At 63.3% G+C, this 109,263-nt stretch carries 125 protein-coding genes, 1 tRNA gene and 1 riboswitch (2 of these 127 running past the window's edge); of the genes, 63 read left to right on the top strand and 63 right to left on the bottom strand.

The window, feature by feature from the left end; genetic code table 11:
• The 4 genes in view from K3136_RS10705 to K3136_RS10690 are tightly spaced (at most 10 nt apart) and all read left to right on the top strand, a layout consistent with a single transcriptional unit that may run on beyond the window.
• Positions 1-231 carry the final stretch of a cystathionine gamma-synthase family protein gene (locus tag K3136_RS10705; protein WP_221430304.1) on the top strand. 1,083 nt of this gene lie to the left of the window's left edge, so only the last 231 of its 1,314 coding nucleotides appear in the window; the start codon falls outside the window, past its left edge; its stop codon occupies positions 229-231.
• A 2-nt stretch (positions 232-233) separates the two neighbouring features.
• Positions 234-812 (top strand): hypothetical protein, encoded by a 579-nt coding sequence (locus tag K3136_RS10700; protein ID WP_221430303.1) that lies wholly within the window; start codon positions 234-236, stop codon positions 810-812.
• On the top strand, positions 782-1,693 hold the full coding sequence (locus tag K3136_RS10695) for an ATP-grasp domain-containing protein (RefSeq protein WP_247711333.1): 912 nt from the start codon (positions 782-784) through the stop codon (positions 1,691-1,693). The genes K3136_RS10700 and K3136_RS10695 overlap by 31 nt, the downstream gene beginning before the upstream one ends.
• A 10-nt stretch (positions 1,694-1,703) precedes the next feature.
• Positions 1,704-2,486 carry an SDR family NAD(P)-dependent oxidoreductase gene (locus K3136_RS10690; RefSeq protein WP_221430302.1) on the top strand — a complete coding sequence of 261 codons (783 nt, stop codon included), beginning with the start codon at positions 1,704-1,706 and terminating at the stop codon, positions 2,484-2,486.
• A gap of 3 nt (positions 2,487-2,489) precedes the next feature.
• On the opposite strand, the gene K3136_RS10685 is transcribed toward K3136_RS10690, so the two are convergent.
• Together K3136_RS10685 and K3136_RS10680 are read right to left on the bottom strand one after the other, a co-directional pair.
• Positions 2,490-2,768 (bottom strand): PilZ domain-containing protein, encoded by a 279-nt coding sequence (locus K3136_RS10685; protein ID WP_221430301.1) that lies wholly within the window; start codon positions 2,766-2,768, stop codon positions 2,490-2,492.
• A gap of 99 nt (positions 2,769-2,867) precedes the next feature.
• On the bottom strand, positions 2,868-3,401 hold the full coding sequence (locus K3136_RS10680) for a J domain-containing protein (protein ID WP_221430300.1): 534 nt from the start codon (positions 3,399-3,401) through the stop codon (positions 2,868-2,870).
• A 137-nt stretch (positions 3,402-3,538) separates the two neighbouring features.
• On the opposite strand from K3136_RS10680, the gene K3136_RS10675 reads away from it, so the two are divergent.
• Complete coding sequence (locus K3136_RS10675; RefSeq protein WP_221430299.1) at positions 3,539-3,688, top strand: hypothetical protein; 150 nt, start codon at positions 3,539-3,541, stop codon at positions 3,686-3,688.
• Between the two features lie 47 nt (positions 3,689-3,735).
• Here K3136_RS10675 and pal read toward each other — a convergent pair whose 3' ends face one another.
• From pal to hisB, 13 genes are all read right to left on the bottom strand, one after another.
• Positions 3,736-4,248 carry a peptidoglycan-associated lipoprotein Pal gene (gene pal, locus K3136_RS10670; RefSeq protein ID WP_221430298.1) on the bottom strand — a complete coding sequence of 171 codons (513 nt, stop codon included), beginning with the start codon at positions 4,246-4,248 and terminating at the stop codon, positions 3,736-3,738.
• Positions 4,249-4,363: 115 nt separating this feature from the next.
• Complete coding sequence (gene tolB / locus K3136_RS10665; protein ID WP_221430297.1) at positions 4,364-5,770, bottom strand: Tol-Pal system beta propeller repeat protein TolB; 1,407 nt, start codon at positions 5,768-5,770, stop codon at positions 4,364-4,366.
• Positions 5,771-5,773: 3 nt separating this feature from the next.
• Positions 5,774-6,532: an energy transducer TonB gene (locus tag K3136_RS10660; protein WP_221430296.1), complete on the bottom strand. Its 759-nt coding sequence runs from the start codon at positions 6,530-6,532 to the stop codon at positions 5,774-5,776.
• A 9-nt stretch (positions 6,533-6,541) separates the two neighbouring features.
• Complete coding sequence (locus tag K3136_RS10655; protein WP_221430295.1) at positions 6,542-7,021, bottom strand: ExbD/TolR family protein; 480 nt, start codon at positions 7,019-7,021, stop codon at positions 6,542-6,544.
• 1 nt (position 7,022) lies between these two features.
• A complete protein-coding gene (tolQ, locus tag K3136_RS10650; protein WP_221430294.1) occupies positions 7,023-7,721 on the bottom strand; it encodes a protein TolQ in 699 nt (232 codons plus the stop codon).
• Positions 7,718-8,173, bottom strand: a complete 456-nt coding sequence (locus tag K3136_RS10645) for a YbgC/FadM family acyl-CoA thioesterase (RefSeq protein WP_221430293.1) — start codon at positions 8,171-8,173, stop codon at positions 7,718-7,720. The genes tolQ and K3136_RS10645 overlap by 4 nt, the downstream gene beginning before the upstream one ends.
• A gap of 97 nt (positions 8,174-8,270) precedes the next feature.
• A complete protein-coding gene (locus K3136_RS10640; RefSeq protein ID WP_221430292.1) occupies positions 8,271-8,648 on the bottom strand; it encodes a histidine triad nucleotide-binding protein in 378 nt (125 codons plus the stop codon).
• Between the two features lie 2 nt (positions 8,649-8,650).
• Entirely contained in the window at positions 8,651-8,965 is a 315-nt protein-coding gene (locus K3136_RS10635) for a phosphoribosyl-ATP diphosphatase (protein ID WP_221430291.1), read from the bottom strand.
• Positions 8,966-8,984: 19 nt separating this feature from the next.
• Entirely contained in the window at positions 8,985-9,758 is a 774-nt protein-coding gene (gene hisF / locus K3136_RS10630; RefSeq protein WP_221430290.1) for an imidazole glycerol phosphate synthase subunit HisF, read from the bottom strand.
• The gene (locus K3136_RS10625) at positions 9,755-9,985 is read right to left on the bottom strand and encodes a hypothetical protein (RefSeq protein ID WP_221430289.1); all 231 of its coding nucleotides are present in this window, start codon (positions 9,983-9,985) and stop codon (positions 9,755-9,757) included. The genes hisF and K3136_RS10625 overlap by 4 nt, the downstream gene beginning before the upstream one ends.
• Entirely contained in the window at positions 9,982-10,710 is a 729-nt protein-coding gene (gene hisA / locus K3136_RS10620) for a 1-(5-phosphoribosyl)-5-[(5-phosphoribosylamino)methylideneamino]imidazole-4-carboxamide isomerase (RefSeq protein ID WP_221430288.1), read from the bottom strand. The genes K3136_RS10625 and hisA overlap by 4 nt, the downstream gene beginning before the upstream one ends.
• A complete protein-coding gene (gene hisH / locus K3136_RS10615) occupies positions 10,707-11,333 on the bottom strand; it encodes an imidazole glycerol phosphate synthase subunit HisH (RefSeq protein ID WP_221430287.1) in 627 nt (208 codons plus the stop codon). The genes hisA and hisH overlap by 4 nt, the downstream gene beginning before the upstream one ends.
• Positions 11,326-11,919 carry an imidazoleglycerol-phosphate dehydratase HisB gene (gene hisB / locus K3136_RS10610; protein WP_221430286.1) on the bottom strand — a complete coding sequence of 198 codons (594 nt, stop codon included), beginning with the start codon at positions 11,917-11,919 and terminating at the stop codon, positions 11,326-11,328. The genes hisH and hisB overlap by 8 nt, the downstream gene beginning before the upstream one ends.
• Before the next feature lie 114 nt (positions 11,920-12,033).
• Between hisB and K3136_RS10605 the strand changes: the two genes are divergently transcribed.
• From K3136_RS10605 to K3136_RS10570, 8 genes are all read left to right on the top strand, one after another.
• Positions 12,034-12,534 carry an SspB family protein gene (locus tag K3136_RS10605; RefSeq protein ID WP_221430285.1) on the top strand — a complete coding sequence of 167 codons (501 nt, stop codon included), beginning with the start codon at positions 12,034-12,036 and terminating at the stop codon, positions 12,532-12,534.
• Between the two features lie 38 nt (positions 12,535-12,572).
• Positions 12,573-13,028 carry a hypothetical protein gene (locus K3136_RS10600; protein ID WP_221430284.1) on the top strand — a complete coding sequence of 152 codons (456 nt, stop codon included), beginning with the start codon at positions 12,573-12,575 and terminating at the stop codon, positions 13,026-13,028.
• A 53-nt stretch (positions 13,029-13,081) separates the two neighbouring features.
• Positions 13,082-13,729 (top strand): guanylate kinase, encoded by a 648-nt coding sequence (gene gmk / locus K3136_RS10595; protein ID WP_221430283.1) that lies wholly within the window; start codon positions 13,082-13,084, stop codon positions 13,727-13,729.
• A 99-nt stretch (positions 13,730-13,828) separates the two neighbouring features.
• Positions 13,829-14,335 (top strand): helix-turn-helix domain-containing protein, encoded by a 507-nt coding sequence (locus K3136_RS10590; RefSeq protein ID WP_247711332.1) that lies wholly within the window; start codon positions 13,829-13,831, stop codon positions 14,333-14,335.
• Positions 14,336-14,421: 86 nt separating this feature from the next.
• Complete coding sequence (locus K3136_RS10585; protein WP_221430281.1) at positions 14,422-14,706, top strand: hypothetical protein; 285 nt, start codon at positions 14,422-14,424, stop codon at positions 14,704-14,706.
• Between the two features lie 35 nt (positions 14,707-14,741).
• On the top strand, positions 14,742-15,173 hold the full coding sequence (locus K3136_RS10580) for a hypothetical protein (protein WP_221430280.1): 432 nt from the start codon (positions 14,742-14,744) through the stop codon (positions 15,171-15,173).
• Between the two features lie 167 nt (positions 15,174-15,340).
• A complete protein-coding gene (locus K3136_RS10575; RefSeq protein WP_221430279.1) occupies positions 15,341-15,769 on the top strand; it encodes a JAB domain-containing protein in 429 nt (142 codons plus the stop codon).
• Between the two features lie 33 nt (positions 15,770-15,802).
• Positions 15,803-16,018 (top strand): hypothetical protein, encoded by a 216-nt coding sequence (locus K3136_RS10570; RefSeq protein WP_221430278.1) that lies wholly within the window; start codon positions 15,803-15,805, stop codon positions 16,016-16,018.
• 17 nt (positions 16,019-16,035) lie between these two features.
• Here K3136_RS10570 and K3136_RS10565 read toward each other — a convergent pair whose 3' ends face one another.
• The 3 genes from K3136_RS10565 to K3136_RS10555 are packed head-to-tail and all read right to left on the bottom strand — an operon-like array spanning position 16,036 to position 19,181.
• Positions 16,036-16,842 (bottom strand): SDR family oxidoreductase, encoded by an 807-nt coding sequence (locus K3136_RS10565; RefSeq protein WP_221430277.1) that lies wholly within the window; start codon positions 16,840-16,842, stop codon positions 16,036-16,038.
• 14 nt (positions 16,843-16,856) lie between these two features.
• Positions 16,857-17,996: an acyl-CoA dehydrogenase family protein gene (locus K3136_RS10560; protein WP_221430276.1), complete on the bottom strand. Its 1,140-nt coding sequence runs from the start codon at positions 17,994-17,996 to the stop codon at positions 16,857-16,859.
• 3 nt (positions 17,997-17,999) lie between these two features.
• Positions 18,000-19,181, bottom strand: coding sequence for an acyl-CoA dehydrogenase family protein (locus tag K3136_RS10555; RefSeq protein ID WP_221430275.1), 1,182 nt, complete (start codon positions 19,179-19,181; stop codon positions 18,000-18,002).
• 169 nt (positions 19,182-19,350) lie between these two features.
• Here K3136_RS10555 and K3136_RS10550 point away from each other — a divergent pair, with 169 nt between their 5' ends.
• The 9 genes from K3136_RS10550 to K3136_RS10510 all read left to right on the top strand — a co-directional run bounded on the left by K3136_RS10550 (position 19,351) and on the right by K3136_RS10510 (position 27,357).
• Complete coding sequence (locus K3136_RS10550) at positions 19,351-20,202, top strand: SDR family NAD(P)-dependent oxidoreductase (RefSeq protein ID WP_221430274.1); 852 nt, start codon at positions 19,351-19,353, stop codon at positions 20,200-20,202.
• Positions 20,202-21,692: an MFS transporter gene (locus K3136_RS10545; RefSeq protein WP_221430273.1), complete on the top strand. Its 1,491-nt coding sequence runs from the start codon at positions 20,202-20,204 to the stop codon at positions 21,690-21,692. The genes K3136_RS10550 and K3136_RS10545 overlap by 1 nt, the downstream gene beginning before the upstream one ends.
• An 85-nt stretch (positions 21,693-21,777) precedes the next feature.
• A complete protein-coding gene (locus K3136_RS10540; protein WP_221430272.1) occupies positions 21,778-23,112 on the top strand; it encodes an acyl-CoA dehydrogenase family protein in 1,335 nt (444 codons plus the stop codon).
• Positions 23,112-24,197 (top strand): Zn-dependent alcohol dehydrogenase, encoded by a 1,086-nt coding sequence (locus tag K3136_RS10535; RefSeq protein ID WP_221430271.1) that lies wholly within the window; start codon positions 23,112-23,114, stop codon positions 24,195-24,197. The genes K3136_RS10540 and K3136_RS10535 overlap by 1 nt, the downstream gene beginning before the upstream one ends.
• Complete coding sequence (locus K3136_RS10530; RefSeq protein WP_247711331.1) at positions 24,197-25,282, top strand: phosphotransferase family protein; 1,086 nt, start codon at positions 24,197-24,199, stop codon at positions 25,280-25,282. The genes K3136_RS10535 and K3136_RS10530 overlap by 1 nt, the downstream gene beginning before the upstream one ends.
• 321 nt (positions 25,283-25,603) lie before the next feature.
• Positions 25,604-26,428, top strand: a complete 825-nt coding sequence (dapD, locus tag K3136_RS10525; protein ID WP_221430270.1) for a 2,3,4,5-tetrahydropyridine-2,6-dicarboxylate N-succinyltransferase — start codon at positions 25,604-25,606, stop codon at positions 26,426-26,428.
• 88 nt (positions 26,429-26,516) lie between these two features.
• Entirely contained in the window at positions 26,517-26,837 is a 321-nt protein-coding gene (locus K3136_RS10520; RefSeq protein ID WP_221430269.1) for a hypothetical protein, read from the top strand.
• A gap of 96 nt (positions 26,838-26,933) precedes the next feature.
• Positions 26,934-27,161: a hypervirulence associated TUDOR domain-containing protein gene (locus K3136_RS10515; RefSeq protein WP_221430268.1), complete on the top strand. Its 228-nt coding sequence runs from the start codon at positions 26,934-26,936 to the stop codon at positions 27,159-27,161.
• A gap of 4 nt (positions 27,162-27,165) precedes the next feature.
• On the top strand, positions 27,166-27,357 hold the full coding sequence (locus K3136_RS10510; RefSeq protein WP_221430267.1) for a DUF3008 family protein: 192 nt from the start codon (positions 27,166-27,168) through the stop codon (positions 27,355-27,357).
• 19 nt (positions 27,358-27,376) lie between these two features.
• Here the strand turns inward: K3136_RS10510 and K3136_RS10505 are convergent, their stop codons facing one another.
• Positions 27,377-28,654, bottom strand: coding sequence for a dipeptidase (locus K3136_RS10505; RefSeq protein ID WP_425594354.1), 1,278 nt, complete (start codon positions 28,652-28,654; stop codon positions 27,377-27,379).
• Positions 28,655-28,735: 81 nt separating this feature from the next.
• Here K3136_RS10505 and K3136_RS10500 point away from each other — a divergent pair, with 81 nt between their 5' ends.
• Positions 28,736-29,026, top strand: a complete 291-nt coding sequence (locus K3136_RS10500; RefSeq protein ID WP_221430266.1) for a DUF427 domain-containing protein — start codon at positions 28,736-28,738, stop codon at positions 29,024-29,026.
• Positions 29,023-29,427 carry a DoxX family protein gene (locus K3136_RS10495; protein WP_221430265.1) on the top strand — a complete coding sequence of 135 codons (405 nt, stop codon included), beginning with the start codon at positions 29,023-29,025 and terminating at the stop codon, positions 29,425-29,427. Before K3136_RS10500 ends, K3136_RS10495 begins: the two co-directional genes overlap by 4 nt.
• Here K3136_RS10495 and K3136_RS10490 read toward each other — a convergent pair whose 3' ends face one another.
• Both K3136_RS10490 and K3136_RS10485 read right to left on the bottom strand, forming a co-directional pair.
• Positions 29,428-29,679, bottom strand: a complete 252-nt coding sequence (locus K3136_RS10490; protein ID WP_221430264.1) for an SWIB/MDM2 domain-containing protein — start codon at positions 29,677-29,679, stop codon at positions 29,428-29,430.
• A gap of 32 nt (positions 29,680-29,711) precedes the next feature.
• A complete protein-coding gene (locus K3136_RS10485) occupies positions 29,712-30,293 on the bottom strand; it encodes a YbhB/YbcL family Raf kinase inhibitor-like protein (RefSeq protein WP_247711330.1) in 582 nt (193 codons plus the stop codon).
• A 248-nt stretch (positions 30,294-30,541) separates the two neighbouring features.
• On the opposite strand from K3136_RS10485, the gene K3136_RS10480 reads away from it, so the two are divergent.
• Together K3136_RS10480 and K3136_RS10475 are read left to right on the top strand one after the other, a co-directional pair.
• A complete protein-coding gene (locus tag K3136_RS10480; protein WP_221430262.1) occupies positions 30,542-31,966 on the top strand; it encodes a S41 family peptidase in 1,425 nt (474 codons plus the stop codon).
• 17 nt (positions 31,967-31,983) lie between these two features.
• Positions 31,984-32,313, top strand: a complete 330-nt coding sequence (locus K3136_RS10475; RefSeq protein ID WP_221430261.1) for an Mpo1-like protein — start codon at positions 31,984-31,986, stop codon at positions 32,311-32,313.
• Here the strand turns inward: K3136_RS10475 and K3136_RS10470 are convergent.
• From K3136_RS10470 to K3136_RS10445, 6 genes are all read right to left on the bottom strand, one after another.
• Positions 32,310-32,762 carry a DUF3429 domain-containing protein gene (locus tag K3136_RS10470; RefSeq protein ID WP_221430260.1) on the bottom strand — a complete coding sequence of 151 codons (453 nt, stop codon included), beginning with the start codon at positions 32,760-32,762 and terminating at the stop codon, positions 32,310-32,312. The genes K3136_RS10475 and K3136_RS10470 overlap by 4 nt on opposite strands.
• The gene (locus K3136_RS10465; protein ID WP_221430259.1) at positions 32,755-33,114 is read right to left on the bottom strand and encodes a hypothetical protein; all 360 of its coding nucleotides are present in this window, start codon (positions 33,112-33,114) and stop codon (positions 32,755-32,757) included. The genes K3136_RS10470 and K3136_RS10465 overlap by 8 nt, the downstream gene beginning before the upstream one ends.
• A complete protein-coding gene (locus K3136_RS10460) occupies positions 33,111-33,542 on the bottom strand; it encodes a COG3650 family protein (RefSeq protein ID WP_221430258.1) in 432 nt (143 codons plus the stop codon). Before K3136_RS10460 ends, K3136_RS10465 begins: the two co-directional genes overlap by 4 nt.
• Positions 33,539-34,489, bottom strand: coding sequence for an alpha/beta hydrolase fold domain-containing protein (locus tag K3136_RS10455; RefSeq protein ID WP_247711329.1), 951 nt, complete (start codon positions 34,487-34,489; stop codon positions 33,539-33,541). The genes K3136_RS10460 and K3136_RS10455 overlap by 4 nt, the downstream gene beginning before the upstream one ends.
• Before the next feature lie 37 nt (positions 34,490-34,526).
• The gene (locus K3136_RS10450; RefSeq protein WP_221430257.1) at positions 34,527-36,290 is read right to left on the bottom strand and encodes a tetratricopeptide repeat-containing sulfotransferase family protein; all 1,764 of its coding nucleotides are present in this window, start codon (positions 36,288-36,290) and stop codon (positions 34,527-34,529) included.
• 66 nt (positions 36,291-36,356) lie between these two features.
• Positions 36,357-37,262 carry a hypothetical protein gene (locus K3136_RS10445; protein ID WP_221430256.1) on the bottom strand — a complete coding sequence of 302 codons (906 nt, stop codon included), beginning with the start codon at positions 37,260-37,262 and terminating at the stop codon, positions 36,357-36,359.
• Positions 37,263-37,475: 213 nt separating this feature from the next.
• Between K3136_RS10445 and K3136_RS10440 the strand changes: the two genes are divergently transcribed.
• Positions 37,476-38,072 (top strand): hypothetical protein, encoded by a 597-nt coding sequence (locus K3136_RS10440; protein WP_221430255.1) that lies wholly within the window; start codon positions 37,476-37,478, stop codon positions 38,070-38,072.
• A gap of 81 nt (positions 38,073-38,153) precedes the next feature.
• On the opposite strand, the gene K3136_RS10435 is transcribed toward K3136_RS10440, so the two are convergent.
• Positions 38,154-38,723, bottom strand: a complete 570-nt coding sequence (locus K3136_RS10435; protein WP_221430254.1) for a fasciclin domain-containing protein — start codon at positions 38,721-38,723, stop codon at positions 38,154-38,156.
• Positions 38,724-38,915: 192 nt separating this feature from the next.
• Here K3136_RS10435 and K3136_RS10430 point away from each other — a divergent pair, with 192 nt between their 5' ends.
• The gene (locus tag K3136_RS10430) at positions 38,916-39,485 is read left to right on the top strand and encodes a lipocalin family protein (RefSeq protein ID WP_221430253.1); all 570 of its coding nucleotides are present in this window, start codon (positions 38,916-38,918) and stop codon (positions 39,483-39,485) included.
• Between the two features lie 31 nt (positions 39,486-39,516).
• Here K3136_RS10430 and K3136_RS10425 read toward each other — a convergent pair whose 3' ends face one another.
• Entirely contained in the window at positions 39,517-39,732 is a 216-nt protein-coding gene (locus K3136_RS10425; protein WP_221430252.1) for a hypothetical protein, read from the bottom strand.
• 87 nt (positions 39,733-39,819) lie between these two features.
• On the bottom strand, positions 39,820-40,032 hold the full coding sequence (locus K3136_RS10420; protein ID WP_221430251.1) for a cold-shock protein: 213 nt from the start codon (positions 40,030-40,032) through the stop codon (positions 39,820-39,822).
• 224 nt (positions 40,033-40,256) lie between these two features.
• Between K3136_RS10420 and K3136_RS10415 the strand changes: the two genes are divergently transcribed.
• Together K3136_RS10415 and K3136_RS10410 are read left to right on the top strand one after the other, a co-directional pair.
• Positions 40,257-40,721: a YaiI/YqxD family protein gene (locus tag K3136_RS10415; protein WP_221430250.1), complete on the top strand. Its 465-nt coding sequence runs from the start codon at positions 40,257-40,259 to the stop codon at positions 40,719-40,721.
• Positions 40,722-40,752: 31 nt separating this feature from the next.
• Entirely contained in the window at positions 40,753-41,199 is a 447-nt protein-coding gene (locus K3136_RS10410; protein WP_221430249.1) for a hypothetical protein, read from the top strand.
• A 45-nt stretch (positions 41,200-41,244) separates the two neighbouring features.
• On the opposite strand, the gene K3136_RS10405 is transcribed toward K3136_RS10410, so the two are convergent.
• From K3136_RS10405 to K3136_RS10390, 4 genes are all read right to left on the bottom strand, one after another.
• A complete protein-coding gene (locus K3136_RS10405) occupies positions 41,245-41,589 on the bottom strand; it encodes an HPF/RaiA family ribosome-associated protein (protein WP_221430248.1) in 345 nt (114 codons plus the stop codon).
• Positions 41,590-41,670: 81 nt separating this feature from the next.
• Positions 41,671-42,234: a hypothetical protein gene (locus tag K3136_RS10400; protein ID WP_221430247.1), complete on the bottom strand. Its 564-nt coding sequence runs from the start codon at positions 42,232-42,234 to the stop codon at positions 41,671-41,673.
• A 162-nt stretch (positions 42,235-42,396) separates the two neighbouring features.
• Positions 42,397-42,966, bottom strand: a complete 570-nt coding sequence (locus K3136_RS10395) for a hypothetical protein (RefSeq protein WP_221430246.1) — start codon at positions 42,964-42,966, stop codon at positions 42,397-42,399.
• A 57-nt stretch (positions 42,967-43,023) separates the two neighbouring features.
• Entirely contained in the window at positions 43,024-43,881 is an 858-nt protein-coding gene (locus K3136_RS10390) for a hypothetical protein (protein WP_221430245.1), read from the bottom strand.
• A gap of 100 nt (positions 43,882-43,981) precedes the next feature.
• Between K3136_RS10390 and K3136_RS10385 the strand changes: the two genes are divergently transcribed.
• Positions 43,982-44,170, top strand: coding sequence for a hypothetical protein (locus K3136_RS10385; protein WP_221432347.1), 189 nt, complete (start codon positions 43,982-43,984; stop codon positions 44,168-44,170).
• A 125-nt stretch (positions 44,171-44,295) separates the two neighbouring features.
• Here the strand turns inward: K3136_RS10385 and K3136_RS10380 are convergent, their stop codons facing one another.
• Positions 44,296-44,967: a hypothetical protein gene (locus K3136_RS10380; RefSeq protein ID WP_221430244.1), complete on the bottom strand. Its 672-nt coding sequence runs from the start codon at positions 44,965-44,967 to the stop codon at positions 44,296-44,298.
• Between the two features lie 490 nt (positions 44,968-45,457).
• On the bottom strand, positions 45,458-47,359 hold the full coding sequence (gene thiC, locus K3136_RS10375) for a phosphomethylpyrimidine synthase ThiC (RefSeq protein ID WP_221430243.1): 1,902 nt from the start codon (positions 47,357-47,359) through the stop codon (positions 45,458-45,460).
• Positions 47,360-47,393: 34 nt separating this feature from the next.
• Positions 47,394-47,502, bottom strand: a riboswitch (TPP riboswitch).
• Positions 47,503-47,587: 85 nt separating this feature from the next.
• Between thiC and K3136_RS10370 the strand changes: the two genes are divergently transcribed.
• Positions 47,588-48,274 carry a DUF6445 family protein gene (locus K3136_RS10370; protein WP_221430242.1) on the top strand — a complete coding sequence of 229 codons (687 nt, stop codon included), beginning with the start codon at positions 47,588-47,590 and terminating at the stop codon, positions 48,272-48,274.
• A 13-nt stretch (positions 48,275-48,287) separates the two neighbouring features.
• Here K3136_RS10370 and K3136_RS10365 read toward each other — a convergent pair whose 3' ends face one another.
• From K3136_RS10365 to K3136_RS10340, 6 genes are all read right to left on the bottom strand, one after another.
• Positions 48,288-49,913 (bottom strand): calcium-binding protein, encoded by a 1,626-nt coding sequence (locus tag K3136_RS10365; RefSeq protein ID WP_221430241.1) that lies wholly within the window; start codon positions 49,911-49,913, stop codon positions 48,288-48,290.
• 120 nt (positions 49,914-50,033) lie between these two features.
• On the bottom strand, positions 50,034-52,880 hold the full coding sequence (locus K3136_RS10360; RefSeq protein ID WP_221430240.1) for a M10 family metallopeptidase C-terminal domain-containing protein: 2,847 nt from the start codon (positions 52,878-52,880) through the stop codon (positions 50,034-50,036).
• 340 nt (positions 52,881-53,220) lie between these two features.
• Positions 53,221-54,591, bottom strand: a complete 1,371-nt coding sequence (locus tag K3136_RS10355; protein ID WP_221430239.1) for an efflux transporter outer membrane subunit — start codon at positions 54,589-54,591, stop codon at positions 53,221-53,223.
• 2 nt (positions 54,592-54,593) lie between these two features.
• A complete protein-coding gene (locus K3136_RS10350) occupies positions 54,594-55,703 on the bottom strand; it encodes an HlyD family secretion protein (RefSeq protein ID WP_221430238.1) in 1,110 nt (369 codons plus the stop codon).
• Positions 55,700-57,385 (bottom strand): MFS transporter, encoded by a 1,686-nt coding sequence (locus tag K3136_RS10345; RefSeq protein WP_221430237.1) that lies wholly within the window; start codon positions 57,383-57,385, stop codon positions 55,700-55,702. The genes K3136_RS10350 and K3136_RS10345 overlap by 4 nt, the downstream gene beginning before the upstream one ends.
• Positions 57,382-58,011, bottom strand: coding sequence for a TetR family transcriptional regulator (locus tag K3136_RS10340; protein WP_221430236.1), 630 nt, complete (start codon positions 58,009-58,011; stop codon positions 57,382-57,384). Before K3136_RS10340 ends, K3136_RS10345 begins: the two co-directional genes overlap by 4 nt.
• 250 nt (positions 58,012-58,261) lie before the next feature.
• On the opposite strand from K3136_RS10340, the gene K3136_RS10335 reads away from it, so the two are divergent.
• Entirely contained in the window at positions 58,262-58,948 is a 687-nt protein-coding gene (locus K3136_RS10335; RefSeq protein ID WP_221430235.1) for a type 1 glutamine amidotransferase domain-containing protein, read from the top strand.
• Between the two features lie 117 nt (positions 58,949-59,065).
• Here K3136_RS10335 and K3136_RS10330 read toward each other — a convergent pair whose 3' ends face one another.
• From K3136_RS10330 to K3136_RS10305, 6 genes are all read right to left on the bottom strand, one after another.
• On the bottom strand, positions 59,066-59,632 hold the full coding sequence (locus tag K3136_RS10330; protein ID WP_221430234.1) for a nucleotidyltransferase family protein: 567 nt from the start codon (positions 59,630-59,632) through the stop codon (positions 59,066-59,068).
• On the bottom strand, positions 59,619-60,470 hold the full coding sequence (locus tag K3136_RS10325; RefSeq protein ID WP_221430233.1) for an XdhC family protein: 852 nt from the start codon (positions 60,468-60,470) through the stop codon (positions 59,619-59,621). Before K3136_RS10325 ends, K3136_RS10330 begins: the two co-directional genes overlap by 14 nt.
• The gene (locus tag K3136_RS10320; protein ID WP_221430232.1) at positions 60,470-62,659 is read right to left on the bottom strand and encodes a xanthine dehydrogenase family protein molybdopterin-binding subunit; all 2,190 of its coding nucleotides are present in this window, start codon (positions 62,657-62,659) and stop codon (positions 60,470-60,472) included. Before K3136_RS10320 ends, K3136_RS10325 begins: the two co-directional genes overlap by 1 nt.
• A complete protein-coding gene (locus K3136_RS10315; protein ID WP_221430231.1) occupies positions 62,656-63,639 on the bottom strand; it encodes an FAD binding domain-containing protein in 984 nt (327 codons plus the stop codon). Before K3136_RS10315 ends, K3136_RS10320 begins: the two co-directional genes overlap by 4 nt.
• On the bottom strand, positions 63,636-64,145 hold the full coding sequence (locus tag K3136_RS10310) for a 2Fe-2S iron-sulfur cluster-binding protein (protein WP_221430230.1): 510 nt from the start codon (positions 64,143-64,145) through the stop codon (positions 63,636-63,638). The genes K3136_RS10315 and K3136_RS10310 overlap by 4 nt, the downstream gene beginning before the upstream one ends.
• 174 nt (positions 64,146-64,319) lie before the next feature.
• Positions 64,320-64,393 (bottom strand) — tRNA-Gln (locus K3136_RS10305).
• Between the two features lie 176 nt (positions 64,394-64,569).
• Between K3136_RS10305 and K3136_RS10300 the strand changes: the two genes are divergently transcribed.
• Together K3136_RS10300 and K3136_RS10295 are read left to right on the top strand one after the other, a co-directional pair.
• A complete protein-coding gene (locus K3136_RS10300) occupies positions 64,570-65,781 on the top strand; it encodes a Ppx/GppA phosphatase family protein (protein WP_221430229.1) in 1,212 nt (403 codons plus the stop codon).
• Entirely contained in the window at positions 65,774-66,433 is a 660-nt protein-coding gene (locus tag K3136_RS10295) for an RlmE family RNA methyltransferase (RefSeq protein WP_221430228.1), read from the top strand. The genes K3136_RS10300 and K3136_RS10295 overlap by 8 nt, the downstream gene beginning before the upstream one ends.
• Positions 66,434-66,494: 61 nt before the next feature.
• Here K3136_RS10295 and K3136_RS10290 read toward each other — a convergent pair whose 3' ends face one another.
• Positions 66,495-67,181 carry a c-type cytochrome gene (locus K3136_RS10290; RefSeq protein ID WP_221430227.1) on the bottom strand — a complete coding sequence of 229 codons (687 nt, stop codon included), beginning with the start codon at positions 67,179-67,181 and terminating at the stop codon, positions 66,495-66,497.
• Between the two features lie 133 nt (positions 67,182-67,314).
• On the opposite strand from K3136_RS10290, the gene K3136_RS10285 reads away from it, so the two are divergent.
• Both K3136_RS10285 and bla read left to right on the top strand, forming a co-directional pair.
• Positions 67,315-68,208, top strand: a complete 894-nt coding sequence (locus K3136_RS10285) for a prephenate dehydratase (RefSeq protein WP_221430226.1) — start codon at positions 67,315-67,317, stop codon at positions 68,206-68,208.
• Positions 68,205-69,137 (top strand): class A beta-lactamase, encoded by a 933-nt coding sequence (gene bla / locus K3136_RS10280; protein ID WP_221430225.1) that lies wholly within the window; start codon positions 68,205-68,207, stop codon positions 69,135-69,137. Before K3136_RS10285 ends, bla begins: the two co-directional genes overlap by 4 nt.
• A gap of 9 nt (positions 69,138-69,146) precedes the next feature.
• Here the strand turns inward: bla and K3136_RS10275 are convergent, their stop codons facing one another.
• Positions 69,147-70,247, bottom strand: coding sequence for an isoaspartyl peptidase/L-asparaginase family protein (locus tag K3136_RS10275; RefSeq protein WP_221430224.1), 1,101 nt, complete (start codon positions 70,245-70,247; stop codon positions 69,147-69,149).
• A 110-nt stretch (positions 70,248-70,357) separates the two neighbouring features.
• Between K3136_RS10275 and K3136_RS10270 the strand changes: the two genes are divergently transcribed.
• From K3136_RS10270 to K3136_RS10260, 3 genes are all read left to right on the top strand, one after another.
• A complete protein-coding gene (locus K3136_RS10270; RefSeq protein ID WP_221430223.1) occupies positions 70,358-71,605 on the top strand; it encodes a mechanosensitive ion channel in 1,248 nt (415 codons plus the stop codon).
• Positions 71,606-71,712: 107 nt separating this feature from the next.
• Complete coding sequence (locus tag K3136_RS10265; RefSeq protein WP_221430222.1) at positions 71,713-73,785, top strand: S9 family peptidase; 2,073 nt, start codon at positions 71,713-71,715, stop codon at positions 73,783-73,785.
• Positions 73,782-74,744 (top strand): SDR family NAD(P)-dependent oxidoreductase, encoded by a 963-nt coding sequence (locus K3136_RS10260; RefSeq protein WP_221430221.1) that lies wholly within the window; start codon positions 73,782-73,784, stop codon positions 74,742-74,744. Before K3136_RS10265 ends, K3136_RS10260 begins: the two co-directional genes overlap by 4 nt.
• Here K3136_RS10260 and K3136_RS10255 read toward each other — a convergent pair.
• The 3 genes from K3136_RS10255 to bufA2 form a co-directional block, all read right to left on the bottom strand.
• Positions 74,741-75,508, bottom strand: coding sequence for an HvfC/BufC N-terminal domain-containing protein (locus K3136_RS10255; protein WP_221430220.1), 768 nt, complete (start codon positions 75,506-75,508; stop codon positions 74,741-74,743). The genes K3136_RS10260 and K3136_RS10255 overlap by 4 nt on opposite strands.
• The gene (gene bufB, locus K3136_RS10250) at positions 75,505-76,350 is read right to left on the bottom strand and encodes an MNIO family bufferin maturase (RefSeq protein ID WP_221430219.1); all 846 of its coding nucleotides are present in this window, start codon (positions 76,348-76,350) and stop codon (positions 75,505-75,507) included. Before bufB ends, K3136_RS10255 begins: the two co-directional genes overlap by 4 nt.
• 94 nt (positions 76,351-76,444) lie before the next feature.
• Positions 76,445-76,735 carry a BufA2 family periplasmic bufferin-type metallophore gene (gene bufA2 / locus K3136_RS10245; protein WP_221430218.1) on the bottom strand — a complete coding sequence of 97 codons (291 nt, stop codon included), beginning with the start codon at positions 76,733-76,735 and terminating at the stop codon, positions 76,445-76,447.
• Positions 76,736-76,945: 210 nt separating this feature from the next.
• Between bufA2 and K3136_RS10240 the strand changes: the two genes are divergently transcribed.
• From K3136_RS10240 to K3136_RS10220, 5 genes are all read left to right on the top strand, one after another.
• Positions 76,946-77,233 (top strand): BufA1 family periplasmic bufferin-type metallophore, encoded by a 288-nt coding sequence (locus K3136_RS10240; protein WP_221430217.1) that lies wholly within the window; start codon positions 76,946-76,948, stop codon positions 77,231-77,233.
• Between the two features lie 40 nt (positions 77,234-77,273).
• Positions 77,274-77,732, top strand: a complete 459-nt coding sequence (locus K3136_RS10235) for a DoxX family protein (protein WP_221430216.1) — start codon at positions 77,274-77,276, stop codon at positions 77,730-77,732.
• Positions 77,733-77,760: 28 nt separating this feature from the next.
• A complete protein-coding gene (locus K3136_RS10230) occupies positions 77,761-78,291 on the top strand; it encodes a sigma-70 family RNA polymerase sigma factor (protein ID WP_221430215.1) in 531 nt (176 codons plus the stop codon).
• A 2-nt stretch (positions 78,292-78,293) separates the two neighbouring features.
• Positions 78,294-78,935 (top strand): DUF1109 domain-containing protein, encoded by a 642-nt coding sequence (locus tag K3136_RS10225; protein WP_221430214.1) that lies wholly within the window; start codon positions 78,294-78,296, stop codon positions 78,933-78,935.
• Positions 78,936-79,013: 78 nt separating this feature from the next.
• Complete coding sequence (locus K3136_RS10220; RefSeq protein WP_221430213.1) at positions 79,014-80,792, top strand: DUF885 domain-containing protein; 1,779 nt, start codon at positions 79,014-79,016, stop codon at positions 80,790-80,792.
• Positions 80,793-80,795: 3 nt separating this feature from the next.
• On the opposite strand, the gene K3136_RS10215 is transcribed toward K3136_RS10220, so the two are convergent.
• Positions 80,796-81,797 (bottom strand): zinc transporter ZntB, encoded by a 1,002-nt coding sequence (locus K3136_RS10215; RefSeq protein WP_221430212.1) that lies wholly within the window; start codon positions 81,795-81,797, stop codon positions 80,796-80,798.
• A 71-nt stretch (positions 81,798-81,868) separates the two neighbouring features.
• On the opposite strand from K3136_RS10215, the gene ispG reads away from it, so the two are divergent.
• The 6 genes from ispG to K3136_RS10185 are packed head-to-tail and all read left to right on the top strand — an operon-like array spanning position 81,869 to position 87,316.
• Positions 81,869-83,008 (top strand): flavodoxin-dependent (E)-4-hydroxy-3-methylbut-2-enyl-diphosphate synthase, encoded by a 1,140-nt coding sequence (gene ispG / locus K3136_RS10210; protein ID WP_221430211.1) that lies wholly within the window; start codon positions 81,869-81,871, stop codon positions 83,006-83,008.
• Positions 83,005-83,745, top strand: coding sequence for a hypothetical protein (locus K3136_RS10205; RefSeq protein ID WP_221430210.1), 741 nt, complete (start codon positions 83,005-83,007; stop codon positions 83,743-83,745). The genes ispG and K3136_RS10205 overlap by 4 nt, the downstream gene beginning before the upstream one ends.
• Positions 83,742-84,230: a thioredoxin family protein gene (locus K3136_RS10200; RefSeq protein WP_221430209.1), complete on the top strand. Its 489-nt coding sequence runs from the start codon at positions 83,742-83,744 to the stop codon at positions 84,228-84,230. The genes K3136_RS10205 and K3136_RS10200 overlap by 4 nt, the downstream gene beginning before the upstream one ends.
• Positions 84,231-84,248: 18 nt before the next feature.
• The gene (locus K3136_RS10195) at positions 84,249-85,667 is read left to right on the top strand and encodes an NAD(P)/FAD-dependent oxidoreductase (protein ID WP_221430208.1); all 1,419 of its coding nucleotides are present in this window, start codon (positions 84,249-84,251) and stop codon (positions 85,665-85,667) included.
• A gap of 34 nt (positions 85,668-85,701) precedes the next feature.
• Positions 85,702-86,604 carry a histone deacetylase family protein gene (locus K3136_RS10190; RefSeq protein ID WP_221430207.1) on the top strand — a complete coding sequence of 301 codons (903 nt, stop codon included), beginning with the start codon at positions 85,702-85,704 and terminating at the stop codon, positions 86,602-86,604.
• 4 nt (positions 86,605-86,608) lie between these two features.
• Complete coding sequence (locus K3136_RS10185) at positions 86,609-87,316, top strand: murein L,D-transpeptidase catalytic domain-containing protein (protein ID WP_221430206.1); 708 nt, start codon at positions 86,609-86,611, stop codon at positions 87,314-87,316.
• Between the two features lie 18 nt (positions 87,317-87,334).
• On the opposite strand, the gene K3136_RS10180 is transcribed toward K3136_RS10185, so the two are convergent.
• The gene (locus K3136_RS10180; RefSeq protein ID WP_221430205.1) at positions 87,335-88,744 is read right to left on the bottom strand and encodes a L,D-transpeptidase family protein; all 1,410 of its coding nucleotides are present in this window, start codon (positions 88,742-88,744) and stop codon (positions 87,335-87,337) included.
• Positions 88,745-88,891: 147 nt separating this feature from the next.
• On the opposite strand from K3136_RS10180, the gene K3136_RS10175 reads away from it, so the two are divergent.
• A complete protein-coding gene (locus tag K3136_RS10175) occupies positions 88,892-89,776 on the top strand; it encodes a DMT family transporter (protein WP_221430204.1) in 885 nt (294 codons plus the stop codon).
• Here K3136_RS10175 and K3136_RS10170 read toward each other — a convergent pair.
• Complete coding sequence (locus K3136_RS10170; RefSeq protein WP_221430203.1) at positions 89,773-89,940, bottom strand: hypothetical protein; 168 nt, start codon at positions 89,938-89,940, stop codon at positions 89,773-89,775. The genes K3136_RS10175 and K3136_RS10170 overlap by 4 nt on opposite strands.
• Before the next feature lie 229 nt (positions 89,941-90,169).
• Between K3136_RS10170 and acnA the strand changes: the two genes are divergently transcribed.
• Complete coding sequence (acnA, locus tag K3136_RS10165; protein ID WP_221430202.1) at positions 90,170-92,845, top strand: aconitate hydratase AcnA; 2,676 nt, start codon at positions 90,170-90,172, stop codon at positions 92,843-92,845.
• The gene (locus K3136_RS10160) at positions 92,842-93,279 is read left to right on the top strand and encodes a rhodanese-like domain-containing protein (protein WP_221430201.1); all 438 of its coding nucleotides are present in this window, start codon (positions 92,842-92,844) and stop codon (positions 93,277-93,279) included. Before acnA ends, K3136_RS10160 begins: the two co-directional genes overlap by 4 nt.
• 4 nt (positions 93,280-93,283) lie before the next feature.
• Here K3136_RS10160 and ruvB read toward each other — a convergent pair whose 3' ends face one another.
• The 3 genes from ruvB to ruvA all read right to left on the bottom strand — a co-directional run bounded on the left by ruvB (position 93,284) and on the right by ruvA (position 95,680).
• On the bottom strand, positions 93,284-94,309 hold the full coding sequence (gene ruvB / locus K3136_RS10155) for a Holliday junction branch migration DNA helicase RuvB (protein ID WP_221430200.1): 1,026 nt from the start codon (positions 94,307-94,309) through the stop codon (positions 93,284-93,286).
• Between the two features lie 211 nt (positions 94,310-94,520).
• Positions 94,521-95,078 (bottom strand): DsrE family protein, encoded by a 558-nt coding sequence (locus K3136_RS10150; RefSeq protein WP_221430199.1) that lies wholly within the window; start codon positions 95,076-95,078, stop codon positions 94,521-94,523.
• A complete protein-coding gene (ruvA, locus tag K3136_RS10145) occupies positions 95,075-95,680 on the bottom strand; it encodes a Holliday junction branch migration protein RuvA (RefSeq protein WP_221430198.1) in 606 nt (201 codons plus the stop codon). Before ruvA ends, K3136_RS10150 begins: the two co-directional genes overlap by 4 nt.
• A gap of 78 nt (positions 95,681-95,758) precedes the next feature.
• Between ruvA and aroC the strand changes: the two genes are divergently transcribed.
• A complete protein-coding gene (gene aroC, locus K3136_RS10140) occupies positions 95,759-96,826 on the top strand; it encodes a chorismate synthase (protein ID WP_221430197.1) in 1,068 nt (355 codons plus the stop codon).
• A 28-nt stretch (positions 96,827-96,854) separates the two neighbouring features.
• Positions 96,855-97,439 (top strand): ferric reductase-like transmembrane domain-containing protein, encoded by a 585-nt coding sequence (locus K3136_RS10135; protein ID WP_247711328.1) that lies wholly within the window; start codon positions 96,855-96,857, stop codon positions 97,437-97,439.
• Here K3136_RS10135 and K3136_RS10130 read toward each other — a convergent pair.
• Entirely contained in the window at positions 97,424-97,927 is a 504-nt protein-coding gene (locus tag K3136_RS10130) for a ComEA family DNA-binding protein (RefSeq protein ID WP_221430196.1), read from the bottom strand. The genes K3136_RS10135 and K3136_RS10130 overlap by 16 nt on opposite strands.
• 208 nt (positions 97,928-98,135) lie before the next feature.
• Here K3136_RS10130 and K3136_RS10125 point away from each other — a divergent pair, with 208 nt between their 5' ends.
• From K3136_RS10125 to K3136_RS10100, 6 genes are all read left to right on the top strand, one after another.
• Positions 98,136-98,963: an alpha/beta fold hydrolase gene (locus K3136_RS10125; protein WP_221430195.1), complete on the top strand. Its 828-nt coding sequence runs from the start codon at positions 98,136-98,138 to the stop codon at positions 98,961-98,963.
• Positions 98,964-99,179: 216 nt separating this feature from the next.
• On the top strand, positions 99,180-99,746 hold the full coding sequence (gene ahpC, locus K3136_RS10120; RefSeq protein ID WP_221430194.1) for an alkyl hydroperoxide reductase subunit C: 567 nt from the start codon (positions 99,180-99,182) through the stop codon (positions 99,744-99,746).
• Between the two features lie 168 nt (positions 99,747-99,914).
• Positions 99,915-101,504: an alkyl hydroperoxide reductase subunit F gene (ahpF, locus tag K3136_RS10115; protein ID WP_221430193.1), complete on the top strand. Its 1,590-nt coding sequence runs from the start codon at positions 99,915-99,917 to the stop codon at positions 101,502-101,504.
• 207 nt (positions 101,505-101,711) lie between these two features.
• Positions 101,712-103,928 (top strand): catalase/peroxidase HPI, encoded by a 2,217-nt coding sequence (gene katG / locus K3136_RS10110; RefSeq protein WP_221430192.1) that lies wholly within the window; start codon positions 101,712-101,714, stop codon positions 103,926-103,928.
• A 174-nt stretch (positions 103,929-104,102) separates the two neighbouring features.
• Entirely contained in the window at positions 104,103-105,683 is a 1,581-nt protein-coding gene (locus K3136_RS10105) for a catalase (protein ID WP_221430191.1), read from the top strand.
• Between the two features lie 49 nt (positions 105,684-105,732).
• The gene (locus tag K3136_RS10100) at positions 105,733-106,347 is read left to right on the top strand and encodes a Pr6Pr family membrane protein (RefSeq protein WP_221430190.1); all 615 of its coding nucleotides are present in this window, start codon (positions 105,733-105,735) and stop codon (positions 106,345-106,347) included.
• Here the strand turns inward: K3136_RS10100 and K3136_RS10095 are convergent.
• The 3 genes from K3136_RS10095 to K3136_RS10085 are packed head-to-tail and all read right to left on the bottom strand — an operon-like array spanning position 106,328 to position 108,745.
• Positions 106,328-106,879 carry a Smr/MutS family protein gene (locus tag K3136_RS10095; protein WP_221430189.1) on the bottom strand — a complete coding sequence of 184 codons (552 nt, stop codon included), beginning with the start codon at positions 106,877-106,879 and terminating at the stop codon, positions 106,328-106,330. The two genes, K3136_RS10100 and K3136_RS10095, sit on opposite strands and share 20 nt — an antisense overlap.
• Positions 106,876-108,060 (bottom strand): murein transglycosylase A, encoded by a 1,185-nt coding sequence (gene mltA / locus K3136_RS10090; protein WP_221430188.1) that lies wholly within the window; start codon positions 108,058-108,060, stop codon positions 106,876-106,878. Before mltA ends, K3136_RS10095 begins: the two co-directional genes overlap by 4 nt.
• Positions 108,061-108,085: 25 nt before the next feature.
• Positions 108,086-108,745, bottom strand: a complete 660-nt coding sequence (locus tag K3136_RS10085) for a Tim44/TimA family putative adaptor protein (protein ID WP_221430187.1) — start codon at positions 108,743-108,745, stop codon at positions 108,086-108,088.
• Between the two features lie 259 nt (positions 108,746-109,004).
• Between K3136_RS10085 and secB the strand changes: the two genes are divergently transcribed.
• Positions 109,005-109,263, top strand: the beginning of a protein-coding gene (secB, locus tag K3136_RS10080) for a protein-export chaperone SecB (RefSeq protein WP_221430186.1). 275 nt of this gene lie beyond the right edge of the window; only the first 259 of its 534 coding nucleotides appear in the window; it begins with the start codon at positions 109,005-109,007; the stop codon falls past the right edge of the window.

The raw sequence follows: 109,263 nt of genomic DNA, 5'->3' as shown, positions 1-109,263 counted from the left end.
GAGGCTGAGTGCTTCCGCTTCCTCGACGCACTCAAGATCGCCAAGCTCGCAGTCAGCCTCGGCGGCACCGAAACGCTGGCGAGCCACCCAGCCTCGATGACCCACCTCTCGGTCGCCGAGGGGCGGCGCGCAGAGCTTGGCATCAGCGACAACCTTGTGCGCATCAGCATCGGCATCGAGGACCCCGACGACCTCATCGCCGACTTCGAACAGGCGCTGGAGCAGGTCTGAGCATGTACGACCGCGCTGCCGCGTTCGAAGCGTTCTTCAAGCGGGTCGAGGGTGGCTACATCTTCTACCGGCACCGCTTCGCGCGCGGCATTAGCGTGACCGAGGCCGAGCACGACCGGATGGTCGAGGCCTATGAGGACCTCTGCGATCGCAAGGCACTGTTTGCTCTGGTCCTCATCGTGGTCGCATGTTTCTTCGTGGTAATGGCTGTAGTTGATGCATTCATACCTGACGATAGCGAGTACCTCAGCTTCGTCGTAACTTCTGCAATTGCAGCTTTGTTACTCGGCCTGTTGCATATTCGGGGTCGCTCGGTGCGCGAGCCAATCCAGGGACGGAAAGCTGACCAACCGCGCCGCGATAGCTTTGAATTTGATGTCGCAATCGGGCGATCCAAAGCAGGAATGAAGAGGTTCTACTTGCTGATGTTTGGCCTCCTGACCGTATTCAACATGGCGCGAGCGCTCATGGAAGGATCGATCATGTTTGGCGCCGCTGCGATATTTTTCGCTGCGGATTTTCTGTTCGTCCTGCGTGTGAGTTATCGCACATGGCAAGCGGACAAGGTGAAACAGCTCTGACCCGCATCGGTTTCCTTGCCAGCGCAGATACCCTACCGGGGGATGGCCCGCGACGGGGCGATGCGTTCGAGCATGATATCGAGGTCGGCGCTCTGCGGCCTGCGTTCGAGGAGGCCGGTCTCGAACTGGTGGAGATCGACTGGCGCGCGCCGATCGACGATTTCGAGGGGCTGTCGCTGGTGCTGCTCGGCACGGCTTGGGACTACCAGGACCACCCGCGCGAATTCGTGAGCAAGCTCGAAGAGCTGGAGGCGCGCGGTATCCTTGTCTGCAATCCGCCGACCGTCGTGCGGTGGAATGCGGAGAAGCGATACCTGCGCGAACTGGAGCGGCGTGGTGCGGCCATCGTACCGACGCTCTGGCTCGACGATGCCGGGCATGACGACGTGGCGGCGGCGATGGACCGGTTCGGCTCCGACAGGGTGGTGGTGAAACGCCAGGTCGGTGCAGGCGGCCTCGGCCAGCACAGCTTCTCACGTGACGATATGCCTGCGCAGGACTGGCGCATGGGCAGGCCCTGCATGGTGCAGCCTTTCCTTCCCAGCGTGGTCGAAGAGGGGGAATACACCTTCCTCTTCATCGACGGGGAGTTCAGCCACGGCGTCCTGAAGCGCGCTGCCGAAGGCGAATACCGGATCCAGTCGCTCTACGGCGGATACGAGACCGATTTCACCCCCTCGCAAGCCGATCTTGCAGGCGCGGAGGCAATCGTGGCTGCCCTGCCCTTCGACGATCTGCTCTACTGCCGCATCGACATGGCGCGGCTGCCAACCGGCGAACTCGCCGTCATGGAAGCAGAGGCGATCGAGCCCTATCTCTATCCGGAGCAGGGCCCGGGTCTGGGTGCGCGACTGGCAAAGGCTATCCGCGCCCGACTGTGAGGAGACGGAGATGGCGGACAAGGTATTCCTGGTGATCGGCGCAGGCGCAGGGATCGGCGGCCATGCCGCAGCCCGCTTTGCACAAGGTGGCTATCACGCAGTCCTCGCAAGGCGTTCGGACGAAGAGGGGTTGGCGAAGCTGGTCGCGCAGATCGAGGATGCCGGTGGCAAGGCTTCGGGAACGCTGCTCGATGCCTCGGCGGATGGTACTATCGAGGAACTGGTCGAGCGGACAGAAAGCGACATCGGGCCGATCGAGGCTGTGCTTTACAATCTGGGAGCGCAGATCGGGAACCGCGACCTCGCCAACACACCGCATCGCACCTTCGAACTCGGCTGGAGGCTCGGATGCTATGGCCTGTTCCGCCTCGCCCATGCCCTCACCCCTCGCATGGTGGAGCGCGGGAGCGGGACGATCCTCGTCACTTCGGCGACTGCGGCGGTCAGGGGCAATGCAGGCCAGCACAGCCATGCGGCCGCCATGGGCGGGCGGCGGATGCTATGCCAGACGCTCAAAGCCGAATTCGGGCCGCAGGGCGTCCATGTCGCGCATGTCGTGGTCGACGGGTCTGTCGATGCGCCCGATACGCTGGGAAAGCTGCTCGGAGACAGGTTCGAGGAATACAAGGCATCCAAGGGCGAGGACGGCGTGATCGACCCTGCCGCGCTGGCTGAGACCTACTGGCACCTCGCGCACCAGCCGAAGAATTGCTGGACGCATGAGATCGACGTGCGCCCGTTCAGCGATGTCGCGTGGTGGAACGACAATCCCGATCCGAAAATCAGGACCTGAGCATCAGTCCAGTTCGAGGACCTGCATTGCCGCCGGGCTGAGACGGTGCATGAAGCGCACGCCCGCCTCATTGCCGCGAACCCAGACGATCTGGCCGGCAAACTCGTTCTTCTCGTCGATTTCGAAGAAGACGGTCGAACCCTTGTTGACGTGGGAATCGAACAATTCGATCCGGCAGCCCGTCAGCGAGATATCGCACAGCAGGGCCTGCGCGCGCTGCACCGGCACACGGCAATTGAGGACGATGTTTGTCCCCTGTCGGTTGGTCGTACGTGTCTGCATGAAAACTCCAGGTCGCCGGGGAGCATTAGCGAAGAAATCCGCAAAAATTGGTTAATGTCGCGTTGTCGCTTTCATACAAGCGGCGCTAGTCCGGTTCCCTCAGCCCTTCCATTCGCGGCGCTCTTCCGCGGCCTTGAGAACTTCGTAGGCGAGCTGGTATTTCTGGAAGGCGTCGGCCGCTTCCTTGTCGCCCGGCTTAACATCGGGATGGACCGCCTTGGCCTTCACCCGCCACGCCTTCTTGATTGCGGCAAAATCGGCATCCGCTTCGAGCTCGAGAACCTCGAGCGCGCGCATTTCGTCGGCGCTGCGCGACCCGTCGCCCGAACCGCTCCAGCCATAGTGCTGCGCCTCGGCATAGCCGGCGTTCTCCGCCCTTTCGGACTTGGCCCGCGCCTCTTTCTCCGCCTTGTCGAGACCTTCGAAATAGTCCCAGCCCCGATTGTATTCAGCCGCATGCTTCTGGCAGAAGTACCAGCGATCCGGGCTGTTGGGCGCCTTGGGAGCGGGGCAATCGCCCTTTTCCTCGCAGCCGTGGCGGTCGCACAGGCGCACGGTCGCCGCCTCGCGGCTTTCGTCATAGCCACGCCAGCGGGGAAAGCCCCAGTCGTTGGACCGGCGGGCCTTAGGCATAACAAGTTGTTGGTCGAGCTGGCATGGCGGTCAATCTAGGGACGCTGGCGGTTTGCGCAAGGATGATGGAACCAGTTTCAATTCGAAATGTTGCATTGCAAACATTGTTTAACGAATTTTGATCTACAGGCCCCGACATGAGCAAGCAGCTTACCCTTTCCGCCACCGTCGCCGTGCTGAGCATGGCCGCTTTCGCGCTTTCGACCAGCATCGGTGGCAATGAAAAGGCCGAGCACGGCGTGCACGCCGCCTCGGCCCCTCAGGTCGTAGAAAACGCCGCCGGCTAAGCGGCGCTCAGGGCAGGCACGCCAGAGCGCCCCTGCCCTCTCGACAATCAGTTGATCGTGACCGTCGCTGCGCGGCGGTTCTGTGCCCATGCGGCCTCGTTTGAGCCGAGTGCCACGGGGCGTTCCTTGCCATAGCTGACAGTGCGGATCCGGCTCGCCGGGATGCCGAGCGAGACGAGGTAGTTCTTCGCCGCATTCGCACGACGCTCGCCCAGGGCGAGGTTGTATTCACGCGTGCCGCGTTCGTCGGTGTGGCCTTCGATGGTGAAGGTGATGCTAGGGTATTGGCTGAAGTACTGCGCCTGCGTCTGCAGCTTGGCGCTGTCTTCGGCATCGATGTTGTAGCGATCGGTGTCAAAGTAGACGACCGTGTTTGCGCGGCCGACGGCTTCGATGAAATGCTCCATGCTACCGACGGCGGGGCCGGTAGGCGTGGGCGTAGGCGCCGGAGCCGCAGTGGCTTCGGGCGCGGGCGGAAGTTCCTCGGGAGCCTTCTTCTGGCATGCTGCCAGTGCGAGGGCCGAGGTGAGCATTACAGCAGTTGCAATACGGGTATTCATTTTGCTGTCCCCTTTTAAACAGCGGTGAAAATCGGTTTGCCCCCGATTTCTGGGGCCACTCTCATCCGGTGTGAGAGTGACGCCAAACTTCGTCCCCACGAATTCTTCAATGATCTTAAGGCAGGATCGGTCCCCAGGCCGGGTCCGAGGCGTCGACCGGCGTAGGCAGTCGGCGCTCGTTCTCACCGGTCAAGTCGACCTGCCACAGCGAGGTCGCACCGGTGTTGCGCGCCGTGCGGAAGAACTGGATGATCCGGCCGTTGGGCGCCCAGGTGGGGGCCTCGTCCTGCCAGCCATTCGTCAGCTTGCGAAATCCACGACCGTTCGGGTTCATGACGGCGATATTGAAGTCGCCGGCAATGTGCGTGAAGGCGATCTGGTCGCCGCGCGGGCTCCACTCGGGCGTTGCCGACCGGCCGCCGAAGAAGGTCAGGCGGCGCTGGTTCGAACCGTCGGCGTCCATGATGTAGATCTGCTGGCTGCCCGAGCGGTCGCTCTCGAAGACGATCCGGCTGCCGTCGGGCGAATAGGAACCGCCGATATCGATGCCCGGCGTGTCGGTAAGCCGCTCGCTGCGGCCACCCTGCGCCGAAACGCGATAAATGTCGGTGTTGCCGCCCACTGCCATCGAATAGAGGATCCAGCGGCCATCCGGGCTCCAGCGCGGCGCGAAGGTCGGATTTTCGCTCTGCGTCACCAGCGTCTGCTTGCCGGTGCCGATGTCGTAGACATAGATGCGCGGATTGCCGTCGACATAGCTCAGGTAGACGAGCTGCTTGTAGTCGGGCGAATAGCGCGGCGTCAGCGCGGTCGAGCGTCCGTTGGTGATGAAGCGGTGGTTGGCCCCGTCGCTATCCATGATCGCGAGGCGCTTGGTGCGGTTATCCTTGGGGCCCGTTTCGGCGATGTAGGCGATGCGGCTGTCGAAGAACGGGCTTTCACCGGTCAGGCGGGCATAGATGAGGTCCGAGCATTTGTGCGCCGCGCGGCGCCAGTCGGCGGGCGAGACCACCCAGCCCTCTGCCACGAGCCGCTGCTGGAGCGCCATGTCGTAAAGATAGCAGCCGACGGTCAGGCGATCGTCGCTGCGCGCACGGACGTAGCCATGCACCAGCATTTCCGCGCCGCGCACGCCCCAAGTCGACCATACAGGCGAGGTGATGTTGGCGAATTCGGGCTTGGGCAGCGAATCCGGACCGGTCGGCTTGAACAGGCCGTTGTTGCGCAGGTTCGCGGTGATGACGCGGGCAAGCTCCTCACCCAGCGCAGCAGTGCCGTTCGCATTGGCGGGCGTGCTCACATTACGGTCGGTCGCGAAGGCGGGGATCGCGATGCCGAGATCGTCGAGCGAACTGTCATCCGAAACCGTGCCGCGCAGCGGACCGTCGCCGTCATCGCCCTCGACAGCGACCGCCTCGACTTCCTGGCCTTCGCCCATCGGTTCGCCGAGATCCTGGTTCTGGGCGGCCACCGGCGCAGCGACGAGCGCGATCAACGGGGTCAGGGCTATAAGAAATTTCATCGTTCAGAGCCTTCTGTCGAATTGCCATTCGAGTTCGTCCCACTGATCGTAGAACCTCTCGTCAAGCTTGAAAGGTTGGGCGAGCTGGATCGCCCGGATTGCGCGTTCGGCGTGTAGAGCAGCCTGCGCACGGTTGGAATCATTGATGCCGCTCTGGCTGACCAGTCGCGGTCGACCATTCAGCGTCCCGTCGGGATTGAGGCGCCATGCGACAACGCTCACCAGCAGTTCGCTATCGACGCCGGAAGGCACGCTCCAGTGCGGGCGCAGCGCGCGGGTGATCGCCGAGGACAGGGCTGCCCGTTCCGAACGGCCGAATGTAGCAGCTGGAGCGCGGGTCTCGTTGGTATTGGCGCTCGAACCACGTCCCTCAAGGAAATTGTCACCGATACGCGAACCGCCCGCCTTCTCGGTCGGGCGCGGCTGCGGTCGCTGGCGCGGTTGTTCGGGTCGCGGGCGCGGCGTGTTGTCTCGCACCGCGGCGCGGTTTTCTATCGGTTGCGGCGGCGCTTCGGCGACCGGCGGGGTCGGCGTATCGGTGAGCTCCGGAGCGATCGCGGCGCGGCTTTCGGGCACCGGATCGGGCGCGGTGGCCTCGAGGCCGATTTCATCGACGAGGCTGACCGTCATCCGCTCGGTCCGGTCGATCTGCGGGGCAGGGAAGAAGCCCTGGACGACCATTGCGGCGAGCAGCAACAGGTGAAGGGTCACCGCGACGATAAGTCCGGTGCGCTCCTCTGTCCTGATGCCTGTCCTCTCCATGACCCCTGGCTATTCCCCGGAAGGTGAACCCGCGTTGACCGGCGGGCTTGCCTGCCCGCCGTTGGTGACGAGCGAAATCCGGTTGAGACCGGCACGGTTCAATTCGCCCATGACCGCCATCACGCGCCCGTAATCGAGCGCACGGTCGGCGCGCAGCGTCACATCGGGACCTTCGCCTGCGCGAGGGATCGCCTCGAGCGCTTGCGGCAGGCCGCCGACGGGCACCTGCGCATCGTCGATATAGACGTAGCCTTCGCTATCGATGCTGATCGAAACCTGCTGCGCATCCTGCGGCAGCGCATTGGCGCGGCTGTCGGGCAGCTGGATCGGCACGCCGGCGGTCAGCAGCGGCGCGGTGACCATGAAGATGATCAGCAGCACCAGCATGACATCGACGAAGGGCGTGACGTTGATTTCGGACATGGGGCGCCGGCCACCGCGACCGCGGCGCCTGCGTGTCCCTTTGCCGGATCCCAGCGCCATCGCCATCTCAGCGCTGCTCCAGCTGGCGGCTGAAGCTGGCGTTCAGCTTGTCGGAGAAGCGGTGCAGGCGGCTCTCGAAACGTTCGACCGAATGGCTGAAACGGTTATAGGCGATGACCGCCGGGATAGCCGCAAACAGGCCGATGGCAGTCGCGAACAGCGCCTCGGAAATGCCCGGCGCAACGACCGCGAGCGAAGAGCTTTCCTGCGCGCCGATCTGGAAGAAGCTGTTCATGATACCCCAGACCGTGCCGAACAGGCCGACGAAAGGTGCGACCGCGCCCACGGTCGCAAGGAAGTTCAAGCGCACCGCAATGTCGTCAGCTTCCTGCGCGACCTGGCTTTCCATCGCAGTCGTGATCCGGCCTCTCAGCGCCTCGCGGTCCCGGATTTCGCCCTTGGCCGAGCGGCGCCACTCGGTCACGCCTGCCTGCGCCACGCGGGCAGAAGGAATGTCGCGATTGCCACGCTCGGACATGAAGCGGTCGAAGCTTTCCGCCTGCCAGAATTCGCTTTCGTAATCGCGCGTGGACCCGTTGAGCTTGTGCATACGCAGGCTGAAGGAAACGATGATCGTCCAGACCCAGATGCTGGCGAGGATCAGGCCGAACATGACGGCCTGCACCACGATATCTGCATCGAGGAACAACTGGATCGGATCGAGCCGCGTGGGCGCGCCGATGGAAAGCAGGGGGAGGTTGGTCATTGATCTCCGCTCGAATTGACGAAGCGCGCGAAAGCCTCGCGCCATTCTTCGGGCTGGCGAATGGGCCTGCCGCTTGGTGAAACGAAACCGACGCGCAAGTGTGCCTCGGCAAGCAATTCTTCTCCGCGCATGGCGCGCTGGTGCATCCGGCACGAGGCGGCCTTCAGCTCGGTGCAGCGCGTCTCGATCAGGACATCGTCGTCGAGCTTCGCCGGGCGGAGGTATTTGAGGTTGATTTCGGAAACGGCATAGGCGCCCTCGCCCGCCTCGATCGCGGCGCGCTGGTCGATTTCGAGGCGGCGCAAGAGGTCAGACCGGGCCCGCTCGAACCAGCGCAGGTAGTTCGCATGGTAGGTGATGCCCGAAAGGTCGGTGTCCTCGTAATAGACGCGCACGGCATACAGGTGCCGGTCGCCTTGGATGATACCGTCGGGGGAATTGGGCAGTGACATTCGGCTTGGCGCTCTAGCGCAGCGGATATTCACTGCAAAGCCGCCATTCGGCTTCGCGACATGAACGGCGGTGAAACGAGTCCTGCGTGCGGCGAAATTATCGTGCGATCATCGGACCGAGGAACTGCCCGCCGAAAATATGGACATGGAGGTGCGGCACTTCCTGCCCGCCATGCGCGCCGATATTGGCCATCATGCGATAACCCGGTTCGACCAGCCCCTTGTCCCGCGCGACCTTACCGACGGCGCGGATAAAACCGGCAATTTCCTCGGCACCGGCCTTTTCGCTGAAGTCGTCCCAGCTGACATAGCGGCCCTTGGGGATCACCAGCGTGTGCACTTCGGCCTGCGGATTGATGTCCTCGAACGCAAATGCCCACTCGTCCTCGTAGACCTTGGTCGAGGGGATCTCGCCGCGCAGGATTTTCGCGAAGATATTATTGTCGTCGTACGGCTGCGTCGGATCGATCGGCATGACTATTCGCTCCTGCTCGCTTTTTCCTCGAGACCCGAGACGCCTTCGCGCCTGTCGAGTTCGGCCATGACATCGGCCAGCGGCACATCCTTGACCTGCAGCAGGACCAGAAGGTGCATCAGCAGGTCGGCGCTTTCAGAAACCAGTTCCTCGCGCGAGCCGGACATTGCGGCGATAACCGTTTCGACCGCTTCCTCGCCGACCTTCTGCGCCATCTTGCCGAGCCCCTTCGCCTTCAGCGCGGCGACGTAGCTTTCGTCCGGAGAGGCGAACAGGCGCTGGGCGATGGTGGCCTCGAGGCGGGTCAACGTATCCATGTGGGCGGTCCTAAGGCGATCAGCCGCGCGCAGGCAAGCCCGCGGCTCGCAATGCGCGGTGCGCTTCGCCGATCGAATGCTGGCCGAAGTGGAAGATCGATGCGGCCAGCACGGCGCTTGCATGGCCCTGCGTGACACCCTCGACGAGGTGGTCGAGCGTTCCGACGCCGCCGCTTGCGATCACCGGAACAGAGACCGTGTCGGCAATCGCTCGCGTGAGTTCTAGGTCGTAGCCCTGCTTGGTCCCGTCGCCATCCATCGAGGTCACGAGCAGTTCGCCCGCACCGAGTTCGGCAAGCTTCTGCGCATGTTCGATGGCGTCGATGCCGGTCGGCTTGCGCCCACCGTGCGTGTAGATTTCCCAGCCGCGAAAGCCCTCGCCCTCGGTTTTGGCGCGGGCATCGACGCTGGCGACGACGCACTGGCTGCCGAACTTGTCGGCGATCTCGCGCACCAGTTCGGGGCGGGCCACCGCTGCGCTATTCACTGCGACCTTGTCTGCCCCTGCAAGCAGGAGCGCGCGCGCATCCTCGACGCTGCGGACACCCCCGCCAACTGTCAGCGGCATAAAGCAGACAGCCGCAGTACGCTGGACGATGTCGAGCAGCGTCCCTCGCCCTTCGTGGCTGGCAGAGATATCGAGGAAGCACAGCTCGTCGGCGCCTGCGCGGTCATAGGCCTGCGCCTGCTCGACCGGATCACCTGCGTCCTTCAGATCGACGAAATTGACGCCCTTCACCACGCGCCCATCGGCGACGTCGAGGCAGGGAATGACACGGATACGGACGGTCAACGGAGAACTCCGAAGAGAAGACCAAGCAGATAGACTGCGCACATGAACAATCCGACCGTCTCAAGCAGGAGGACTATCCAAAAAAGCTCGGGATTGCGATCTTTCGAGTAGGTGAAACGGCCGGCTCCAGCCACCCGGCTCTTGACGGCATTCCTCACGATCCGAAATTGTCCGAGCACGAGCGCGCCGAGGATCAAAACGAACGGGATGGCAATGACGTACTTCATGCCCGCGCCGCCATCGCCAAAGCCGCCGCGAGGTCGAGGCGACCGTCATAGAGCGCACGGCCGGTTATCACACCCTCGATGCCGTCCTTGGCGTGAAGCGAGAGCACGTGGATATCGTCGATCCCCTTTACGCCGCCGCTCGCAATCACGGGAATGTCCACTTGCCGGGCGAGTTCAACCGTGGCGTCGAGGTTCACGCCCTTGAGCAGGCCGTCGCGGCCGATGTCGGTGAAGAGCAGGCTGGCAACCCCCGCATCCTCGAACCGGCGGGCAAGATCGATTACGGGCACGTCGGACACGTCGGCCCAGCCCTCGGTCGCGACCATGCCGTCCTTGGCGTCGACGGCCACGACAACCCCGCCTTCGAAAGCGCGCGCCATGTCCTTGACGAATTCCGGGTCCTTCAAGGCCGCCGAGCCCATCACCACGCGCGATACGCCCGCATCGAACCAGCCTTCGACATCTTCACGTTTGCGGATGCCACCGCCCAGCTGGACGTGACCGGGAAACGCCTCGACGATCTGCTCGACCGCCTCGCGGTTCTGCGCCGAACCGGCGAAGGACCCATCGAGATCGACCACATGCAGATGCCCCGCGCCAGCCTCGGCAAACAGCTTGGCCTGCGCGGCAGGGTTGTCGCCGTAGACGGTGGCGCGGTCCATATCGCCCTCGGCGAGGCGAACCACTTGTCCGGCCTTGAGGTCGATTGCGGGGAAGACGATCACGGTTTCCACTCCAGGAAGCGGGAAAGAAGATTGAGCCCGTAGCTCTGGCTCTTTTCGGGGTGGAACTGCGCCCCGAGAATGTTGCCACGACCGACCGCAGCCACAAGCCCGCCACCATGGTCGGTCATGGCCAGCACGTCCTGCCCGCTGCTGGCGTGGAAGTGATAGGAATGGAGGAAATAGGCCTCGCCTTCCTCGATCACCTCATGATTCTTGGCATGCGGGGTAGAGGCGACATCGTTCCAGCCCATGTGCGGCACTTTTACGCTCGTGTCGGTCGGTGTGATCAGCCGCACTTCGCCCTCGATCCAGTCGAGCCCCGGCGTCTCGCCATGTTCCAGCCCGCGTGTTGCGAGCAGTTGCATGCCGACGCAGATGCCGAGAAACGGCGCACCGCCCACGAACACCCGCTCGCGCATGGCCTCGATCACGCCTTTCTCGGCGCGCAAGCCAGCAGCGCAGGCATTGAAGCTTCCCACGCCGGGCAAAACGATGCGGTCCGCCGCACGCAACACGTCGGGATCGGCGGTAACCTTCACTTTGGCCCCGACCCGCTTCAAAGCGTTCTCGACCGAATGCAGATTGCCCGCGCCATAGTCGACAAGGGCGATAACCTCAGCCACCCAGCTGCCCCTTGGTGCTCGGGATTGCGCCACCCTTGCGCGGATCGATCTCGACCGCGGCACGCATGGCGCGCGCAAAGCCCTTGTAGATGGCTTCGCAGATGTGATGGTTGTTGGTGCCGTAAAGCAGCTCGATATGCAGCGTGAGGCCGCAGGTCTGCGCGACCGAATGGAACCAGTGCTCGATCAGCTCGGTGTCCCACTCGCCCAGCTTTTCCTGGCTGAACCCGGCCTTCCACACGAGATAGGGGCGGCCCGAGATATCGAGTGCCACGCGCGCCAGCGTTTCGTCCATCGGCGAGAAGGCGCTGCCGTAACGCGCGATACCACCCTTGTCGCCGAGCGCGGCGGCAAGCGCCTGCCCCAGAGCCAAAGCGCTGTCTTCGGTGGTGTGATGCTGGTCGACATGGAGGTCGCCATCGACCTTCATCGTCACGTCGATCAGCGAATGCTTGGAAAACTGTTCGACCATGTGATCGAGGAAACCGATGCCGGTGGAGACATCATAGCTTCCGTTCCCGTCGAGGTTCACCTCGACAAGGATCTTGGTTTCTTCGGTGTTTCTTTCGATACGGCCTGTACGCATGGGTCGGAGCCTATAGGCGGCTGACGCGCACGCGCAAGAAATTGCCGCTTCTTGCAGGGTAAAGACTGGCTTAAAGCGCTTGACCGCAGGCCCCGGCAGTTCCACTTATATTGCATGAGCGAAGATACGCCCGATAGCCTGATCCCATACGACACCATCGTGCAGGAGGCCCTGCGCGCAGTGGTCGGCCGGGTGCTCGGCGAAATCGAGCAGGGCGGCAGCGAGCTGCCCGGCGCGCATCACTTCTATATCACCTTCAAGACCCACGCTCCCGGTGTGTCGATCCCGGCCAGCCTGCGTGAGCGGTTCCCCGACGAGATGACCATCGTGCTCCAGAACAAGTTCTGGGACCTCAACGTGCGCGAAGATGGATTTTCGGTCGGCCTGTCGTTCAACCAGATCCCGGCAGAGCTCGACATTCCCTATGCCGCGATCACGCAGTTCGTCGATCCGGCGGTCGATTTCGGGCTGCAGTTCCAGGCCACCGTCGCCGATATGGCCCCTGCCCCGACCGACGAAGCGGGCAATGACGAGGAACAGGGTGATGGCCTGCCCGTTGAAGGTTCGGAAGACGGCTCCAACGTCGTCACGGTCGATTTCGGCCGCAAGAACTAACCCGCGGGGCAATGCCTCGCTGACAAGCAGGGGCAGGCATGGGAATTTCGAAGAAAGTAGGGCTCTCCGACGCGGAAGCGCCCAATCATCTCACCGATGTGGTGAGCGACAAGATTGCGGGCGCAAAGAAAGATGCGCGCGGCGATAAGGTCATTCCCGGACCCAGCACGAACCCTTCCACCAACATCATCATCAATGATATCCTTCTTCGTAGCGCCGGCCGATTGACGCGCCAGACGCTCGAAAAGGCACTGCTTGGCCGCCAGTACGGCAGCAAGTTCGCCAAGGATGTCGTCGAGAACCGTTCGCTCGTCCAGACCCTCGCCGCCTATGGCGTGACCAAGGTGGCGACCAAGTCGGTGCCGGGCGCTGTGCTCGTTGGCGTGGGGCTCCTTGCCAAGACCATTTTCGACCGCAGCCAATCGCGCCGCAGCGCGCGCCGGAGCGGGGAAAAAGCGCTGCGCAAGCAGTCCAGGGGCGAGACGGCGGTCTGAAACTCCGGTGGACGGGGGTTGATTCCGCCCTTCCGGATGCGCCACTAGCGCGCATGGCCGATTCCGCACCCGACAACGACAAACTCGCCCGCCGCGGGCTGATGTTCATCCTTTCCTCGCCCAGCGGCGCAGGCAAGACGACGATCAGCCGCATGCTGCTTGGCGCCGATGACGAAATCAAGCTCTCGGTCAGCGTCACCACCCGCCCGCCGCGCCCCGGCGAGGTGGACGGCGTGCACTATTATTTCGTCGACGATGCGGAATTCGATCGCATGGTCGAGGAAGACGATTTCTACGAATGGGCACATGTGTTCGGACATCGCTACGGCACGCCGAAGGGCCGCATTCGCAACGCGCTGAAGGAAGGTCAGGACTTCCTCTTCGATATCGACTGGCAGGGCACGCAGCAGCTGTTCCAGAAGGACCAGCAGGACGTCGTCCGCGTATTCATCCTGCCCCCCAGCATCTCCGAACTCGAACGGCGCCTGCGCAGCCGCGGCACCGATGCCGAAGACGTGATCGAAGCGCGGATGGAACGCGCCCGTAGCGAGATCAGCCACTGGGACGCTTACGATTACGTGGTCATCAACGAAGACGCGGACGCCTGTTTCTCGAAGGTGCGCGAAATCCTCGATGCCGAACGGATGAAGCGCCAGCGCCAGACCGGCCTCATCCCCTTCGTGCGCGAGCTGATGAGCTGAAAACTTTACCCGCTGCGCTCCCGAGTCTTTGCCACGAGGACAAGCAAAAGCGCCCTACGAGTTTGCGAAACGCCTTCGGGCAAGATATCAATGCGGCGCATGGGTCAAAAGGCAAACAGCGCCGTATTCGATATGCTGACCGAGAAGCAGCGCGAAGCGCTTTTTCTCGCCGCGAGCGGCCTGACTTCTAAAGAGATTGCCCGAGATCTGGGAATCTCTCCGCACTCCGTAGACAAACGCATCGACATGGTGAGGGCGCAGCTTGGCTCGATCCCAAGACATCAGCTCGTGCGCGAGTTTCGACACTGGCATGCGAGGTGTGAATCGACCACCGGTGAGCCGTCCCCTCTCGATGCCGAGATTGTATTCGATCCAAAGATGGCCTCGCAGCCAGCGGGCGATATGCTTCTATTTGAAGATGCTCTGACCTTCGGGGAGCAGAAGGGTTGGGAGAGGCACGCCAGCTGGTTGCACCCGGGGATCAGACCCTCTGATCTGAGTGTGGGCTGGCGTCTCATGCTAGTCTTGGCCGCTTCGTTTCTGGCCGCAGCAGCCTTTGTTCTAGTGGCCGCGGCAGGAAACGTCTTGGTCGACCTACTCAGATAGCGCGGCCTCAATCCCCGGTGTCCGACACCACTTGGGAGATGACCGTGCTTGATCGAAACACTGCTACTGTTCGCCTATCTCGTCAGATGAAATCCACCGAAAGCGCTGTTTCCAACGCGCTGATCGAGACGCTCGCTCTCATGCATTCAGCTGCCATCGCGCAGCGTGATGTCGCGCCCGGTTCGCAAAAAGGCCAAACCGCACTGCTGCGGCTAAGCAAGCTCGTCGACGGCCTTGTCTCCGCCCAGTCTGATACGATGCGTGCCCACGGGCAACTTGCTGAAATTTCGCGTGAAGTGAATGGCCCCGAAGAACCCACCTGTCCCGATCAGGAATTCTTCACAACGGGACGCGCCGCCAACGCTGACTGATTGCTTTTCGCGGAGAGTTACTTCAGCGCAAGGCGATGGTCAGGTTTTCGATCCAGGTCGCCTTGCTGCTGTGGGTAGCCCTCTACGCATGGAAAAAAGGGGGGAGACCTGAACGACATGTCGCACTCGTCTTACTGGGCATGCTGCTCGCAAATGTCATTTACGCAGGGATCGTCGGCAACTGGACCGACTACCGCGTCATGCCGTGGTTCCGTGTCGTTCTCGATATCGTCGGCTTCGCCTTCATTCTCGGGATTGCCCTCAGAGCCGATCGCTGGTGGCCGCTATGCGTAAGTGGGGTTCAACTACAAGCCATTCTGGCTCACGTGCTGCGCGCCATCGACGCCTCCCTGCCTCCACTCGTTTACGCGATTATGGAGCGGTGGCCGTTTTGGATTGCGGTCGTACTGACAGGTCTGGGAACGTATCTTCACGCCCGGCAGGAGAGCACCGCCTCACGCAACTGACAAGGCTTCTAGACGGCAAGTGCCCGGACGCCTCGGAAGTGGCGGAACGCTTGCTGTGTGAGTGCATAAACATTCCGCGGATTGGGACATCAGGAAGAGAACAATCAGTCCGAAGCCACGTCAATTGTGAAAGATGGACGGTAGGGTTTGTTCTTGCGAAATGGTTCATGCGCTTCGGGTTCGAGAAGCCGAACGACGCAAACGAAGTGGGCGAGAAGCGAGCGAGAGCCAAACTTGTCAAGCTCCCCGATGGGTTAATCGCATCAATGCGGCGGCTGCGGACCGAGAGGATGGTTGCCATCTTCGCGGACTCACATGGGAGGCTTCTCTCGCGCGAGCTCGTCGCAGAAGGAGGCGTGGGCCAGCTGAGGCTGTCTCTACGCCGCATATTCTCGCAGGCCCTGAAGCGCGACGCGCATCGGATGATATTAGCTCACAACCATCCGTCCGGCTCTTCCAAACCCAGCGATGCCGACGTTGCGAACACATTACGATTGCAGGCATTTGCGAAGAGCCTTGGCATCAGTCTCGACGATCATCTCATCATTGGAAGAGACGACATTTCGAGCATGCGCGGGTTGGGGCTCATTTCGTGACCGCGATACTTTGCAAAGCTCGAGCCTAGGAAAATGGAAGGATTCCTGTTCGTGGTCGAACCGGAAAGCAGCCGCTTGGTGAGCGGGCGAATTTCCCTGCGCAATTGCCGAACGCAAACCGAGGCGCATATTTTCCGGAGAAAGCTGGAAGAGAGGGTCGGCGAGAGTTTCGTCGTCCTAGACAGCCAAACGGCAAAGGACTGGAACGTCCCCGGTCCTCAAAACGAGGACCGGGAAGATTATTCATAATCCCTTGCGTTAGGAGATTAGCGACCGCCTGCCGGATCGGCGAAGTGGGTCGGCAGGTGCGCGTTCACGATGCCGCCGTCGACGGTCAGCGTTTCGCCTATCGTGTAGTCGCCAGCGCGGCTCGCGAGATAGACGGCGCTTCCGCCCATGTCGTACTTGTCGCCCACACGCTTGTTCGGGATGCCCGCGGCGCTTTCGGCTTCCATGTCGCGCGCGACCTTGTTCATGTTCGAAGGGAAAGCGCCGGGCGCGATATTCGTCATGTAGATGTGGTCCTTCACCAGCCGTGCCGCCATGCGGCGCGTCAGGTGGATGAGCGCGGCCTTCGATGCCTGGTAGGAATAGGTCTCCCACGGATTGATGCGCTGCCCGTCGACCGAGGTGATGTTGATCACCTTGCTGGGCTTGTCCTGGCTGGCGTTGGCGGTCAGCAGGCCGTGAAGCTTCTGCGTCAGGAAGAACGGGGTCTTGACGTTGAGGTCCATGACCTTGTCCCACCCCGCCTCGGGAAAATCGAGATATTCCGCGCCCCATGCGGCCCCGGCATTGTTCACGAGGATGTCGAGGCGGTCTTCACGCTCCGAAATTTCCGCGACCAGTTCGTCGATCCCTTCGAGCGTGGAAATATCGCCCTGGATCGGGACCACGCGTTCGCCGAGCTCCTCGGCCGTTTCATGCAGTTCGCCGCCCTTGCGCGCGGTGATGTAGACGCGATCGCATCCTGCGGCGAGGAAGCCTTCCACGATCATGCGGCCGATGCCGCGGCTGCCGCCCGTCACGAGGGCGATGCGGCCCTTGAGGCTGAACATATCTTCAAGTGTCATTGTCTCTCTCCCGCTCAGTAGCCGCTCATTTCGGCCACCCGGCCTGCGTGGTAATACATATCGCCAAGGAACTCCTGCAGCGCACGATCGCGCTTCATGTAGAGGCCGATGTCGTATTCGTCGGTCATGCCGATACCTCCGTGCATCTGCACGCCTTCCTTGACCGCAAGGCCGGCAGCCTTGGCGACCTTGGCCTTCGCGACCGAGGCCATGAGATCGGCCTTTTCGCTGCCCCCATCGAGCAGCTGTGCCGCCTTGATGGTGACAGCGCGGGCGATCTCGACTTCGGAATAGAGATGCGCGGCGCGGTGCTGCAGCGCCTGGAATTCGCCGATCAGCTTACCGAACTGCTTCCTCTGCTTGAGGTAATCGACGGTCATGTCCATCGCCCCGCTGGCGACGCCGACACCTTCGGCAGCGGCACCGACACGGCCCGCCATCAACATGGCGTTGAGTACGTCACGGCCGCCATCGACTTCGCCGATCACTGCGTCGCCATCGAGTTCGACGCCATCGAAGGTGACATGGCTCGCCATCGAACTGTCGACGAGGCGCACGCTGTCGTGGCTCATGCCACTGGCGTCCTGCGGCACGGCGAAGAGAGTGATGCCGTCGCTGTCGCTGTCGTCACCCGAAGTGCGCGCGGCGACGACGATCATTTCGGATGATGCGCCGTAGACCACGAAGTCCTTCTTGCCCGAAAGCCGGAAGCCGTTGCCCGACTTTTCCGCCTTGCAGGCGATCGTCTCGGGGCGGTGCTTGGCGCCTTCGTCGATCGCGACGCTATAGACCTTCTCGCCTTCGATCAGGCCCGGCAGCCAGCGGCCGCGGACATCGTCACTACCGTGCTTCAGCGCTGTCGCTGCGAGAACGGAGGAAGACAGGAAGGGCGACGGGGTGAGATTGCGCCCGATATTCTCGAGCACGATGCCCGCTTCGACATGGCCCATGCCGAGCCCGCCGTCGTCTTCGTCCACCAGCATGCCGGTGAAGCCCATTTCGGCAAACTGCTTCCAAAGCCCATGGCCGAAGCCGTCCTTGCAATCGCGGTCGCGCCAGTGGCGCAGTTGCTTAGCGATTGCGCCCTCTTCGGACATGAACGCTTGCGCGGTTTCGGCCAGCATCGCCTGGTCGTCATCGTAATAAAGAGGCATCGATCAGGCTCCCGGCAGGTCGAGGATACGTTTCGAGATGACGTTGAGCATGACTTCGCTCGTTCCGCCCTCGATCGAATTGGCCTTGGTGCGCAGCCAGTTGCGCGCGGGCTTGCCGCCGCTGGTTTCGTCGCTCTCCCATTCGAGAGCGCGGCTGCCGCCGGCGGCCATCATCAGTTCGTGACGGCGCTTGTTCAGCTCGGTCCCGGCGTATTTCATCATATTCGGCTGGGCGGGATGGCCCTTGCCGACCTTCATCTCGTCGAGGAATTTCTCGCCCATCGCGGTGTAAGCCAGCGCATCGACGTCGAACATGGCAAGCTCTGCGCGCAGGACCGCATCGAGTTCGCCGGCATTGCGCTTCATCGCAGCGCCGATGGCCGCCGTGCGGTCGCCGCCGCCAGCGCCCGAGATCATCTCGCGTTCGTGGCCGAGCAGGTACTTCGCAACGTCCCAGCCGCGATTGATCTCGCCCACATAGCCGGGGCAGTCCTCGCCATAGCTCTTGGGCACGCTCACATCGTCGAAGAAGGTTTCGCAAAAAGGGCTGTTGCCGCTGATCAGCTTGATCGGCTTGGTGGTGACACCGCTGCCCGCCATGTCGAACAGCATGAAGGTGATGCCCTGGTACTTGTTCTGCTTGTCGGTGCGGACAAGGCAGAAGATCCAGTCGGCTTCGTCGGCATAGGAGGTCCAGATCTTCTGGCCGTTGACGACCCAGTGGTCGCCCTTGTCCTCGCCATAGGTCTGCATCGACACGAGGTCCGAGCCGCTACCCGGCTCCGAATAGCCCTGGCACCAGCGGATTTCGCCAGCTGCGATTTCGTTGAGGAAGCGCTTCTTTTGCCCTTCGGTGCCGAAGTGCAGCAGCGCCGGGCCAAGCATCCAGATACCGAAACTGGAAAGCGGTGGGCGCGCGCCCATGCGCGACATTTCCTGGCGCAGGATCTTGCCTTCTGCAGGGCTCAGGCCTGCACCGCCATATTCCTTGGGCCATTCGGGCACGGTGTAGCCCTTGTCGCGGCAGGCTTCGAACCAGGCTTTCTGGGCATCGTTCTTGAAGGTGGCGTTGCGGCCACCCCAGTAGATATCCTGTTCGTCGCGAACGGGTTGGCGCATTTCGGGGGGGCAGTTGGCTTCGAGCCACTCGCGCGTTTCGGCGCGGAAAGCTTCCAGATCGGACATGACCGACTCCTCTCTCATATCTCTCCAGTTGACGTTTACGTTAGGGTGATTCGCACAGGACTCGCAAGGGCGATCACGACGACGCGCCATGCCGTAGCGTCAGGCGGATTGCGTTGACGTAAGGGGCAGTGCGCCTAAGCTTGAGAGCGAGGATTTCCGGGAGAGAGACATGCGATTCAGCGGCAAGACGGTGATCATCACCGGTGCGGCATCGGGCATCGGCGCGGAAGCTACGCGCCTTTTCGCGAGCGAGGGTGCGACGGTGTTCGCCTCGGACATCGACGATGATGGCGGCAGCAAGCTCGAAAGCGAGACGGACGGGGACGTCCGCTATCGCCATTGCGACGTCTGCTCACCCGAAGACATCCGCAAGCTGATGGATGGCGCGGCCGGTGAAACCGGCGGGATCGACGTGGTCTTCAACAACGCCGGCGCGGGCGGCGCACGCCCGGGCATCGACGAAATCGAGCCCGACGAATGGGATCGCACGATGGACCTGCTGCTGCGTTCGGTGGCGATGGGCATTCGTTATGCGGTTCCGCACATGAAGGGGCGCAAGGGCGCAAGCATCGTCAACGTGTCGAGCGTGGCGGCGGTCGGTCCCGGCTATTCGCCCACCGCCTATGCCGTGGCCAAGGCGGGCGTCCTGCACCTGACGAAGTGCGCGGCGACCGACCTTGCGCAGCACGGCATTCGCGTGAATGCGGTCCAGCCCGGTTTCATCAACACGAACATCTTCACCTCGTCGCTCGAAGTGCCCGAGGAGATGGTCGATACGGCCAAGGCGGCAATCGCGCAGATGTCTTCCAATGCACAGCCGGTGATGCGGGGCGGGCAGCCGCGCGACATTGCCGAGGCAGTGGCCTTCCTTGCCAGCGATGCCGCCGGCTTCATGACCGGCGCATCGATGATCGTCGATGGCGGCATCACGCTCGGACCGAGGCACAGCTGGGATCCGGAAACACCGGGCATGTTCGAAGCCCTTGAAGCCATGGAGAAACAGGCTCAAGGCAACGCCTGATGGCTTTCGTCACCGGTCCCCTGCCCCAACGCCTCAAAGTCATTCACGGCTTTGGCGCTGTTGCATTCGGGGTGAAGGATCTTGGGTTCAGCTTCTTCCTGCTGATCTTCTACAACCAGGTACTCGGCATGGACGCGCGGCTCGTCAGCCTCGCGCTGCTGATCGCCTTGCTCGTCGATGCAGTCGTCGATCCAATCATCGGTAATCTCTCCGATCGCACTTATACGAGGTGGGGCAGGCGCCTGCCGTGGCTCTACCTCGCCCCGGTACCGCTGGCGATTATGTGGGTGCTGCTCTGGCATCCACCCGGCGGCGAGGCACCCAGTTTCCTCGGGCTCATCGCCATTGCGGTTGGTGTGCGTATCCTGCTGTCGGCCTGCGAAGTCCCTTCGATCAGCCTCGTCCCCGAAATCACGCAGGATTACGACGACCGCACCACCCTGTTCCGATACCGGTTCCTGTCCGGATGGCTCGGCGGGATCGTGATGATGATCCTCGCCTACACGGTGTTCATGTCCGGACCGGACGGGTTGCTCCAGAAGGAAGGCTATCTCGGCTTCGGTGCTTTCGGGGCGGCGCTCATGGTGCTGTCGGTCATGGGGTCCGCGCTGGGGCAGCACCGCCTGATCGCGCAATGGCCCGAAAGGCGCCCGCCGCCATTTTCGCTGAGGAACGCCTTCCAGGAAATTTTCGACGCCTTCTCCGAACGCAGCTTCCTGTTCTTCGCGGCCGGAGCGCTGGCAGCATACGTCAACCAGGGCATGACGTTTTCGATCTCGAACTACCTCAATGTCTTCGTCTGGCAGCTCGACCAGCCGCTGATCACAGGCGGTCCCGACTGGTTCACCGGGCTGCTCGGCTATGCGCTGACATTGTTCCTGTCGGTGGTGCTCATGTTCTTCGTGGTTGGACAGATGCACCGCGCATTCGGCAAGGCGAAGAGCGCTGCGATCGGCGCCTATGGCAGCATCGTTCTGGGCCTTGCACCTTATCTCCTGCTGCTGATGGGACTATGGCCGGAGACGGGCAGCGCCGTGTCGACTTTCGCCTTTCTCGGCATGTTGCTCTTTGCCAACATGTTCGGCGTCATCATGATGGTTTCCGCCACCTCGATGATCGCCGAAATCGTCGAGGCATTCGAAGAAAGAACCCACCGGAGGGCGGAAGGCGCGTTCTATTCGGGCAATTGGCTCATCCAGAAATGCGCCACCGGCCTCGGCATCTTCCTGACCGGCCAGATCGTGGCCGCCTCGCAATTGCCCGACGGAGCCCGTGCAGGCGATGTCGACGCATCGGTCCTGACACACATGATCACCTATTACGGCGCTGCGGCCATCGTGCTCGCGATCGTCGCGGCCTTCTGGCTCGGTCGATTCCCGATCAGTCGGGCCGAACACGAGGCGCGTGTCGAGACTTTGACCAAACGCCGCAAGCAGGCGCTTGACGCTGCGGCACGCGGGGACATCGACGCAGGGACCATCGTTCCCTGACAAACTGAAGCAAGAATCCGCTTGGCGAGGCGCTGGCTCCTATGCCAGTTTCGTGAAGCAACCGATTTAGAGAGAGGATTAGAAGATGGATTTCCAGCCCACAGAACGGCAAGCATACTGGCGCGACCGGGTGAAGAGCTTCATCGAGGATCATGTCCGCCCCGCCGTCCCGACCTACAAGGCGCAGGACGCCGAAGGTGACCGCTGGAAGGTCATCCAGGTCGTCGAAGACCTGAAAGCCAAGGCCAAGGCCGAGGGCATCTGGAACCTCTTCATGCCGCCGCGCAACGACGGCCACCACCATGTGGAAGAGACATTCGATTTTGAAGGCCCGGGCCTGACCAATCTCGAATACGCGCTGTGCGCAGAGGAAATGGGCCGCATCGGCTTTGCTTCCGAGGTCTTCAACTGCTCCGCACCCGACACCGGCAACATGGAAGTCTTCCATCGCTACGGCACGCGCGAACAGAAGGACAGGTGGCTCACCCCGCTGATGAACGGCGAAATCCGTTCGGCCTTCCTCATGACCGAGCCTTTCACCGCCTCCTCGGATGCCACCAACATCGAAACCCGCATCGAGCGCGACGGTGACGAATACGTCATCAACGGCCGCAAGTGGTGGTCCTCGGGCGTTGGCGATCCGCGCTGCAAGGTGGCGATCGTCATGGGCAAGACCGATTTCTCGGCAGGTCGCCATGCGCAGCAGTCGATGATCCTGATGCCGATGGATGCGCCGGGCGTGAAGATCCTCCGCCACCTGCCCGTCTTCGGATATGACGATGCACCGCACGGCCATATGGAAGTCGAACTCACGGACGTCCGCGTTCCGGCCACAAACATGCTGCTGGGCGAAGGCCGCGGTTTCGAGATCGCGCAGGGCCGCCTTGGCCCGGGCCGTATCCACCACTGCATGCGCACCATCGGCGTCGCCGAGGAAGCGCTGCACAAGATGTGCAAGCGCCTCCAGGAGCGTGAGGCATTCGGCAAGCCGATCTACAAGCACTCGGTCTGGGAAGAGCGCGTCGCGCGCGCCCGTATCGATATCGACATGACCCGCCTGCTCTGCCTCAAGGCCGCCGACATGATGGACAAGGTCGGCAACAAGGCTGCCAAGCAGGAAATCGCCATGATCAAGGTGCAGGCGCCGAACATGGCGCTGAAGATCATCGACGATGCCATCCAGGCCCATGGCGGTGGCGGCGTGTCGGACGATTACGGCCTCGCCAATGCTTACGCGCACCAGCGCACGCTGCGCCTCGCCGATGGTCCGGACGAGGTTCACGCCCGCTCGATCGCGCGCATGGAGTTTGCCAAGCACATGCCGCAGGAAGGCCCGACCGCCAACGCACTGCGTGACGGCAAGGCACCGAACGACGGCAGTTCGAACCTGAGCTCGGGCGACATGGGAGCGACGCGCTGATGGCTAAGGCTGCAATTCTCGAGCAGGTCGGCGGCCTGACGATCGGCGAGGTCGAACTCGCCGATCCGGCCCCGCACGAGGTCCTCATCGACACCAAGGCCTGCGGGCTTTGCCATTCGGACCTCCACTTCATCGAAGGCACCTACCCGCATCCCCTGCCCGCCATCCCGGGTCACGAGGCTGCAGGCGTCGTGCGCGCGGTCGGCAGCGAAGTGAAGACCGTGAAGCCGGGCGACCATGTCGTGTCGTGCCTCTCCGCCTTCTGCGGCCACTGCGAATTCTGCGTGACCGGCAGGATGGCCCTTTGCATGGGTGCGGACACACGGCGCGGCCAGACTGCGCCGCCGCGCATCACGCGAAACGGTGGCGAGCCGGTTGGCCAGATGCTCAACCTGTCGGCCTTCTGCGAGCAGATGCTGATCCACGAGCACGCCTGTGTCGCAATCGACAAGGATATGCCGCTTGATCGTGCCGCGGTCATCGGCTGCGCCGTGACGACCGGTGCGGGCGCAATCTTCAACGCTTGCTCCGTCGTTCCGGGCGAGACCGTCGCCGTGGTCGGATGCGGCGGCGTGGGCCTTGCCACCATCAACGCTGCCAAGATTGCAGGGGCTGGCAAGGTCATCGCCATCGATCCGCTGCCCGAGAAGCGCGAACTCGCGCAGGTTCTCGGCGCAACGCACACCGTCGATGCCATGGCCGACGATGCCGTCGAGCAGGTGATGAAGATCTCCGGCGGCGGCGTGCATCACGCGATCGAGGCTGTCGGCCGGCAGGCGTCCGCGGACCTCGCGGTCAAGGTCCTTCGTCGTGGGGGCACGGCCACGATCCTCGGTATGATGCCGCTCGACTGCAAGGTCGGCCTCGGCGCGATGGACCTGCTTTCGGGCAAGAAGCTGCAGGGTGCGATCATGGGGATGAACCACTTCCCGGTCGACCTGCCGCGCCTCGTGGATTTCTACATGCGCGGCCTGCTCGACCTCGATACGATCATCGCAGAGCGAATCCCGCTCGAGCAGATCAACGAGGGCTTCGAAAAGATGAAGGGCGGCCATTCCGCCCGCAGCGTGGTGGTGTTCGACTGATGAGCGAAACAGGCATGCCCGAAATCGATTTCGACAAGGAAATGGTCGGCACCATCGACGTGCCCGAGCGCGACCAGCTCGACATGGACAAGCTGACAGCCTGGTTCGAAGCCAATGTCGATGGCTTCGAAGGCCCGATCTCCTATTCGAAGTTCAAGGGCGGCCAGTCGAATCCGACCTACCGGATCGACACCCCCGGCCGCTCTTACGTCCTCCGGCGCCAGCCCTTCGGCAAATTGCTGCCGAGCGCGCATGCGGTGGACCGTGAATACAAGGCCATGCACGCGCTCGGGCCGACGGGCTTCCCTGTGCCCAAGACTTACGGGCTTTGCGAAGATCCGGAGGTCATTGGTTCGAAGTTCTTCGTCATGGGACTGGCCGATGGCCGCTCGCTGTGGAACGGCTCGCTGCCGAACAACACGCCCGAAGAACGCCGCGAAATCTACAATGCCATGATCGACACCATGGCCGAGCTCCACCTGCGCAAGCCGGACGAGATCGGCCTCGGCGACTACGGGAAGCCGACCGACTATTGCGCGCGCCAGATCGCGCGGTGGTCGAAGCAGTACAAGCTCTCCGAAACCGAGCACATGCCCAAGATGGAGCGGCTGATCGAATGGCTGCCGCAGACCATCCCGCCGCAGCATGAAAGCAGCGTCGTCCACGGCGACTATCGCCTCGACAACATGATTTTCGAGAAGGACGAGAACAAGGTCCTCGCCGTGCTCGACTGGGAGCTGTCGACGCTCGGCGATCCGATCGCGGATTTCAGCTATCTCATGCTCAACTGGCACAACCCGCATGACGGGCGTGCCGGCCTCGAGGGCCTCGACCTGGAAGAGCTTGGCATCCCTTCGCAGGACGAGGCGGTCGAGCGTTATGTCGCGAAGACCGGCTATCCGGTTCCGCCGATGGACTGGTATTTCGCCTACAACCTCTTCCGGCTTGCAGGGATCATGCAGGGCATCAAGAAGCGCGTGATCGACGGCACCGCGTCTTCCGCCCACGCCAAATCGATGAGCGAACGTGTCGGACCGCTGGTCGACCGCGCCTATGAATTCGCGGTCGCGGCAGGGATGGATTAGGGTCCAGAGTTCCGGCCCGCAGTGGTCTAGACGGAGCGAATTTGGTTGCGCAGCTAGGCGCGAGAAGCGCGCGATGCCTTAGCATCGTTAGCGACGAGCAACGCTGCTGCGTAAGCAAATTCGCCCGCCGCCTTCGGCGGTCGCCCGGAAAAACTTGTTGGGCAGCGTCGTTTGCTTGCGCGTAGCAATTGCTACGCGACAGCGCAGCACTCCTTGCCAACAAGTTTTTCCGGGCGATCTAGATCATTGCGGGCCGGGGCTCTGGACCCTCGCGCGCCCACGCTGCTAACGACCGCTCCGCAAGTTCAAACGGAGACCAGCATGAGCGCCGACCTCGAAAACCGCATCGAAGCCGCGTGGGAAGACCGCGCCAACGTCACGCCGCAGTCGAGCGACGTGCGCGAAGCGGTCAATGCAGCGCTGGCGATGCTCGACAGCGGTGAAGGCCGCGTGGCCGAGCCCGACGGCAAGGGTGGCTGGATCGTCAACCAGTGGCTCAAGAAAGCCGTGCTCCTGTCGTTCCGTCTCAACGACAACCGCGTGATGGACGGCGGCAGCGCAGGCCATCCGGCCTTCGACAAGGTGCCGGGCAAGTTTGCCGGTTGGGACGATGCCCGTTTCCGTGAGGCGGGCTTCCGCGTCGTGCCGGGGGCCGTGGCCCGCGAAGGCGCCTATATTGCGCCGGGCTGCGTGCTGATGCCCAGCTTCGTCAACATCGGCGCCTATGTCGGCAAGGGCACCATGGTCGATACCTGGGCCAGCATCGGCTCCTGCGCGCAGATCGGCGAGAACTGCCATATCTCGGCCGGCGCAGGCATCGGCGGCGTGCTCGAACCGATGCAGGCCAACCCCACCATCATCGGCGACAATTGCTTCATCGGCGCGCGCAGCGAAATCGTCGAAGGCGTGATCGTCGGCGAAGGCTGCGTGGTCTCGATGGGTGTCTTCATCACCCAGTCGACCAAGATCGTCTACCGCGACACGGGCGAGGTCATCCGTGGGCACCTGCCGCCTTTTTCGGTGGTCGTGCCAGGCACCCTGCCCGGCAAGAACGGCGGCCCCGGCCTTGCCTGCGCCGTGATCGTCAAGACCGTCGATGCGCAGACCCGCGAAAAGACCGGTATCAACGATCTTTTGCGCGATTGATTGTGGTCAGGGAAGGCGGAACATTGTACCTTCCTGGCCGTAGGATTGGCTAAACGCTGCGGGATCGCGGCCATAGGGAGTATTTTACGTGCACAAAGAAGGCGATGAAATTCACGTCACCGACACCGAAGCAAGCGGCGGCTCGAAAGAGGGCGTGGTGCGCTGGGTGTTGGCCGGTGGCCTGATCCTGGCTGTCCTCCTGATGTCGATCGTCTGGATCATACCCGCCATGACCCAGGGCGATGTAGAGGAAGAAGCCACGGTGAGCGGCGAAATCCGGTCGATGGACGAAGAGGCTGACGGCACGGACAGCATCGTCGGAGTGCCGGACGAAGGCGACGATGCTGGCGTCGACAATCTCGAGGACAAGACCACCACCCGAGACGGTATCAGCGTCATCGAAAATTGAACTCTGCGACTGGCAGGGGCATAGCTTCGCCAGTCTGCGGAACACATTCAGGCATCATCGGGTTACTATTGCAGACACGATTGCAGGAGTAACCCGATGAGCAATTCCAACAGCTTCCAGACCGACCAATACGTCAAATGGAACTGGGGCGACGGCGAAGGCAAGGGCCAGATCAAGGAGCGTTTCGAACGCGAGGTAACCCGCACCCTTCAGGGTACCGAGGTCACCAAGGACGGTGACGGAGACAATCCGGCCTACCTGATCAAGCAGGAAGACGGCGACGAAGTGCTCAAGCGCGGCAGCGAACTCGAAGCGCAGGACTAACGCCATGCCCAAAGCGACCAGCAAGGCGCAGCAACAGGCTGCAGGAGCTGCCCTGTCGGCTAAAAGGGGCGAGACTTCGAAAAGCGACCTTCAGGGCGCCTCGAAGCAGATGTACGAATCCATGACCGAGGACGAGCTGGAGGAAATGGCCTCCACCGACCGTTCCGACCTGCCCGAAACGGCCGATGACGACTAATCCCAGCTGCGCCTAGCGATCAGTCCTTGGGGTCGCGGTCTGCGCCTGCCGGATATTCGATCGGCGCCGCACCCGACTGGCTGGCGGCATAGGCTTCCGCCTCGCGCATCACGCGCAGCATGTTGCGCATCGAGATCTTTTCGAGATCCGCCTGCGAATAGCCGCGCCGCGCAAGCTCTTCGAATAGAGCCGGATAGCCGGTGACATCTTCCATCCCGACCGGCCCGTGCGGCATGCCGTCATAATCCCCGCCGATGCCGATGTGATCGATCCCCGCTACTTCGCGGATGTGGTCGATATGATCGGCCATGTCGGAAATCGTCGAGACGGGCTCGCGGTTCTCGGCATCCCATTTCGCCATGAGCGCTTCGACTTCGTCCGGGAGGCCGGCGTAAAGCGCCTCGAGCCGGGCCTGTTCGGCGGCACGGTTGGCGGCGTGGTTGCGCAGGTCTTCGTTGATGAACCACGGCAGTGCGACGACCATCACGATACCGCCATTCAACGGGAGTCGCTCGAGCACGCTGTCCGGTACGTTGCGCAGGTGACCGGTCACGGCGCGCGCGCCCGAGTGGCTGAAAATCACCGGTGCGCGGGCGACGTCCAGCGCGTCGTGCATCGCTGCTTCGCTGACATGGCTCAGGTCCACCAGCATGCCGATGCGGTTCATCTCGCGCACGACGTCCATGCCGAATTCGTTCAATCCGCCATGGCGCGGCGCATCGGTCGCGCTATCCGCCCAGTCGAGTGTGCGCCCGTGGGTCAGCGTCATGTAGCGCGCGCCAAGATCATACATCTGGCGCAGCACGGCGAGGCTGTTGCCGATCGAATGGCCGCCTTCCATCCCCATCAGCGATGCGATCCTGCCATTGGCAATGGCGTCCTCCACATCATCGGCAGTCAGCGCGAGCTGCAGCGCATCGGGGTTCTGAGCGATCAGGCGCTTGGTGACGTCGATCTGTTCCAGCGTCATCTGGACAGCCTCGGGCTCGTCCAGCGATGCGCTCACATAGACCGACCACCATTGCGCCCCGACCTTGCCCTGGCGCAGGCGGACGATGTCGCTGTGCATGGCCTTGCGCTCGGCAGTCTCGGTATCCAGCGTGTCGACGAAATCGAAATCGCCGATCTCGTTGCCAAAGCGGGCGCGCAGCTGGATCGGAACATCGTTATGCCCGTCCCAGACGGGTGCGGCTTCCAGCGCGGCCGCCGCGACTTCTTCGGGCGTTTCCTGCGCGGCAAGAGGGGACGCAGCGAGGCCGAAGGCGGCAAGTACGGCGAAACGATAGCTGGTGGACACGCGAATTCTCTCCCGTTCGGAACCCTGGGGCTTTTCGATGGCTCTTCTAACGAAAGCGCTGGCAATGGAAAGGGACAGCACATGACCGTCGTGGCCCGGTGGAACGGGGAAGAGATCGCCCGCAGCGACAACACCGTCGTGGTGGAAGGGAACCACTATTTTCCCGCCTCCGATGTTGCCCGCAGCGCCCTCACCCCAAGCGAGAAAACCACATTCTGCCCATGGAAGGGAACGGCGCAGTATCATTCGGTGAATGCGGGCGGGGCGATCAACGAAGACGCCGCCTGGTATTACCCCTCGCCCAAGGAAAAGGCGGCCCAGATCAAGGATCGCATAGCTTTCTGGAACGGCGTCGAGGTCACCGAAGAGTGATCCGTATCGCGCTGTGCTGGCTGCTGGCGGCCTTCTATGCGCTGGCAGGATATGCCCATATCGCAAATCCCGAGCCCTTCCTCACGATCATGCCGGAATGGGTCCCCGCTCCTGAGGCGGTCGTGCTGTGGACCGGAATAGCAGAGCTGATCGGCGCAGCAGCGCTGGTCCAGCCGTGGTCCGTGAATTTGAAGAAAGCGGGCGCAATCGGCCTCGCGCTGTACGCATTCTGCGTCTTCCCCGCGAATATCAATCATTTCGCCATGGATATGGCGCGCGATAGCGGGGGACTTGGGCTTGCCTATCACATACCGCGCATGATCGCGCAGCCCGTGCTTGTCTGGCTGGCCCTGTGGGTCGGCGGCGTCACGGACTGGCCGTGGCGCCGCCGCTCCGCATAATTACGACATGTGCTTCGAGACGGCACCGGTCATCTTGAACATGGAAATCTGTTCCTTGCCGATGACTGCGCCGAGCTTGTCGTCGGGATTGATCATGCGCTTGTCCTTCGAATCCTGAAGGTTGTTCGCCTTGATGTGATCCCACACTTTCGACGTGACCTGGGCGCGGGTCATGGGACCCTTGCCGACCACGTTCTCAAGCTGCGGCGAAAGATTCACCGGCTTCTGCAGTGCGTTGTTCTTGCCAGCCATTTCAGGTTCCTTTCAGTTGGCTAATCTTATCATTAATCTTCGATATCGAAGTCTTCTGCGTCCAGCTCCTCGACCTCGTGCCCTTCGAAACGGGCAGCAAGGATCGCGGCAGCCGTGACGTGTCCCTTGATGTTCTTGACCAGCTCTTCATGCGTCGCGCCGGGCATCAGCGTCATCGGCAGGTCGAGCGCAAAGAGCTGGAATACGTAGGTATGTTCGACGCCCAGCGGAGGATCGGGCAGGAGCCATTCGGAATTGCCCTGGCCATTCTTGCCGGTGCGCGGCGGAGCCTCGCCTTCGAACAGAGCGCCCTTTTGGCCCTTGAGGCCCCATACGAGCCAGTGGACCTTGCCGTCGGTCGTGTCCTCGACGACCAGTGCGAGCTCCTGCGTACCCGGAGGGGGAGCGGTCCATTCAAGCGGAGGCGCGACCGCATCGTCTTCAATTGCGGTGAAGCTGGGATCGAGTTCGCCGCCGTGGCGGAAGGCCGGACTGCTAAGCGCGAAACCGGATTTGCCGAGCAACTTTTCCTCGGCGACTTCGCCGAAGGTAAGCGGCTTTGCGACTGCGCTTCCGACTGCCTGCTGGACCCAAGAGGGTACACCCGTACTCAATTCTTTACTCCAAGATTCTCGCGCCAATCTGCGCATTGGGTGGGCAAGCTAGGCATAGCGATCCGCAAATTGCTATGGCGCAGGGGGCAATTTGCACCGTTTTCACGTCGAAACCGCCCTGTTTTCCACCGAAAGCACCCAGGAGAGGGCATCATTTGACAATTCGGTTGCTCACCATGTGTTCATTGGGCAGTCTTATCCCACCGAATTCCTCCGTGAAAACCAGGCGCGGAGAGGGGAGAACAGGTATGAAATCGGGTCGCGCATTCCTTTCAGCAACGCTTGCCCTGTCGCTTGCCGCCTGCGGTGGCGGAGACAGTTCCGGAGGGGGAACCTTCGGCGGCGGTAGCGGAGGTGGCGGTGTCGGCGGCGCAGCCTGCTCCTTATCGGAACGCCAGGACTGGGCACTTTCGGTGCTGGAGGATTGGTATCTGTTCCCCGACCTGCTCGATACCAGCGTCGATAAGTCGGCCTACAACGACCTGCAGAGCTACCTCAATGCAGTCACTGCGCCGGGCAATGCGGTGTTCGATCCGGACGGCATCGGCAAGACTTTCACCTTCATCACCTCGATCGAGGAAGAAAACGATCTCATCGCCAATGGATCGAACGCCGGCTTTGGCATCCGCCTGATCTACGACACGGTAAACAATCGCGTTTTCGTCGCCGAGGCCTTCGAGAATGCGCCCGCGTTTTCGCAGGGTTTCGATCGAGGCACCGAACTGCTCCAGATCGAAGGCCAGTCGGTTTCCAGCCTGATGGCAAGCGGTGGTCCGGCAGCTGTCAGCCAGGCGCTCGGCCCCTCCGATCCGGGGGTGACGCGTAGCTTCGTGATCCAGAGCCCGACCGGCGTGCAACAGAATGTCACGGTAACCAAAGCCGAATATTCGCTCGACCCGCTATCCGACCGCTATGGCGCGGTCATCCTGAACGACGGGACCGAGGACGTGGCTTACATCAATTTGCGCACATTCATTGTGCGGGATGCCGGCCCCCAGCTGCAAGAAGCCTTCCAGCAGTTCCGCAACCAGGGGATCGAAAAGGTGATCCTCGACTTTCGCTACAATGGCGGCGGCCTTGTCGATGTGGCAAATCTGCTTGGCGATCTCTTGGGTGAAGGTCTCGAGGGGCAGGTATTCTCCGATACCAATTACCGCTCTAGCAAATCGAGCAATGATCGCAGACATCTGTTCCAGGAACGCCCCGAACAGATCCAGACCATGAAGCTCGCCGTGATCGGACGCTTGGGCACGGCTTCGGCCAGCGAACTCGTTGCGAATTCGATGATCCCCTACCTGGGCAACAATATCGCTCTCATCGGCGAAGATACCTATGGCAAACCGGTGGGCCAGGATGGCTTCGACCGCTCTGCTTGCGATGATCGCCTTCGCGCGGTCACCTTCCGTACGGTGAATGCCGATGGCGATGGTGACTATTATGGCGGCCTGGCGAGCGTCATGCCGAACACCTGCCGGGCGGGCGACGATATTTTCACGCAGCTCGGCGATCCGAACGAAGCTTCGATCTCGGTCGCACTCGATTTCCTTGCCGGACGCAGCTGCACGGCCATCACCGCCAAGGATGACACCGCTGCGCAGCGCACGAGCACAAGGCAATTGTTGCAGCCTGCAATTCCCAATGTAGTCCAGCACGAGAACCCTGGCGTCTATTAAGGTTAAGGGCCAGACTGATGCGCGAACACACGAGCTTTGCCCAGTTCTGGCCCTTCTACCTGCGCGAGCATTCGAAGCCCGCGACACGGGCCCTGCACTACTTCGGCACCTCGCTGGTCGTCGTGATCGCGATCGCCGCGGCGCTGACCGGCACGTGGTGGATGTTCGTCGCGCTGCCGGTGGCAGGCTACTTCTTTGCCTGGATCGCGCATTTCGGGGTCGAGAAGAACCGTCCCGCGACCTTCACCTACCCCTTGTGGAGCCTAGCTGCGGATTTCCGCATGTGGTGGCTGTGGCTGACCGGACGGCTTGGCCCCGAACTCGAAAAGGCGGGCGTCGAAAGCTAGCCCAGCGCGATCAGGAAGGTCAGCACGCCCAGCCCGATCGATAGCGGCACGCGAAGGCTGAGCCACCAGCGCGGGGCGAGGCTGCTCAGCCTCCCGTCGACCGCGAGCGCGACGAGCAGCGCACCTCCGAGCATCATCAGCGACGGTTCCGCGCCCGTATAACCGAGTGCGAACGGCGCGAGGGCGGCCAGCGCGACGAGGCTTGGAAGCACGGCTGCGAGCCACAGCCAGCCAAGCGCGGACCGTCTCTCGGCAGCGGGCGCTCCGGCGGCGAGGCCCCACCATGTGCCGCCCAGGAAGCTGAGGATCAGCGCAGCATAGAGCGCAGCTGTAACGAGTGCCGTCTCCCGCCACTCCGCCGGACCGAGATAGACCGCGAGCAGGCAGGCGATCTGCGGCAGCAGGCCGGCAAGCCCGAGCAATCGTGCACGTGAAGGGACCTCACGCATTGCGTTTCTCCTTCAAGAGGAACCAGGCGAAACCGATGGCGAACAGCAAATCGCCTGCGACGATAAGTCCGATCGCGGCCTCCCCGTTCCCGAACCAGTTCTGGGGTGCGAGCATCGCGACCACCATCCCCTTACCGACGATCCCTGCGACCAGCACCGGCGCAAACCGCCTCGGGTCGCGCGCCACGAGGGCGTAGACGATGCCGAAGCAGAAGATAAGCACCGCCCCCACCGCGTCGGGCGAAGCCCAGCGGGCATCGAAGAATGCGCCGAGGCCGATCACGATATTGTACGCGGAAGCCGCCCAGAAAAACGCCTTCCAGCCTGGCCCGGCCGGCGAAGCTTCGCTCACGGGTTCTCGGGTCCGGCAATACCCTGAACGTCGGTATAGGCACAGCCATTGCGCTGGTTGCCGCCAAGCAGCAGGGTCGCGGTATAGGGATAGGTCCGGTCGCTCATCCCGTCGGAGCAGTCCCCGGGCGTAATGGTAAGATCGAACGGAGCGCCCATGATTGCGCCAGTAAAGCCCAGTCCGTTGTTGCCCGCGAACCTTTGGACAGCGAACGCGGTGCCATCCGGGTTTTCCGGTGTCGAATAGCGCGCCTCGGTGCCGGAAATCTCGCCTCCCCAGAACGGTTCGGTTCCGGTGAAATGGATTGTCTCCTCCGCGCCGATCGCATCGAATGCGTCGGTCGGGCCGGAACCCGGCTCTCCGTCGCCAGACTGGCATGCCGAAAGCGATATGGATGCGGCCGCGAGGACAAGGGCTTGTCTGATCATTCGCTGTGGTCTCCGTGGTGTTTCCTGATGAACGCGGCCGTCTCCTTCAGGGCCTTCCGCCCCTCGGGGACGGGTAGCAGCATCCAGACATGGAACATGCGCTCGTACTCGCGGTAGATGTAGTCCCTGTGGCCGACTTGCTCCAGCCTTTGGGCCAGCCGTTGCCCGTCGACCAGCAGGATGTCGGACGTGCCGGAAAAGATCGCCATCGGAGGCAGGCCGTCGAGTTTGCCGAACAGCGGGCTGACGCGGGTGTCGTCGAGCGGGAGCGAGCCTGCATAGAGCCTGCCGCATGCTTCCAGCCCCGCGACCGCCAGCATCCGGTCGCGCTTCTCGATTTCCTTCTGCCCCTCTCCCGACGCGGTCGCATCGACCCAGGGCGAGAATAGCACGAGGCTTGCCGGAAGGTCGCCGCCGTCCGCGTCGATCTTCTGCGCAAGCGCGAGCGACATCCCACCGCCTGCACTGTCTCCCATGACAGTCAGATTGTCTGCGCCATAGCGTTCCGCCAGCCCGGCATAGAGCGAGCGCATGGCGGCCATCGTCCGCTCGGCCGTGACCTCGGGGGCCAAGGGATAGATCGGGACGGTCGCCGAAGCTCTCAGCTCTTCGCACAGCCACGCCACGGCGTCCCAGTGAACCGCCGCGATATCCATGACGTATCCGCCGCCGTGCAAATACATCAGATGCGGCGCGCCGGGCCGTGCGCCGCCCTTCGGTGCAATCGTCACCACCGGATAACCGTGCGAGCTATCCTCGGAAATGTCGAAGGTCTTGTGCCACTTGCCGCGCGGGCGGATCGGTTTCTGCTCGCGAAGTTTCGCGATACGGCCGAGGAGCTTGTCGGGCTCGGCGAAGAACTTCCTGATGCCGAGCAATGGCAGGGCGAAATCGACAAGGCGGGCGCGGATGCTGACTATGGCTGGTCTCCCTTTGCGCGAGCGCAACCTAGCGGGACGCGGCGCGCGCGCAAGCCGTCCAGCGCTAGGAGAGCAAAGCCGCCTGCTTCTCGCGAATGCGATCGAGCTGTGCCGCATGAGGTTCAAGATGCTCGGCATAAGGCGTGCTCCCTTGCGACACGCCCTCGCGGATGGGTTCGCGCACCTGCGCTGCGCTGAAGGTCGGCACCGGTGTCTTGCGGCTTTCAGGATCGAGGTAGTCCTGGCGCCACTCGACACCCAGCCAGTCGAAGAGGTCCTGCGATTGGCCTGCCGGGTCCGCGACAAGCGCTTCGTGCGAAAGCGCTCGGATTTCCAGCCCCTCCCCGCGCCAGCCTGCCACTGCATCGGCGAGCAGTTCGAGATGGTCGATGATCGCGCCGAGGTTGGTCGCGTAATCGTAGAACGGGGAGAAGCCACGAAGGAAAATGGACACGGCAACATCGCCCGGGTCGCGGAAGTTTGCCGCGAAGACGGCGCCGGGATGGATGCGTGCCAGCGAACCGGCGACGACCAGCTGGACGGGGTTCTTGTCGACGATCCAGCCCGATGAGGCGGCAAGGCGCGCGATCCCGCGTGTATCGGCCTCGGACAGCTGTGAAAACAGGCGCTCGCGCTCTGGCCGGGGCATTGCGGCGAGTTGCCGGCTCGGGTCGAGCAAATGGGGCAGCAGCGCGCCGCGTTCGCCGACCGAGGTGACGTCCAGAGAAGCTGCCAGGATCGACTGGACGAGGGACTGTCCCGATCGCGGCGCGCCGCACAGGTAGAAGTGGCGCGGGTCGCCATCCGGTTGCGGAACATCGGACGTATCGCGGTAGATCGCCAGCTGGGCATCGAGCAGCCCGCGCCAGTCACGCCGCGCCCCCGATGGCGACAAGCGGTTGCCGGTTACCGCGTGTTCCCAAGCCTTCCCGGCATCGACCTTCTGGCCGTAATGCTGGGCCAAGGCCATGTGTAACTGGGAACGGTGATAGGGGTGAAGCCGCTCGTTGCCAGCCATCTCCAGCGCAGCATCGACCGAGCTCTCCGGCACATCCTTTCCGAAACCGAGCAGTTGGATCAGGAGCTCCGGGCTCGGTCCCCCTGCCGCAATCGCTTGCTCGATCACTCCGCGAGCGGCCTCGCTGCCCTGCGACCAGAGAACGAGCGGCGCAAGGACAGCCGCAGCCGCAGCGTCCCCCGGGGCTGCGGCGAGGAGACCGCTCGCCAGCTCTTCCGCCTGATCGTAATACTGGGCATCGGTCGCAATGCGCGCTGCCAGCAAGGCTGCCGAGCGCTGCGCGGCGTTGGCGGAGCCGAGATCCTCAGCCAGCAGGGGCTGGACCGCGTCCCATGCGCCATGCAAGTCGCCGCTTCCGCGCAGCGCCTCGACATGAAGCTGGCGCACTTGCAGCGGTGCCGAGGGTGCAGCGGCAAGCGGGGCAATCCGCTCGGCCGCTTCGGCGAAGGCTCCACCCTTGAGTAACGCCCGCACCAGCGCGATCACGAGCGGGCCCATTCCGTCCGATAGCCTCACCGCCTCGCGGTGTTCTGCGATCGCCTCGGCTATCTTGCCTGCGGCCTCCAGACCCATTGCGTGATTGTAGCGGAACATGCCCTCGCCCGGGTCGAGCGAGACTGCTTCTGCCAAAGGTGCCAATGCGTTTGCGGGATCTCCGCCGGACAGGCGGGCCATGCCGAGCATCGAGAGCGCCTCGGCTCTCTCGCCCTGCGAGAGTTGGTTCGACAACGCGCCTTCAAGGATCGCGCAGGCTTCGGCGACCTTACCGGAGCGAAGGGCCAATTCTGCCTTGTCGAGAGCCGCTGTCACGAAGTCTGTCCGTCCGCCATGCACCCGCTGGTGCGCAGCACGAGGTCGGCTGTCAACGTCGCGGGGTCAGCCTTTGCGGAACAACCTGCCCACGAGGCTCTTCTTTTCCGGCACTTCCTCTTCCGGCTCGGCTTCGGCCACGCGGCGGCGAAGGTCGAGGCCGGTCGGGGCCTTCTCTTCCACCACTTCCTTGCGGCTGATCATGCTTTCGGGAAGCATCTCGGGCATTTCGGCGCCTGCCAGCGCTTCCGCATTTGCGCCCAGTGTCTCGCGCCATTCGATGCCGTGAACCATCATCACTTCGGGGCGCATGTCGACCATGCCGGCCAGTACCGGGACACCGCCGGGCAGCGGCCGCGACCGGCTCGTATGCTGGACCGCTTCGTGGAAGAGCAGCGCCCGCCACCAGCAGGCGAGCACGAACTCGACATAGCGGCGCGGCGCCTGTTCGGGTGCTTCGTCGCGGAAGAAGTGGCGCTCCTTGTGAAAGACGAGCGCGGTGTTGAGCGCGTCGAGGCCCTCGCAATCGAGAAAGACCTCGATGTCCTCGTCATAGCCTGCCCATGCCGGACCTTCCGGATTGGCGGCTTCGGCCAGCAGCTGGGGCGTGTTGGCCTTGCTGAAGGAGAAAGGTTCATCGCCATAGATGCCGAGCAGCATGTAGGGACGGATTTCCTGACCCTTGTCGAAGGCCTTGTCGGGATCGTTGGCGATCGCGATGGTCACGCCGGTGATCGGATCGCCTTCGTTGATTTCGATCGCATCGGCCAGATCGTCCCAGCCTTCGAATTCGATGCTGCGCGAATTGGTGGCAAGGCACTGCTGCGCGAGCGGCGTGTCGAGGGCCTCGAGCGACATGACCAGATACTTGCGCAGGTTCTCCAGATCGCCCTCGTGGAACGACTGGCGCATTTCTGCTTCCCAGGCCTGTTCACCCTCCTGGGTCGCGAAAAGTCTCTGTAGCTCGTGCATCGCTCGTCCGTACTCTGAATCTTCCCCTGAAGGGGCTCACGCGCATTCCATAGCGGCAATTTCTCACTGTGGCATTAACTGTGACGGCAAACCATTGCATCGCCTTTACCGCGCGTCCTTAAGGAGGGGTGAAACCCGGGGAGCCGGTGCCGCAGGAACGCCTGCCAGTGGTCGAGCGTTTGGACAGCAAGACGCATCTTGCGGAGACAGACGATGAAATACGCCCCCCATGTTGCGGGTGCGGTGGTCCTGATTACCATGGCAGGCGCCCTCAGCGGCGCTGCAATCGGCGACAGCCGCATCCTCGAACGCGATCGCTACGATACGCTACCCGAAGCGCAGGTGGTGACCGCCGGCAATGCCGATTTACGCACCGGCGAACGCCCGCCCGACCACTATCCCCTCAAAACGCCCGACGGCACGATCGAAGTAGCCGAGCTTGCGCTTCATGGCCGGATGCGCGGGTCGCGCGACGATGCCTGGTGGGACGAGCGTGGCGGTGACCGCGTCGAAATGGCGGGCGAGTATGGCGAATTTTATGCCTCCGCCGATGCCGAACGGCTCGCTCGCGAAGAAGCGCTGCTCGCCTTCACCGGCAGCCGCGCCGAATACCAGGTCCGCCTGGAAGAGCGCCAGCAGGCTGCACCGCCAGCATACACCGGCCAGCGTGCAACGCGTGCCGAAGCGCCCATGGCGCTTGCCGAGCCTGCCGTGATTAACCAACCGGAAGCACAAGCCTCGCCGCGCGAGCCGAGCACCGGCAATGCCAAGACCATCGATGTGACCGCTGCCCTGGCAGCACGCGAATAAGGTCGGTCGCAAACACATCTGCCCAAAGAAAAAGGCGGCCCCGCGAAGGGCCGCCTTTCTTTTGGCGTCTATCAGCCGCGATTACTGCGGCATCAGGACGGTGTCGATCACGTGGATCACGCCGTTCGAGGCTGGAACATCGGTCGCGGTGACGGTCGAGGTGCCACCTGCTGCATCGGTCAGGACGACGTTGCCATCGACCACATTGGCAGTCAGCGTTCCGCCACCAACGGTATCGATGGTGTAACCACCTTCACCGGCTTCGGTGATGGCCTGCGTCAGCGTGGCTGCGTCGACGTTACCCGGGACAACGTGGTACTGGAGGATTGCACCCAGCGTTTCGGTGTCGTTGGTCGTAAGTTCGGTCAGCGTGGCTTCGTCGATCTTGCCGAACGCTTCATTGGTCGGTGCAAAGACGGTGAACGGGCCTTCACCCGACAGCGTTTCGCCAAGGCCAGCTGCCGTGACGGCGCTCACGAGGGTCGAGAAATCTTCGTTACCCTGGGCGACTTCGACAATGGTGCCGGTTTGCGCTTCGGCGTTCGCGGTCGTGTCTGCAGTGGTGTCGTAATCTTCTTCGGCCGGTGCTTCACCGCAGGCAGCAATTGCCAGCGATGCGGCAGAGGCGAGCGCAATGGTCAGCTTGTTCATGATAATTCCCTTTTGCGTGTATTTTTAAGCATAACGACAGCCGGCTCACCCGGCTGGTGCTTCAAGATACGAACGCTGGGCCGCTGCGGATGTTTCGAATTTCGGCAATATTATGTCGAGACGAGCCGCTGGCGAGATGAGGCGCATTTGCGAGAAGCCGGAACTGCGCCTGCGAGCTGCGGTTGACCCGTCATGACCTTGCCGAAGCGCGCCTATCTCGCCCTCCTCGCAACCAGTATCGCTCTGGTAGCATGCGTCGGAAAACCCGGCCCCGTCGGGAACCCGGCCGTCCCCCAGCCAGCCAAGGCAGTGGCCATCGATGCCTATCTCGGCAAGTGGTACGAATACGGCCGCTACGAGGCGCCCTTCCAGCGCGACTGCGAAGGGGTGACGGCAGACTATTCGCTCCGCGATGACGGAAAGATTCGCGTCGTGAACTCATGCTTCAAAGGCTCGCTCGATGGCGAGTTCGAGCAGTCGACCGGGCGCGCGAAGATTGTGGAGGACAGCGAAGGTGCGAAGTTGAAGGTCAGCTTCTTCGGACCCTTTTATGGCGATTACTGGGTGCTTGACCGCGGTCCGCTGGATGCCGACGGCATGTACAGCTGGTCGATCGTCGGTGAGCCCACTGGCCGATATCTCTGGATGCTGACCCGCGAACCGCAGCCTTCGCAGGAAATACGCGCCCTGCTGGAAAGCCGGGTGAAGGAATTGGGCTACGACTGGAGTTTGGTTCGGCTGACAAAGCAGCCGTTTTCCTAGTGGACTATGAGGTAGGCTGAAACTTCCAGGATCAGTTGGCTTGCGCTTCCAGTGCAGCGCGTTCTTCGGCCTTCTTTTCCTCGATCTTCTGGCGCTGCTCGGCAACCGCCCGTGCCTGCTCGGCAAGCCCGCGCCATGTCGCTTCCGATCTCAACGCACGCTCACGTACATTCGCTAGCGTTGCAGCCTCTGCGTCTGCAGCTGCTTCGTCCGCGCGGCTGCAGTAGAATTCGTAGGATTGGCTCATGCGTGGATGGCTCCGCTGGGAAATCGGGAATTCAAAAGCGCACCGGAACCGGGAGGCCCGGCCCGGTGCGCATCATCGCATGCGGGGTCAGTCCGCAGCCGAGAGGTTCACGGCGCTTTCCTTGCCGTTGCGTCCCTGCTCGACTTCGTAATTGAGACGCTGTTCCTTATCGAGCGTCTGCATGCCCGCAGCCTGCACCGCGGTGATGTGCACGAAGCTGTCGGCCGAACCGTCGTCGGGCTGGATGAAGCCATAGCCCTTGTCGGCGTTGAAGAATTTTACGGTGCCAGTCTTGGCCATAGGATGTTCCTTTCGAGAACGTAGAGTTTCCGCCGCGCGACATGCGCTTGCGGTCGTGCTTAAAATCGTCCGAAGAAAGGAAGTCGTCGTCTGGTTTTCGCCGGGGCCATGAGCGCGAAGGCTCTGCGGCAAGCGGCGTCGTCAAAATCCGAAGTCCGTCGCAAATTTCGACGTCAGCGGCGGCGCGGTAGCACGTGCGGCGCGAAACGCCTAACGATTGCTGGATGAGCGACCCCGTCACCATTCTCGTCGATGCCGATGCCTGCCCCGTGAAGGAGGAGATCTATCGCGTGGCCCAGCGCTACAAGGCACATGTCCGCGTGGTCAGCAACTCGCCTTTCAGAGTGCCGGTCAGCGAGCGCGTGAAGCGCGTGGTGGTGAGCGATAGCTTCGATGCGGCGGACGACTGGATTGCGGAGAATGCCGGTCCGCGCAGCGTGGTGATCACTGCCGATATCCTGCTGGCAGAGCGTTGCCTGAAGGCAGGGGCGACGGTCCTTGCGCACAACGGCAAGCCTTTCGACCTTGCCAGTATAGGTTCGGCAGTCGCGACCCGCGCGATCATGGAAGACCTGCGCGCCGGAATGGACGGTATCGGAGGCGGCCCGCCGCCCTTCAGCAAGGCCGACCGCTCGCGCTTCCTGCAATCGCTCGACCGAATCGTGGTGGACCTCGAACGCGCTGGTTGACTGCTCGGGTGCATTACCTTAGCAATACACCATGACTCCTTCCCTCGCGTCAAAGTGGCTCCGCATCCTTGCCGTCCTGCTCGCATCGGGCTTTCTCGCCTTCGGGCTGGTACGCCTTGGTGTCGGCAGCGCCATGCTGGGGGCAGAACTCGGCTGGTGGCCGGCAATGGGCGAAATGGCTGAAGCGCTGGGCGAAACCAGGACCTTCCTCGCACAACACGAACCCCAGGCGTTCATGGCGTGGAGCGTTGCCTTCTATTTCGGCCTGATCGCCGTGATGGGCGTGATCCTGGCGTCGGGCGCTGCGCTCTATCTCGCCGCGCGGCGCAAGGCGGGGCTGGTGCTGATCGCGATCTACCTCGCGCTGCACGGCGCCATGTTCCTGAACTACCAGGTGGTGAACCCGAAGATCGGCCTGCTTGCCCTGACGATCGCGGCGTGGGGCATCATGTGGTGGAGGCTCCGCGCCGAAGCGTAGGCAGGCAGCGCCGCACCAGGGCGGCGCCACCCTGCCCTTTGCTGTTTACATCACCTTGTCGGGACGCGGATCATGGCCGTGGCGGCTTTCCTTGCCGAAGTGGCGCTCGAGACGCTGGGCGAGCGTGCGCGCGGCCTTGCTCGCCGCATCGTCCACCTTGCTCGCATGCTCGGTCACGCCGATGGCACGACCACCACGCGGGCGCGCCTCGATCATGCAGGCCTTGTCGTCGGCCCCGTGCTTGGGCCCGTTCTCGTCACGCACGTGGATTTCCACCCGCGTCAGCCGTTCGGAGAAACGCGACAGCTTGTCACGGACGTTGGCTTCGATACGTTCGGCGACGTTTGCCGTCCCCATGACACTGCTGTCGGAATTAAACTGGACCTGCATAGCGCTTCGCTCCTCTTTCTATTCTCTCTCCAACCGACATGGGGACGATCGGGCGGGATGGAAGGGGGCAAGGCGCGCAAGTTAAAGCCCCAAGCGCTTGCGCCAGTCGATATGTGCCAGCAGCACCAGTGCGGCAAGCATCGCCACCTGGATCGCGATGCCGAATGCGCTGCCCAACCCTTCGCGCAACACCTCGCCCATGCTGGTCGAGCGGATGCCTTGCGCGGTGTAGCCGTAGATCGAATAACTCACGATGCGGCCCGCAAAGAAGGCGGCAGTAAACGGCAGGAGGCGAAGGCGCGTCAGTCCCGCCGCTTCGAACAATTGCGCCGATGGCACCGGCGACAGCGCAAAGAGGCCGAGCGCGAGCAGGCTGTTGCGGCGGCGTTTCTCCAGCGCCTCGCGCGCGGCATCGAGGTTCGCCTGTATCCTGTCCGACAGGTATCGCGCGCCAAGCAGCCGTGTCGCATGCGCCAGCAGGAAACGCCCGCTTGCAGCGGCAATCGCGCCGAGCAGCACCAGCGGGACAAGTTCGAGATCGCTGTTGAAGGCATAAAGCGCGATGATCGACCAGGTCGGCGGCCCGAAGGCGGGCAGCAGGTTGATGCCCAGCACGAGGGCGAAAAAGATCAGATAGTCGGCCATCGTCTACTGGCCGCGCAGCCTAGTCTATCGCGGCCCGATTGTCGCCAATTCGCAGCAGCGAAGTTGACACAATTGACACCCTTTCACCCGGTCCTCCCCGGCTGAAACCCACACAAATCCGGCCTTTTTGCAGGGCCATGCGAAGTTGACACGCGCGCAAGATCAATCCGCCTCCCAATCCTCGAAATCCTCATCCTCATCCTCGTCCACCTCCGGCAGATTGTCTTCGAGGCGGGCGTAGATTTCATCCTGCCAGGTCTCGGGACCGCTCTCCACGCGCTCGAGCAAGGGGCCGAATTCCTGCGGTTCGAACATGGCGGCAGGATGCGAGCTGTAATGCTGCGGCCCGCGAAACCGCTCCTGCATGGCGAGCAGCGCCACCGTCAGCCGCTCGTCATAGCGGCGCGAGATGTGGACCAGCTCGCCCTTGTAGAAATGCGGCACCTCCACCCCGTTGAGGGCCCGGTCCATCGCCGCTTCCGCCAGCGCATCGAAGCGGCAGCGCAGCGCGGCATTCCACGCAAGGTCGAACGGCTCCCCCTTCAACCGCGCGCGCAGGCCATAGGCCGATTGCCGGCTCATCCCCGCCGCCTTGGCCGCCTTCCGGACCGAATGCGAGGCAGCCAGCTCGCGCAGGAATGTGGTCTGGCGCTCGACAGTCCAGCCGTCGTGCCTGTGCTTTGGGCGAATTGCGGGCGTGGTGGTGAGGGCGGTGCTTTTGTCGGTGCTCATCCGGAAGGATAAGGCAGATTTTGGCGGAGTAGGAAAGCGTTCTCCGAACGAAATATCCTACCGGATTGCTTCCCAACGTCCCTGCCGGAAGCGATAGATATTTGGCGAGATACAGCGCTGCTGCATTCGACAATCGTCGGCCACCGTCTGCCGGAACGAAGCGAGGTCTGGGCCATCGGGCATAGTGCCAAACAGGACGAACTGATCGGAAACCACGGTCATGACCATGTCCTCGCCCACCTCGTCCGAAATTGCGGCCCAGCTTTTCAGGTCGAGTATCAGGCTGCCCAGATATTCGAAATCCTCGAATGCAACGCCGGTATTCCTGATGTCGTCGGCCTTGGGCAACTTCGGCAGGACGTCGGCAGTCTGCCGTTCAGCCATGTCCCACGCTTCAGCTTCCGAGAGCATGAGTTCTTCAAGATGGTCCTGGGTTACCAGGGCTATCGTTTCAGGACCGTCATTTGCGAGAAGTGCAAAAAGGTCCGAACCGATCTGGCGATAAATAACCGATGGGGACTCTCCGGTTTCAGGGTTTTTGAGACTATTGACGTATCTAAAATATTCGCGGTCACGCACGATCAGACGCAGGGTTTCCCTCGACATCTCGGGAACTGCCGCCGTTATCTTCTCGAGAAACTCTTCTTTCACGGTCGCGCAATCCGCCGCGGTATTGTTTTGACAGAAGGTCCAAATCCGGTGGAGGTTGATCAGTCGTTCATTCCCGTCAGGATCCACCAGCTTCAATTCCAGCGGGTCATCCTCGCGGGAAGTAATGGCGCCATCGATACCCTCCAATGAGGTGACCCGACTTCTCATCTCTGCGGCAAACTGGTCTTCGGTTTGCGCAGATGCGGAGCAAGCGGTTACTCCAAGAGCCACAGGAAATGCGAACAGAAAAACGGAACTCTTCATAGTCGTCGCCCCCCAAACGGAGCTAACGCCCTAGATCAAAGCCGCACCGGATTTCAACAGGGGCCTATGTTGTTTGAGTGACGTGGGGGCAGGGTCGCGCGTGTCGCAAGAAGTCGGTCACAACGAAGGCCAGCGCTGCGCCGGTGAAGAAGGAAGTTGGTCCTCAAGCAGCGCAGCGGTAGGACGAAATGCCCGCAAGGCAGGCATCGGCTATCGCGAGATCGTCGCCGGCCACACCACGCCGAGCGAGCTCAGGGCGCTGGTGGAGAAGCTGGTTCCTGCGGGTTAGCTCACGTCCTGTATGGGCATTGCAGCCTCCGAATATCGGGCTTTCCTCAGTCCGTGTCTGCTATGCGTTTTGCCATCTCAAGACGAAAAAATGAAACCTTCTAAGGAGTTACTGCCTCACTTTACTTATTCGAACCTCGACAAACCTGCCTCAAGGCTTGCGTTAAGATCACGGCTCCAATTCTCATCGAAAATCCATCGCACGATGCCATCTTTATAGCTGAACTCAAACTTTTCTTCGATTTCGGTCATATCCAGAGATCGCGATAAATAGGTGTGAAGATGCTTACCATCTCTAACCTTGTCGTGAACCTTGCACACTATCGTCAGATTTACCCACTCGGGCGTCCATTTTGACCAATCAAATTCTTCCACGTCAAAAGGTTTCTCACCAGCTTCTTGAGCCGGGGACAAGATAAATTCGCGAAAGGCTTCTGGGGCCGTCGACAGGATCCGCCCCGAATCGTGTCCGGGTTCGTACATGATGCATTTGGCTACATTGCCACCACCGATAATCTTACCTTCGTCTGCCTCCAAAAAGCGAAAAAGGTTCAGGGTCCTTGGCCCCCGCCTCCATCCTTCTGGTGTATAAAACGCCCATTCCAAATAGCCGCCCCAACTATTTCGGTGCTGCCCCACAATTTCTTCAGCCAGCCTAGTTCCATTCAAAGCTGCAACGAGACCTGCTGTTTTGTAGAATGGGGATACGTAGGTCCAATCCTCATGGTCTAAATCGTTAGCATAGCCCTCAACCTTAGCTGTGAGATCCGCCGCCCCTGACCCGGTGGCTTCGTACATGCCAATGTTCCGGTGATGCCTCCTATCGATGTTTGGCGTTACGACATTGATTTCCCCACCCCGAACATGAGCACCAACCAAACTCACGACCCCAAGTGAGTTAACGATATCCCCGAGTCTCCGCATTGGTCTCTCAAGTTCGGTCAAATCTGCTGATTGATGGATTATTTCTTTTCGAAGTCGCGCGATATTTTCACCATCCCCAGCGCATGCCCAAGCAAACCGCTCATGGACGTTTAGCTTTCGCACTAGATGTACACGACTGGTAGAGCCGGGCTCAGCAGCTTCAAATCTTGCCGGTGTCGTCTCCGATCCAAGGATAGGTTTTCGAGTTTGAGGATCGACAAGGGTGGCCAAAGTGTCAGCGACGACCACGGGCAACACTCCACTTTTTTCCGCAACCACCAATGGGGGACTTAGGTACATACAAGCGGTCACGAAATGAGCCTCCTCGCATATAAAATTTTTCAGCCGACGAGCCGTGCTCAAATTACTCAGACTTCGGCATATAGAGATCGCCGCCTTCGCGGTATTTCTCGGCCATTTCCTCCATGCCTTCCTGCGCCACCTCGCGTTCGTCCGCGCCGGTCTCGCGCTTGATGTTCTCGCTCGCGAGGTAGCTGTCCGAGTTCTGCTTTGCCGCGAAGTCGCGCACTTCCTGCGTGATCTTCATCGAGCAGAATTTCGGGCCGCACATGGAGCAGAAGTGGGCGGTCTTGGCGCCTTCTGCGGGAAGGGTCTGGTCGTGATATTGCTCGGCCGTGTCGGGGTCGAGGCTGAGGTTGAACTGGTCGCGCCAGCGGAATTCGAAGCGGGCTTTCGACAGCGCATCGTCGCGGACCTTGGCGGCCGGGTGGCCCTTGGCAAGATCGGCGGCGTGGGCGGCGAGCTTGTAGGTCACCACGCCCACTTTCACATCGTCGCGGTCGGGCAGGCCGAGGTGTTCCTTGGGCGTGACGTAACAGAGCATGGCGGTGCCGTACCAGCCGATCTGCGCCGCGCCGATGCCGCTGGTGATGTGGTCGTACCCCGGCGCGATATCGGTGACGAGGGGGCCGAGCGTGTAGAAGGGCGCTTCGCCGCACGCTTCCAGCTGCTTGTCCATGTTCTCCTTGATCTTGTGCATCGGCACGTGGCCGGGGCCTTCGATCATCACCTGCACGTCCTGTTCCCAGGCGCGCTTGGTGAGTTCGCCCAGCGTGTAGAGCTCGGCGAACTGGGCTTCGTCGTTGGCGTCGGCGATACTGCCGGGGCGCAGGCCGTCGCCCAGCGAATAGGCGATGTCATAGGCCTTCATGATCTCGGTGATCTCGTCGAAGCGTTCGTAGAGGAAGCTCTCCTTGTGATGCGCGAGGCACCATTTCGCCATGATCGAGCCGCCGCGGCTGACGATGCCGGTGACGCGCTTGGCGGTCATGGGCACATAGGGCAGGCGCACGCCGGCATGGATGGTGAAATAGTCGACGCCCTGTTCGGCCTGTTCGATCAGCGTGTCGCGGAAGATTTCCCAGGTCAGGTCCTCGGCAATGCCGCCGACCTTTTCCAGCGCCTGGTAGATCGGCACGGTGCCGATGGGGACGGGCGAGTTGCGGATGATCCATTCGCGCGTGTCGTGGATGTTGCGGCCCGTCGAAAGGTCCATGACGGTGTCCGCGCCCCAGCGGATCGACCAGACCATCTTGTCGACCTCGCTCGCCACGTCGGATGCCACGGCGGAGTTGCCGATATTGGCGTTGATCTTGACGAGGAAGTTGCGCCCGATCGCCATGGGTTCGGTTTCGGGGTGGTTTATGTTGTTGGGGATGATCGCGCGGCCCCTCGCCACCTCGTCACGCACGAATTCGGGGGTGACGTAATCGGGCAGCTCGGCGCCCCAAGGCTGACCGTCGTTGCGCGCGGTGAGGCGGGCGGCTTCCTCGCGCAGCATTTCGCGGCCCAAATTCTCACGTTCCGCCACATATTCCATTTCGGGCGTGATGATGCCGCGGCGGGCGTAGTGCATCTGGCTGACGTTCATGCCGGCCTTGGCGCGCAGCACCTTCTTAGCCACGTTCGGGAAGCCGGGGACACCGCCCGAACGGTCGGGACCGAGCTGGCCGTTGTCTTCGGGCTTCACTTCGCGCGCATCGTATTCCTCGACATCGCCGCGGGCGAGGATCCATTCGCGGCGCTTCTGTTCGAGACCCTTGCGGATGTCGATGGTCGCATCGGGATCGGTGTAGGGGCCGGAGGTGTCATAGACCCGCACGCTCGGCTCGCCGCCCTCGAGGTCGATCTCGCGCATGGCGACCTGCACGCCGCTGCCCGACTTCGCGCCGACATGGACCTTGCGGCTGCCGCGAATGGGACCGGTGGTGACGCCGATGTCGAATTTGCTGTTGATGTCGGCCATGCGTGCTCTCTCCATAAGGCGGAGGTCGAGCGGTTTACTGGCGCCGCTCCACTCCCTCCGCCGATGCTAATCGGTTCAGGTTCGACGGGTCGGAGGGTGCGAGACCTCCCTCTCAGCCAACGCTGGCTCCCCGGGGATGCGGTGCTGTCTAGGCGTTTTGCGCGAAGCGGTCCAGCCACGATCCTGCAATCATTGACGCGAGGCGGCTGAGCGGGCAGCCTCCGCGCGATGCAAGCCCCCGACCAGCCCGAGATCACAGTTCACCGCTTCGGACGCGAGCGCGAGCCGGTAGTCGTCATCGACAATTTCAGCGGCGATGTGGACCGCTTGCTGGAGAGGGGCCGCTCGGCCGAATACCAGGCGGCGGGTGCGTCCTATCCGGGCCTTCGCGCATGGGCGGAACCCGATTTCCTCGACCGGCGGCGCGACCTCATGTTCCAGGCGCTGCAGCAGGTGTTCGGTTTCAGGAAGGGCGTGAGCCTTGAAGTCTCGACATTCTCGCTGGTCACGCGCGCCCCCGAAGAACTCTCGCCGCTCCAGCGCATTCCGCATTACGACCATGCCAGCGACGAGCTGGTCGCGATCATGTTCTACCTGCTCGGGCCCGAGACCGGCGGGACCGCCTTCTATCGCCATCGCCGCACCGGCTTCGAAACGATTACAGATGCGCGCGAGCCGGCCTATGATGCGGGCCTTGGCGAAGACGAGCGCGAATACGGCATGCCGGACAAGGCCTACTGGTACGGCGACGGGGACCGCTACGAACTGATCGGCGAGGTCGAGGCGAGGCCCGACAGGCTCGTTCTGTATCGCGGAAGGCTGTTGCACTCGGGCGTGATCCCGAGGCCGGATGAGCTGACGCAGGACCCGGCCACAGGGCGGTTGACGATCAACATGTTCCTGCGCGGGCGCTGACGTCCCGCACGGATCAAAGTAGCATCATGTCCGCGCTCGCCAGCATCTCCGCCCCGGCCGCCTTGGCCGGTTCGTAAAGATAGATGTCGTCCGCCGCGAAGGCGGTTCCTGCACCGAGGTTGGCGATCAGCAACTGCGCACCTGCCCCATTCCCGTCGGCATCGAAGAACAGGTCCCCGCTCGCCTGGTCGTAGATGAAGCGGTCGTCGGCATCGTCGGCGCTGGTGCCAAGCTGGAAAGCCGAAAGGTCGAGTTCGCCGCCCGCAGCAAAGCCGAAAGCGGCTGCGTCGAATTCAATCGTGTCCTCACCGCTGGTGAAGTCGGTGATCGTGTCGCTCTCACCGCCGATCGGCACGCCGCCGTAGAAGAAGGTGTCGAAGCCGCCATTGCCGGTCATCTCGTCATTGCCGCGGCCGCCGATGATCAGGTCATTGCCCGCGCCGCCGATGAGCCGGTCATTTCCGTACTGGCCGAACAGGATATCGTCGCCATTGCCCCCGGAGACGAAATCATTGCCGAATTCGCCATAGAGCGTGTCGTTCTGCTCCTCGCCGAACAGGCTGTCGTCGCCCTCCCCGCCATAGAGCGTGTCGTCGCCGTAGCCGCCGTAGAGCGCATCGCGGGCGGAATCGCCGTAGATGAGGTCGAAGCCCGAACCACCGACGAGGAAGTCCGCGCCATTGCCGCCACCGATCACGTCGTCGCCCGAGCCGCCATCGATCCGGTCGTTGCCGCCCTCGCCTTCGAGCGCGTCGTCCTGCGCCTCGCCGAAGATGATGTCGTTGCCCCAGCCGCCGAACACGGTGTCGGCATCCGCGCCTGCGTAGATTTCGTCCGCACCGTCGCCGCCGTCGATTTCGTCCGCGCCGGTGAAGCCGACGATCCAGTCGTTTCCGGCCCCGCCGAAGATGATGTCGTCGCCATCGCCGCCATAGAGGCTGTCGGCACCCGTGCCGCCATCGAGGTCGTCATTGCCCGCGCCGCCTTCGAGAATGTCGTGCCCCCAGCCGCCGGTCAGGATGTCGTCGCCCGTGTCGCCGTAGAGCGTGTCATTGCCGCCATCGCCGAACAGCGCATCGGAATCGGCGCCGCCGTACATGGTGTCGTCATTGCCGCCGCCGAAGATGAGGTCATCGCCGTCTCCGCCGAACATGTCATCGGCGCCGAGGCCGCCCGCGAGATAGTCTTCGCCCGTGCCGCCGATCAGCGTATCATTGCCCTCACCGCCGAGCAGGTCGTCCCAGCCGTCGCCGCCGACGAGGATATCGTCGCCCGCCTCGCCATAAAGGAAGTCGTCACCCGCCTGGCCTGCCAGCCGGTCCCAGCCCCAGCCGCCGCGCAGCACGTCGCTGCCATTGCCGCCGAACAGGTCGTCGTCACCGTCCTCGCCCAGGATCAGGTCCCAGCCATCACCGCCATAGATCTCGTCCGCGCCGGTGCCGCCATACAGCAGGTCGCTGCCACTATCGCCGAAGATCAGGTCATCGCCCGCACCGCCATCGATCAGGTCGGCCCCGCCCCCGCCGCTCACATTGTCGGCGCCGTCGAAGGCATAGATGTCATCGGCGTAGAAGGTGCCGAAGATGTTGTCGGCAAAGTCGGTGCCGAGAATTTCCTGGTGCGTCGTTGTCTTTGTCATGGTGCGCTCCTTTGAAGTCAGAGCATTCCAAGTCGCCGGTGAACGGGCAATGTATCACGAAAAAGGGCGACGGTTTCCCGTCGCCCCTTCCGGCTCAAGAGCCCCCACGTCTGGGCTCGATCACACGATAACAGCGTCCGCGCCGAGCAGCGGATCGACCTTCGGAGCGTCTGCGAAGGTCGGCGAGTTGCCGGTCGCATAGAAGTCGCTGGCCGACAGGATCGTGCCGGCGGCGACCTGTGCGAACAGGACCTTCTCGCCTGCGCCGCTGCCGTCGGCATCGTAATAGATATTGCCGGTAGCCTGGTCGTAGATGATGCGGTCGCTGACGTCCTGCGCCTCGGTCCCCGCGACGAAGGCCGATTCGTACAGCGTGCCGAAGCGCACTTCGGTGAAGGCCGGACGCGCCAGCTCGATCACGTCGACACCGCTTTCGAAGTCGGTGATCGTGTCGACGCCGTCGTAATTGTCGAACACGAAGGTGTCTGCATCTTCGCCGCCGGTCAGCATATCCGAACCGATACCGCCGACGATGCGGTCGGCATGACGGCCGCCGTCGATGATGTCATCGCCCGCGCCGCCGATCAGGAGGTCTTCGCCATTGAAGCCGATCAGCGTGTCATTGCCTTCCTTGCCATTGAGGAAGTCGAAGCCGAAGCCGCCGTCGAGGATGTCGTTGCCGAGGCCGCCGGTGATCTGGTCGTTGCCGCCCTCACCCATCAGCACATCGTCGCCGTCGCCGCCGCGCAGCTTGTCCCAGCCGTCGCCGCCCAGCATCGTGTCGGCGTGCGCGCCGCCGAGCATGCGGTCGTTGCCGATGCCGCCCTCGAGATAGTTGACGCCATTGCCGCCCATCATGAGGTCATCGCCTGCGCCGCCGAACATCTGGTCGTTACCTTCGCCGCCGAACAGCTTGTCGAATTCGACACCGCCCAGCAGGACGTCGTCGCCGAGGCCGCCGAACATGCGGTTGAAGCCGCCAGCAGCGGTCAGCGTGTCGTTGCCGTCATTGCCATAGAGCCAGTCGTCGCCGTCACCGCCATCGACGGTGTCGTCGCCCAGCCAGCCGCTGATGATGTCGTTCCCGGCAAGGCCCTGCAGCACGTTGGCCTGGTAGTTGCCGCCGATCGTGTCGTTGCCCGAGCCGCCGATGGCGTTCTCGATGACGGTGCCGGCTGCGATCGCGACATTGCCGACAAGGCCGCCGATGTTCATGAAATTACCCGCGAACAGCGAGATCACCTGGTCCGCGCCGAACTGCGAATAATCGAGCGTATCGACGCCCGCGCTATCGACGATGGTATAGGCCGCATTGCCGTGGACCGATGCATCGAACAGGGCGCCTGCCGTGCTTCCGAAGCCATAGGTGTCGTCGCCCGTACGGGTGTTCGACGGTGCGCCGTAAAGCAGCTGGATTGCGGCAACATCGGCCATCATCGGCGTAATCGCGGCGACGTTGGAGAAGCCGCTGGCTGCGAACAGCTCGTTCGTGGCATTGCTGAAGCCCGACATCACCGACCACGCGCTGCTGTCATTGGCAAAGATCAGGTCGGCCGCAGTGTAGGAGACCGCATCGCCATTGGCATAGCTGCCCGCATGACCGAGGCCCAGCGCGTGGCCGATCTCGTGCATGATCGCCTGGTAGACAGCGTCGCCCGTACCCATCGTAGCGGCATTGAGCGACACGAGGGCCGAAAGGATTTCGCCGCCTGCGCTGTTGACCAGCGTTTCGGTCGAAGCGCCGTCCGCAAAGGTCAGCGCGCCGCCGACTTGCTCGACAAAGGTGATGCCTGCCGCATCGCCCCATGCGCCGAGCGCGTCGCGCACGGCGTCCTGCATGCCCGCATCGAGCCCGCTGAGGTCGAAGGTGATCGTGCGCGTCGCGTCGAGCGACCAGATCGCACCGTTTGCGCCCATGTCGGCAAACCAGGTCGAAGCGATGTATTCGGCCATCTGCGAGACATCGCCGTCGCCCGCTTCGCGGCTGAGGTCGGCGGTCAGCGCGTAGCTGCCCGACACGCTGTCCTGGTAACCGCTGACGGCTACGTAATAGGTGCCAGCCGAAGCTGCGAATTCGAGCGTCGAATAGAAGTCGGTGCCGTTGTCGTCGTTCGAGGCAAGGACATTGCCCGCCGCATCGTAGATCGTGATGACCGTATCGCCGGCGCCTGCGCCCACACCTGCCGCTGTCGAGAAGGTGATCGCCTGCGTCGAGGTGATATCGAAGGCATACCAGTCCTGGTCGCCGGTAAAGTCGAGCTGGTCTGAGATCGTCTGGCCGATCGCGATGGTGCCAGCCGTGGCCGCGTCGGCTCCGAAGGTATCGTTGAGATTTACTTCGGTCATCGTGAGATCGAAGGAACCGGTCAGGTCGGTGTAGCCCGACACCGCGATATAGAAGACGCCGTCGGTCTCTGCCGTGTAGAGCAGGCTCGCCTGGAGCGAGCCGTTGGCATCGTCATTGCCGGTAATCAGATTGCCGTTGGCATCATAGATGGCGATCACACTGTCGCTCAGCGGCGAGACTGCACCTTCGGCAGTGCCGAACTGGTAGGTGGTGCCGGCAGTCAGCTCGACGCGATACCAGTCCTGGTCGCCGCGGGTGTCGATGATGTCGGAAACCGTCTCGCCAGCCGCCAGGGTCGCGGTGGTGGAGATGTCGCCAGCGGTTACGTCGACGGTGGCTGTGTTGCCATTGCCGTTTCCGTTGCCGCCGCCATTGCCATTGCCGCCGCCGTTGCCGCCACCATTGCCGTTGGTGGAGCCGTTGCCGTTGGTCGAGCCATTGCCGTTAACGCCGCCGTTGCCGTTGCCGTTGCCGTTGCCGCCGCCGTTACCGCCGCCATTGCCGCCGCCGTTACCGCCGCCATTGCCGCCACCGTTGCCGCCGCCATTACCACGGCCGTTGCCGCCGGTCGGTTCGACCGTCTCGGGCGTGAAGGGCTTGTGCTCTTTAACCTGTACCATTTGTCCAGTCCGTCCCCGTGGCCGTTCGGCTTTTCCGCCCCTTGCGGATTCACCCCCCAGCTATGGTTTTCGTCACTGTCGCTTTTGCCTCCAAATTCTTAACGACCCCCTACGAAAACACCGAAAACGGGCCAAAAATGCATTATTTTTCACGCATTTGCGTCAACTTATGGTTAACAGGGAATTGAGCCGCCGCCCTGGGTTAATACGCGGGTTAGGATTCGCGAATCGCTTTTGAATGATTGGTGCGAAGCTTACCGGCCAAGAGATCGCGTCTTTCGACAGGCAGAAACCGGCCCCAAAGCTGTCACCCGTCCCTGAACCACCTGCTCTGTGCGTTCTATGACTCGGGCGATCCACCCACAGCCTGGTAGAGTCCGATCACTGTAGTTAGCTCATCGGCCCTTACCTGGATCAGCGCCAGTTCCACGCCAAGCAGGGCGCGCTGTGCATCGACCTGCTCGATATAGGGTGTGTAGCCCGCGCGGTACCGGTTACGCGCATGGCGCAACGCGTCGGCCACGGCCAGTTGCTGGGCTTCGAGCGCAGCTTCCTGGTCCTGCAGGTTGGCGAGCACCGCCATGCGGTCTTCGACCTCCCTGAACGCATTGAGCACGGTGGAGCGGTAAGCCCAAGCTGCCTGGTCCCGCTGCGCCGTGGCTCCGTCGAGCTGCGCCTGCAGCTTGCCGCCCTGGAAGATCGGGGCAAGGATGCTGCCGCCCAGCGACCAGACGCCCACGGGATCGGCGAGCAGGTCGGATAGCACCAGCCCCGCCGCTGCGCCCAAATCTATCGAGGGCATGAAGTCGGCGCGCGCCATGCGCATTTTCGCGTCGGCCGCGGCGATGCGATATTCCGCCGCTGCCACATCGGGACGACGGCGCAGCAGCTCGGACGGCAGGGTCGCAGGTGCAGGTGGCCTGCGCAAATCCTCCAATGTCCCGCCGCGCGTGATCGCGCCCGGCAGTTCGCCGGTCAGCACCGAAAGCGCGTTTTCCTGCCGCGCGATCTGCGCCTTCAATTGCGGGACGAGCTGCGCGGTGGCCTGGTACTCGGCTTCGGCCTGCCTGAGGGGAAGCTGCGAAGTATAGCCGACCTCGGCCCGGTCGCGGGCGAATTTCACCGCCTCCTGCCGCTTGGCCAGCGTTTCTTCCAGCACCGAGAGCCGCCGGTCGAGCGCCAGCAGGGTGATGTAGCCGGTAGCGGTTGCCGCGCTCACCGACAGCCGCGCCGCCTCCGCGCCCGCAGCGCTGGCAGCGACACCCGCCTCGGCGGCATCGATGCGGGCGGCGTTCTTGCCGAACAGATCCACTTCGTAGGAAGCGCGAAAGGCAGGCTGCGCAGCGACGGACGTCTGCGCCTGCCCGAAGGGGGAAACCTCGCGCCGGACCCCGCCTTCTACGCCCGCACCCACCGAAGGCAGGAGGTAGCCTCTGGAGCCCCGTTCGGTCGCGCGCGCCTCTTCGACGCGGGCTGCGGCGACCTGCAGGTCCGCATTGTTGGACCGCGCCTTTTCGACAAGGACCGAGAGCTGCGGGTCGCCGAAAGCGTCCCACCAGTCACGCTCGATGGGGGCGGTCACACCGAGGTCTGTGCGCCATTCGGTCGGCGGGGCGACGGCGCTACCGATCGGGGCCTCCTGCAGCGCGGGTGCGCAGGCGGAGAGGGCAAGCGCGGTGGTGGCCAAAAGGGCAAACGATATGCGCTTCACGATCAATCCTCCGTATGGACGGTGGCGATAACCGACATGCCCGGGCCGAGCCGCCTTGCCGCCTCCTGCCCCTTGTCGAGCACGATGCGCACGGCGATGCGCTGCGGCACCTTCACGAAATTGCCTGCTCCCGTGTCGGGCTTCACGAGGCTGAATTCGCTGCTGGCCGCCGGCGCGATGCTCTGCACGCGGCCGGTGAGTTCCACGCCGCCCAGCGCATCGATCTCCAGCGTGGCGCGCTGGCCGACCGCCATGTTCGCGGTTTGCGTTTCCTTGAAATTGGCGACCACCCACAAATCGTCGGGCACGATATACATGAGCTGGGTCCCGGCAGTGACCAGCTGACCCACGCGCGCGCTGACCTCGCTCAGGCGTCCGGCCCGCGGCGCGCGGATCTCGGTGCGGGAAAGCTCGAACTCGGCGAGGCCTTTGGTCGCCTCGGCGCCAGCCACCTGCGCTTCGAGCGCGCCGCGCCCGACGGTGACCGAGCGCACGTTTTCCGCCGCGATGGCGCGCTGCGCCTGCGCCTGCCTCACGCCCGCCTGAGCCTGTTGCAGCGCTGCACGGGCCTGGTCGCGTTCGCGTAAGGACACCGAGCCTTCATCGACCAGTTCGGCGATGCGGTTCATGTCGGCCTGCGCTTTCTGCAGCCCCGCGCGGGCGGCAGCTACGGCGGCATCCTGCGCTTCGAGCTGCGCCTGAGCCGAGCGCAGGCTCTGTGCGCTGTTGGCCAGCGTGGCTTGCTGCGCTGCCGTGTTGGCCGCGCCCTGCTGGAGCTTTTGCTGGTAGGGTGCATCGTCGATCCGGGCGAGCAGATCGCCCTTCTCCACGCGCTGGAAGTCCACCACCGGCACATCGACGAGGTAGCCTGCAACCTGCGGGCTGACGACCGTGGTGCGCCCGCGGACATAGGCGTTGTTCGTTGTCTCGTCGCCGCCTGCGAAAGGTGGCAGGCCCCAGGCAAACAGCGCCACGAGCACGCCGATCAGGATCGCTCCGACAGCCACCACGATGCGGCGGCGCGAGGGATTGGGCGACCACCCGGTTTCCTGCTCAGGCGCGGGCGCGTCTTCGGTCATGGTTTCGGTTTTCGAAGGGTTCGGGTCGGTCATTGTCTGGTCCTTGCGAGCATGGCCTCCATGAAGGCCAGTTCCTTGGCGAGCGGGTTGCGCCCGCGGATCTTGTTGATGAGCCACGGCACGAAGACGAAGGCGAACGTCACCGCCGACAGCGTGCCGATGAGGAAGAAAACATCGTTGAAGGCGAGCACTGCGGCCTCGCGGCCGACTTCCTGCGAGACGCTCGCGGCGGCGGCCTGTTGCTGGAGCGCAGGATCGCCCTGGAGCGGCGCGGCGCGCTGTGCGGCATTGCCGAGAGCCTGGCCGAGCTGCTGGTTGGCGAGCGTGAGAGTACTGCCCGCGTCGATGAGGTGCGTCTTCAACCGCACGGTATGGAAGGCGGAGAGCAAGGAAATTCCCGCAAGGCCGCCGATCGATTGCGAGAGCGAAAATATCGCGATGAAGCTGATGACGTAGCTCTGACCTGCCGCGAGCGCGCGCAGCATGCCCTCCATCATGATCGGCCCCATCGCGAAGACCGCCGCGAAGGCGATGGCGGCCTGCGTGAGGTAGAGGTCCTGCGGCCGCGTCATTACGCCGGTGCGCGTATCGGCAAAGGCGGCGATGCAGATGACGAGAATCGCGAAGAGCACGGGCCGGGTGAGGTCCTTGGGGTCCAGCCGCACAACCGACAGCGCCATGCCGCCGAATGTCGCACCGGCAAGCACCCAGAAATAGCCTGTCAGCTGCTCGTTGCCGTAACCCAGCGCGGTGAACATCCCGCTCGCCCCAAAGCCCTGTTCGGCAACAAGGATGCGCACCGTCGCCCCGATCAGCGCGAGCGCGAGGATGGAGCGGCTCGACAGCCAGCTGAGGTCGAGCATGGGGCTCTTGCGGTTGGCCTCGATCAGGAAGCACCCGCCCAGCGCGAGGATGCTGGCGGCCAGCGCGTAGCCGAGCCACGGCGTGTCCCACCACTGGATGCGGCCCTGGATGAGGAAGGCGCAGAGCGCGGCGACACCGACGACAAACAGGGCGATGCTCGGGATATCGAGCTTCTCGAAGGTCTGCTTGCGGATGCCCGGCGGCAGGCGCAGCCAGTAGACCATCCCCAGGCCGAGCAAGGAAAGCGCGAACTGGAACTGGAAGATATGGCTGATGTCACCATCGACCAGCAGCGCTGGCGACAGCGCACGGGTCAGCGGGAAAGCGACCTGTGTCAGGCCGAGCGAGATGACCAGCCCGCCGACGCGCATGGCGGGGGGCAGGCCCTGCATGAGGTAATAGATGGCGAGCGCCGACAACCCGCTGGCCGTGATGCCCGCAACCGCACGCGCGGCGAGTTCGGGATAGTAGCCGGGACCGATCATTTGCACGAAATTGGCCGCGACCAGTCCCGCCATGGCCCAGCGCACGAAAGGCTGGATGCCGAATTCCTGGCGCACGCGGAACAGCAGCATGCTCATCGTGGCATAGGTCGAGTAGAAGGCCACCGTCAGCCAGCCAGCCTCGACCGGGGTCAGCGCAAACTCGGCCTGTAGCGCCGGGGAATTGGCGAGCAGAAAGCCGTTTTGCGCACCGCCCACCAGCGCCATAAAGACACCGATGGCGAGATAGGCCGCGCGGCGCGCAGGAGGGTGATCGGGATTGGCCGGAGAGCCGGGGAGGATCGGCATCTCGTGCGGCTTGAACCGATAGCCGCCCACATGGTCGACGAGGGTATCGCGTTCGGTCACGGCATAAGCTCTCCCTCGACGAGAACCTCTTCCAGCGCGGCTGCAAACTGCGCATCGTCTTCCATGCCGCCGACCAGCTTGCCGAGGCGTTCGCGCCGGGCGACGGTGCTGGCGGCGGAGTAGATGAAATTCGCCACGCGGAACTCGAGATGCGCGGGTGCGTCACCCCGCTCCTCAGCCGCCGCCTGAGCCAGATCGATGAAGTGCCGGTGCAGCGGCAGCGAAAGCGTTTCGAGCAGCCATTGCGAGCGGTCGCTGTCGATGGTGATATCGCGCAGCAGCAGGCGGGGGACCTCGGGCCGGTCGAGGAGGTAGGCGAGAAACGCGCGGGCCGAATGGCCGAGCCGCTGCTGCGCGCTTGCCTCGTCGCTATTGCCGGGAGCCTGTTCGAGCGCCTCGCGCAGGTCGGCTCCGGCCTGCGAGACGATATCCTTCCACAAGCCCTGCTTTCCGCCAAAGCGATAGGAAATCAGGGCAACGTCGACCCCGGCATCGCCGGCGATCTCGCGCAGCGAGGTGGCCTCGAAACCCTGCGCGGCAAAGCGCTGCAGCGCGGCGCGAGATATCGCCGCACTGGTGTCGGTATCGGTATCCTTGGGGCGTCCCCGCCCGCGTCGCTCAGCCATTCACCGCTCCTTGTGCGTTGCAACATAAGGCCCGGCGTCAGATTATTCAATGCCTGTTGAATAAATCGACATGGGCCTGCTGCCAACCGCGCGGAGCGACCCATTCTCCTTGGATAAACACCGTCACGCGAAGGGTTCCGCACGATAGGGAAAATTGCGTTTCGAAACCGAACTGCCGCTGGCGTGTTCACATCACGAAGCCCGCTTCGATTGCGACGGGCGCAATTCCCTCGATAAAAGGACTACGCGCATGAAAATCCTCATGGTTCTCACCAGCCACGACAAACTGGGCGATACCGGCAAGAAGACCGGTTTCTGGCTCGAGGAATTTGCGGCGCCCTATTATGTGCTCAAGGATGCGGGCCACGACATCACGCTGGCAAGCCCGGCCGGCGGACAGCCCCCGCTCGACCCCAAGTCCGACGAGCCCGACGCGCAGACCGATGCGACCAAGCGGTTCAAGGATGACGAGGAAGCGCAGGCCCACCTCGCATCGACCCACAAGCTTGCCGATATCGACGTCTCCAAGTTCGACGGGGTGTTCTACCCGGGCGGCCACGGTCCGCTGTGGGACCTGGCCGAAAGCGCCGAATCCAAAGCTATCATCGAAGGCGCGCTTTCGGCGGACAAGCCGGTGGCGCTCGTTTGCCATGCCCCTGCCGTGCTCAAGAATGTCGCCACGCCTGAAGGGGACCCGATCGTGAAGGGCCGGAAGGTCACCGGCTTCACCAACGAGGAGGAAGAAGCGGTTGGCCTGACCGACGTCGTGCCCTTCCTGCTCGAGGACGTGCTGAAGGAGCAGGGCGGCGAGTTTTCCAAGGACGGTGTATTCGAACCCTATGTCGTGCAGGATGGCCTGCTGATTACCGGCCAGAATCCGCCTTCGAGCGAGCCGGCTGCGGAAAAATTGCTCGAAGCGCTCGCCCGCGCGGAGTGAACTGCCCGGCCGTGAACGGCCATGAAATCAAGCCGTAAGCAAGCTGGCTGGTTTCGGGAGAAGCCAGCCAGCAGCTGCCACTATTTCCTTTCACCTGCCGAATTGCCTCACCATCGCTCAATCGGCGGACCTTAGCCGCTGAAGATCGCAAACCTCATCGACATCGACAAGCTGTCGTTCGTGAGGTGGCGCGATGAGCTCGGCGTCCCCCAGGTCGAGGCTTCGCGCCCCCCGATCACCGGATAGAGATTCGAGCAGCGGGAAGACAGAACGCGGGAAAATTGCCGGACATCCCGCACTGCGATCGGGATAGAGCGTGAAAGCTACGCCCTGCGCTTCGAGGAGCAGGCCAAGATGGCTGCGCGAGACAAGCGGCATGTCGGCGAGCATGATCACGACGCGATCACTATCGGCCAGCGCGCGCACTCCTGCAGCGATCGAAGTGCCCATACCCCTCTCTGCCACGGGGTTCTCGACCAGCCTCCATCCTTCGCGGCTCTCGATCGGGCTCTTGGGGCCAATCACGAGGAGGCGCTCGCTGGAATCAATACTCTCTGCGGTTTGTGCGGCCCATTCCCACAAGGGGCGTCCGCGAAAATCGGCGGTGAGCTTGCCGCCACCGAACCGTCTCCCTTGCCCGGCGGCAAGGAGCACCACGCCGGTCTTCGGCTCAGGCGAAGGCACGCATTTCCTCATAGCGACCGACAATTTCGGATAGCGCCGACAATGCGAGAGTTCGCGGAGATTTGCAGGCCGGCATCAGTCCGACCGGGCTGGTCAGTCGTGCGATCTGCTCTTCCGGAACGCCGCGCGCGGCAAGCGCCAATGTCCGGTCGGACCGCGCCTTTTCCCCGCCTTGCGCCCCGATGTAGAAAGCGTCGCTCGCCAGCGATTGTTGGAGCAGGGCCAGTTCCCACTCGTGATCATGGAACAGCAGCAGGCAGGCCGTCCAGGGATCAAAGTGCACATTGCGAGCCGCTTGGCCAAGGGTGAGGTCGTCCTTGGAATACACCTCGACATCGACCTTCAGGGCTGAACACAGCGAAGCCATGGCGTCGAGCTCCGGCCCCTCCCCGAAGGCGACAAGTTTCAGCGAAGGGAGATATGTGCGGTCCAACCGGTGGTCTCCGCAATCGAACGGCAGCCGGACCGGGCGACGCGCCCTCAGCGCTCCGAGAGCGGAGCGACAGGCCGCACGATCCGGCGATGGGTCGATGAGGATATCGAGCCCGCCTCCACAAGGCAGGCGGAAGTCGATTGTCCGTGATCCCCGCCCATAACGCTCGACACGCCGATCCGCGCATTGCGCCATGTCACTCGCCAGCTGGTTTTCCAGGCAGCTATCGGCAAGATCGCCGACGGCAGTCCCGTCAGGCAAGACCGCCAGTTGCGCACCGAGACGCCGCGAGAAGCTGCCTTCTATCCCGACGATGGTGCAAAGGCCCACACCCGGCTGGCACGCTGCGGCCAGCGCGAGGTGGTCCTCGTCGCGCACCGCCTCAATCGTAATATCGACCAGCATCAGTCGGGCATTGCTGCGAGGACACGGTCCGGTGTCATCGGGTAATCGTACAGCCGGGCCCCGCAGGCGTGGTAGATCGCGTTGGCGATGGCTGCCGCTCCGCCGCACATGCCGAGTTCACCGATGCCCTTGGCCTGGATCGGGCTGGCCGCGCCATCGCGCTCTTCCACTAGCACGACATCGAGATCGGGCACGTCGCGGTGGACCGGGACATGGTATTCGGCAAGGTCGCAATTGACGAGATGTCCGTCGCGCGGATCGAACTCCAGCGCCTCGGTCAGCGCTACTCCGATGCTCCAGGTGATGCCGCCGATGCATTGCGAACGGGCGGTCCTGGCGTTGAGCACGCGCCCGAAGCCGAAGGCGCCGAGCATCCGATCGACGCGCGTTTCACCGGTGTAGTGGTTGACGCGCACCTCGGCGAAGAAGGCGCCGAAGCCGGACGCAGTGTAATCGTCCTCGATATCGCCGGGCTCGTAATGCCCTTCGCGGGCAAGGTCCTTGCCGCCGAGAAGGTCCGTCAGCGTCTCGCCGCCAGCGCTCTTGCCTTCGCGCAGTTCGAGTTCTTCCTCACTCGTGCCGAGCTTTGCGGCCAGTTCTTCGCGGATCGCCTTGCACGCGATGTACACAGCCGAACCGATCGATGCCGCGCCCCAGCTGCCGCCCGAGCCGGGGCCGCGTGGATGGCGCGTGTCGCCCAGTTCGACAAGAACCTGCGCTGGATTCAGGCCCAGCATCTCCCCGGCAACCTGCGCGAGGATGGTGTAGGTCCCGGTGCCGATATCGGTCATGTCCGTTTCGACCAGCGCCGTGCCATCGGCTTTCAGCGTGACCCGTGCCTTTGCCTCGGCGATATTGTGGACACGTGCAGCGCTGGCCATGCCGGTGCCGATCCACCACTCGCCCTCGCGCCGCTGGCGCGGCTTTCGAGGACCATTGTCCCAGCCAAAAGCCTCGGCCCCTTGCTTGAGGCATTCCGCGAGCTTGTGAGAGGAGAACGGGAGGCCTTCCTCGGGATCCTGCTCGGGAATGTTGCGCAGGCGCAGTTCGACCGGATCGATACCGGCCTTCTCGGCGAGCACATCCATCGCGCCTTCAAGGGTCGGCATCCCGACCGCCTCGCCCGGAGCGCGCACCGATCCGGCCGTCATGCGGTGGATGCGGGCAACATTGAGCATCAATTCGCGGTTCTCGCCGCCATACATGAAGTGCGACGATTGCAGCACGGGCTCGGCAAATGTCTCTCCGGGCAGGTTGGACACCAGCGCCTCGTGGCCGAAGCCGGTGAGCTTACCGTTTTCGTCAGCCGCGAGGCGCAGGTGCTGCGTGGTTTCACTGCGGCGCATGACCGTCTGGAACACCTGCTGGCGCGACTGCACGACACGGACAGGGCGACCCACCTGTTTCGCCGCCAGCGCGGCTGCGACGACCTCTTCGCTGATCCCCAGCTTGGACCCGAACCCGCCCCCGACGAAGCGGGCTATAAGGCGGATGTTCTCCTCCTCCATATCGAGCGCATCGGCCAGTTCGGTGATGTTGTAGTTGAGCATCTGGAGCGATGCGTGGACCGTCAGCTTGTCGCCGTCCCACTGGGCGATTGCGGCGTGCGGCTCCATCGCGGCAGAGGCATGGCCCTTGGTGGTATAGGTTACATCGACGCTGTGCGCGGCCTCGGCCATCGCATGCGCCAGATCGCCTTGGTGAACGGTCTCGTCTTCCTGCTCTTCGGGCTCGACCGCTTCGGGATCGATGGGTGCGTCAGCATCTTCGCGGTATTCGACCTTGAGGTGCTTGGCAGCGTCGCGCGCCTGTTCGAAGGTTTCAGCGACTACCAGTGCAATCGGCTGACCCCAGTAGCAGACCTGCGCCGGCCCCTGCATGGGCGCTTCGTTCGCCGTTCCCTGCGCCGCGCGGGTGCAGAGCTTCTCATCATCCACCACCGCAATCACGCCGGGCATGGAAAGCACGCTTGCCCGGTCGATGGAAGTGACCTCGCCGCGCGTGATGGTCGAAGTGACCAGCACACCTTCGGCGCAATTCTCTATCCGATATTCTGCGGCATAGGGTGCAGTCCCGGTGACCTTGGCCAGCCCCTCGATGCGCGGAAGGGGCTTGCCAATCACGCCCTGTTTCATCCCGTCGAGACGGTTGGAATTGTCGGGCTCGTCCTGCTTGAAATGGACCGTCATGCTGCGTCCTCCGTCGCCTGGGCCAGGACGGCGCGAAGCGTCCGGCGCGTAAGCGGTATCTTGAAATCGTTCTCGCCATAGCCGCGCGCGTCTTCGATCAGGATATCGGCAGCCTTGTCGAACAGCGCATCCGAAGGAGGCTGGCCCAGCAGGGCTTCACCGACGCGCGGATCGAACCACGGCTTGTGCGCGAGACCGCCAAAGGCGAGATCGGCGCGCGAAAACTTGCCGTCGGTCAGCTCGATTATGGCGGCGACGGAAACGAGCGCGAAGGCGTAGGACGAACGCTCGCGCACCTTGCGGTAGATTTGCGTGCCCCTGACGGGCGCCGGAAGAACGATGCCGGTGATGATCTCGCCCGGTTCGAGGACATTCTCGATCCACGGCGTATCGCCGGGCAGGAGGTGGAAGTCGCGCACAGGCACGCTGCGCTCACCCTTGTCGCCCGAAATCTGCACCTCCGCGCCCAGCGCGCTCAGCGCTACGGCCATGTCGCCCGGATAAGTCGCAATGCACTGCTCGCTCGTGCCAAGGATCGCGTGAAGCTTGGCGATGCCGTCGATCGCACCGCAACCGCTGCCCGGCTCGCGCTTGTTGCACGGCTGGTCGATATTGGTGAAGTAGAAGCACCGGGTGCGCTGGCACAGATTGCCGCCATTGGTGGCCTTGTTGCGCAATTGCTGCGTCGCCCCGGCCAAAATGGCGCGCGAGAGCACGGGATAATCGGCCCGCACACGCGGATGGACGGCGGTTTCGGTATTCGTGGCGAGCGCGCCGAGGCGCAGCCCGCCGTCTTCCGTGCCCTCGATCTCCGCAAGGCCCAGCTGGTTGATGTCGGCCAGCTGATCGGGCGTTTCCACCTGCAGCTTCATGAGGTCGAGGAGGTTGGTTCCGCCCGCAATGGCAAGCGTATCTTCCGCTGCAGTCAGGTTGGAAGCTTCGGCAAGCGAGGGCGCGCGGGTGTATTGGAACGGCCTCATGAGCGGTCTCCCGCCGCGACGTCCTCGATCGCCGCGATGATATTAGCATATGCGCCGCAGCGGCACAGATTGCCGCTCATGCGCTCGCGTATTTCTTCGCCGGAAATAGCGATGCGGCCTTCGAGGCTTTCGCTGGCGTCGCTCGGCCAGTCGGCGGCAATTTCCTCCAGCATGGCGGTGGCGGAACAGATCTGGCCCGGAGTGCAATAGCCGCACTGGAAACCGTCATGCTCGAGAAACGCGCGCTGGAGAGCGGAGGGCTCGTCGGGCGTGCCGAGACCTTCGATGGTCGTTACGCTGTCGCCATCATGCATCGCCGCCAGCGTCAGGCAGCTGTTGATGCGAATGCCGTTCACGATCACCGTGCATGCCCCGCACTGACCATGGTCGCAGCCCTTCTTCGTGCCGGTAAGACCGACGTGCTGCCTCAGAAAATCGAGAAGACTGACCCGCGGGTCTTCCGGCATCGGGTGAGCGGTTCCGTTAACGGTAATTGTATTAGCCAAGCGCGCCTCCTTTGCCCTTAAAACCGTCAGGCGGCCAAAGGTGTCCGGAAGCGAAAAATTATAAGTCCGGATGGCGCTGGTCCGCAAAACTTGGGACTTCGAGCGCGTGCCGATTGGTGCTGGAATACCGTGGTGCACTGAGCACCACACTCCCGATTCTCTTTGGAAAAGCAGTGGATGCCCCGTGAGGATTCGAACCTCAATTGACGGAGTCAGAGTCCGTAGTCTTACCATTAGACGACGGGGCATCAGCTCATGCGGGCGGGCCAGAATCGCCTCACGCCTGCATCAGAGGCCGCGCATCTAGTTTCACGCGCTCGCAAGGTCAACCCCGAGCTTGCTCCTTGCGCAACCTCCCGCTAGCATCGGCCCCAGGTCCCCGCGCGAGGTGGTTTCGCGCGGGAGGAATAACGAAAGATACCCCATGGCGGATCAGATTCCGCCGGACACAAAACGGGGCCAGGAAAGACAACGGGGCGGCACGTCCGGCAAGGTAGCCGATTTCCGCTACAAGCGCCCCTCCAGGTCCAAGGGCCGAAAAGCCCCGCAGCGTGATAATGCTGCGCGTCCGAACGGCGCAGCTCCGCGTCCTCAATCCCCGCCATCGAGCCCTCAACGCGCAAGGCGGCAGGCCTATGCCGCGCTCGACCTGGGCACCAACAACTGCCGCTTGCTGATCGCACGCCCTTCGGGCGAAAATTTCACCGTGATCGATGCCTTCAGCCGCGTCGTGCGCCTTGGTGAAGGGCTTGCCGCCAGCGGCAGGCTGTCTGACGAAGCGATGGAACGCACACTCGCCGCGCTTCACGTCTGCGCCGAGAAGCTGCGGCGCCGCCATGTGCACCTTGCGCGCTCTGTCGCGACCGAGGCCTGCAGGCGCGCGTCCAACGGCGCCGAATTCATCGAGCGGGTCCAGCGCGAGACGGGCATCATGCTCGACATCATTTCCGCCCAGGAAGAAGCGCGACTTGCGGTCCTTGGCTGTCACGTCCTGCTGGAGGACGGCGCAGGCCCGGCGGTCATCTTCGACATCGGCGGCGGCTCCACCGAACTGGTGCTGGTCGAGCCGAGCGGCGCGGTACCGCGCATCCTCGACTGGATGAGTGTGCCCTGGGGTGTCGTCTCGCTGACCGACACGGTCACCGGCTCCGACGATAATAAGGAAGAGCGGCTCGACCGGTACAAGCGCATGCGCCAGACCGTACTCGACAGCTTCAAGCCTTTTGCGGAACGCATCCGTGAATTTGCCAAGGGCCCCGACCCGATCCGCCTGCTGGGCACCAGCGGCACGGTGACGACGCTGGCAAGCCTCCACCTCGAACTGCCGCAATACGACCGGCAGGCAGTCGACGGGTTGATCGTCAACAGCAGCGACATGCGCGAAATTTCGGTCAAGCTGTCGCATATGAGCGGCCCCGAACGCCGCCAGCTCCCCTGCATCGGCGATGACCGCGCGAACCTCGTGGTGGCGGGCTGTGCGATCCTCGAAAGCATTCTCGACATCTGGCCGTCACAGACACTGGGCGTGGCCGACCGCGGCATTCGCGAAGGCATTTTGCGCAGCCTGATGGCCGCCGATGCCGACGGCGATCGCAGCCGCGCCGCCCTGCAACGCATGAGGGAACAGGATGTCTAGATCGGGCAAGGACAAGGACACGCGCGTCCGTACCGCGAAAAAGCGCAGCGAATCCTCGACCCGCTGGCTGCAGCGGCAACTCAACGATCCTTACGTCAAGCAGGCCAAGGCCGATGGCTATCGCAGCCGCGCGGCTTACAAGCTGATCGAGATGGACGAGAAATTCGGCCTGCTGCGCGGGGCGAAGCGGATCGTCGACCTCGGCATTGCGCCGGGCGGCTGGAGCCAGGTCGCGCGCAAGGTCGTACCCAAGGCGCATGTCGTCGGCATCGACCTGCTCGAAGTCGAGCCGATCGAGGGCGTCACCATCTTACAGATGGATTTCATGGACGACGATGCCCCGCGCGTGCTCGAGGAAGCCATGGGCGGCAAGGCCGATCTCGTGATGAGCGACATGGCCGCCAACACCGTCGGCCACAAGCAGACCGATCACCTGCGCACGATGGGCCTCGTCGAGGCCGGCGCATGGTTCGCGATCGAGAACCTCGAAAAGGGGGGGACCTTCTTGGCCAAGGTGCTCGCCGGCGGGACCGACAAGGACCTGCTCGACCTGCTCAAGAAGCATTTCAAGACCGTGAAACACGCCAAGCCGCCCGCCAGCCGCAAGGGCTCGAGCGAGTGGTACGTGATCGCGCAGGGTTTCAAGGGCTGAAGCCAGGCACAAAAAACCCCGCTCGAAGGCGGGGTTTTTCGTTTCAGCATTCAGACGAAGATCAGTCGACCTTGGTCGCGCCTTCGTTGTCGCCTGCAGCGTTGGCCGATGCGACCGGCTCGTCGGCGCCCATTGCGCCAGCGGCTTCGGCTTCGCTCGGCTCTTCGCCTGCGACGGCTACGCCCTCGGCGCCTTCCTCGGCGGCAGGAGCGGCCGGTTCCGGCTTGGCCGGTGCGCCGCCATAGGTCGACAGGAATTCCATGAGATTGGCACGATCTTCAGCCTTGGACAGACCGGCGAAGCTCATCTTGGTGCCATTGGCAAAGCTGCGCGGGCTGGTGAGCCACGCGTCCATGTTTTCCCAGGTCCATTCGCCGCCGTGGCCCGACAAGGCCGACGAATAAGCGAAGCCCGGAGCATGGCTACCGATGGCCGCGCCCATCACGCCGTAAAGGTTCGGACCGATGCCGTTGGCACCGCCCTGGTCGATCGTGTGGCAAGCGGTGCACTTGGCGAAGACACGTTCGCCGGCAGCCGCATCGGCCGAAGCGAGCAGCGTACCGAGATCGGGCCCTGCGTTGGCGCCGCCATCTTCTTCTTCAGCTTCCACGAAATAACCGAAGTCCTTGTCTTCGGGATATTCGTAGCTGTCGGCATGGAAATACATGCCTGCGCCGATCGAGGCGGCGAGTGCGACGATGCCGGAGAAGAGAACCCAGCCGGATGCGGTGTTGAAACGGTCGTCCATTGCGTGATTGCCTGCGAGAATCCGAGTGATCTGTTGGTTGCGCGTCGCTCTAGTGCCGTGGGCGCGCTCGCGCAAGTGCAAGGCTCGCAATTACGCTTGCGGTGCCGGAAAGCCGCCGATAGCAGCAGCCTTAATGCGTACTTTTGCAAGACCCGCGATCGAAATGGTCGACAGCATGCGGCAGGCTGCCGCAACCGATCCCGCACGCGCCATCGCCTTTGGCGGCGCCCCCGGATCGAATTCGCACCAGGCCGCGATGCAGTTCGATCCCGAATGCCTGCCGCTTCCCTACATGGGTTTCGAGGACGCGCTCGACGCTGTGAAACAGGGCCGTGCCGGTTGCGCCATGATCCCGATCGAGAACAGCCAGCACGGGCGCGTGTCGGACATCCACTTCCTGCTGCCCGAAAGCGGGCTGTCGATCGTGGCCGAACATTTCATGCGCATCACCCACGCGCTGATGGCGACCGGACCCGGCCCGTTCGAAGCCGCCTACAGCCACCCGCAGGCCCTCGGGCAGTCGCGCGCGTTTCTGCAGGAGCGCGGGATCGTGGCGCTCGCCCATGCCGATACGGCAGGTGCCGCGGCCTATGTGGCCGAGATGCAGGATCCCAGATTCTGCGCGATCGCTCCGCCGATGGCTGCCGAGCTTTACGGTCTCGATATCATCGAGAACGAGGTCGAGGACGCCCATGACAACACCACGCGCTTCGTCGTGCTGGCCAAGGAACCGCGCGATCCTGCGGGGATCGAGGCTGAAACCGCGATGACCACCTTCATCTTCGAGGTGAAGAACGTGCCCGCCGCGCTTTACAAGGCGCTGGGCTGCTTTGCGACCAACGGCGTCAACATGACCAAGCTGGAAAGCTACCAGAAGGGCGCAAGCTTTGCAGCGACCCGGTTCTACGCAGATATCGAGGGCGCGCCGGGCGATCCGCGAGTGGATACCGCGCTCGAAGAACTCGAATTCCAGACCAATGACGTCCGCCTGCTCGGCAGCTATGCACAGGCAAGGAAGCGCGGATGAGGTTCGACCGGCGCAGCGTGATCGCAGGTGCGGCAGCGCTGGCCGGGGCGGCCTGTGTCCCGTTGGACCAGAGCACGCAAGGCAGGATCACTGCCAAGCTGCGGATCATTGAGCGCGCGCTAGGCGGACGGCTTGGCGTGGCCTTTCTTGCGCCGGAAGCTGGCGCAAGCCTCGACTATCGCGGCGCGGAGCGGTTTCCGCTGGCCTCGACCTTCAAGACCTCGCTCGCCGCGCTGGCGCTCTCGCTGGAACAGCAGGGCAAGCTCGACCTGTCGCAGCGAGTGACATGGACGAAGGACGATCTCATCTTCCACACGCCTTTTACCGGCGAGCGGATCGAGACGGGCGCCACCTTGCGCGAGCTGGCCCAGGCTGCGCAGCAAAGTTCGGACAACCTCGCGGCCAATCTCGTCCTCGACCGGGTCGGCGGTCCTGCCGGACTAACCGAATTCTGGCGACAGCTTGGCGATAATTCCTCGCGGCTCGACCGGGTGGAAACGCGGCTGAATTACGTGCCACCCGGCGAAGAGCGCGACACCACCACACCGATCGCCGTGGCTTCGACGCTCTCGAAAATACTGGTTTCGGGCAGCGGCAACCCGCTCGATAGCGCGCGCGCAGCCGAATTGCGCAGCTGGATGGTGGACAGCACAACCGGCCTCGCCCGCGTGCGTGCAGGCCTTCCCGACACGTGGGTCGCTGGCGACAAGACCGGCAATTCGAGCGACTGGGGCGGCACGATGGGATATCTTCGCGGCGATATCGGCTTCGTCGAAAGCCCGACTGGCGATCCCGTGTTCTTCGCCGCCTATCACCAGAGCCCGCTCGGCGACACGATCGACGGGGATCGGGTCGATGCCGCATTTGCCGAAATCGGCCGCACGCTGACCGGCTGGGTCCGGCGGCTCTATAGGATCGTGCTTACCTGATCGGGCAGGTTATTCGTCGCCGTAGATCGCGACTTCGTTGACTCCTTCGCTGGTGGCGCGACCGCGGTACATGCCGCTGGTGTTGAAGCTGTAGAGCGCATGGCCTTCGGGGGTGACGAGGATGATCCCCCCGTCGCCACCGAGTTCCTTTACTTCGGCCATCACTGCGTCGGCTTCTTCCTGCACAGCGCTTTCTTCCAGCATCATTTCCGAGGCATGGACGAAATATTCCGGATTACCGTCCCGATCGACCGGGGTCGTCACACGGGCCACGACGACATCCATGTCGAAGCGGTGCCTCAGCCGCGTGCAAATCTCATGCGCCACTCCGACGCGGATGAAATATTCGCCCCAGCCGGTCGCCGAGACGGCACAGCTGCGGTTGTCGGCATAGGTGCCCGCCCCGATCACCGGAGCATCGCCGATGCGGTTCCAGCGCTTGCCGGTCATCCCGCCGGTCGAGGTGCCCGCGGCAAGATTGCCATGTGTATCGAGCGCGACTGCGCCCACGGTGCCGAACTTGATGTCGACGTCGATCGCCGAAAGCTTGTCGGCCTTCATCCGCTCGAGCGCTTCGCGGCGGCTTTCCGTATCGAAAAATTCGCCCGGCACGAGGTCGAGGCCCTGTTCGGCAGCGAAAGTCTCCGCGCCCTCGCCCGAGAGCATGACGTGCGGGCTGTCGGTCATCACCTTGCGTGCGAGCAGGATGGGATTGCGCACGTTGGTAACGCCCGCCACCGCGCCTGCATCGCGGTCGCGCCCATCCATGATCGAGGCGTCGAGTTCGTGGCCGCCCTCCCACGTATAGACCGCGCCGCGCCCGGCGTTGAACTTGGGATCGTCTTCCAGGATCAGGATCACCGCCTCGACGGCATCCATTGCCGTGCCGCCTTCCGACAGCACCTTTGCCCCGGCATCGAGAGCGACCTGCAAGCCTGCGCGATATTCGGCTTCGGCCTCCGCGCTCATGTTCTCGCGCGCGATTGTTCCCGCCCCGCCGTGGATCGCGATGGACCATTGCCCACCCTGATCATCGGCCAGGGCCGGTACCGGACAGGCGGCAATCGCGAGCGCGAAAACAGCGGCGAGCTGGGTGAAAAATCCTCTCATTCCGCCGGGATAGCACCTTGAGTTATCCACTCAATCCCCAAGCGCCGTTTTGGTTAAATCCGACACGCGTGTTAGCCCTGACGCTACGGAAACCAACGGGGAGAGGTTTCATGATCTTTGATAGGTATCGCTTCGACCAGCAACTGGCGATGGAGCTTGGAGAGAAGCTCCTTTTCGCAGTGATCGCGCTGGTCGTCACATGGCTCGCCGCACGTGCGGCCAAATGGGCTTTTGCCAAGCTTGTCGACACGGTCGACTTCTTCAAGCGCGGGACCGGCAACGGGACCTCGCTGGGTGAATCGCTCGGCAAGATCGTGTCCTTGCTGATCTGGCTGTTCGGCCTGCTCATCGTTCTCAATATCCTCGAACTGGGCGGGGTCGCAGGACCGATCAACAGCCTGCTCGAGAATGTCGTCGACTTCCTGCCGAACCTTCTGTGGGCCGGACTGATCTTCTTCATCGGCATGATGGTGGCGCGGATCGTTCGCGACCTCGTGGTCACCACGCTGCAGGCAGTCGATTTCGACAAATGGGCCAATCGCGGCGGGGTGGACAATGTCACCGGCAACACCGCGATCAGCAAGACCATCGGCACCATCGCCTATGTCCTGATTGCCATTCCGGTGGCGATCGCGGCGCTCGAACAACTGCAGATCCAGTCGATCAGCGATCCGGCATCGGACATGCTGCGGATGATCTTCGCGGCCATTCCGAACATTATCGCAGCCGCGATCCTGCTCGGCATCGGTTACCTGATCAGCAAGTTCGTGGTGCAGATCGCCAAGGAAGTGCTGCCGGGCCTCGGTGTCGACCGGGCGCTGGCTGAAAGCGGACTGGTTGCAGACGGCACGACTGCGAGCGGTATCATCGCCCGCATCGCGCAGGTGGCGATCATCCTGTTCTTCGCCATCGCTGCGACGCGCCTGCTAGGCTTTCCCGAGCTGACGGCCATTCTCGACACGGTTCTGGAAACCGGCAGCAAGGTAATTCTCGGTGCAGTCGTTATCGCTGTGGGCTTCCTCATCGCGAACCTGCTTGCGCGAGTGATCGCCGGTGACGCGGGCAATTCGACCGCGGCGACCATTGTCCGCTGGGCAACGATCGTCCTGTTCGTCTTCATGGGACTGGAGTTCACCGAGCTTGGCGGCGGCATTCCGCAGGATGTGGTAACCATCATTGTCGCCGGCATCGCGGTGGCAGGCGCACTCGCCTTCGGCCTCGGTGGCCGTGACTGGGCGGCGCGCAAGCTCGACCAGATGGACAGCGACCTTGGCGGGGGCAGCGCTTCTGCGCCCAAGCCCAAGCGCCGCAAGGCAGCCGCGCCGACAAGCGACGATCCGCTGCCGCCGGGCGCCTGACACAGAGCCAACAACCCCAGGGAGATGGGGGGTTCACTGGGGCGCGGGACGAAAAGTCTCGCGCCCCTTTTTCTTTGTGCTACCCCGACGCCAAAGGGAGACAATGCATGAAGGCATGGATCGGTGCGCTCGCGATTGCGGCGGGCGCTTGGGGACCGGCGGCGCTTGCCCAGGACGAAGGCGGCGAGAGCGAAAGGCTGTTCACCTCGCTCGACGTTTTCGACCTCGAATATGCGGACGATCCGCGCATTTCGCCCGATGGCCGCCATGTCCTCTACACGCGGCGCTCGAACAACATCATGACCGACCGGACCGAGGGCGCGCTCTGGCTCGCCGCGCTCGACGGGAGCAGCAACCGGCTCGTCCTGGACGGCGCGAGCGGCGGCGAATGGTCGCCCGACGGCAGGCGTATCGCCTATAGCGGCCGCGACGAGGACGGACGCAGCGCGATCTTCATCCGCTGGATGGACAGCGGACAGGTCCAGCAGGTCGCCGCACTCGATAGCGGTGCCGGCAATCTCGCATGGTCGCCCGATGGCCGGCAGATCGCGTTCACCAGCCGCGTCGACGGCGACACGAAGCCGCTCGCCAAGGCGCCGCCCAAACCCGAAGGGGCGAAATGGTCGCCGCCGGTCAAGGTGATCGACCACGCCCGGTATCGCAGCGACGGCTCCGGTTTCATCGACGTGACCTTCAGCCACGTCTTCGTAGTGCCCGCCGACGGCGGCACCCCTCGCCAGCTGACGACGGGCGAATTCGACCATGCGGGCCCGCTCGCCTGGACGCGTGACGGCGGGGCGATCCTCGTCTCGGCCAATCGCAACGAGGGCTGGGAATTGCAGACCATCGAGGGCGATATCTGGCGCGTGCCGCTGGCTGGCGGCGCGATGCAGCAGGTGACCAGCGGAGGCGGTCTCGAAGCTTCACCGCAAGTCTCCCCCGATGGCCGCAGCGTGGCTTTCATCTGCATGCCCAACGTCAAGCGTCCGGTGTGGCAGGTGGATGTCTGCGTGCGCGGCCTTGATGGCTCGGGCGGCCAGAACCTGACCGAGAGCCTCGACCGCGAGGTGAGCGATATCCGCTGGAGCGGACGGCACATCTACTTCACTTACGACGACCGCGGCATCCGCAAGATCGGCCGCGTGTCGCCTTCGGGCAGCAGGGTCGAAACCGTGGCCGACGGTCTGGGCGGAACGACGCTCGGCAGGCCCTACACCAGCGGCACATATGATGTGCATGCCAATGGCGCGCTTGCATGGACGCAAGGCTCGCATGATCGACCGGCTGATCTTTATGCAAAGTCGGGACGCAGCACGCGCAAGCTGACCGCGCTCAATGAAGACCTGCTTGCCCACCGCGATCTGGGGCAGGTGCAGGAAGTCACCTACACCTCCTCGCATGACGGTACCGAGATCCAGGGCTGGTACGTGACACCGCCGGGCTTCGATCCGTCGAAGAAGTATCCGCTGATCCTCGAAATCCACGGCGGACCCCACGCGGCATATGGGCCGCACTTCTCCGCCGAAATCCAGCGCTATGTCGCCGAGGGCTATGTCGTATTCTACGCCAACCACCGCGGCAGTTCCTCCTACGGCGAGGATTTCGGCCTGCTGCTCGAACACAAATATTCCAGCCCCGACGATGCGGCCGATCACATGTCGGGCGTCGATGCGATGATCGCCAAGGGCTTCATCGACGAGGACAACCTCTTCGTGACCGGCGGGTCGGCAGGCGGCATCGCAACCGCATATCTCGTCGGCCTGACCGACCGGTTCAACGCCGCTGCGGCCGCCAAGCCGGTGATCAACTGGTTGAGCAAGACGCTGACCGCGGACAGCTATATCTTCCAGACCTACCACCAGTTCCCCGGCCTGCCGTGGGAAGTGCCGATGCATTACTGGGAGCGTTCGCCGCTCAGCCTCGTCGGCAATGTGACCACGCCGACCATGCTGTTGACGGGCGAAGAAGACCAACGCACCCCGATCACCGAGAGCGAGCAGTTCTACCAGGCGCTGAAGCTGCGCGGGATCGACACGGTGCTCGTGCGCGTGCCGGAAAGCCCGCATGGTATCGCCTCGCGCCCATCGCGACTGGTGGCCAAGGCCGACAACATCCTCGCCTGGTTTGAACGCTACCGGACCGACCAGACCGCAGACGATAACGGGAGTGACGATCAATGAGCGAATTCGGATTTTCGAGCACTGCAGACGAAGTCCTCGCGGACAAGGACCTGAAAGGGCGCACCGTGCTGGTGACCGGCGGCTACTCCGGGCTGGGTCAGGAGACCGCGCGGGCGATGGCGGCCAAGGGTGCGCATGTGATCCTGTCGGGCCGCGATGCCACCAAGCTCTCCGCCACGGCCGATGCGATCGCCGAAGGCACCGGTGCCAAGGTCGACACGTTGGTCTGCGACCTCGCCTCGCTCGACAGCGTGCGCAAGGCCGCTGCCGAGGCGAATGACCGGTTCGAGAGGATCGACCTGCTGATCAACAATGCAGGTGTCATGGCCTGTGACGAGGCGAAGACGGCCGACGGGTTCGAGATGCAGTTCGGCACCAATCACATCGGGCACTTCCTGCTCACCAACCTGCTGATGCCTCTGGTCGAAAAGGGCGATCGCCCGCGCATCGTCAACCTGTCGAGCCGCGGCCACCACATTGCCCCGGTCGATTTCGACGATCCCAATTTCGAGAACCGCCCCTACGAGAAATGGCAGAGCTACGGACAGTCGAAGACCGCCAACGTGCTCTTCGCCGTCGGACTGGAAGAGCGGCTCGCCGACAAGGGTATCCACGCCTATGCGCTCCATCCGGGCGGTATCCACACGAACCTCGGTCGCCACATGACCGAGGAGGATATGCAGAACCTTATGGCGCGCATCCAGAAGGCGGCAGAGGAACGCGGCGAGAAGCCGGATCCCTTCAAGACCATCCCGCAAGGCGCGGCGACGACCTGCTGGGTCGCGACCGCCGAAGAGCTTGAAGGCGCTGGAGGCCTTTACTGCGAAGACTGCCATGTCGCCGACGAGGACAATGAGGACACCGGCGGCGGTGTGCGCAGCTATGCGATCGACAAGGACAAGGCCGAACGCCTCTGGACGATGAGCGAGGAAATGGTCGGGCAGAATTTCGCCTATTAGGCGACCGCCTCCACCATCCCTTCGAACAGCCAGCGCCTGAGCATCGTGCCCGCAAGCTCGATGCCTGCGGGCCCTTCCTGCTCGACCAGCGCCTCGCAGGCTTCCCCGTAACTCGCGCCGTCCATCATCGCGGCCAGCGCGCGGCCTTCCGCCTGCGACACGGAAATGAATACGGGCCTCTCGCCCTCGCGCCAGACGATGGTGGTTGAAGCTTCGGAGACGGGTACGATGTCGGGCGAACTTCCGGTCGTGGCAAGTGAGGACCACAGCCGCTTGAGATCATGAGTCGTGTCGCTCTGCGTGAGGCCGGGCATGAAGACCAACCGCAAGTCGCCCCAGTCCTCCTCGGTGAAATCGGCCGCCAGTTGAAGAAAGCCTTCGCTCGACAGCGCGTTCGCATCGCGTGCGACGAATGCGAGGTGCATCGACCATCCGAGCCAGGCCAGTTCGGCCACTTCGGGATCGGCGGGAAACAGGTCCTCGCAGGTCTCGGCAAAGCCAGCACCGGCCAGGTCCAGCGTCCAGCTCGAGGGTGGATGCATGATCAGGTGATGCGCGGCAGCCCGCGCAAAGCTTGCTTCGCCCACCAGCCGCTCGGTCCGCTCGAAGGTCGAACGCAGCGCCTCGACCAGCGCGCTGCGGTAATTGTTGCGATAGATATCGAGGCCCGCCGCATGACGCGCAGTCCATCCCTCGGGCAAGGCGCGCTCGTCATCGAGCAGGCTTGCCATGAAAGCGGACTGGCGGGCAGCGAGCGTGCTCATGCCGCCGCCTGCAGCGTACGACCGACAACGCTGCGCGCGCGGTCCAGCTCATCGAGCAATTCGCCGAGCGGCGGAATGCCGTCGTCGCGTTCTATCATCGTCGCGACCGGCCCCGTGCGGGCCACCGTCCACTCATAGAGGTCCCAGACTGCATCGCAGACTTCGCGGTCATGTGTGTCGATCACGATGTCGCGTTCGGGTGTCGCAGGCGTGTGTCCGGCGAGATGGACCTGCCGCACGCGATCGAGCGGCAGGCCGGCAATATACTCCTGTGCGTCGAAGTCGTGGTTCTGCGCGCTGACATAGACGTTGTTGACGTCGAGCAGCAGGTAGCAGCCGGTTCGCTGCGCCATGGCGGAAAGAAAGTCCCATTCGCTCATCTCGTCTTCGGGGAAGGTGAGATAGCTCGACGGGTTTTCGAACAGCATGACACGCCCGAGCATGTTCTGGGCATGGTCGATATTGTCGCACACCGTATCGAGCGCTTCGCTCGTCAGCGGCAGCGGGAGAAGGTCGTGGCTGTTGTGCGCGCTGGTGCGCGTCCAGCACAGATGGTCGGAGACCCAGAGCGGATCGATCCGCTCGGCGAGCGTCCTGAGCCTCGCCAGGTATTCGTCATCGAGCCCGGCGGCCGAACCTACCGACATCGAGACCCCGTGGAGTATGACGGGATGCTTCGCGCGAATTTCCTCAAGGATGCGCAGCGGCTTGCCGCCTTCGACCATGTAGTTTTCGGAGATGACCTCGACGAAATCGACCGGCATATCGCCTTCGAGGAAGTCGGCGTAATGCGGACGGCGAAGGCCGAGGCCGTAGCCGTAAAAGGGGTCGATGGAGGTCATGTCCTGCGCTTTCCTTGATCGAAAGTGATGGCGGCCCGGCGCCGGGAGGGACGAAAGGGGGGGGTGAGCCCCGGTCACCGGGCCGCCAAGCCGGTCAGCCCAGATCGCCGATGGTGCCGCCCTTGGTCAGGCATTCGCCGGCCTTCATGGCCTTGAAGCCGTGGCCCTTGCATTCGTTCTGGCCCTTGCAGGCATTTTCGGATGTCGCGCAGTCGGCCTGGCCCTTGCAGCTGTGGACGCCGTAACAATGGACGGTGTCGTCGGCATTGAGCGCGCGGCCGCTGCTGCCTGCGGGCGGTTCGGCGGCAAAAGCGCTGAGCGAGCTGAGGGCGAAAGCGGCAGCTGCAGCGGCAGTTGCGGCGGTCTTGCGAGTGGCGGTGTTCATGGCATTCAATCCCTTTGGTTGTGTGCGCATCGGCGCGGATGGGTGTGCGGGGGTGCACGAGGGATCATTCGCCGCAGCGGCCAGCGCGGTTACAGGAAAAGAAATTTTCAGGATGCCGTAACCAGCCGCACATCGCTCCCGAATGACAGGCCAGTTCCGGCGCCCCCATCACCGGACAGAGTCTGAAAACCCATTTGGAAGAGTATCGCCATGAACAGCAAATCGATCGCCAGCCTCGCCGGCCTCGCCCTTACCGCCGGTGTCGCTACCGGCCTCGCCGCCACCCCCGCTGCCGCCCAGGGCAAGCCCGCGATGGAAAAATGCTACGGCGTCGCCAAGGCGGGCGAGAATGACTGCGCCGCCGGTCCCGGCACCAGCTGCTCCGGAACCTCCACCCGCGACTATCAGGGCAACGCCTGGAAGCTCGTGAAGAAAGGCACTTGCGAGAATATCGAGACGCCCAAGGGCAAGGGCTCGCTGACGCCGATCAAGCGCTAGGCGCTCACCCTCTTCGCCAGCACCACGCGAGGTGACGCAGATGCAAAACGTACTGACCCTATACGACCGCCTTGCGGGATGGCTTTCCTCCAGGCTGCCCGAAGGCATTGTGCTGCTCGTCACCCGCGCGGCGCTGGCGGGGATCTTCTGGCGATCGGGCCGGACCAAGGTGGAAGAAGGCACTGCCCTGTCGATCAACGACACGACCTACTTCCTGTTCGAACACGAATATAGCGGCCTTCCCCTGCCGGTGGACCTTGCCGTCCCGCTGGCCACCTATGCCGAGCACCTGTTCCCCATCCTCCTGGTGTTCGGGTTTTTCACCCGCTTCGCCGCGCTCTCGCTTCTCCTCATGACGCTGGTCATCCAGGTCTTCGTCTATCCCGACGCATGGTGGGCAACGCATATCCTGTGGGTCGCGCTTGCCGCGATCCTCGTCAGTCGCGGCGGGGGCCTGTTCTCTCTCGACGCCCTGCTCGCCTCGCGGCGCGCGCAGTGATAGGCAATAGCCGACGGGAGCGGGTGCCATGATCGCCGACGAGAAAGAAATGGCCGCCATGATGTCCGCTGCGCAGAAAGGCGATGCGGGCATGTACCGTGCGCTGCTCGCCGAAGTGCAGATCTGGCTCGAACGCTATTACAGGAAGCGCGTCGCTCCCGCGCAGCTCGACGATTTGGTGCAGGAAGTGATGATGGCGGTGCATGCCAAGCGCGCCACCTGGGATCCGGCCCGGGCATTCTACCCCTGGCTCGCCGCGATCGCGCGCTATCGCTGGGTCGATCACCTGCGCAAGGTCTACCGCTCGGCGGAAGACGAGCTGGGCGATCACGATGCGCCCGAAGACAGCGAGGAAGAGGCCGTGATGGCCCGGATGAGCCTGGAGCGCCTGTTCGTGCACCTGCCCGACAAGCAGTCCGAAGTCATCGAACTGGTCAAAATAGAGGGGTTGTCGATTGCCGAAGCCTCGAAAATGACCGGCCAGAGCGAGAGCCTGGTCAAAGTGAATATCCATCGCGGACTGAAGAAGCTGTCCGCGCTCGTAGAGAAGGCAGAATAGTAATGAACCGGGTTCCCAATTCCCTGATCGACGAGCTCGCGAGCGATCTTGCTCCCGTCAAGCCGATCCGCCTGTGGGACGGCATTGCGCTGGTCGCCCTGTCGGCGGTGACGACGGTGATCCTCGTCGAGCTGCTCGACGGTCTGTGGCGCGGCATCGTGCAGGGCCGCGCCTCGGGCATTTTCTTCATGGCCAACGGGATGTTCGCGGTCGTGGGCGCGGCGGCTGCCCTTGCCGTCGTTCGCATGGCCAGCCCCAGCGTAGGCAACAGGCAGGACGGCGCGCGCTGGTCTGCCGGAATGCTTGCGCTACTGCCCATTTCCGCTGCGCTGATGCTGGGCATGACCGGACTGTTTTCGGCAGTTTCGAGCGATATCTACGGCCTCCACTGCTTCCTTGCAGGAACGGGCTTCGGCCTCGTTACCGCCGCCGCGCTCATCCTGTGGCTGCGCCGCGGTGCGCCCGTTTCGCTTGGTGCGGCGGGCACGCTCACCGGACTTGCCGCCGGCGCGATCGGGACTTTCGCCTACGGGCTCGCCTGCCCGATCGACACGATCGAGCACCTCGCCATCTGGCACACCGCCCCGGTGGCATTGCTCGCAGTGGTCGGACGGTATGTGGTCCCGCCGCTCGTCCGCTGGTAAGGCGCGTTCGTCTAGCGACAACTTGCAATAGGCGCGGCGAAGGCGCACCCCTGCTCGCAACACAGAGGGGAGAAATCCATGAAGACCTTCGCCGCGGCCATTGCGCTCGCCACCGCCACGACCATCGCCCTGCCCGCCACCACGGCCATCGCGCAGGAAGCACCCGCCACGCCGGACTGGGTCGAAACCAGCAACGCCTACACGCAGAAAGTCATTGCGATGCAGGCGCAGTTCTTCCCGACTGGCGCCTCCTCGGCGGGCTATGAACAGTACGACGGTCTGGTCAACGACATGTCGGCAGACCGCGACGCGCGCTATATCGCCGCTGCCAAGGCCCTGATCGCCGAATTCGAAGCCGCCAAGGCCACCGAGACCAACCCCTATGTCCTGCAGGACCTCGACATCCTCATCGGCTCGTTGAAGCAGGACATCGAGGGCATCGAGCTTGGCAACAAGTACATGCTCGATTTCTCGCAGGTACCGCAGGGCATGTTCGGGAATATCGGCCAGCTCCTCTCCGACCAGACCGCCGAACACCGCCGCGCCAAGGCTCTCGAACTGCTACAGCGCTACACCGGCACCTGGCCCGATACCGAACCGATGACAGAGCTTGCCAAGCGTCGCTTCGAAGCAAGCCGCGGCGAAGGGAAGATGGGCCCCTATGTGGTCGAAGTCGAGGAATCGATCGGCAAGATCCCGACCTTCGTCGCCGGCATTCGCGACCTCTTCGGCAAATACGAGATCGAGGGTGCGGACGAGGCGCTCGATGCGATGGAGGCGCAGCTCACCGACTACGGCGAATGGACGCGCTCCACCGTGATCCCCGCCAGCCGCGATAGCGCGCGCCTGCCGGAGGAACTCTACGCGCTCAGCCTCAAGCAGGTCGGCATCGACATGGCGCCGCGCGAATCCATGCAGCAGGCCCGCCGCGGTTTTTATGAACTGCGCGCCCAGATGGAAGCGCTCGCGCCGCAGATCGCCGAGAAATACGGCTGGGAGGAGACCGACATGGCCTCGGTCATGGCGAACCTGAAAAAGCTGAGCGTTCCTAACGACGAGATCGAGGAATTCTATCGCGGGGTGAACCGCGAGCTTGAAGCCAGGATCCGCGAGAACGAGATCGTCTCGCTGCCCGACACCGAATTGCAGATGCGCGTTGCGTCGCAGGCCGAAAGCGCCGCCCAGCCCGCCCCGCACATGCGCCCGCCGCGCCTGATCGGGAACACCGGCGAACAGGGCACTTTCGTCCTTACCGTGGGCAATCCGACCGCCGGACCGGATGACCGCTACGACGACTTCAACTTCCCCGCCGCCAGCTGGACGCTGAGCGCGCACGAAGCGCGTCCGGGCCATGAAATGCAGTTTGCTGCACTGGTCGAACAGGGCGTCAGCCTCGCTCGCATGCTCTACGCCTTCAACAGCGTGAACGTCGAAGGCTGGGCGCTTTATGCCGAAGCCGAAATGCTCCCGCACGAGCCGATTGAGGGCCAGTTCATCGCGCTGCAGTTCCGCCTGCTGCGCGCTGCCCGCGCCTTCCTCGACCCGAGCCTCAACTTGGGCCTGATGACCCGCGACGAGGCCGAGCGCGTGCTTCGCGAAGAAGCGCTGTTCTCGCCCGGCATGACGAAGCAGGAACTCGATCGCTACGAATTCCGCATGCCCGGCCAGGCAGGTTCCTATTATTACGGCTATCGCAAGCTGATCGACCTGCGCGTCGAGACGGAACTCGCGCTGGGCGCGGACTTCAACGAAAAGGCGTTCAACGACTTCCTGCTCAGCCAGGGGATCATCCCGCTCGAATTGATCGCCAAGGCGGTGCGCGAGGAATTCATTCCCTCGCAGCGCTCTGGAGGCTGACGGCTAGAGCCAGCGCAATCGCCTGAACACCACGATCAGCGCGACGAAAAGGAGAAGGCACAGGGCGACCACGGCCCAGAATGCATCCGGGTCGTTCACGCCTGGCATGCCGCCGACATTGATGCCGAGCAGCCCGGTCAGGAAGCCGAGCGGCAGGAAAATGCCCGCCACGATGGTGAGCATGTAGGTTGCGTGCTCGCTACTGGCGAGGCTGCGGGCACGCAGTTCGTCCTGCAGCACCAGCGCGCTTTCCTTGCTGATGTCGATATCGTCGAGATAGCGGCGCAGGCGCGCGATACTTTCTGCAATCTCGCGCCGGTCCTCCTCTTCGAACCACGCGGGCGAATCGCGGCTGATCTGCTCCAGCGCCTCGTGTTGCGGGGCCATGTGGCGCTTCAGGCTAAGGCAATTGCGCCGGATGGTGGAAATGCGTTTCAGCATGCTTTCCGGATCCTTTTCGGGATCCTCGTCCTCAAGCGCGTCGAGCACGAAGTTCATGTCGACGATCGACTGGCTCATCCGCGCGATCATGAGTTCCGCGAGCAGCGTGATCGTGGCACCCGCATCCAGCGGCCCTACACCATTGTCCAGTCGCGCAACGACTTCGCGCGGGGTCTGCAGCGGATGCCGGCGCAGCGTGACCAGCCGCCGCCCGTCGCACCATAGCTGCATGGAAATCATGTCTTCCGGTTCGGCACCGGGATTGAAGTTGATCCCGCGCAGGGTTCCGACAAGCGTCTCACCGTCGCGAAAGGCACGCGGGCGGGTCTGGTCGCTGGTGAGCAATTCTGCCGTGGGTTCCGGGACCTGTAGCTGATCTTCCAGCCATGCCTGCACACCCGGGCGATTGCGGCATAGGTGTAGCCACATGACCTCGCCCGGCGCGGCCGGCTCCCAGCCCTGCGCTTCCTCCCAGCCAATGTCTCGCGCCCCGCCCTTGCCGTCCAGTATGCGTCCGAAAAGAAGCGCGCTGTCGGTGATTGCTTCGTCTGTTGCTTCGTTCATCGGATACTTCATGCCGAATGTTGGTGCGCCTGTCATTGCCCCTTCATCAAGCCTCCCCTATATCGCGCGCCATGTCATCCGTACGCCCTTGGCGCGATATCGAGCGCCGCCAGTCCCGCCAGATCATGGTCGGCAATGTCCCCGTCGGCGGGGATGCCCCGATTTCGGTGCAGACCATGACAAACACGCCGACCGAGGATGTGGCCGCGACCATCGACCAGATCCGCCGCTGCGAGGATGTGGGCGCGGACATCATCCGCGTGTCCTGCCCGACCGAGGAATCGACGGCGAATTTCGACAAGATCACCAGGGCGGCGAACGTCCCGATCGTTGCCGACATCCATTTCCACTACAAGCGTGCGCTCGAGGCCGCCGACAAGGGTGCGGCCTGCCTGCGCATCAATCCGGGCAATATCGGTTCGAGCGAGCGCGTCGCAGAAGTCGTGCGCGCCGCAAAGGCCAATGGCTGTGCGATCCGCATCGGCGTGAATGCAGGCAGCCTCGAGAAGGACCTGCTCGAAAAATATGGCGAGCCCTGCCCCGAAGCTCTGATCGAAAGCGCGCTCGACCATATCAAGCTGCTGCAGGACCACGATTTCCACGAATACAAGGTCGCGGTGAAAGCCAGCGACGTGTTCCTGGCGGTCGCCGCCTATCACGGGCTGGCCGACGCGGTGGATTGCCCCTTGCACCTTGGCATCACTGAGGCGGGCGGGCTGATCGGCGGCACGGTCAAGTCCTCCATCGGCATCGGCAGCCTGTTGTGGGCAGGCATCGGCGACACGATCCGCGTATCGCTTTCCGCTGAACCCGAACAGGAAGTGAAGGTCGGCTTCGAAATGCTCAAGGCCCTCGGCCTCAGGACCCGCGGCGTTCGCGTCGTGTCCTGCCCCAGCTGCTCGCGCCAGGGTTTCGACGTGATCCGCACGGTCGAAACGCTGGAAAAGCGCCTCGAACACATCAAGACACCGATGAGCCTCTCGGTCCTCGGCTGCGTCGTCAACGGCCCCGGCGAAGCGCGCGAGACCGACATTGGCCTGACCGGCGGCGGCTCGGGCAAGCACATGGTCTACCTTTCGGGCGTAAAGGACCATCATATCGAGAGCGACGACATGCTCGACCACATCGTGAAGCTGGTCGAGGAAAAGGCCGCAGCGATCGAAGCCGGTGAAGCGACTGCCTTCGATCCGCATGCGGAGGCCGCGGAATGAAGGATATTCTCGCCCGTTTGATAAACGGGCTAAAGGTCACCTTTCTCGGGGGGATCTCGCTCCTCTGGCTCGCGCCGATCATCCCGCTGATTTCGATCGTTCCCGAGTTTGCGCAGCATGTCGCGGAAATCCAGCTTGGCATGTTCGACAGCAAGGAAGCTTTCAGCGCGAAGGCAATGAGCGAGGAGCGCTGGTTCTTTGCCTATTTCAAGATCGCCGGCCTGCTCATCGCCATTCTCGCCGCGGCGCGCTTTCTCGGCGGAGCAGGCAAACGCTGGTGGGATCCGCGCACCGTCGACTGGAAGCGCTTCCTCTTCGCTCTCGCGCTCAATATCGCGGCGGGCGTGATCGGTTTCCTTATTGCTGGCAGCGTCGAGAGCGGAGTGCCGGATGTCGTGAACATGGCGTTCCAGATCGCCACACTTCCGCTCCTGATCTACCTCGTCGGCCCACTCTATGGCGACAAGTCGATGACGCTCAAACGCGCTTACACCGTGGGCTGGTTTTCTGCAGCGATGGCGGGCTTCTTCTCACTCGCGGCATGGCTCCCGGCCCAGCCGCTGCATGAATACAACCACACGCTCGCCATGGGCCAAGGCGACTTGGTTGTCTGGGCGCTGATGATCTGGGACTCCGTATTGGTCGGCCTGATGGCCTGCTGGCTGGGCGCAGGCCTTGCTGCAGGCTATTGGCTCGGCCGTCCGCCGGAGCCCGGGACTCTATCGGAGAAAGCATGAAAAACGCCGTCGTTCTTGTAGCAGCCCTGCTCCTTTCCGCCTGCGCCAGCACGCCCGAAGCGCCGGTCGCCCATCATCCCGAAGCGCGGTCGTTCGCGGTAACGGCCGATGCCTCTGCCGATGTCGACGCGGCGCTCGAGCGCGCTTTGTCGAGCGGCAAACACGTCATGCTCGTGATGGGCGCGAACTGGTGCCACGACAGCCGCGCGCTGGCGGGCTGGCTCGAAACGCCGCGGTTCCAGAAACTGGTCGAAGCGGAGTACGAGCTCGTCTTCGTCAATGTCGGCATGCCGCAGACGGGCGATGGGCATAATCTCGAGATTGCGCGCCGTTTCGGGCTGGAAGAGCTTCCGGGCACGCCGAACCTTCTGGTCCTCACGCCCTTCGGAACTCTGGTAAATGCCGATACCGCCACCACATGGCGTAATGCAGCCAGCCGCAGCGAAGACGAAATCTACGACGAGCTGGTGCGGCTCGCCAGCTAAACAAAGGGAGATACGCCGATGACCCTCGAAACCGATTATCTGGTCATCGGCGCGGGCGCGACCGCCCTGTCCTTCGTCGATACCCTGATCGCCGAAGATCCAGAGGCCGATGTCGTCATAATCGACAAGCATTCCGCGCCCGGCGGGCACTGGAACGATGCCTATTCCTTCGTCGCCCTCCACCAGCCCAGCGCGACCTATGGCGTGGAAAGCGTCCCGCTGGGCCACGACCGGGTCGATCAGGCAGGCCCCAACAAGGGCTTTTACGAATTGGCCAGCGGCGCAGAGGTGCTCGCTTACTTCCAGTCGGTCATGCGCGACCACCTGCTGCCGACGGGCCGCGTGCGCTATTTTCCCAATTGCGAGTATCTGGGCGAGACCACTTTCCGCAATATCTTCTCGGGCGAGGAGACCACGGTGAAGGTCCGGCGCAAGCTGGTCGATACCACCTATTTCGCGACCTCGGTCCCTTCGACCCACAAGCGCAAGTTTGCCGTGGCCGATGGGGTTCGCGTGGAAGTCCCCGGCAAGCTGCCCGAACTGTGGCGCGCCGAGGAGGGGCTACCCTCGCACGTCGTGATCCTCGGTGCAGGCAAGACCGCGATGGACGCCGGCGTCTGGCTGCTCGAGGCGGGCTTTGCGCCTGATGCGATCACCTGGGTCAAGCCGCGCGAAAGCTGGCTCATCAACCGCATCATTACCCAGCCGGGCGAGGAATTCTTCGAAGGCACGGTCGGCGGGCAACTCGCGATCATGAAGGCTGCGGCAAAGGCCGAAAGCGTGGCCGGTATCTTCCACCAGCTGGAGAAAGACGGCGCGATGCTGCGGATCGACACGGGGGTCGAGCCCGAGATGTTCCACTATGCGACCATCTCCGAAGGCGAAGTCGAGCGCTTGAGGACGATCGGCAATGTCGTTCGCAAGGGTCGGGTCGAGAGCATCGAGCCGGGACGTATGATCCTCGCTGAAGGAGAGGTCGAGGTCCCCGAAAACGCGCTGTTCGTCGACTGCACGGCATCGGCAGTCACGCCCAAACCCGTCTCGCCCCAGTGGCAGGACGACAGGATCGTGTTGCAGCTGCTCCATGTCCCGCTTGTCACGCTGAACGCGGCGGTCACTGCCTTTGTCGAAACCAATTTCGACACCGACGAAGAAAAGAACGCGCTGTGCAAGCCGGTCACATTCGTCGACGATATCGACGGCTATGCCGGCACCCTGCTGGGCACGGGCCAGAACCGTTTCCTGTGGGCGAGCAATCCCAAGATCTCGCAATTCCTCTCGCAATCCCGGCTCGATCCGGCAGCGCCCACGGTTCGCTGGCTCAAGGAAAATGCGCCCGAGCGCCTTGCCATCGCTTCCGAAATGCCCGCCGCGACCATGGCGGCTGTCCCGAACTTGCAGAAACTGGTCGCAGAGGCGACTGCAAAGCGCGGGTAGAGCCATTCTCCACGTCGTCCACCACGCCGACTACATGGCGCCCGCGCCGACGCGCGGGACGTTTCGCTTCGACAAGTACATGGCGGTCATGGTGGCGTTGCGCGAAAGCGGATATCCGCTGACCGAGCACGCGCCTGCCCCGATGCCGCGCCGCTGGCTGGAGGCGGTTCATTGCCCCGACTATGTCGAGCAGGTGTTCACCGCCAGCGTCCCGCACGAGAAGGAACGGCGGATCGGCTTCCCCGTAACCCCGCATATCGCGCAGCGCGTGGCGCATACCAATGGCGGGACATGGCTCGCCGCGCAGCTCGCGAAGCAGCACGGCTATGCCGCAAACTCGGCGGCCGGCAGCCATCATGCGCTGCATGATACGGGCGCGGGATACTGCGTCTTCAACGATCTTGCCGTGTGCGCGCACCGCCTGATCGCGGAAGGCGATGCGGCGCGTGTCCTCATCGTCGATCTCGATGTCCACCAGGGCGACGGTACGGCCAGCCTGACCGCGGGGCGCGATGACATCTTCACCCTCTCGCTCCATGCCGAGAAGAACTTCCCGGTCCGCAAGGCCCGCTCCAGCCTCGACGTGCCGCTTGGCGACGGGGTCGATGATGACGGCTACCTCGAAGCGCTCGAACGCCACCTTCCGGGTATTTTCGATGATTTCGCGCCCGACATGGTGCTCTACCAGGCAGGCGTCGATGTGCACGGGGCCGACAAGCTCGGCCGCCTGTCCCTGACCGATGCTGGTCTCGAGCGCCGTGACGCATATGTTATTGAAGAGACACGTAAACGCGGCCTTCCCGTCGCCAGCGCGCTCGGCGGCGGATATGGCAAGGACCCGCGCGAAGTGGCGGATCGCCACGCGCGTTCGATGCTCGCCTGTGCTCGCGCGAATGCTCGTTCAGCTTCCGCTAGTGTGTCGGATGTTATAAGATAGCCGTATGAATCGCCGCGACCTTCTCAAGGGCACCCTCGCCGCCACTGCCGCAACCAGTTTTGCGGGACGGGCGTTTGCGCAGGTGAACCCGACTGCCAGTCGCGACGCCCAGCTCTTCGCAATAGCGCGCGAGCAGCTGGCGCGGGTCGGTGATACGATCTGGAAGAAGGATGTGGTCGGGATCGCCGATTTCGGTCTGCACTCCTCCCAGAAGCGCTTCCACTTTGTCGATCTCGCCAACGAGCGCGTCGAGAGCTTCCATGTCAGCCACGGCACCGGTTCGGACAGCGAGCATGACGGCTGGCTCAAGCGCTATTCGAATATCGAGGGCAGCGAGGCGACCAGCCGCGGCGCCTATATGACGCGTAGCTGGTACACCGGACGATACGGTACTTCGATCAGGCTGGACGGGCTCGACCCGACCAATGACCTTGCCATGCCCCGCGCCATCGTAATGCACCAGGCGGACTACGCCCGTCCCGAACATGTCTCGCGCTGGGGCCGTCTTGGCCGCTCGAATGGTTGTTTCGCGCTTGGACCGGACCAGTTCGACAAGGTGTTGATCGACCTGAGCGGCGGCCGCCTTCTCTATGCGGAAAGCCTCGGCCTTGCCGAAGACGGCAGCCGGGAACGTCCGCCGATCACGCAGACCGAATTGGTCATGAACGAGAACGGCGGCACGTTCGAACGCACCAATCCGGGCGTATTCTAGTCAGGCAAATCCGCCGGCTCAGGCGGTAATCTGCATGTCGTCGATGATTTCGACGGCTTCCTCGCTGGTTTCGCGGGCACGGTCCGAAACGCGCGGTGCATCGAGTGCCTCGAGCACCGGCTTGTCGCGGTCGTAGATGTCCTTGAACGCCTTCATCTCCCCGTTCACGTCGGTCGCCATGGTGAAATAGGTGATGTAGACCGGCCACTGCTTCGCCATCGGGTAACGCGTGTATTCCCGGCTTGCGCTGATTTCCGTCACTTCCTGCTGGATGTCGGGCAGCTCGGCCTTGCTCGTGGCATTGCCGAGCATTGCCATCGTCATGGCGACTTCGAGAGCGCCTTCCACACGAATACATCCATGGCTGAGTGCGCGGTTAGCCTGGTTGAACAGGTGGCGACTGGGCGTGTCATGAAGAAAAATTGCATGCTCGTTGGGCATGTCGAGCTTCATCAGTCCGAGAGCATTGAGTGGACCGGGCTGCTGGACGACACCGATCCATCCGCCTGCACCCTTGGTCGCCTTGTAGCCCTGCGATGCGGCCCACTGCGGGTTGCTGAGAACCTTATTGCCCAAACCTTCGCCGACGACGATCGACTGCGGAACGGTCCAGGTCGGATTGAAGATAATGGCTTCAACCATTTCGGAGAGTTGCGGAGTGGCCGTGCGGCCGGGCTTGCCGACCACCGTGCGATAGCTCTTGATGATGCGCCCGTTCACCGTGAGGCGAAGCATGTATTCGGGCACATTGGTCATCAGGTACTGCTTGCCCAGATCCTGCGGCAGCCAGCGCCAGCGATCCATATTCGCACGGATCAGCTTGATGCGGGCGGGATCGGTCGCAGTTACGAGCTCTTCGCGCAGGGCCGCGTAATCGGGATGGACGGGATGCAGTCCGGTGAGCGTGCCGGCGATCTCGCCACTAGCCAGTGCATCCTCGAGCAGTTTCCACGTCGGCATGCGATCCGCATCGGGATCGACAACGAACCACTGGCGACGCGATTCCATCGGAGTGCGGCCGTCGCGCAGGTCCTCGACCAGCCAGACAAAGGTCTCGCTGGCGAGCACATTGAGCGCTTCGCTCTCGCCCTCGGCGGCAAGCGCCTGCAGTTCACCGAGACGGTAATCTTCGGGACGCAGGCCTTCAGCAGTCAGCGTCGGGATGAAGTCGATGAGCTGCTGGACCTGCTCGGCGGTCCAGACGCCTTCTAGCGAGGGCACTTCCTGTACCACCTCGCCGCTCTGCATGCGGATATCGCCGAAAGCTTCTTCGACGGTCTGCGGCGCCTGGCTGACCGGCTCTTGGGACTTTTCGGGCTTTTCGGCCCGGGGCAGGATGCTTTCGGGCGCAGCATCCTGCGCCGAAGCTGCCGTGAACAGGCCTGCCGCGATCAGCGCGGCGCCAGAAAGAAGGATCGGTTTTCTCATTCAGTCCCACCAGTAAGTATCGGCAGCGTAAATAGCTGCGCTGCGCGCAGTGCGCCATTGCTGTTTGAGAACATATTCGCCGAAAGCTGCTTGCGGATCGCTGAACCGTGATGACCTGCCGCGTTCACGACCCTATGGTCCCTCGCGATGAGCAATTCCGCCGAGCATTTGCGCCCGATTCTGGCGACCATGGCGGGAATTGCGCTTTTTTCCGCGATGGATGCCGTGATGAAAAGCGCCTCGATCGCGGTCGGGGCCTATAGCGCCTACTTGCTGCGCTGCCTTCTGGGCTTTGCCATGATCGCGCCATTCTGGCTGTGGCGGAACCGCCGGGTGCCCGAAAGACACGTCATGCGGGTGCATGTCATTCGCGGCGTGGTGGTTGCCTTCATGGGCTGGACCTTTTTCGCCTCGCTCGTCCGCCTCCCCCTCGCCGAAGCCATCGCGATCAGCTTCGTGGCCCCGCTGGTCGCGCTGTTTCTCGCGGCATGGCTGCTGGGCGAGAAGATCGAGCGGCGAGCGATCATCGCGGCCATACTGGGCCTCGCGGGTGTGGTGGTCATCGTCGGTGGCAGGATCGGGCAAGAACGGATGACCCAGGATGCCGTTACCGGCCTGGTCCTCATCGGCGTGTCTGCCCTGCTCTATGCGTGGAATCTCGTTCTCCAGCGCCAGCAGGCACTGGTGGCCGGCCCTGCCGAGGTCAGTACGTTCCAGAACGGCATCGTCAGCCTTGCTTTGCTCGCCGGAGCACCGTTCCTGCTGGTCTGGCCCGAAGGACGCGCATGGCTCGAAATCGGCGCAGGCGCGGCGCTCGCTGTCGGCGCGGCGCTGTTCCTCGCATGGGCCTATGCCCGCGCCGAGGCGCAAAGGCTTGTGCCGATCGAATATACCGGCTTCCTGTGGGCCTCGCTTTTCGGCTGGCTCTATTTCGGGGAGAGGGTGGGACCGACCACCGTTGCAGGGGCCGTCCTTATCGTCATCGGGTGCTGGATCGCCACTCGCCGGCGACCCGAGCAAAGCGCTGTCTAGCGCTGCGCGGCAACCGCGACCTGCGTCGGTTCGCTTGCCTGCGCTTCATCGCCGGCAAAGGTGAATGCGGCGGTGAACATGGCTGCTACACCGAGAACGGCAGCTGTAACGGCGACATGAAGGGTTCGGCGCGACGCCTGCGTCGCTTTCCGCGGGTTAGACATAATAAACTCCTCATCGGGCCGCGCGCTTCCGGCGGTTTGTGGCCATGCGCTATGGTTGCCCAGATTTTGCCTTAATAACCCCTGAAGAGCTTTCTTGGTTCCCGATGAAGCGTTCCCGAAGAGCGCCCACCCTTGATTTTTTCCCCGTCACAGCGCACAGGCGCGGCACATTTTGCCGCCCTGCCCATTGGTCAGGTGACGGCTCCATTCAGAAAGGACTAAGCCCCGCATGACCCAGGTCGGCCAGGACACGCTCGGAACACGCTCCACCCTTACCGTGAACGGCAAGGATTACGCCTATTACTCATTCAAGAAGGCGGCCGAAAAAATCGGCGACGTGTCGAAGCTCCCGTTCAGCCTGAAGGTCCTGCTGGAGAACATGCTGCGCTTCGAAGACGGCGGTTTCACCGTCTCGACCGACGATGTGCAGGCGATTGCCGACTGGCAGAAGAATCCCGCGACCGGCAAGGAAATCCAGTACCGCCCGGCGCGCGTGCTGCTGCAGGACTTCACCGGCGTTCCCTGCGTGGTCGACCTTGCCGCGATGCGTGATGCGATTGCGAAGCTCGGCGGCGATACCGCCAAGATCAACCCGCAGGTCCCCGTAAACCTCGTGATCGACCACTCGGTCATGGTCGATGAATTCGGCCACCCCAAGGCGTTCGAACAGAACGTCGAACTCGAATACGCCCGCAATGCAGAACGCTACGACTTCCTCAAATGGGGTTCGAAGAGCTTCAAGAACTTCACCGCCGTGCCTCCGGGCACCGGCATCTGCCACCAGGTGAACCTGGAATATCTCGGCAAGGGCGTGTGGAACAGCGAAGGCACTGACGGACAGCTTGTCGCCTATCCCGACACCTGCGTCGGCACCGACAGCCACACCACCATGATCAACGGCCTCGGCGTGCTGGGCTGGGGCGTCGGCGGCATCGAAGCCGAAGCTGCCATGCTCGGCCAGCCGATCTCGATGCTGATCCCCGAAGTCGTCGGCTTCAAGCTGACCGGCGCGATGGCCGAAGGCGTGACCGCCACCGACCTCGTGCTGACCTGCGTGCAGATGCTGCGCGAAGTCGGCGTGGTCGGCCGTTTCGTCGAATTCTACGGCGAAGGCGTTGCCAACCTCACCCTCGCCGACCGCGCGACCATCGCCAACATGGCCCCCGAATATGGCGCGACCTGCGGCTTCTTCGGCATCGACGACAAGACGCTCGAATACATGCGCCTGACCGGCCGCGACGAAGAAACCATCGCGCTGGTCGAAGCCTATTCGAAAGAACAGGGCATGTGGTTCACGCCGGAGAACGAGCCGGTCTTCACCAAGACGCTCGAACTCGACATCTCCAAGGTCGTGCCCAGCCTCGCCGGCCCCAAGCGCCCGCAGGACCGCGTCGCGCTTCCCGACGTGGACGAGCTGTTCAACTCCGATCTCAAGTCGATCTACAAGAAGGATGCGCCGCTGCGCGTCGATGTCGATGGCAAGGACCATGACATCGGTGACGGCGACGTGGTCATCGCGGCCATCACCAGCTGCACCAACACCTCCAACCCCGATGTCCTGATCGCCGCCGGTCTCGTCGCCAAGAAGGCGCGCGAGAAGGGCCTCCAGCCCAAGCCGTGGGTCAAGACCAGCCTCGCACCGGGATCGCAGGTGGTCACCGACTATCTCGTGAAGTCCGGACTGCAGGACGATCTCGACGCCATGGGCTTCGACCTCGTCGGCTATGGCTGCACCACCTGCATCGGTAACTCGGGCCCGCTCGCGCCGCCGATTTCCAAGGCGATCAACGGCAACGATATCGTCGCCGCATCGGTCCTTTCGGGCAACCGCAACTTCGAAGGCCGCGTGTCGCCCGACGTGCGCGCCAACTTCCTTGCCTCGCCCCCGCTGGTGGTCGCCTATTCGATCCTCGGCACGGTCACGACCGACATCACCGAAACCCCGCTGGGCCAGGACCAGGACGGGAACGACGTGATGCTGGCCGATGTCTGGCCGACCAACGAGGAAGTGCGCGAACACCGCGCCGCCAATATCGACCGCGAGATGTTCCTCACCCGCTATGCCGACGTCTACAAGGGCGACGAACACTGGCAGGCGATCAAGGTCGACGCTTCGGACACCTACACCTGGAACCCGACCAGCACCTATGTCGCCAGCCCGCCCTATTTCGAAGGCATGGGCATGGAACCGGCCCCGCTGACCGACATCACCGATGCGAAGCCGCTCGCCATCCTTGGCGATTCGACCACCACCGACCACATTTCGCCCGCCGGTTCGATCAAGGAAGATTCGCCTGCCGGTGAATATCTCAAGAGCCACCAGGTCTCGAAGCAGGACTTCAACTCCTACGGCTCGCGCCGCGGCAACCACGAAGTCATGATGCGCGGCACCTTCGCCAACATCCGCATCAAGAACGAAATGGTCCCGGGCGTGGAAGGCGGCATCACCACCTACAAGGGTGAGCAGATGCCGATCTACGACGCGGCGATGAAGCACAAGGCCGACGGCACGCCGCTGGTCGTCATCGCAGGCAAAGAATATGGCACCGGCTCCAGCCGTGACTGGGCGGCCAAGGGCACGATCCTGCTGGGTGTGCGCGCCGTAATCGTCGAAAGCTACGAGCGTATCCACCGCTCGAACCTCATCGGCATGGGCGTGCTGCCGCTGCAGTTCAAGGACGGCGACACCCGCCAGAGCCTTGGCCTCGGCTCGGATGACACCTTCAGCATCAAGGGCCTTGCCGACCTGACCCCGGGCCAGGACGTCGAAGTCGAAGTGACGCATGAAGACGGCTCGAAGGCCACCTTCACCGCGCTCTGCCGCATCGATACGGCGAACGAGATGGAGTATTACCGCAACGGCGGCATCCTCCACTACGTGCTGCGCAAGCTCGCCGCATCGTGATCCGGAAAAGCATCCTCGCCGCACTCGCGCCGCTTGCCCTTGCAGGCTGCGCGGGTGCCGGCGGGTATGCCAGACCCGACAGTGCCGACATCGCGAGCGCGCGTGTCGCCACCGTCAATGCGCAGCAGCTCGCCACTCTGGTCGAGGCGGGCGAGGTCGTGCTGATCGACGTGCGCACGCCTTATGAATTCGCCGACAGCCGGATCGCGGGCGCGCTCAATGCGCCGCTGACTCATTTCGACCCGGCCTCCATTCCGGTCGACACGACCCGCGAGGTCATACTCTATTGCGGATCTTCGCGCCGTTCGGGCATCGCTGCCGAGCGCCTCGCCGAATATCGCGGCACGGTGGTGCGTCATCTCGAAGGCGGCATCCGCGCCGACGCGGGCTACCCCACGGTTTCCAACGATCCGAGCGACGATCCGCGCCGCTGAGGCGTTACTTGTCGAACATGTCCGATTGCGGCTTGCTCGGCGGAGCGATGCCGAGATGCGTCCAGCCGCCATCGTTGAGCATGCGACCGCGCGCGGTGCGGGCGATGAGGCCCAGCTGGATCAGGTAAGGCTCGATCACTTCCTCGACCGTATCGCGAGGCTCGCTCAGACCCGCCGCGAGCGTTTCCACGCCCACGGGTCCGCCCTTGTAGGTGGTCGCGATCATGGTGAGGTAGCGGCGGTCCATCGCATCCAGGCCGAGGCTGTCGACCTCGAGCCGGGTCAGCGCCTCGTCGGCAACCCTGGTGGTCACGGTCGCCTCACCCAGCACGGACGCGAAATCGCGAACGCGGCGCATCAGGCGACCTGCGACACGCGGGGTGCCGCGCGACCGGCGGGCAATCTCGCGCGCGCCGCCCTCGTCGATACCCATGCCAAGCAGCCCTGCACCGCGGGATACGACCTTCAAGAGCTCGTCCTCGGTGTAGAAGTTGAGCCGCACCGGAATGCCGAAACGGTCGCGCAAGGGCGTGGTCAGCAGTCCTTGCCGCGTGGTCGCCCCGACCAGCGTGAAAGGCGGCAGGTCGATGCGCACGCTGCGCGCCGAGGGGCCCTCGCCGATGATGATATCGAGCGCGCGGTCTTCCATCGCCGGATAGAGCACTTCCTCGACCACCGGATTGAGGCGGTGGATCTCGTCGATGAAGAGCACGTCGTTTGGCTCGAGATTGGTAAGCAGTGCGGCAAGGTCGCCCGCCTTGGCGATCACCGGGCCGCTGGTAGCGCGGAAGCCCACGCCCAGTTCCTTGGACACGATCTGCGCCAGCGTGGTCTTGCCCAGCCCCGGCGGGCCGAAAAACAACACATGGTCCATCGCCTCGCCGCGGTTCTTCGCCGCCTCGATGAACACCCGCAAATTCTCGCGCGCCGCCTTCTGCCCGACGAACTCGGCGAGCGATTTCGGGCGCAGCGCCGCATCCGGGTCTTCCGGCTGGCGGTCGGGCGAATGGAGGGGGACGGATTCGGTCATTGCTTCCATCGTTGTCCCGGCATGATGACTTTGCAATGCAAACAGGCCGAATTCACATTGTCCAAGTTATACCAACTGTGCTCGGCACCAAAAATCTCGCAGTCTTCGCCTTTGGGAAACAGCCCATTGAAGAGCCATGGCGAGTATCTTCTAACAGTCGTTCGCCAACGATAGGGTTCGCCCCAGCCAGCCTTAAGTTCAGATAAGAAGCTCAAAACGGGTTCACCGTATAGCCGCGCTGCTGAAGCTTCGCATGGGCGGTCATGGCGGAGAGGTCCATTTCGACACCCTCGGTCAGCTCGTCCTTGGTCACGCCATAGGCCGCCGCGCTCTGGCCGCAGACGATGAACCGCACGCCGTGGTCCAGCATCGCGCGGACCATGGCAGCACTGCCGTTCTCGCCTTCCAGATCGTGCGCCGCCCAGCCCTCGGCCGAGAGCAGGTCGTGGACCGCCTTGCCATGCACCACCACGGCGACGCGGATGTTTTCTTCGGCCACGCCATGCGCGACATGCATGTTGATGAAGCGCGCCGCGCTCTCGAAGCCGCGATTGCGGCCGCCGTCCTTGGCAGGCTCGGCGACGTCGAAGCTGTGCGCAAATTCGGTATCGGTCGCAAAGGTCTCGACGCCTTCGACCGGAGCATGCGGGCCGAAGTCCTCGAACACCGGACCGGTCCTGAACGCACTCATGTCCTGCGCGCTCACCGCCGTCGCCAGCAGCGCCGCAGCTGCGCTCATCAGGCCAAGTTTCAATGCCGTCACTTTCATCCTGCTGCCCTCTTCAATGCGACGCGGATGAGGTCGCCCTCGCTTGCGCCTTCGCCCAATTCGCCCTGTGCCGCCGCAACCGCGCGTGCTGCCACGGCAGGCTTGAAGCCGAGGTTTTCGAGCGCGCTCACCGCATCGGCGCTTGCGCCACCTGCCGGGGTCACCGGAGCCATGCCTCCCGCAGAGCCTCCGCCCGGAAGCGCGCCGGCCTTGTCCTTCAGCTCGTTGACGATGCGTCCGGCCAACTTGGGTCCCACGCCCTGCGCGCGCGCCACGGTGGCTGCATCGCCATTGGCGCAGGCCTGCTGTACCTCGCCGGTCGACAGCGCCGAGAGGATCGCGAGCCCGACCTTGCTGCCCACACCCTGTACCTGCGTCAAAAGGCGGAACCAGTCGCGTTCGGCTGCTTCGGCAAAGCCCAGCAGCCGCATATCGTTCTCCGAGACTTGCAGGTCGGTGTAGATGGTGCAGGCTTCGCCCTTCTCGCCCAGCGCGGCGAGTGTCTTGGTCGAGCAATGGACCAGGTAACCCACGCCCGAGACGTCGATCACCGCCCAGTCCGAGCCCGTTTCGTCGAGCAGGCCTTTCAGCTTTGCAATCATGGTTTGTTCTTGGGCGAGAAGAAGGAATTGGTCCAGCGCGAATGGACACGCGCCCACAGTTGCGACAGGAAGAGTCGCATGAGCTGGAACACATTCGGACGCGTGCTTCGCTTCACCACCTGGGGGGAAAGCCATGGCCCTGCCATCGGCGCGGTTGTCGACGGGTGCCCGCCGGGTATCGAACTGAGCGAGGCGGACATCCAGCCCTTCCTCGATGCGAGGAAACCCGGGCAGAACAAGTTCACCACGCAGCGGCAGGAGCCGGACGAGGTCCGCATCCTGTCGGGCGTGTTCGAGGGCAAGACGACCGGCACGTCGCTCTCGCTGCTGATCGAAAACAAGGACCAGCGTTCTAAGGACTACTCCGAGATCGCGAACACCTATCGCCCCGGCCATGCCGACTATGCCTATGACGCGAAATACGGCTTTCGCGACTATCGCGGTGGCGGGCGGAGCAGCGCGCGCGAGACGGCGATGCGCGTGGCGGCAGGTGCGGTGGCTCGGCTGGCGATCCCCGAGGTCGAAATCCTCGCCTATGTTGCAGAGATCGGCGGCGACCGGATCGATACGGCCAAGTTCGACCGCGATGAGATCGCACGCAATCCCTTCTGGTGCCCTGATGCCGAGGCCGCAAAGCGTTGGGAGGCGCTGGTAGACGATGCGCGCAAGGCAGGCTCCTCGCTCGGCGCGGTCGTCGAATGCGTGGCTACGGGAGTGCCCGCGGGATGGGGCGCGCCGGTCTATGCCAAGCTCGACAGCGACCTTGCCGCAGGGATGATGAGCATCAATGCGGTCAAGGGCGTGGAGATCGGCGACGGTTTCGATGCCGCGCGCCTCACCGGCGAGCAGAACGCCGATGCCATGTCACCCGGAGAAGAGGGCGTCGAGTTCGCCGCCAACCACGCGGGGGGTATCGCTGGCGGGATTTCAACCGGCCAGCCGGTGGTTTGCCGCGTTGCGTTCAAACCGACCAGCTCGATCCTCACGCCGGTTGCCAGCGTTGACCGCGAGGGCAAGGCGACCGAGGTTCGCACCAAGGGCCGGCACGATCCCTGTGTCGGCATTCGCGGAACGCCCGTGGTCGAAGCGATGATGGCGCTGGTGCTGGCGGATCATAAGCTGCTCCACCGCGCGCAATGCGGCTAGGCAGCGTTCGTCCGGAAGTCTGCCCGAAATGAAGACCCTCGCCAATTCGCGCCCCTTGCTGTGGCTGGTGCTCGCCCTGCCCGGGATTTGGATGAGCTGGCGCTGGATCATGACGCCCGATCTTTATGGCTACGGCCATGCGATCGCCGATAGCGGAGACTGGGCGGCGTGGCTGTTGCTGGCGACGCTGGCAGTGACGCCGATCCGGCTCGCCTCCCGCAAGCAGAAGTGGGCCGTCTGGCTGATGCGGCGCAGGCGGGACATCGGCGTGGCGAGCTTTGGCTATGCTGCGTTCCACACCGCGATCTATCTCTGGAAGAAGGCCTCGCTTTCCGCAGTGCTGGCGGAAATGGGCGACGCTTACCTGCTCGCCGGCTGGCTGGCCTTTGCGCTGTTCGTACCGCTCGCCGCGACATCGAACGACATCGCGACGAGGGCACTCAAGCGGTCATGGAAGACGCTGCACCGGCTCGTCTATCCGGCAGCGGTGCTGGTCTTCCTGCACTGGGTCCTGTCCGCTTTCGATCCGACCACCGCCTGGATCCATGTCGGGATCCTGGTGGCGATCGAAGGGGCCAGGGTCGTGCTGCAATATCGTCAGAGAGTGACGTAGTTGCGGAAGCGGGCCACTTCGGCCTCGTCCACATACTTGCCGATCTCGCGGTTGAATTCGCCCATGTCCGCATAGGGACGATATTCTTCGAACTCGTGGACCATCTTGTCGGTCATGCCCGGGATCAGGCGGATCTGCTCTTCGGTGGCCTCGTTGAGATTGACCGGCACGAACACGGTTTCGAGCACTGCAGCGGCTTCGTCCGGCGACAGGGTTTCAAGCAGCTTGGCGTTGAATGCGGTGACATCGGCATAGGGCTGGCCCGCAACGATCGCGGCAGCGAGTTCCTCGGATACGGTGTCGATGGCAGCAAGCTGCTCGGCCGTAGCGGTGCTGGCGTCGAGGACGCCGGCAGTCTCGGTTTCGGTCTCCACGGTGTCGGTCGCCGCAGCCTCATCGGCGGCAGGGGCCGCTTCTTCGGCGCCCGAGCAAGCGACGAGAGCGAGGGTGCTGGCGGTGAAGGCAGCGACGGTAACAAGCTTACGCATTTCGAATCCTTTTATTGCTAAGAATTCGCATTAGCAGAAATGCGCTGCGAGCGAAGCGATTTCTGGGACTTTTCTTGCGGATGCCGCTGCGTGGGGGACCCGTTCCGGCTGAGCGCCGTCCGACAGGCTTCGGTCCGCTGCGTCGGAACCAGAAATGGGAGTCAGGTTTTCTGGTCTCAAACTAACAGTTTGAAAAGGAAGACACTGCATGCCGCATTTCGCCACACGCGACGGGACCAAAATTCGCTTCAAGGAACTGGGCGAAGGTCGTCCTGTCATCCTGATCCACGGCTGGCCGCTGTCGGGCGACAGCTGGGATCCGGTGATGATGCATCTTGCTGACAAGGGCATGCGCGCCATTGCCTATGACAGGCGCGGCTTCGGACGCTCGGACCACGCGGCGGGCGGTTACGATTACGACACCTTCAGCGACGATCTGGCAGACCTCATCGCGCATCTGGGCATCACGGAGAATATCGGCCTCGCCGGGTTCTCCATGGGTGGGGGCGAGATCGCCCGCTATATGAGCCGTCACGACGGCAAGGGCGTCAGCGCAGCGGCGCTGGTAAGCTCGGTCGTGCCCTATATGCTCAAGACCGACGACAATCCCGACGGCGTGCCGGACGAAACCTTCCAGGAAATGACCAAGGGCATGAAGGATAACTTCCGCGCCTTCTTCATCGATTTCTTCAAGGATTTCTATGGCGTCGGTGGCCCGGGAACGCAGGTCAGCGACGAAGAGCGTCACTGGGCCTGGCTGACCACGATGAAGAGCGCGCAATATGCCACGCTCCAATCCGCCGCGGCCTTTGCCTACACCGATTTCCGTCCCGACCTTCCGCATTTCAAGGTACCGACGCTGGTCATCCATGGCACCGAAGACAAGACCGTGCCGATCGATGCCACGGGCCGCCAGGTGGCCGAAAAAGTCGAAAGCGCAACGCTGATCGAATATGAAGACGAACCCCACGCCGTCTTCGCCACGGTGACCGACCGACTGGCAAAGGATCTCGGGGAATTTTTCTCCGCTAACTAAGGCTCTTGAAAGCGTAACAAGGGGCTGGCGTGCACTGCACTCCGGCCCTTTGTTGCGTTTTTAGCAAGCGAATGACGCGTTCGTTGCGCTTTGCGAAAGTTCCAATCGATTGATTGAAAATTCCGATGTTCGCAATCGCAACATATCGCTTTTGTGCATCGCAGCACACCCTATCTGGGACCCATCAGTTTCAACCCGAACAACGGAGAACAACCAATGGGTATCATCGGCAGCACCATCAAGCCGTTCAACGCCACCGCCTTCCAGGCAGGCAAGGACTTTTTCGAAGTCACCGACGAAGATGTGAAGGGCAAGTGGGCCGTCTTCTTCTTCTATCCGGCCGACTTCACCTTCGTCTGCCCGACCGAACTGGAAGACCTGGGCGAACAGTACGCCATGCTCCAGAAGATGGACGTCGAAGTCTATGCCGTGTCGACCGACACGCACTTCAGCCACAAGGCATGGCACGACACCAGCGAGAAGATCGGCAAGCTGAACTTCCCGTTCCTCGGCGACCAGAACCACGTCCTTGCGACCAACTTCGATGTGCTGCGTGAAGGCGCAGGCCTTGCCGACCGTGCAACCTTCGTCGTCGATCCCGATGGCGTGATCCAGATCATGGAACAGACCTGTGAAGGCGTCGGCCGCAATGCCAACGAACTCGCCCGCAAGATCAAGGCTGCACAGTACGTCCGCGCCAATCCCGGCCAGGTCTGCCCGGCCGCATGGGAAGAAGGCAGCGACACGCTTGCACCCTCGCTCGACCTCGTCGGCAAGATCTAAGCTGACAGTTCCTGTTAAGGTGGGGCTGCCTAGTGGCTCCACCCCCAGCCCGAGAATATAATCTCGGGTCGCTGGAAGACCCGGGAGCATCCTCCCCCCCTTAGCTCCCGGGTCTTTACTCCCCTTATTTTTCGAAACCCGTCACCGCCCAACGCCCGGAGTCCGTCCATGCTCGATGCAAACCTGACCCAGCAGCTCAAGACCTATCTCGCCAACCTGCGCGAGCCGATCGAGCTGGTCGCTTCGCTCGGCGACAACGAGAAATCGCGTCAGACGCGCGAGCTGCTCGAAGAAATTGCCGCGCTGCACGACATGGTCAGCGCAAGCTTCGACGGCACCGATGATCGCAAGCCGAGCTTCGTGATCCGCCGCGCGAGCGATGCGGAAAAGTGGGTCCGCTTTGCCGGCCTGCCGATGGGACATGAATTCACTTCGCTGGTGCTCGCCCTGCTGTGGGCCGGCGGCCATCCGCCCAAGGTCGACGCCGACCTGCTGGAACAGGTCCGCGGCATCGAGGGCGATTTCAATTTCGAGATGTATTTCTCGCTGTCTTGCCACAACTGCCCCGATGTGGTGCAGGCGCTGACGCTGATGGCGCTTGAAAATCCGCGCATCACCGCAACGCTGATCGAAGGCGGCACCTACCAGGAAGAAGTCGAGAAGCGCGACGTCATGGCCGTGCCCGCGACCTTCCTCAACGGCGAGCCTTTCTACAACGGCAAGATGGAATTGGCCGAGATTCTCGCCAAGATCGACACCGGCGCCGACGCCAAGGCAGCCGAAAAGCTCGCCGCCAAGGATCCGTTCGAAGTCCTGATTATCGGCGGCGGCCCCGCCGGTGCGGCTTCGGGCATCTACACCGCGCGCAAGGGCTTTCGCACCGGTATCGCGGCCGAACGCTTCGGCGGCCAGCTGCATGACACGCTTGGCATCGAGAACCTGCCCGGCACGGCCTATACCGAAGGTCCGAAGCTGGCCGGACAGCTCGAAAGCCAGGTCGGCGAGAACGAGATCGACCTCATGAACTTCGCCAAGGCCGTTAAACTGATCCCTGCCAGGGAAGAGGGCGGATTGCACACGGTCGAACTCGGCAATGGCGCGTCGCTCAAGGCGCGCAGCCTGATCCTTGCGACCGGCGCGCGCTGGCGGAACCTCGGCGTTCCGGGCGAAGCCGAATATCGCAACAAGGGCGTTGCCTATTGCCCGCATTGCGACGGTCCGCTGTTCAAGGGCAAGCGCATTGCCGTGATCGGCGGCGGCAACTCGGGTGTCGAAGCGGCCATCGACCTTGCCAAGATCGTGGGTCACGTGACGCTCATCGAATATGACGACAAGCTGCGTGCCGACGAGGTGCTGCAAAAGAAGCTTCGCAGCATGAGCAATGTGGAAATCGTCACCAGCGGCCAGACAACCGAGATCACCGGCAAGGACGGCAAGGTCGACGGCTTGGTGGTCAAGGACCGCAAGAGCGGCGAGGAACGCCGCATCGAGCTTGAAGGCGTGTTCGTCCAGATCGGCCTCGTGCCCAACACCGAATGGCTCGAAGGCAGCGGCCTCGAACTCACCAAGTTCGGCGAGATCGTCACTGACGAGGAAGGCCGCACCAACCTACCCGGCGTCTTCGGCGCTGGCGACGTCACTGATGTGCCCTACAAGCAGATCGTCGTGGCCATGGGTGAAGGCTCGAAAGCCGGTCTTTCTGCGTTCGATTACTTAATCCGCACCGAGCCTGCCGAGGACATCGCCGAGGCGGCCTGAACTTGATCCAGGTCAGCAGGAAAAGCGCCGTCATTCCAAGCGAATGGCGGCGTTTTTCGTGCGCGGAGCACGCCTCGTCGTAAAATCGCCTCAGCCAATCAATTTGAACCGTTTAATCGATTGGACGAATTAGAGGGGCGGGTTCATCTTCTCGAATGTCAACTCGGACGGGAGACCCGAGTCTATATACGAGAGGAGAGCGATTAGATGGACGCCAAAACCGGAGATATCAGCGGCTGCCCCTTCCATGGAAATGCGGGCACGCGAGACCTTTTCGGTCGTCGTAACCGCGACTGGTGGCCCGACCAGCTCGACCTGGAAATCCTGACCGAAGGCGGCCGCAAGGCCGATCCGATGGACGAGGATTTCGATTATTGCGAAGCCTTCAACGCGATCGACTACCAGGCGCTGAAGAAAGACCTGACCGACCTGATGACCGACAGCCAGGACTGGTGGCCGGCCGACTATGGTCACTATGGCCCCTTCTTCATCCGCATGGCCTGGCACGCCGCCGGCACCTATCGCACCGGCGACGGTCGCGGCGGCGGCGGCAGCGGCCAGCAGCGCTTTGCTCCGCTCAACAGCTGGCCCGATAACGGCAACCTCGACAAGGCGCGCCGCCTGCTGTGGCCGATCAAGCAGAAATACGGCAAGCACATCAGCTGGGCCGACCTCTTCATCCTCACCGGCAATGTCGCGATCGAGAGCATGGGTGGACCCGTGTTCGGCTTCGGTGGCGGCCGCAAGGACGTGTTCGACCCCGAAACCGTCTATTGGGGCACAGAAGAAAAGTGGGTCGATACCGGTGCAGAAACGCGCATCCAGCCCGACGAGGGCATGGCGCTCGAAAACCCGCTCGCCGCGATCCAGATGGGCCTCATCTACGTCAATCCCGAAGGTCCGGGCGGCAATCCGCACGACGCCGAGGGCATGGCCCGCGACATGCGTGAAACCTTCACCCGCATGGCCATGAACGACGAGGAGACCGTTGCCCTCACCGCTGGCGGGCACGCCTTCGGCAAAGCACATGGTGCCAAGCCCGCCGACACATTCGGCAGCGCGCCGGAAGGCGAAATGCTGCACCGCATGGGCTTCGGCTGGCTGACCGACCCCGAGGAAATCGGCAAGGGTCACATCACCACCTCGGGCATCGAAGGCGCCTGGACCCCGAACCCGACCCAGTGGGGTAACGACTACTTCCGCCTGCTGTTCAAATATGACTACGAGCTCGTCCAGAGCCCCGCAGGCGCGAACCAGTGGCAGCCGATCAACCCGGACCCGGAGGACATGGCGCCCGACGCGCGCGATCCGTCCAAGAAGGTCCCCACGATGATGACCACCGCCGACATGGCGCTGAAGCGCGACCCGGAATATCGCAAGATTTCCGAACGTTTCCGCGACGACCAGGCGGCGCTCGACGATGCCTTTGCCCGCGCATGGTTCAAGCTGTGCCACCGCGACATGGGCCCCAAGGTCCGTTACCTCGGCCCCGAAGTGCCCGAAGAAGACCTGATCTGGCAGGACCCCGTTCCCGCCGGCACGCAGGTTTCGGACAGCGATGTCTCGGCCTTCAAGTCGAAGGTGCTCGATAGCGGCCTGACCGTTCCCGAACTGGTCAAGGCGGCCTGGGCCTCGGCCTCGACCTACCGCAACTCGGATCATCGCGGCGGCGCCAACGGCGCGCACATCCGCTTCGACGAGATCAAGAACTGGAAGGTCAACGATCCCGAGGAACTCGGCAGGGTGCTCACCAAGCTCGACGAGATCCGCGGCGGCATCTCGATGGCCGATGCCATCGTCATCGCCGGTTCGGCCGCAGTCGAGAAGGCAGCCAAGGATGCTGGTTTCGACATCTCCGTCCCGGTCACCACCGGCCGCGGCGATGCGAAACGCGAAGACTTCGATGCCGAGAGCTGGGAACCGCTGGAACCGTTTGCCGACGGATTCCGCAACTACCTCAAGACCAAGGCTTCGGTGAAGACCGAGGACATGCTGGTCGACAGGGCGCACCTGCTCGGCCTGTCCATTCCCGAGATGACCGCACTGGTCGGCGGGATGCGGGCCATGGGCGCGGTGACCAAGCACACCACGCATGGCAACCGTATCGGCGTCCTTACCGAGACTCCGGGCAAGCTGGACAACAGCTGGTTCGTCAACCTGCTCGGCATGGGCGTGATCTGGGAAGAAGTCGACGACAGCGGCGACGAGGAATTCGTCGGCACCTGCCGCAAGACCGGCAAGGAACTGTGGCGCGCCACGCGCACCGACCTCGTCTTCGGCTCGAACTCGCGCCTGCGCGCAGTTGCCGAGGTCTATGCCGAGAACGGAAACGAGGAGAAGTTCATGCGCGACTTCGTCAAGGCCTGGACCAAGGTCATGGACGCCGATCGCTTCGACCTGACCTACGCGAAATACCACAAGTAAGGGGGCGAGCCCCTTCGGGACCGCACCAAGCCCCCCGGCAGCGATGCCGGGGGGCTTTTTCATGAGCCGGACAAGCGATCAGGCTGAGCCGTTTTTTTGGAAGGACGCGACGCGGAACGTTACCGACTGTCCAGCCGTATGAGGTTCACCCTCATAGAAAAAAGGCAAGTTGCCATGGCTGACCGTAAAGTTCCCCCCACCACCACCGACGCCGGTATCCGCGCTCCCAGCGACGAGCATTCGCTCACCCTCGGCCGTGATGGCCCCATCGTGCTCAACGACCACTACCTCATCGAGCAGATGGCGAACTTCAATCGCGAGCGCATTCCCGAGCGCCAGCCGCATGCCAAGGGTTCGGGCGCCTTCGGTTATTTCGAAACCACGCATGATGTGTCGCAATACACCAAGGCCAAGCTGTTCCAGAAGGGCGCGAAGACCGACACCGCCATGCGTTTCTCGACCGTGGCGGGCGAGCGCGGGAGCCCCGATACCTGGCGCGATCCGCGCGGTTTCTCGGTCAAATTCTACACCGAGGATGGCAATTTCGACATGGTCGGCAACAACACGCCGATCTTCTTCATCCGCGATCCGCTGAAATTCCAGCACTTCATCCGCAGCCAGAAGCGCCGTGCCGACAACGGCCTGCGCGATCACGACATGATGTGGGATTTCTGGACCCTGTCGCCCGAAAGCGCGCACCAGGTCACCTACCTCATGGGCGACCGCGGCGTGCCGAAGAACTGGCGCGAAATGAACGGTTACGGCAGCCACACATACATGCTCATCAACGAGGCGGGCGAGAAGTTCTGGGTCAAGTTCCACTTCATGACCGATGTCGGCGAGATGAGCGGCAACGCCCATCTGACGCAGGAAGAAGCGGTCAAGAAGGCGGGCGAGGACAGCGATTACCACCGCCGCGACCTGTTCGACGCGATCCACGAGGGCGATTTCCCGAGCTGGACGCTGAAATGGCAGATCATGCCCTACGAGGACGCCAAGACCTATCGCATCAACCCGTTCGACCTCACCAAGACATGGCCGCATGCCGATTATCCGCTGATCGAGGTGGGCAAGCTGGTGCTGAACGAGAACCCGGTCGACTGGGACACGCAGATCGAGCAACTCGCCTTCGAGCCCAACAACATGGTGCCCGGCATCGGCCTCTCGCCCGACAAGATGCTGCTCGCCCGCGGCTTCTCCTATGCCGACGCTCATCGCCACCGGCTCGGGGTCAATTACAAGCAGATCCCGGTCAACTCGGCGAAAAACGCGGAGGTCAATTCGTACTCGCGCGCGGGCGCCATGCGCGTGACCAATGCGGTGGACCCGGTCTATGCGCCCAACTCCTATGGCGGTCCGGCCGCACAGCCCGAAGTGGGCGGCGAGGCAACCTGGCATGCCGATGGCGACATGGTGCGCCAGGCCTATACCTTGCGCGAGGATGACGACGACTGGAGCCAGGCCCGCGCCCTCGTGAACGAGGTCATGGACGACGCGCAGCGCGAGCGTTTCGTGTCCAATGTCGCCGGTCACCTTGCCGACGGGGTGAGCGAGAAAGTCCTCATGCGCGCCTTCGACTACTGGAAGAATGTCGACGAGACGATCGGCGGGCGGATCGAGAAAGCCGTGCGCGACAAGCTGGGCGGCAAATCGACCGCGCCGGGTATGGGTTCGGCCAAGTCGACCACCGACGAGGCGACGCTCGGGCCGGACGTGGTGGACGCGAAAGCGCGCGAAGCCGAACCCGCCGAATAAGGCGGCACGAAGCTCTGGCATTACGCAGGCGGTGCGTTAGGAGGCGGTCATGGACACCGCCTTCTCTCGCACCGCACGCGTTTGCGCTGCACTCATCTCTCTCATCGCCATCGTCTCGCTGGTTGCGCAGTCGGTCGGCAACCTAGAACGCGACGGGACCATGTGGGCGGCATGGGGCGCGATGCTGCGATGGTTCACCATCTGGGGCAATGTCGCGGCCGGCATATTTTTCGGCTGGATCGCGCTTCGCGGGCGGATCGAGCCACGCATTCCCTTTGCCCTGGCCGCCGCGCTGGTGATTATCGCGGCGGTCTACCACCTGCTGCTGGCCTCCGCGCATGACCCGCAGGGTGTCGACTGGTGGACGAACATCGCGCATCACACCGTGGTCCCGGCAGGCGGCGTGCTGTGGTGGCTGGCCTTCTCACGCGACGGGCTTGCCGGCTGGCGCTCGCTTCCGATCGTGATGCTGGTGCCGGTCGTCTACGGCGGCTTCGCGCTGGTGAATGGCGCGCTTACGGGGTTCTACCCCTATTTCTTCCTCGACCAGCCGAGCCTCGGACTTGGCACGGTGCTTCTCAACATGGCCGGGCTAGCAGTGCTGTTCCTGCTCGTGGCCGCGCTGCTGCTGGCGATCCGCAGGCTTATCCGCGTTCCCGCCTGAGCACGATGTAAAGCGCGCCCTCGCCCCCGTGGCGGATATGGGCGCGGCGCACGGCGGCGATGGCCGCGTGGTGGCTGGAGGCCGCGAGCCAATCGAGCACCTTGGCGCGGATCGCCCCGCGCTTCGAGCCGCGGTCCGCCGGATCGACCGGACGCGGCTTGCCCGTCACGAGCAGGATCGTGCGCGCGCCCATCGCGCGCGCCTGCGACACGCCGCTCATCAACCGGTCATAGGCTGCATCGAGAGTATGCCCGTGCAGGTCGAGCGTGAAGTCGGGCTGGATCGCACCGGACTTGAGGCGCTTGTCCCACTGCCCGTCGAGATTGTTCTGCGGCGTCCTGGCAGGTGGCGGAGCGGGCTTGACCGGCGGCCTGGGCTGCTGCGGCTTGAGCAGGACTTTCTTCGGCAACACCGGCGCGGGCGCGAGATCCTCGCTTGTCGGCTTCTGCCGCCTATGCATCGGCTTCACCGTCGCGGCGACCTTTTCCCAGGCTTGCGCTTCTTCGGCCGAGAGTCCTCGCGGCGCGCTCATTGCTTCAAGCGCGCGAGCGTCCCCTTGGGCAGCAGCAGGTAAGCCTTGCCGCTAGAGCTCATCGCTCCTGCAATCTCGCGGGCGTCCGCGCCATTGCCCCAGAACGTGTCGAAGCGGTTGGCACCCCGGATCGCGCCGCCCGTGTCCTGCGCGATCCACAAACCGTCGGCGACGTCGGCTTCCATGTCGAGCCAGACCGGCGCGCCATAGGGGACGAACTTCGGATCGACCGCCACGCTGTCGCGGGCGTAGACCGGCACTTCGAGCGAGCCGAGCGGACCGTCGGTGTCGAGATTGCGGAAGAAGATCCAGCTCTTGTTGAGGTTCAGGATCTCATCGGCGCGTTCCGGATTTGCGCGCAGCCATCCCATCAGGCCCTGCATCGAGGTCGGGTATTCGGTGCCCTCGCCGATCAGGCCCTGCTCGCGCATGGGCCGACCGATGGCGACATATTCGCGCCCGTTCTGACCCGCGTATCCGATGCGCATGACATCGCCATCAGGCAGGCGCAGCAGGCCGCTGCCCTGGATCTGGAGGAAGAAGAATTCGACCGGATCGGCGGCCCAGGCAATCACCGGCACCTTGCCGTCCAGCGCGCCCGCTACGATCTCGGAACGCTCGAAATAGCGGACGAACTCGCCCGCCTCATTGTAGCGGCCAAGCGGCGGACGGCCGGTGCGCTCGTCTTCGGGAACATCGGCGGGCCAAGCCCGCTCGAGATCGTCGGGAAGTGCATAGACCGGCACTTCGTAGCCGGGCTGGCGCGTCCGGCTGCCGAGGATTTCGGGTTCGTAATAGCCCGTGGCGAAAGCCGTCCCGTCACCGACGATGACCGTTTCGAACTGGCTGCGAAAGAATTCTCCCGCATCGCCCGACCAGTTCACCGCTGCGCCGCAGGGCGCCTGCCAGTCCACGCGGCGCGTGAGGCCGCTGGTATCGTCACGGAACAGGATCTTGTCGCACGAGCGCTTGAATGCCTCGAGCGCGGGCGCGGCATCGAAACCGACGAAAGGCATGGTCTCGATATCGGGCCCCGGCATGAGCATGGCCGCAGAGGCCGTCTCCACCGGCGCGGCTTCAGGCGCCTCGACCACACCGAGATCTTCAGGGGGGCGCGCATCGGGATTGGCCGCGCATCCGGCAAGGGCAAAGGCTGCAACCAGCCCGGCTAGACGTTGCATGCCTTTCTCCAGCTTGGCGGGTGGCTTAGGCCTGGTCGGTCTCGTCGAGCACCCAGTTGGGGTCCATAGCGTCGACATTGCGGGTGAAAGTCCAGATATCGCGGCTTTCGACGGCATCGTCGAGCGAACCGGCAACGACATTGCCGTCCTTGTCGCGCGTGACCGAGGCGATGTCCGAGACGAACAGCACGGCAATGCGTGCGGTGCGCTTGTCGAGTTCGGCCGAATGGATGGTCGCGTCCTCGATCCGGATCAGGCGATTGTCGAGCGTTTCGCCAGCCGCTTCGCGCGCGTCGATGGCAGACGAGAAACCGGCGTAGACATCGTCGTCGGTCAGGTCGCGCAGGGTTTCCTTGTCGCCATTCCAGAAGGCTTCGAGGATCATGCCGTAGGCAGCCTTGGCACCTTCGAGGAAGCCGAGCAGGTCGAAACGCGGGTCGGCCGAGGCGATGGCGCGTACGCCCGCTTCATTCGCGCTCGAGCCATTGTCGATGCTGCGCAGGCGGACGGGTTCGCGCACAGGTTCGCTCGGCCGTTCGGTCGCGGGAGCGATGCGGTTTTCCGGCGAATCATAGCGTCGGGAGATCGGCTCTTCCTCATGCTCCGACCGCTGGCCGAGCACGGAATAGAGGCGCAGGCCCAGAAAGGCTGCGATGGCGGCGAGGATGACGATCTCGGTGATCACGTGAAATTTCCGTTCAGCTTGTATGAGGGCTACGCTTGGCGCGCTCTCGAAGTTCCAGTCCTGTCTGCCCTAGATAGGGTCGAATTACAAACGGGCAATGCACCATTCTCGGCGCATCGGCTGGTGGTTGCGCCAGGGCGCAGCCTGCCAGCCGCATTGCCCAGCGCGCAAGGCGGTGCTAGGCGCGCCAGCGAACCGTGAGGCGGCGATCGCGCTTCCCTCGCGTAATTTTCCAGATTCTCGACAAGAAGTGACCAAAATGGCTGACGACAACAATGTTCTGACCGACCTCGACATGGATCCCGCAGCCGGCGCCAATGGCGCCGACAACCGTCCCTCGGTGGGCCTGCTGAACCAGTATGTGAAGGATTTCTCGGTCGAGAACCCCAACGCGCCCAAGTGCTACCAGTGGAATGACCAGCCCAAGGTCGACATCCAGGTGAACATCGGTGCCAGCCAGATCACCGACGAAGTGCACGAAGTCGAGCTGAAGCTGACCGCCCGTGCCGATGCCGAAC

The sequence above is a fragment of the Qipengyuania gelatinilytica genome (assembly GCF_019711315.1).
Classification (GTDB): Bacteria; Pseudomonadota; Alphaproteobacteria; order Sphingomonadales; family Sphingomonadaceae; genus Qipengyuania; species Qipengyuania gelatinilytica.
Note: the sequence above shows the minus strand (reverse complement) of the source record. Positions and strands in the feature narration are given on the sequence as shown.

Coding starts and splice junctions, on each gene's coding strand:
- K3136_RS10445 (WP_221430256.1), bottom strand. CDS start 37,262: ATGCACGAGCTACAGAGACTTTTCGCGACCCAGGAGGGTGAACAGGCC.
- K3136_RS10270 (WP_221430223.1), top strand. CDS start 70,358: ATGATCTTTGATAGGTATCGCTTCGACCAGCAACTGGCGATGGAGCTT.
- K3136_RS10635 (WP_221430291.1), bottom strand. CDS start 8,965: ATGGATACGTTGACCCGCCTCGAGGCCACCATCGCCCAGCGCCTGTTC.
- bufB (WP_221430219.1), bottom strand. CDS start 76,350: ATGACCTCCATCGACCCCTTTTACGGCTACGGCCTCGGCCTTCGCCGT.
- K3136_RS10645 (WP_221430293.1), bottom strand. CDS start 8,173: ATGTCACTGCCCAATTCCCCCGACGGTATCATCCAAGGCGACCGGCAC.
- K3136_RS10320 (WP_221430232.1), bottom strand. CDS start 62,659: ATGACGGTCCATTTCAAGCAGGACGAGCCCGACAATTCCAACCGTCTC.
- K3136_RS10135 (WP_247711328.1), top strand. CDS start 96,855: ATGAAGACCCTCGCCAATTCGCGCCCCTTGCTGTGGCTGGTGCTCGCC.
- katG (WP_221430192.1), top strand. CDS start 101,712: ATGGACGCCAAAACCGGAGATATCAGCGGCTGCCCCTTCCATGGAAAT.
- K3136_RS10405 (WP_221430248.1), bottom strand. CDS start 41,589: ATGCAGGTCCAGTTTAATTCCGACAGCAGTGTCATGGGGACGGCAAAC.
- K3136_RS10395 (WP_221430246.1), bottom strand. CDS start 42,966: ATGAGCACCGACAAAAGCACCGCCCTCACCACCACGCCCGCAATTCGC.
- tolB (WP_221430297.1), bottom strand. CDS start 5,770: ATGAAATTTCTTATAGCCCTGACCCCGTTGATCGCGCTCGTCGCTGCG.
- K3136_RS10400 (WP_221430247.1), bottom strand. CDS start 42,234: ATGGCCGACTATCTGATCTTTTTCGCCCTCGTGCTGGGCATCAACCTG.
- K3136_RS10475 (WP_221430261.1), top strand. CDS start 31,984: ATGCGCGAACACACGAGCTTTGCCCAGTTCTGGCCCTTCTACCTGCGC.
- K3136_RS10560 (WP_221430276.1), bottom strand. CDS start 17,996: ATGCCTCTTTATTACGATGACGACCAGGCGATGCTGGCCGAAACCGCG.
- K3136_RS10700 (WP_221430303.1), top strand. CDS start 234: ATGTACGACCGCGCTGCCGCGTTCGAAGCGTTCTTCAAGCGGGTCGAG.
- K3136_RS10300 (WP_221430229.1), top strand. CDS start 64,570: ATGGCGGATCAGATTCCGCCGGACACAAAACGGGGCCAGGAAAGACAA.
- K3136_RS10325 (WP_221430233.1), bottom strand. CDS start 60,470: ATGCTGGTCGATATTACGATTGAGGCGGTGCGCGACGAGGACCACCTC.
- K3136_RS10285 (WP_221430226.1), top strand. CDS start 67,315: ATGCGTACTTTTGCAAGACCCGCGATCGAAATGGTCGACAGCATGCGG.
- K3136_RS10690 (WP_221430302.1), top strand. CDS start 1,704: ATGGCGGACAAGGTATTCCTGGTGATCGGCGCAGGCGCAGGGATCGGC.
- ahpC (WP_221430194.1), top strand. CDS start 99,180: ATGGGTATCATCGGCAGCACCATCAAGCCGTTCAACGCCACCGCCTTC.
- K3136_RS10600 (WP_221430284.1), top strand. CDS start 12,573: ATGGGAATTTCGAAGAAAGTAGGGCTCTCCGACGCGGAAGCGCCCAAT.
- mltA (WP_221430188.1), bottom strand. CDS start 108,060: ATGCAACGTCTAGCCGGGCTGGTTGCAGCCTTTGCCCTTGCCGGATGC.
- K3136_RS10510 (WP_221430267.1), top strand. CDS start 27,166: ATGCCCAAAGCGACCAGCAAGGCGCAGCAACAGGCTGCAGGAGCTGCC.
- K3136_RS10315 (WP_221430231.1), bottom strand. CDS start 63,639: ATGAGGCCGTTCCAATACACCCGCGCGCCCTCGCTTGCCGAAGCTTCC.
- K3136_RS10275 (WP_221430224.1), bottom strand. CDS start 70,247: ATGAGAGGATTTTTCACCCAGCTCGCCGCTGTTTTCGCGCTCGCGATT.
- hisB (WP_221430286.1), bottom strand. CDS start 11,919: ATGCGTACAGGCCGTATCGAAAGAAACACCGAAGAAACCAAGATCCTT.
- K3136_RS10295 (WP_221430228.1), top strand. CDS start 65,774: ATGTCTAGATCGGGCAAGGACAAGGACACGCGCGTCCGTACCGCGAAA.
- K3136_RS10335 (WP_221430235.1), top strand. CDS start 58,262: ATGAAAATCCTCATGGTTCTCACCAGCCACGACAAACTGGGCGATACC.
- K3136_RS10590 (WP_247711332.1), top strand. CDS start 13,829: ATGGGTCAAAAGGCAAACAGCGCCGTATTCGATATGCTGACCGAGAAG.
- K3136_RS10580 (WP_221430280.1), top strand. CDS start 14,742: ATGGTCAGGTTTTCGATCCAGGTCGCCTTGCTGCTGTGGGTAGCCCTC.
- K3136_RS10255 (WP_221430220.1), bottom strand. CDS start 75,508: ATGAGCACGCTCGCTGCCCGCCAGTCCGCTTTCATGGCAAGCCTGCTC.
- K3136_RS10605 (WP_221430285.1), top strand. CDS start 12,034: ATGAGCGAAGATACGCCCGATAGCCTGATCCCATACGACACCATCGTG.
- K3136_RS10200 (WP_221430209.1), top strand. CDS start 83,742: ATGAAAAACGCCGTCGTTCTTGTAGCAGCCCTGCTCCTTTCCGCCTGC.
- K3136_RS10470 (WP_221430260.1), bottom strand. CDS start 32,762: ATGCGTGAGGTCCCTTCACGTGCACGATTGCTCGGGCTTGCCGGCCTG.
- K3136_RS10230 (WP_221430215.1), top strand. CDS start 77,761: ATGATCGCCGACGAGAAAGAAATGGCCGCCATGATGTCCGCTGCGCAG.
- K3136_RS10480 (WP_221430262.1), top strand. CDS start 30,542: ATGAAATCGGGTCGCGCATTCCTTTCAGCAACGCTTGCCCTGTCGCTT.
- K3136_RS10410 (WP_221430249.1), top strand. CDS start 40,753: ATGACTCCTTCCCTCGCGTCAAAGTGGCTCCGCATCCTTGCCGTCCTG.
- K3136_RS10625 (WP_221430289.1), bottom strand. CDS start 9,985: ATGAAGTACGTCATTGCCATCCCGTTCGTTTTGATCCTCGGCGCGCTC.
- K3136_RS10265 (WP_221430222.1), top strand. CDS start 71,713: ATGAAGGCATGGATCGGTGCGCTCGCGATTGCGGCGGGCGCTTGGGGA.
- K3136_RS10425 (WP_221430252.1), bottom strand. CDS start 39,732: ATGAGCCAATCCTACGAATTCTACTGCAGCCGCGCGGACGAAGCAGCT.
- ruvB (WP_221430200.1), bottom strand. CDS start 94,309: ATGACCGAATCCGTCCCCCTCCATTCGCCCGACCGCCAGCCGGAAGAC.
- ispG (WP_221430211.1), top strand. CDS start 81,869: ATGTCATCCGTACGCCCTTGGCGCGATATCGAGCGCCGCCAGTCCCGC.
- K3136_RS10105 (WP_221430191.1), top strand. CDS start 104,103: ATGGCTGACCGTAAAGTTCCCCCCACCACCACCGACGCCGGTATCCGC.
- K3136_RS10215 (WP_221430212.1), bottom strand. CDS start 81,797: ATGAACGAAGCAACAGACGAAGCAATCACCGACAGCGCGCTTCTTTTC.
- K3136_RS10130 (WP_221430196.1), bottom strand. CDS start 97,927: ATGCGTAAGCTTGTTACCGTCGCTGCCTTCACCGCCAGCACCCTCGCT.
- K3136_RS10695 (WP_247711333.1), top strand. CDS start 782: ATGGCAAGCGGACAAGGTGAAACAGCTCTGACCCGCATCGGTTTCCTT.
- K3136_RS10555 (WP_221430275.1), bottom strand. CDS start 19,181: ATGTCCGATCTGGAAGCTTTCCGCGCCGAAACGCGCGAGTGGCTCGAA.
- K3136_RS10420 (WP_221430251.1), bottom strand. CDS start 40,032: ATGGCCAAGACTGGCACCGTAAAATTCTTCAACGCCGACAAGGGCTAT.
- K3136_RS10170 (WP_221430203.1), bottom strand. CDS start 89,940: ATGTCTAACCCGCGGAAAGCGACGCAGGCGTCGCGCCGAACCCTTCAT.
- K3136_RS10675 (WP_221430299.1), top strand. CDS start 3,539: ATGAGCAAGCAGCTTACCCTTTCCGCCACCGTCGCCGTGCTGAGCATG.
- K3136_RS10185 (WP_221430206.1), top strand. CDS start 86,609: ATGAATCGCCGCGACCTTCTCAAGGGCACCCTCGCCGCCACTGCCGCA.
- K3136_RS10490 (WP_221430264.1), bottom strand. CDS start 29,679: ATGGCTGGCAAGAACAACGCACTGCAGAAGCCGGTGAATCTTTCGCCG.
- K3136_RS10550 (WP_221430274.1), top strand. CDS start 19,351: ATGCGATTCAGCGGCAAGACGGTGATCATCACCGGTGCGGCATCGGGC.
- K3136_RS10350 (WP_221430238.1), bottom strand. CDS start 55,703: ATGACCGACCCGAACCCTTCGAAAACCGAAACCATGACCGAAGACGCG.
- K3136_RS10460 (WP_221430258.1), bottom strand. CDS start 33,542: ATGATCAGACAAGCCCTTGTCCTCGCGGCCGCATCCATATCGCTTTCG.
- K3136_RS10290 (WP_221430227.1), bottom strand. CDS start 67,181: ATGGACGACCGTTTCAACACCGCATCCGGCTGGGTTCTCTTCTCCGGC.
- K3136_RS10655 (WP_221430295.1), bottom strand. CDS start 7,021: ATGGCGATGGCGCTGGGATCCGGCAAAGGGACACGCAGGCGCCGCGGT.
- K3136_RS10515 (WP_221430268.1), top strand. CDS start 26,934: ATGAGCAATTCCAACAGCTTCCAGACCGACCAATACGTCAAATGGAAC.
- K3136_RS10195 (WP_221430208.1), top strand. CDS start 84,249: ATGACCCTCGAAACCGATTATCTGGTCATCGGCGCGGGCGCGACCGCC.
- aroC (WP_221430197.1), top strand. CDS start 95,759: ATGAGCTGGAACACATTCGGACGCGTGCTTCGCTTCACCACCTGGGGG.
- K3136_RS10440 (WP_221430255.1), top strand. CDS start 37,476: ATGAAATACGCCCCCCATGTTGCGGGTGCGGTGGTCCTGATTACCATG.
- K3136_RS10340 (WP_221430236.1), bottom strand. CDS start 58,011: ATGGCTGAGCGACGCGGGCGGGGACGCCCCAAGGATACCGATACCGAC.
- K3136_RS10240 (WP_221430217.1), top strand. CDS start 76,946: ATGAACAGCAAATCGATCGCCAGCCTCGCCGGCCTCGCCCTTACCGCC.
- K3136_RS10530 (WP_247711331.1), top strand. CDS start 24,197: ATGAGCGAAACAGGCATGCCCGAAATCGATTTCGACAAGGAAATGGTC.
- K3136_RS10575 (WP_221430279.1), top strand. CDS start 15,341: ATGCGCTTCGGGTTCGAGAAGCCGAACGACGCAAACGAAGTGGGCGAG.
- gmk (WP_221430283.1), top strand. CDS start 13,082: ATGGCCGATTCCGCACCCGACAACGACAAACTCGCCCGCCGCGGGCTG.
- tolQ (WP_221430294.1), bottom strand. CDS start 7,721: ATGACCAACCTCCCCCTGCTTTCCATCGGCGCGCCCACGCGGCTCGAT.
- K3136_RS10225 (WP_221430214.1), top strand. CDS start 78,294: ATGAACCGGGTTCCCAATTCCCTGATCGACGAGCTCGCGAGCGATCTT.
- K3136_RS10180 (WP_221430205.1), bottom strand. CDS start 88,744: ATGAGAAAACCGATCCTTCTTTCTGGCGCCGCGCTGATCGCGGCAGGC.
- K3136_RS10095 (WP_221430189.1), bottom strand. CDS start 106,879: ATGAGCGCGCCGCGAGGACTCTCGGCCGAAGAAGCGCAAGCCTGGGAA.
- K3136_RS10585 (WP_221430281.1), top strand. CDS start 14,422: ATGAAATCCACCGAAAGCGCTGTTTCCAACGCGCTGATCGAGACGCTC.
- dapD (WP_221430270.1), top strand. CDS start 25,604: ATGAGCGCCGACCTCGAAAACCGCATCGAAGCCGCGTGGGAAGACCGC.
- K3136_RS10565 (WP_221430277.1), bottom strand. CDS start 16,842: ATGACACTTGAAGATATGTTCAGCCTCAAGGGCCGCATCGCCCTCGTG.
- K3136_RS10365 (WP_221430241.1), bottom strand. CDS start 49,913: ATGACAAAGACAACGACGCACCAGGAAATTCTCGGCACCGACTTTGCC.
- K3136_RS10545 (WP_221430273.1), top strand. CDS start 20,202: ATGGCTTTCGTCACCGGTCCCCTGCCCCAACGCCTCAAAGTCATTCAC.
- K3136_RS10125 (WP_221430195.1), top strand. CDS start 98,136: ATGCCGCATTTCGCCACACGCGACGGGACCAAAATTCGCTTCAAGGAA.
- K3136_RS10415 (WP_221430250.1), top strand. CDS start 40,257: ATGAGCGACCCCGTCACCATTCTCGTCGATGCCGATGCCTGCCCCGTG.
- ahpF (WP_221430193.1), top strand. CDS start 99,915: ATGCTCGATGCAAACCTGACCCAGCAGCTCAAGACCTATCTCGCCAAC.
- K3136_RS10360 (WP_221430240.1), bottom strand. CDS start 52,880: ATGGTACAGGTTAAAGAGCACAAGCCCTTCACGCCCGAGACGGTCGAA.
- K3136_RS10570 (WP_221430278.1), top strand. CDS start 15,803: ATGGAAGGATTCCTGTTCGTGGTCGAACCGGAAAGCAGCCGCTTGGTG.
- K3136_RS10205 (WP_221430210.1), top strand. CDS start 83,005: ATGAAGGATATTCTCGCCCGTTTGATAAACGGGCTAAAGGTCACCTTT.
- K3136_RS10660 (WP_221430296.1), bottom strand. CDS start 6,532: ATGGAGAGGACAGGCATCAGGACAGAGGAGCGCACCGGACTTATCGTC.
- K3136_RS10190 (WP_221430207.1), top strand. CDS start 85,702: ATGGCGCCCGCGCCGACGCGCGGGACGTTTCGCTTCGACAAGTACATG.
- K3136_RS10640 (WP_221430292.1), bottom strand. CDS start 8,648: ATGCCGATCGATCCGACGCAGCCGTACGACGACAATAATATCTTCGCG.
- pal (WP_221430298.1), bottom strand. CDS start 4,248: ATGAATACCCGTATTGCAACTGCTGTAATGCTCACCTCGGCCCTCGCA.
- K3136_RS10380 (WP_221430244.1), bottom strand. CDS start 44,967: ATGTACGAAGCCACCGGGTCAGGGGCGGCGGATCTCACAGCTAAGGTT.
- K3136_RS10430 (WP_221430253.1), top strand. CDS start 38,916: ATGACCTTGCCGAAGCGCGCCTATCTCGCCCTCCTCGCAACCAGTATC.
- K3136_RS10390 (WP_221430245.1), bottom strand. CDS start 43,881: ATGAAGAGTTCCGTTTTTCTGTTCGCATTTCCTGTGGCTCTTGGAGTA.
- K3136_RS10100 (WP_221430190.1), top strand. CDS start 105,733: ATGGACACCGCCTTCTCTCGCACCGCACGCGTTTGCGCTGCACTCATC.
- K3136_RS10680 (WP_221430300.1), bottom strand. CDS start 3,401: ATGCCTAAGGCCCGCCGGTCCAACGACTGGGGCTTTCCCCGCTGGCGT.
- K3136_RS10260 (WP_221430221.1), top strand. CDS start 73,782: ATGAGCGAATTCGGATTTTCGAGCACTGCAGACGAAGTCCTCGCGGAC.
- K3136_RS10500 (WP_221430266.1), top strand. CDS start 28,736: ATGACCGTCGTGGCCCGGTGGAACGGGGAAGAGATCGCCCGCAGCGAC.
- K3136_RS10150 (WP_221430199.1), bottom strand. CDS start 95,078: ATGAAAGTGACGGCATTGAAACTTGGCCTGATGAGCGCAGCTGCGGCG.
- thiC (WP_221430243.1), bottom strand. CDS start 47,359: ATGGCCGACATCAACAGCAAATTCGACATCGGCGTCACCACCGGTCCC.
- K3136_RS10235 (WP_221430216.1), top strand. CDS start 77,274: ATGCAAAACGTACTGACCCTATACGACCGCCTTGCGGGATGGCTTTCC.
- K3136_RS10435 (WP_221430254.1), bottom strand. CDS start 38,723: ATGAACAAGCTGACCATTGCGCTCGCCTCTGCCGCATCGCTGGCAATT.
- acnA (WP_221430202.1), top strand. CDS start 90,170: ATGACCCAGGTCGGCCAGGACACGCTCGGAACACGCTCCACCCTTACC.
- K3136_RS10370 (WP_221430242.1), top strand. CDS start 47,588: ATGCAAGCCCCCGACCAGCCCGAGATCACAGTTCACCGCTTCGGACGC.
- bla (WP_221430225.1), top strand. CDS start 68,205: ATGAGGTTCGACCGGCGCAGCGTGATCGCAGGTGCGGCAGCGCTGGCC.
- K3136_RS10535 (WP_221430271.1), top strand. CDS start 23,112: ATGGCTAAGGCTGCAATTCTCGAGCAGGTCGGCGGCCTGACGATCGGC.
- K3136_RS10175 (WP_221430204.1), top strand. CDS start 88,892: ATGAGCAATTCCGCCGAGCATTTGCGCCCGATTCTGGCGACCATGGCG.
- ruvA (WP_221430198.1), bottom strand. CDS start 95,680: ATGATTGCAAAGCTGAAAGGCCTGCTCGACGAAACGGGCTCGGACTGG.
- K3136_RS10685 (WP_221430301.1), bottom strand. CDS start 2,768: ATGCAGACACGTACGACCAACCGACAGGGGACAAACATCGTCCTCAAT.
- K3136_RS10220 (WP_221430213.1), top strand. CDS start 79,014: ATGAAGACCTTCGCCGCGGCCATTGCGCTCGCCACCGCCACGACCATC.
- bufA2 (WP_221430218.1), bottom strand. CDS start 76,735: ATGAACACCGCCACTCGCAAGACCGCCGCAACTGCCGCTGCAGCTGCC.
- K3136_RS10540 (WP_221430272.1), top strand. CDS start 21,778: ATGGATTTCCAGCCCACAGAACGGCAAGCATACTGGCGCGACCGGGTG.